The sequence below is a fragment of the Paraburkholderia sp. genome (assembly GCF_047605525.1).
GTDB lineage: Bacteria > Pseudomonadota > Gammaproteobacteria > Burkholderiales > Burkholderiaceae > Paraburkholderia.
The window spans coordinates 1-113,424 of the sequence record NZ_JASGFN010000023.1; the positions used below are offsets into that span (position 1 = coordinate 1).

Sequence of the window (113,424 nt, forward strand, 5' to 3'; positions counted from 1 at the left end):
CCGCGGCGCCGGCAAGCGCACCGGCCGCTGACGCGTCCGCCGCGCCGGCTGCGCCGACCGCGCCGTTCTCGGTCGATTCGTCGAAGATCAATTCCGGCGACACCGCGTGGATGCTGACCTCCACCGCGCTCGTGCTGTTCATGACGATTCCGGGTCTCGCGCTGTTCTACGGCGGCATGGTCCGCAAGAAGAACGTGCTCGCGACGCTGATGCAAAGCTTCGCGATCACCTGCCTCGTGACGATCGTCTGGACCGTGGTGGGCTACAGCCTCGCGTTCACGCCGGGCAGCTCGTTCATCGGCGGTTTCTCGCGCGTCTTCATGTCGGGCATGAGCTACATCAAGGGCGACAAGGCCACGACGCTGACCGTCAGCCACCTCGCGCCGACGATCCCCGAGACCGTCTATTTCGTCTATCAGATGACGTTCGCGATCATCACGCCGGCGCTGATCACCGGCGCGTTTGCCGACCGCATGAAGTTCTCGGCGATGCTCGTGTTCATGACGCTGTGGTCGATCATCGTCTACTCGCCGATCGCCCACATGGTGTGGGAGCCGACCGGCTGGCTGGCCAGCGCGGGCATCCTCGATTTCGCGGGCGGCACCGTGGTGCACATCAACGCCGGTATCGCGGGTCTGGTCTGCTGTCTGGTGCTCGGCAAGCGGATCGGCTACGGCCGCGAAGCGATGGCGCCGCACAACCTGACGCTCACGCTGATCGGCGGCGCGATGCTGTGGGTGGGCTGGTTCGGCTTCAACGCCGGTTCGGCCGTGGCAGCGGACGGCCGTGCCGGTTTCGCGATGTTCGCGACGCAGGTGGCGACCGCCGCGGCGGCGCTCGCGTGGATGTTCGCCGAGTGGGCGGCCAAGGGTAAGCCGTCGGTGCTTGGTATCGTGTCGGGCGCGGTGGCGGGTCTGGTGGCGATCACGCCGGCTTCGGGCTTCGTCGGCACGCTCGGCGCGCTCGTGATCGGCATCGTCGCGGGTGTGGTCTGCTTCTGGTCGGCCACGTGGCTCAAGCACAAGCTCGGTTACGACGACTCGCTCGACGCGTTCGGCGTGCACTGCATCGGCGGTATCGTCGGTGCGCTGCTGACCGGCGTGTTCGCGGTCAAGGATATTGGCGGCGCGGACGGCAGCGTGATCCTGCAGGCGAAGGGCGTGCTGACGACGCTGATCTACAGCGGCGTGGTGAGCTTCGTGTTGCTGAAGATCATCGACATGGTGATGGGTATCCGCGTGACCGAAGAGCAGGAACGCGAAGGCCTCGACGTGAGCCTGCACGGCGAGCACGTCGAATAACGGCACACCTGTCACGTTTCGCGGGCCCGCGCCGCCGGGTCCGCCGGATCACCACCGATCAGGCTGGGCTATCCGGTCACGTATTGGGTCAGGAATAAGGTCAAGCATTAAGCGCAGCGATTTTGCCCGCCTTCATGGCGGGCTTTTTTCTTGCTGACATGATTGCGAACGGTAATTTCCCGCGCCTATCATCGTGATAGGGAGAATGCATTCAAGTCTGCTTGCGAATGGAGAAACCGTCCCCAAATGGACAAAGCATTTGCTCTACAATCTTTTTTCTCCAGTTTGCGAGTGATCAATGGTTCCGCACCTAGTTACGGCGTTAAACGGCCCGCTGCTCGATCTCGAGCGGAAGATCCTCGACGCCACACCCGCTATCGAACGCTGGTTCCGGCTGGAATGGCAGGAGCACACGCCGCCGTTCTACTGCTCGGTCGACCTGCGTAACGCGGGCTTCAAGCTCGCGCCGGTCGACACCAATCTGTTCCCCGGTGCGTTCAACAATCTGCCGCAGGAAGTGCTGCCGCTCGCGGTGCAGGCCGCGATGGCCTCGATCGAAAAGATCTGCCCGGACGCGAAGAATCTGCTCGTGATTCCGGAGCGCCACACACGCAACGCGTTCTACCTCGAAAACGTCGCCCGGCTCGCGTCGATCATGCGCCAGGCGGGCCTGAACGTGCGCTTCGGCACGCTCGACGAAACCATCAACGGTCCGGTCACGATTGCGCTGTCGGATGGCCAGAAGCTCGTGCTCGAACCGCTCGAGCGCTCGCCGCGGCGCCTCGGTCTGAAGAATTTCGACCCCTGCTCGATCCTGCTGAACAACGACCTGTCGGGCGGCATTCCGCCGGTGCTCGAAAATCTGCATGAGCAGTATCTTCTGCCGCCGCTGCACGCGGGCTGGGCGGTGCGCCGCAAATCGACGCATTTCTCGTGTTATGACGACGTCGCGAAGAAATTCGCGAAGATGGTCGAGATCGATCCGTGGATGATCAATCCGTACTTCGCGCACGTCGAAGGCGTCGATTTCCAGGAGCGTACCGGCGAGGAAGCGCTCGCCGATGCGATCGACGGCGTGCTGAAGAAGATCGCGCGCAAATATCGCGAGTACGGTATCTCCGAAAAACCGTATGTCGTCATCAAGTCCGATGCGGGCACCTACGGGATGGGCGTGATGACCGTGCACGACGCGTCCGAAGTCGCCGCGCTGACCAAGCGCGAACGCGCGCGCATGGCGGCCACGAAAGACGGTCTCGAGGTGCACGACGTGATCGTGCAGGAAGGCGTTTACACGTTCGAGCGCATCGGCGAGGAAGTGGCCGAGCCGGTCGTGTACATGATCGACCGTTATGTGGTGGGCGGCTTCTACCGCGTGCACGGCAGCCGCGAGCGCGACCAGAATCTGAACGCGCCGGGCATGCATTTCGTGCCGCTCGGCTTCGAGCACACGGCGCTGCCCGATGCGCACGCGAAACCCGGCGCGGCGCCGCCGAACCGCTTCTACATGTACGGCGTGGTGGCGCGGCTCGGGTTGCTCGCCGCGTCGGTCGAACTCGAAAAGACCGATCCGGAAGCGATCCAGGTCTGAGCCCTCGCGCGCGCAGGCTGGCGGCATGCGTGCCGCCAGCGTCGTTTGCGAAGACTATATTGACGAACAATGCCAGGCCCGCCAGGGCGCACCGGGACATTCATGGACATTCTTTTCATCGCCGATCCGCTCAGCCATTTCAAGATCTACAAAGACTCGACCTACGCGATGATGGCCGAAGCGGCGCGCCGCGGTCACACGGTGTACACCTGCGAGCCGAAGCAGCTCGCATGGACGGGCGGCGACGTCGAGGCGAACGTCGAGCGCATCGCGATCGTCGGCGACACCGCCGATCTGCATCGCGACGTCTGGTTCGCCGCCGATCCCGCCGTGCCACGCGCGCTGAAAAGCTTCAGCGCGGTCGTGATGCGCAAGGATCCGCCGTTCGACATGGAGTACGTGACGTCGACGTGGCTGCTCGAGATGGCCGAGCGCGCCGGCGCGCGCATCTTCAACAAGCCGCAGGCGATTCGCGATCATTCGGAAAAGCTCGCGATCGGCGAGTTCGCGCAGTTCGTCGCGCCTACGCTGGTCACGCGCGACGCGGCACGCCTGCGCGCATTCCATGAGCAGCACGGCGACGTGATCCTGAAGCCGCTCGACGGCATGGGCGGCATGGGCGTGTTCCGCGTGAAGGCGGACGGCATGAACCTCGGCTCGATCATCGAGATGCTGAGCCACGATGGCGCGCGCTCGGTGATGGCGCAGAAATTCATCCCCGAGATCAAGGACGGCGACAAGCGCATCCTGCTGATCGGCGGCGAAGCGGTGCCGTATTCGCTCGCGCGTATTCCTCAGGGCAATGAGGTGCGGGGCAATCTCGCGGCGGGCGGGCTCGGCGTCGCGCGGCCGCTCGGCGAGCACGACCGCAGGATCACCGACGCGCTCGCGCCGGTGCTCGCCGCGCGCGGCTTGCTGCTGGTCGGGCTCGATGCGATCGGCGACTGGCTCACCGAAGTCAACGTGACGAGCCCGACGTGTTTCCGCGAGATCATGGATCAGACCGGCTTCGACGTAGCCGGGATGTTCATCGACGCGCTGGAGCGCGCGGCCGGCTGAGGCGGCAAGTCGGCCGTACAAGTCTGCACGCCGCACTGTCGCAGCCGCCTTGAACGGCCGGCTACACCCCCAAACTACGTGATAAACACGCATCGGGCGCGCCGCGCGCTCTGGCGCGAAAATGAGCCTGCTACAATGCCCGCTCTCCCGCGCGAGGCGTCATCCGGCAGCGCTGCCGGATGCAACGGCGCCGCCGGCGCGGATCGCGGATTGTGAACTTGCAGTACGCGTGCCGGCGCCGGCAAGACGCCGCGAGCTGCTTGCTCCACGATGCGTTCCCGCTCTCGCGACCTACGGCCGGTCGAGGGCGCTGGCGAACCGGGCTGCGTCCCGGTCCGCGGTTTGGGGCCGTTCTTTTGCAGTAAGGCTGACATGGCAGGCATTCTGATCATTGCGCACGCTCCATTCGCCACCGCGTTGCGCGATTGCATTTCTCACATCTATGGCGGTTTACCGGCGCGCATCGGCGTGATCGACGTGTCGCCGGATTGCGATCCCGCGCAGGTCGTGGCATTCGCGAATTCGGAAATCGCGCGTCTGAAGGAAGAAAACGGCGCGCTCGTGCTCACCGATATGTTCGGCGCGACGCCGGCCAACATCGCGGGCCGGCTCGCCACGGTGCCGGACGTGCGCGTGTTGTGCGGGGTCAATCTGCCGATGCTGGTGCGCGCGGTCTGCTATCGCGCGACGCCGCTCGACACACTCGTCGACAAGGCGCTCGCCGGCGCGACCAAGGGCGTGCATGCAATCGGGCCCGCGACGCCGGAGCCCGTCGCGCCACCGGCCGCATCGGGCGATTGTTTGCCCGCGCTGCCGCCCGACGCGGCTCCCGGCGACTGTATTCCCGCGTTGCCGCCCGACGCCGAGCTGGCGCAGAAGCCGGACCCGGCCGGCGTGTAAGCCGGATCGTCGCGGCAGGCTTCAACCGTATTGCAACAAGTTTGCAGTTTCACCTTTCACCATTTCATTCACCCGCGCTTCGGATCATCACATGCTGCAACAGGAAACGACTATCGTGAACAAGCTGGGGCTGCACGCGCGCGCGTCGGCCAAGTTGACGCAACTCGCGGGCAACTACCAGGCGGAAATCTGGATGAGCCGTAACGGCCGCCGTATCAACGCGAAGAGCATCATGGGGGTGATGATGCTAGCCGCGGGCATCGGCAGTACGGTGCTGATCGAAACCGAAGGCGCCGATGAAAAGGAAGCGATGGACGCATTGCTGAAACTGATTGCCGATAAATTCGGCGAAGGCCAATAAAGCAGCACGCTTTGCGATCGCAAAAACAAAAAACCGCGGCCTGTCCGCGGTTTTTTTTCGCCGCCGACATTTAAATAGAGCTTGCGCCTTAACGATGTCGAAAGGGGAGCGAAAGAGCGCGTCAGGCGAGTGGCGTTAATCGATGCATGAAGCGCGTGCGCCATTACTCGCGGGCCGATTGTGGAAGCTCATCGACTATGCGCGACTGCTGATTACGATAATTCGTGCTGCGCTGCACATACCCCTGACATACTTTAAAAATGGCACGGAATTTATAATGCCCGATAGAGTCTGAGAGCATTGCAGCGGTTTGCCGCGGCATCACACAACTAGAGGAGGTGCGCGTGTCATTCACGCTGCATGGAATTCCCGTGTCACGCGGTATCGCCATCGGGCGGGCCTATCTGATCGCCCCGGCAGCACTCGACGTAGACCACTATCTGATCGAACCTGCCCAGATCGAAGGGGAGGTCGAGCGCTTTCGCGCGGCTCAGCAGCGCGTTCATCAGGAGCTCGACGCGCTGCGCGCCGATCTCGCCGCCGATGCGCCCAGCGAAATGGGCGCCTTCATCAACGTCCACACGATGATCCTGAATGACGCGATGCTCGTTCAGGAAGCCATCGACCTGATCCGTACGCGCCGCTACAACGTGGAGTGGGCGCTGACCGAACAGCTCGAACGCCTGTCGCGCCATTTCGACGATATCGAAGACGAGTACCTGCGCGAGCGCAAAGCCGACATCGAGCAGGTCGTCGAGCGTGTGCTGAAAGCGCTCGCGGGCGCGTCCGGCATCGTCGATGGCGTGCACGGCGCGTGCAACGAGATGATCGTGGTCGCGCACGACATCGCGCCGGCCGACATGATGCAGTTCAAGACCCAGACGTTCCAGGGCTTCGTCACCGATCTCGGCGGCCGCACGTCGCATACCGCGATCGTCGCGCGCAGCCTCGGCATTCCGGCCGCGGTCGGCGTGCAGCATGCGAGCGCGCTGATTCGCCAGGACGACCTGATCATCGTCGACGGCGACCACGGCATCGTGATCGTCGATCCCGCGCCGATCGTGCTCGAAGAATACTCGTACCGCCAAAGCGAAAAGGAGCTCGAGCAGCGCAAGCTGCAGCGGCTCAAGTTTTCGCCGACGCAAACGTTGTGCGGCACGCGCATCGAACTGTGCGCGAACATCGAGTTGCCCGACGATGCGCGCGCGGCGATCGAATCGGGCGCGACGGGGGTCGGCCTGTTCCGTACCGAGTTCCTGTTCATGAATCACAAGGACCGGCTGCCCGAAGAAGAGGAGCAGTTCTGCGCATATCGCCGTGCCGTCGAGCTGATGAACGGCTTGCCGGTCACGATCCGCACGATCGACGTGGGCGCCGACAAGCCGCTCGATTCGATGGGCGGCGGCGACGGCTACGAAACCGCCGCGAATCCCGCGCTCGGATTGCGGGCGATTCGCTGGAGCCTGTCCGAGCCGCAGATGTTCCTCACGCAGTTGCGCGCGATCCTGCGCGCCTCGGCGTTCGGCAAGGTGAAGATCCTGATTCCGATGCTCGCGCATGCGCAGGAGATCGACCAGACGCTCGATCTGATCCGCGAAGCCAGGCGTCAGCTCGACGACGCGGGCATGGCCTACGATCCGAACGTGCAGGTCGGCGCGATGATCGAGATTCCGGCCGCCGCGATCGCGTTGCCGCTGTTCCTGAAGCGGCTCGATTTCCTGTCGATCGGCACCAACGATCTGATCCAGTACACGCTCGCGATCGATCGTGCGGACAACTCGGTCGCGCATCTGTACGATCCGTTGCATCCGGCGGTGCTGCATCTGATCGCGTTCACGTTGCGCGAGGCGAAGCGCGCGGGCGTGCCGGTGTCGGTGTGCGGCGAGATGGCGGGCGATCCGTCGATGACGCGTCTGTTGCTCGGCATGGGCCTCACCGAGTTTTCGATGCATCCGAGCCAGTTGCTCGAGGTCAAGCAGGAAGTGCTGCGCTCGAATCTGAAGACGCTCGAAAAGCCGGTGGCCGACGTGCTTGCTTCGTTCGAGCCGGAAGAGGTGCAGGCGGCGCTGAAGCGGGTCGCGCTGGTTTGACGCGCTTCGCCGTTGATTTGCGTCGAATGAAGAACGCCGCACATCGTGCGGCGTTTTTTATTCCAGCATCCGAGGACTCGGCCCCGCATCAAGGCCGATGCGCTTGCCCACAAACCGGACAATCCGGCTGACGTCCGATGCGCATCGTGTTCCATTCCATCCGCAGCGAATCGAGCATCGTCAGGCGGCCTACCAGCGGCGTGCCGATTGCGCCAATGACCTTGAGCGCCTCGGCGGCCTGCATCGAACCGATGATGCCGACCGTCGGCGCGAACACGCCCATCGTCGAGCACGCGACTTCCTCGAACGGCTGGTCTTCGGGAAACACGCAGGCGTAGCACGGCGATGCCTCGTCGCGGAAATCGAAGGTGATGATCTGACCGTCGAAGCGCAGCGCCGCGCCCGACACGAGCGGTACGCGATGCCTGACGCACGCGCGGTTGATCGCGTGACGCGTCGCGAAGTTATCGGTGCAATCGAGCACGACGTTCGCGTGCGGCACCTCGCGGTCGAGCCACGCATCGTCGACCCGCTCGGCCACCGCATTGACGACGACTTCGGGATTGATCCGCGCGAGCATGTCGCGCCCGGACTCGACCTTGCTGCGTCCAACCGACGCGCTCACGTGCAGGATCTGCCGCTGCAGATTGGTCAGATCGACCGTATCGGCATCGACGAGCGTCAGATGGCCGACGCCCGCGGCCGCGAGATACAGCGCGGCCGGCGAGCCGAGGCCGCCCGCCCCGACGATGATCGCGTGAGCATCGATAAAACGCTGCTGCGCCTCGATGCCGATTTCGTCGACGAGAATATGGCGGGAATAGCGGAGGAGTTGATCGTCATTCATGGCGGGGGCACGCAAGTGTGTCGCGCAAGATGAGGCGGGCCGAGGGGCCGCGGCGCGCATTTCGTGGCTGTTATTTTAATCGCGCGGGGAGCGTGGCTTGTTGCGGCCGGTTTGCTGCTTGTCGCGGCTGCGAAGAGTTGGCCGGTGTGTCTTCGCAGCACGACGCGCTGCGAAGACACACGGGGTTGCCGCTTACTTGCCTGCCGGAGCCGAGGCGGGCGCCGAAGCGGGCGCGGATGCCGGCACCGGTCCCGATGCGCCCGGCACCGGTTGCGTCGGCTTCACCGCGACCGGCGCGGAGGCCGAGGTGGCCGGCTTGTTCTGCGCGAGGCGGCGCTCCATGAGCGACTTCGATTCCTGAACCGGCTTGCCTTCGAGCTTGTTGACCGCCTGTTGCAGCATGAAGTCGTCGGCCGAACCGAATTCGACCGGCTTGCGCTCGCGATCCTTCTGGCGCTGTTCCGGCGTCTTCTTGTCGTTCTGCTCTTCGAGCTGGCGCAACTGATCCATACGCTCCTGCTCGCGCTGTTCCGCTTCCTTCTTCTCGTTCGGATCCTGCGTGTTCGCAAGGTGATTCGAGTAGTCGACTTCGCGGGTCACGAGCGCGTCGTCCGGATCGCCATCCGCGTATTGATCGACCGGGATGTCGGGACGGATGCCCTTGTTCTGGATCGAGCGGCCGCTCGGCGTGTAGTAGTACGCGGTGGTCAGGCGCAGCGCGGTGTCAGCCGTCATGGGCCGCACGGTTTGCACCGAACCCTTGCCGAACGTCGTCTTGCCGAGGATCAGCGCGCGGTGCTGGTCCTGCAGCGCGCCCGCGACGATTTCCGACGCCGACGCCGAGTACGCGTTGGTCAGCACGATCATCGGCACGGTCTTGAAGATGGCCGGGACGTCCTTCAGCGGATCGCTGTCGAAGGATTGCAGGCGGTAGTTGTCGTACGTGTCGCGATAGATCTGCTTCGAATCCGGAATCTGCCCGTTGGTGGACACGACGACCGAATTCGGCGGCAGGAACGCGCCCGCCACGCCGACGGCGCTTTGCAGCAGACCGCCGCCGTTGTTGCGCAGATCGAGGATAAGGCCCTTCAGGTTCGGCTCCTGGCGCGCGAGGTCTTGCAGCTTGGCCGCGAGATCGGGCGTGGTGCGTTCCTGGAAGCTCGTGATGCGCACGTAGGCGAAGCCCGGCGCAATGATCTTGCCCTTGACCGACTGCACCTTGATGATCGCGCGCGTCACGGTGAGCGGGAACGTGCGGTCGTCGGTCTTGCGGAAGATCGTGAGCGTGACCTTGGTGCCCGGATCGCCGCGCATCTGCTTGACCGCCTGGTCGAGCGTCATGCCGCGCACGGGCTTGTCGTTGATGCGCGTGATCAGGTCGCCCGGACGGATGCCGGCGCGGAACGCGGGGGTGTCTTCGATCGGCGAAATCACCTTGATCAGGCCGTCTTCCGACGAGATTTCGATGCCGAGGCCCGCGAAGCGGCCCTTGGTCTGCTCCTGCAGCTCTTCGTAATCGGTCTTGTCGAGGTACGACGAGTGCGGGTCGAGGCTCGACACCATGCCCTTGATCGCGGCGGTGAGCAGCTTCTTGTCGTCGACCGGTTCGACGTATTCGTGCTTGATCTGCCCGAACACTTCGGCAAAGAGCCTGAGCTGGTCTAGCGGCAGCGGTGCGACGACGGCGCTAGCGGGTTGCTGGGCCGAGGCGGACAATTGCAGGGTGGCAAACACACCGGTAGCAAGGCCCGCGGCAATCAGGCCGATATTTTTCAGGTTCTTTCGCATAGAGTCTGTTGCGGTCGGAAGCGCGTGGCAGCGTCGATAAAGATTGGACGGACAAGTATAACTGCACACCCGCCTGCGCAGGGCGCGGTGCCGGCAATCGAGCTTCGACAGCACGGGAAGGTCCTGGTTCGTGGGATCTTGCCCGCGAATGGCGAAGGGGTGTGACCTGATGCGCGGCCGCCCGGTTCAGATGCCTGCCGCGCAAGGCCGGTAGCGGGAGCGGCAGCGATGCCGGCGACTATGGCCATCAGGCGCAATACAGTATTTCCCGCCCGCCATGGTGGCTCCGTACGGCCCCGCGCATTTTTGCCGGACGGGGCCGCGCGGCGGGATGGGTGAGCTTAGCCCGCCTTGCCCTGGCTTGCGACCGCGGCTTGTGCTTTCGCGATCGCTTCCTGGTCGCCGAGATAGTAGTGCTTGATTGGCTTCAGGTTGTCGTCGAGTTCATAGACGAGCGGCACGCCGTTCGGAATATTGAGACCGACGATCTCGCTGTCCGAGATGTCGTCGAGATACTTGACCAGCGCGCGGATCGAGTTGCCGTGCGCGGCGATCAGGATGTTGCGGCCCGACCTGATGGCCGGCGCGATCGACTCGTTCCACAGCGGCAGCACGCGCGCGACCGTGTCCTTCAGGCACTCGGTGAGCGGCAACTCCTCGCGCGGCACTTTGGCGTAACGCGGATCGCCATATGGCGCGCGCTCGTCGGTCGGCTCGAGCGCGGGCGGCGGCGTGTCGTAGCTGCGGCGCCAGACCAGCACCTGCTCGTCGCCGAACTTCGCGGCGGTTTCGGCCTTGTTCAGGCCCGACAGCGCGCCGTAGTGGCGCTCGTTCAGGCGCCACGAATGCACGACGGGCAGGTACATCAGATCCATCTTGTCCTGCACGTGCCACAGCGTGCGGATCGCGCGCTTGAGCACCGACGTGTAGGCGATGTCGAACGTATAGCCCGATTCCTTGAGCAGCACGCCCGCCTGCTGTGCTTCACGGTTGCCCTGCTCGGTGAGGTCGACGTCGACCCAGCCGGTGAAGCGGTTTTCCTTGTTCCACGTCGATTCGCCGTGGCGGATGAGAACGAGTTTGTACATGAGAATTGCCGGTCGGTAGTGAGGAAGCGGTCAGCGCTGGGAGGAACCTCTGGGGGAGCGTCGCCATCGCGTCAAACGGTTATTTTATAATGGCTGGATTGCCCTTTCCGATTTCTCTCGATTCCTCTCTTTTTGCGGCGGATTTTCCGTGAAGTTTTTCACCGATTACACCAACCTTGTACTGATCGCAATCGTCCTCATTTCCGGTGGGTTGCTGCTGTGGCCGACTATCAGCCGGCGTGGACGCGGCGGCCTGTCGGCCGCCGAAGCCACCCAACTGATCAACCGGCGCAACGCGGCGGTCATCGATCTGCGGCCGTCCGCCGATTACGCCAGCGGGCACCTGCCCTCCGCGCGGCATTTCGAATTCGCGGAGTTGCAAGCGAAGGTCGCGCAACTCGCGAAGAACAAAAGCAACCCGGTGCTGCTGGTGTGCCAGACCGGTCAGCAGTCGAACAAGGCCGCGCGTATCGTGCAGGAAGCGGGATACGCGGAAGTCCATGTGCTCGAGGGCGGCGTCGACGCCTGGCAGAAGGCCGGTATGCCGGTTGTGAAACAAGGAGCAGCCAAGTGAACAAAGTGATCATGTACAGCACGCAGGTGTGCCCGTATTGCCAGATGGCCGAACGTCTTTTAAAGTCGCGCGGCGTCGAGCACGTCGAAAAGGTACTGATCGACAAGGACCCGGCCCGTCGTGAGGAGATGATGACCCGGACCGGTCGTCGCACGGTGCCGCAGGTGTTCATCGGCGAGACGCACGTCGGCGGCTACGATGACCTCTCCGCGCTCGATCGCGCGGGCGGTCTGACGCCGCTGCTCGAAGCAGCCTGAGTTTGCGTCGCGCGCCGCGCGAGCAGGCGGACGATTCGGACTCGACAAGCCGGCGCATGCGCGTCCCTTCCGGGCACGCCATCCGTCGCAACAATCTGGCGGCTTATGCGTGCATGGGCCGCCGCCATGCATACCTATCAGGGAATCACCATCATGTCCGACGAGAATAACCAGCCGTTCTTCAACATCCAGCGCATCTATCTGAAGGACATGTCGCTCGAGCAGCCGAATTCGCCGGCTATCTTCCTCGAGCAGGAAATGCCGTCGGTCGAAGTCGAAGTCGACGTGAAGGCCGAGCGCCTCGCCGAATCCGTGTTCGAAATCCTCGTGACGGGCACGGTCACGGCCAAGGTGTCGGAAAAGGTCGCGTTCCTGATCGAAGCGAAGCAGGCCGGCATTTTTGATATTCGCAACATTCCCGCCGAGCAGATCGACCCGCTCGTCGGCATTGCCTGCCCGACCATCCTGTTCCCGTACCTGCGCTCGAACATCGCCGACGCGATCACCCGCGCCGGCTTCCCGCCGATCCACCTCGCCGAGATCAACTTCCAGGCGCTCTACGAGCAGCGTCTCGCGCAACTGGGCGCGGGCCAGCAGGGCGGCGCGGCGCAAAACGGCGTCACGCATTAAGGCGCCGCGCGCAGTGCCGGCCATGAAAGTCGCCGTTCTCGGCGCCGGCGCCTGGGGCACCGCCCTCGCCGGCCATCTGGCCTTAAGGCACGACACGGTTTTGTGGGCGCGCGAGTCCGCGCTCATCGCCGAGCTTTCCGCTTCGCACGAAAACGCCCGCTATCTGGCGGGCGTTGCATTGCCGCCCGCGCTTCGCTACGAAGCGGACCTCGGCGCGGCGCTCGATCACGCGCTCGCCGACGATGCCCTGTGCGTCGTCGCGACGCCAGTTGCCGGTCTGCGCGGCCTGCTGCGTACGATGCGCGACGCGGGCAAGGTGCCCGCGCATATCGTCTGGGTGTGCAAGGGTTTCGAGGCTGACTCGCAGTTGCTGCCGCATCAGGCGGTCGCGGCCGAGTTGCCGCGGCATGCGAGCAACGGTGTGCTGTCCGGCCCGAGCTTCGCGCGCGAAGTCGGGCAGGGCCTGCCGGTCGCGCTGACGATCGCGAGTTCGTCGGCGGCCTGCCGCGAGCGCACGGTCGCCGCGTTCCATCACGGCGCGATGCGCATCTATACCGGCGACGACGTCGTCGGCGTCGAAGTGGGCGGCGCGGTGAAAAACGTGCTGGCCATCGCGACGGGCATCGCCGATGGCCTCGGTCTCGGTCTCAATGCACGCGCGGCTTTGGTCACGCGCGGGCTCGCCGAAATGTCGCGCCTCGGCGTGACGCTTGGCGGGCGGGCGGAAACGTTCACCGGCCTGACCGGCCTCGGTGATCTGATTCTGACCGCAACCGGGGATCTGTCGCGCAACCGCACGGTGGGTCTGCAGCTCGCCACGGGCCGCACGCTCGATGACATCCTCGGCGGTCTCGGTCACGTGGCCGAAGGCGTGCGCTGCGCGCAGGCGGTGCTCGCGATCGCGCGTGCCCATTCGATCGACATGCCGATTACGCAGGCGGTCTGCGCCGTGCTGTTCGACGGCGTGGCGCCGCGCGACGCGGTCAGCGCATTGCTGCGGCGCGATTCGAAGGCGGAATGAGCCGCGCCGAATGAGCAGGTGAAGCGGCCTTTTCTGCAAGCTCCGATCCAGCAAGCCCTTATCTATCAGCCGGTTAGCGCGAATCCGCGTTGAACGGCTGTCTCGCCTTGCTGTCCACCTCGTTATCGAGGCTCGGATCAGCGAGGTTCCCATGCCTACTTTCACTCTCAGTCACGGAAATTGCTCGCTCGAAGCGCGCGTGGTCGACATCACGACACTCGCGGTCGATGCAATCGTCAATGCCGCGAATACGTCGCTGCTGGGCGGAGGCGGCGTGGATGGCGCAATTCATCGCGCGGCCGGCAAGGAGTTACTGCGCGAATGCGAGACGCTCGGCGGCTGCGCGACCGGCGATGCAAAAATCACCGGCGGCTACCGCCTGCCGGCGAAGCATGTGATTCATGCGGTCGGCCCGGTGTGGCGCGGCGGCACGCATGGCGAGGCCGATCTGCTGGCGTCGTGCTATCAGCGCTCGCTCGAAGTGGCGCGCGACGCGCAGTGCACGAGCATCGCGTTTCCGGCGATAAGCTGCGGCATCTATCGGTTCCCCGCCGACGATGCGGTATACATCGCGGTCGCAACCGTGCTCGACACACTGCCGCGCACACCACGTATGAAACACGTCACGTTCGCCTGTTTCGACGACGCGATGTTCGCGCGCTACGAGGCCGAACTCGAACGCGTTCAGTTGCCGCCATCGAAGCCGGCCTGACGCCACGCCTCGAACACCACGATCGCCACCGTGTTCGACAGATTCAGGCTGCGATTGCCGGGGCGCATCGGCAGACGCACGCGCTGTTCGTTCGCAAACCGCTCGAGCACCGCGTCGGGCAGGCCGCGCGTTTCGGCGCCGAACACGAACCAGTCGCCGGGCTGGAATGCATGGTCGTGAAAACGGCCCGAGCCGCGTGTCGTGAATGCGAACATGCGCGCGGGGTCCGGCGCTTCTTTCGCGATGAACGCGGCCCAGTCGGCATGCACGTTCATTTCCGCGTACTCGTGATAGTCGAGGCCGGCGCGCCGCATTTTGGTGTCGTCGAGCGGAAAGCCGAGCGGCTCGATCAGATGGAGCCGCGCGCCGGTATTCGCGCACAGGCGAATCACATTGCCGGTGTTCGGCGGAATTTCCGGTTCTACGAGAACGACGTTGAACATAGTGAGACCACGTGGAGCTAGTTTTTCGGTGTGCGCAGCGCGACGAAGTTCGTGACCCGCAATGTGCCGGCCGTCTTCAGCGTATGCGCGAGCGCTTCGAGCGTCGCGCCGCTCGTCATCACATCGTCGACGATGCCGACGTGCAGGCCACGCACCGCATGCGCGACGCGAAACGCGCGGCCGACGTTCAGCCGGCGAGCTTCGAGATCGAGCCGCGACTGCGGCGCGGTGTCGCGCGTGCGTTCGAGCAGCGTAGCGTCGCTGCGCACGCCGAGCGCGCGGGCGAGCGGTCTGGCGATCTGCCAGGCCTGGTTGTAGCCGCGCCCGGCAAGACGGCGAGCCGCGAGCGGCACCGGCGCGATCACGTCGGGCCGCTCGGTTTCGTCGTGCCAGACATCCTGCGCGAGTCGCGCGAGACGTTGCGCGAAGTCGCGTGCGAGCATCAGCCGCGCGCGGAACTTGAGGCCGACGGCGAGCGTGTCGAGCGGCGCGCGATAGTCGGCGAGCGCGAAGCTCGCGTCGAACGGCGGCGGCCTGGCTACGCAATCCGCGCAACGATACCGCGCACGAGCGGTCCAGCGCGAAGCGGGCAGCGGCACCGCGCAGACGGTGCAGCGCAGGCGGCTCTCGTTCCAGTAGGCTTCGTCGCAGCCGCCGCACAACGTCGTATGCGACAAATTGCCGCATAACGCGCAAAGGTTCGGCAGCACGGCGTCGAGCGCGCGCGGCCACGCCGAATTCAGACCGCGCGCAAGACGCGCGACATGATGGCGACAGGACGAAGAAATTGACTGGGATCGCACGAGTGGGTGCCGAAGACGGCCGTTCACGCTGAATGCAGGGAAGCGAACGAGTATACTTCGAGCTCTACGCCAGCACGACACTCATGTCCCTCACACCCGCTCAATCTGGCCGTCCGGCCTATGATTCACGGCGCCTCAGGCGTATTTTCGACCGCCGCGCGGCCGTCTTCGACGAGGTTGCGTTCCTGCCGCGCGAGATCGCGCAGCGCATGCGCGAGCGTCTCGATTACATCAAGGTGGCGCCCGCGAGCGTGCTCGACGCCGGCTGCGGCGCGGGCGAAGACATCCCCGCATTGCGCGAACGTTTCCCCGAAGCGCCGGTGTTCGGCTCCGATCTGTCGCACGGCATGCTCAGGCGCGCGCTTCGTCACGATGCCGGCGACACCAGTTGGCGGCGCTTTCTGCCCGCCTCGCTCGGCAAGGCGCTCGGCGCGCGCGGCCCGCGCTTCGCGCAGGCCGATTTCTCGGCGCTGCCCTTCGCGGCTGGCGCATTCGAATTCATCTGGTCCAATCTCGCGCTGCACTGGCACTCGCGGCCCGATCTCGTCTTTCCCGAATGGCAGCGCGTGCTGAAGGTGAATGGCCTCCTGATGTTCAGCACGCTCGGCCCCGACACGCTCAAGGAGTTGCGCGGCGCATATGCCGAGATCGAGGCGGCGCACGGCGTCGCGTCGCGCAAGCATGTGATCGACTTCGTCGATATGCACGATCTCGGCGACATGCTCGTCGAAGCCGGCTTCGAGATTCCGGTGATGGACCAGGAAACCCTCACGATCACCTATAAGTCGCCCGAGTCGCTGCTCGCGGACGTGCGCCGCTGGGGCGCGTATCCGTTCGAGCGCGAGGCAGCGCGGAGCGCGCTCGCGCGCAGGCTGCACAGGGCTCTGCTCGCCGCGCTCGAGGCGCGGCGGCGCGCCGACGGCACGATCGCGCTGACCTTCGAAGTGATCTACGGGCACGCATGGAAGGCGGTGCCGCGCACCACGGCCGAGGGGCATGGGATCGTGCGGATAGAGGACATCGGCCGCGGGCCGGCGACGCGTCGTTAGCAGTCTGGCGGGTGTCGCCGACTCATCGGCGGGCTGTGATGGGGCTGTTGAACGAGCGGTAAAGAGGACATCCGTTATGCCTGGGATTTGCCCTCTGAAAGTGCTGCAAAACGTCGGGCAAAATGGCGCTAAGGCTTGTCGCGCCTGGCTTGTGGGCCAATCGGGGCTTGCTTGTCGAGGCTATGGATCGCGCCTATAATGCGTCAGTTTGTCGCCCGGAGTTCCCACATTTGGGGCGGCAGGCCCAGCACGCAGGGCTGCAACATGAGGTGACGCGGTAAGGGTTGGCGCGGTCGCGGGCAGTGGCGAAGTGGTGGCAAAAGCAGGTGGCGAAAATGGCGGCCGCGAGATGCATCCGGAAGTAGAAGAAGGCAGACCGGACGCGGCGATTCGCAGGAGGCAGCGATGGGCGCATCAGATCATCTGCTGGCGGATTCAGAACCCGTCCTCAAGGACTGGACCATGAAACGCAACTGTTCGAGCTCGCCGCGGCAGTTCGTCTGTCTGTACGTGTCGCTTGCGTTATTCTCGTTGGCAATTGCTTTCATGCTGGTTCTGGTCGGCGCCTGGCTGGTGTTGCCATTCACCGGAATCGAGTTGCTGGCGGTAGGCATCGCGTTTGCAATATATGCGCGTCATGCTGTCGATTACGAGCGCATCCGGCTGTTTCCTAACCGGCTCGTGATCGAGCAGGTCAGCGCCGAGCAGATTACGCAGTTCGAATTCAATCCGCGCTGGGTGCGGATAGAGCCGGGCGCAACGCCGCGCGACCAGATCAAACTGGTCTCGCGTGGCCAGACGATCATGATCGGGCAACATCTCGCGCAGAATCGGCGCGCGCAGTTCGCAGGGGAGCTGCGTATGTGGCTGGCACGTTGTTGATGTAGTGCCGGGCACGCGGCGTTCAAGGGGGCGCGCGACACGTTGCCAGCGGGGTCGAGGGGTTTGAATGGAAAATTTGGGTAAGGAAGCTATGAAAACAATCAAGCGAGCGCTCACGAGCGTGCTGGCGATGAGCGGACTGCTTTTCGCCGGTGCCGCCCTGGCAGTGGGCGATGCTCCCGGCGGCCCTGCCGTCAATGCGATCAATCTCCAGCCGCCTGCAACGAGAATCGCTGAGGAGCTGTTCAGCCTCCACATGTTCATGCTGGCTCTTTGCACCGTGATCTTCGTCGGTGTATTCGGAGTGATGTTCTATTCGATCTTTGCTCACCGCAAATCGAAGGGCCACAAGGCAGCCAATTTCCACGAAAGCACCACCGTCGAAATCATCTGGACGATCGTGCCGTTCATCATCGTCGTGCTGATGGCGCTGCCCGCCACCAAGGCCGTCGTCGCGATGAAGGATACGTCGAACGCCGACCTCACGATCAAGGTGACCGGCTATCAGTGGAAGTGGGGCTACGACTACGTGAAGGGGCCGGGCGAGGGCATCAACTTCCTGTCCACGCTGGCTACCCCGCGTGCGCAGACCGAAGGCCGCGAGCCGATCTCCACGCTCTATCTGCAGGAAGTCGACAACCCGCTCGTGGTGCCGGTCGACAAGAAAATCCGCATCATCACCACCGCGAACGACGTGGTTCACTCTTGGTACGTACCGGCCTTCGGCGTGAAGCAGGATGCGATCCCCGGCTTCGTGCGCGACACGTGGTTCAAGGCTAACCGTACCGGCACGTTCCGCGGCTTCTGTACCGAACTGTGCGGCAAGGAACACGCGTTCATGCCGGTCGTCGTCGAAGTGCTGTCCGCCGACGACTACGCGAAGTGGGTCGACGACCAGAAGAAGAAAATGGCCGCCGGCCAGGACGATCCGAACAAGACCTACACGATGGCCGAGCTGATGGAGCGCGGCGGCAAGGTGTACGCGGCCAACTGCGCGGTCTGCCACCAGCCGACCGGCAAGGGCGCGGGCGCATTCCCGGCGCTCGACGGCAGCAAGATCGCCAACGGCCCGCTCGCGCAACACGTGAGCCTCGTGCTGAAGGGCAAGAACGCGATGCCGTCGTGGGCGCCGACGCTGAACGACGTTGAAATCGCTTCGGTGATTACGTACGAACGTAACTCGTGGGGCAACCACACCGGCGACATCCTCCAGCCGCGGCAGGTCGCGGACGCGCGCAACGGCAAGCTGCCGGAAGGCGGCGACCATCTGGCCGACGCCGGTGCGGCAGCAAGCGGCGCCGCCGCTGCGGGCTCCGCTCCGGAAGCGGCGTCCGCGCCGGCGGCCTCGGGTAACGAAGCCGCGTCGGCCACGCTGCCGGCGAGCATCTACTTCGATACCGGCAAGAGCACGCTGCCGGCCGACGCGAAAGCGGTGGTCGATGCGGCCGCCGCCTACGCGAAGTCGCATCCGGATGCGAAATTCACGCTGTCGGGCTTCACCGACGCCACCGGTTCGGCCGATCTCAACGCGAAGCTCGCGAAGGATCGCGCGGAAGCCGTGCGCGACGCACTGAAAGCAGCCGGCGTTGCCGAAGACCATATTATTTTGAAGAAGCCGGAAACGATTACGGGCGGTACCGACGCAAAAGAGGCCCGGCGTGTTCAGATCAGCCCGGCGGCCTGACGTGTTCATGGTCAGCACCGCAGAATTCGCTTTAGGAGATTGTCATGTCTAGCATCGGACACGATGTAGTCGCGGGCCACGAGCACGTGCACGGCGACCATGCCCACGAAACGCCGCACGGCTGGCGTCGCTGGCTGTTCGCAACCAACCACAAGGACATCGGTACGCTGTACCTGATCTTCTCGTTCACCATGTTCCTGTCCGGGGGCGTGATGGCGTTGATGATCCGCGCCGAGCTGTTCGAGCCGGGTCTGCAGATCATGCGTCCCGAGTTCTTCAACCAGTTGACCACCATGCACGGACTGATCATGGTGTTCGGCGCGATCATGCCGGCGTTCGTCGGCTTCGCGAACTGGATGGTACCGCTGCAGATCGGCGCATCGGACATGGCTTTCGCGCGGATGAACAACTTCAGCTTCTGGCTGCTGCCGGTCGCCGCGGTGCTGCTGGTCGGCTCGTTCTTCGCGCCGGGCGGCGCGACCGCCGCGGGCTGGACGTTGTACGCGCCGCTTTCCACGCAGATGGGCCCGGGCATGGACTTCGCGATTTTCGCGGTCCACCTGATGGGGGCGTCGTCGATCATGGGCGGCATCAACATCGTCGTGACGATCCTGAACATGCGCGCCCCCGGCCTCACGCTGATGAAAATGCCGATGTTCGTATGGACCTGGCTGATCACCGCGTACCTGCTGATCGCGGTGATGCCGGTTCTCGCGGGCGCGATCACGATGCTGCTGTTCGATCGCCACTTCGGCACGTCGTTCTTCAACGCGGCGGGCGGCGGCGACCCGGTCATGTACCAGCACATCTTCTGGTTCTTCGGGCACCCCGAGGTGTACATCATGATTCTGCCGGCGTTCGGGATCGTGTCGCAGGTGATTCCGGCGTTCTCGCGCAAGCCGCTGTTCGGCTATAGCTCGATGGTGTACGCGACGGCGTCGATCGCGATCCTGTCGTTCATGGTCTGGGCGCACCACATGTTCGTGACCGGCATGCCGGTCACCGGCCAACTGTTCTTCATGTACGCGACGATGCTGATCGCGGTGCCGACCGGCGTGAAGGTGTTCAACTGGGTCGCGACGATGTGGCGTGGCTCGCTGTCCTTCGAAACGCCGATGCTGTTCGCGGTCGGCTTCCTGATCGTGTTCACGTTCGGTGGTCTGTCGGGTCTGATGCTCGCAATGGCGCCGCTCGACATCCAGTATCACGGCACCTATTTCGTGGTCGCGCACTTCCACTACGTGCTGGTGGCGGGTTCGCTGTTCGCGCTGTTCTCCGGGTGGTACTACTGGTCGCCGAAGTGGACCGGCTGGATGTACAACGAGACGCGCGGCAAGATCCACTTCTGGGCGTCGATGTTCTTCTTCAACCTCGCGTTCCTGCCGATGCACTTCGTCGGTCTCGCCGGCATGCCGCGTCGTTACGCGGACTACCCGGCGCAGTTCACCGACTGGAACCAGGTGATCTCGATCGGCGCATTCGGCTTCGGTCTGTCGCAGGTCTACTTCCTGTTTGCGGTTGCGTTGCCGGCTTACCGTGGTGGCGGCGAGCACGAGGAAGCGGGCGACAAGCCGTGGGACGGCGCAACGGGCCTCGAGTGGACCGTGCCGAGCCCGGCTCCGTTCCACACGTTCGAGCATCCACCGACCGTCGAGTGAGTCTCAGCTGGCGAAGTGCCGGGTTCCGGCGGCGCGACACGCTGCTGACGGAATCAGGCGCTTCGCGGGGTGGCCGCCAGGGTGGCGCCTCGCCAGTCAAGAACAGTATTCAGAAAGTCGAGCATGACGCGCAATCCACAGGAAAGACGTACGCCGGAGCAGATTCGCGCGGGCAACAGACGGATAGGTTTGGTGATGTTCGCGATTGCGGCGCTGTTTTTCGTGAGCATCGTGCTCAAGCAGTGCTGGTTTAGCTAACACGCAGCCGTTGAAGTCCGTTCGCAGGTTTGTTGAGGATTCAGATGTCGACGCAACCGCCGGCTCAGGCCGACCGCTCTTTCAACCGTTCGATGCTGATCAAGCTGTGCGTCGTCGCCTTGATGATGTTCGGCTTCGGCTTCGCGCTGGTGCCGATGTATCGCGCGATCTGCCAGATCACCGGCATCAACAACCTCGTGCAGCGCGATACGACCGCGCGCGAGGCGAAGAACACGCAGGTCGACATGAGCCGCACGATTTCGATCGAATTCGATGCGAACGCGCGCGGCCCGCTTGATTTCAAGCCGGAGCAGCGTAGTCTCGACGTGCATCCGGGCGAAGTGACGACGGTGATGTACGACGTCAGCAACGAACAGCCGCGCACGATTCGCGCGCAGGCGATTCCGAGCTACGCGCCGAAGCAGGCGACCGAGTACTTCAGGAAGATCGAGTGTTTCTGCTTTACGCAGCAGACGCTGACCGCGAATCAGACCAGGCGGATGCCGGTAGTGTTCGTGGTCGACCCGAAGTTGCCGAAGGATGTGAAAACGATCACGTTGTCGTACACGTTCTTCGAATTGGACACGCCGCCGGCGGCGAGCGCGGACGAAGCGGTGCCCCGGGCACAGGCGACACGCAGTTAAGGCGGCCGGAGCCGCGGACGAAGGAAGACGACGAAGGAAATGGGCGAGATGATCGATAACGGCGGCGAGAACGGCGGCAGCCCGCGCAAGAGCAGTTTCGGTCAGTCGATGCGCGCGGTGTTCTGGTCGTTTTTCGGCGTGCGCAGGCGCCGCGATCTGGAAGCCGACGCCACGCAGCTCAACCCGCTGCATGTGATCGCGGCGGCGTTGATCGGCGCGGCGATTTTTATCGCGGTGCTGATTTTGGTCGTGCGCGCGGTGGTCGGTTGAGACGTTCTTCAGTGCGTGGGTCGTGCGGGAGTGGGGCCAGCGGGGCGGTATCGGGCGTGGCGGCTGCGCCTGCGAATTAGAAGAGTGAAGCGGTGCGGTATCGACGCGCCGCCGAAGATACAGCCGGAGATTCCGGAACAACTGGACTGAAGTGGAGAATCAAGAATGAGCGGTCAAAACGAGAGCCCGTACTATTTCGTACCACATCCGTCGCGGCACCCGATCAGCGCCGCTACCGGGTTGCTGGTCATGCTCGGATCGCTTGCGGCCTGGATCAACGATCACACCTGGGCGCCGCTCGGCGTGCTCGTCGGTTTGCTGTGGCTGCTCTTTACGCTGTGGCACTGGTTCGGCGACGCGATCGCCGAGTCGGAAGGCGGCATGTACGGAAAGAACGTCGACCGCTCGTACCGCTGGAGCATGAGCTGGTTCATCTTCTCCGAAGTGATGTTCTTCGGCGCATTTTTCGGCGCGCTTTTTTATGCCCGCGAAATCGCGATGCATCAGCTCGGCAGCCTCGACTACAAGCTGATCTGGCCGGATTTCTCGGCGGTGTGGCCGAACAACGGTCCGGCTGACCTCGTGTCGACCTACAAGTCGATGCAGCCGTGGCCGGTGCCGACCATCAACACGGCGCTGCTGCTGTCGTCGGGCGCGACGCTGACGGTTTCGCACCACGCGCTGCGCGACAACCATCGCAGGAAGGCGATCGCGTGGCTCGCCGCGACGCTCGTGCTGGGCGTATGCTTCCTGTTCCTGCAGGGCTTCGAATATTTCCACGCGTATAACGAGCTGAATCTGACGCTCGCGTCGGGGATCTACGGTTCGACGTTCTTCCTGCTGACGGGCTTCCACGGCTTCCACGTGTTCCTCGGCGGTACGATGCTCGCGGTGGTGCTGGTGCGGCTGATCCGCGGTCACTTCACGGCGGAACATCACTTCGCGTTCGAAGGCGCGGCCTGGTACTGGCACTTCGTCGACGTCGTGTGGCTCGGGCTGTACGTCGTCGTGTACTGGCTGTAACGCAGTCAGACCCGCGCGCGCCGCTTTGCCGGGCGCGCACGAGCAATATACAGAGAGATTGATGCATCGCCGCCCTCGACCTGTCGGGGCGGCGTTTTGTTTGGTGGCATGGGAATTTTGCCACTGAGGTTCGGGCAGTGGGGCGCGGATCCCGACGGTCCACGGCCGATGCCGAACAGGGCGCGGCACCCTGGTGTCAACGAGCGCGACATTCAATACCTGAGCTGAACTTCAACGCCCGTATGGAATCCCGGTCGACTGAATCCAGCCCATCCAGTGCGCGAACAGGATGAACAGGAACAGCGAGATCGACAGGCCGACCCGCGTGGCGAGCGACCAGACCATCCGCTTGGTTTTGCCTCTGTCGTGCATCATGAAATACAGCGCCGACACCATGCTGGCGATGATCAGGGCAAACGCAATGGGAACGATAATGTGCATGGAACCAACTGAGACCGGAAAGCGCAGTGGCAAGACGTTTATTATCGCACCGCGTGCGGGCGTCCGCCGCAGGTTCCCGGCGATCCTGAGCGCGGTGCCGGAGCATATGCAATGAAGTTTCGCCTGATTCCCGCGCTGCTGATTCTGCTCGTAGTCGTCGTGACGGTGCGGCTCGGTTTCTGGCAGCGAGATCGCGCGCATCAGAAGGAAGCGCTCGAGGCGCGGATCACGCAGTTCGAAAACGCGCCCGCGTTGCCGGTGAGCGCGGCGCCGGTTGCGCTGAAGGACATCGAGTTCCATCGCGTGAAGGCGCGCGGCAGTTTTGTCGCGGACAAGGTCGTATACCTCGATAATCGGCCGTATAACGACCAGCCCGGCTTTTACGTCGTGATGCCTTTTAAACTGACCGACGGCGGTTATGTGCTGGTCAATCGCGGCTGGCTGCCGCGCAATATGGTCAATCGCGAGACCATCGCGCCGTACACGACGCCGCCCGGCGAGGTCGAGATCGAAGGGATTGCGCGGGCCGACGCGTCACGCGCCTTCGAGCTGGGACAGGACGATTCGGCCGCGCATCATCTGATCCGTCAGAATCTCGATGTCGCCGCCTACGCTTCGGAAACCGGGCTGCCGCTGCAATCGTTCGTGATCCAGCAGACGGACAACACCGGCGACGGACTGGTGCGCGACTGGCCCGCGCCGACCACCGGCGTCGAGCGCAATTACGGCTATATGTTCCAGTGGTGGGGCATGGCGGCCGCGGCGCTCGGCTTCGGTCTGTACGCGGCGCGGCGCGCGGGCAGAAAAGAACACGCGCGGGGCGCGTGATGTGGTGCGCGGGCGTGCGCCGAAACGTGCTCAATCATTGAAAGAGGTTTTGTAGTGTCGACTCAAACTCCCCGTTCGCCGCAAGCCGGCAAACCCGTCGCGGCGAAAGCGATCCCCGGCCAGCCGAACGGCTCGGGCTCGTGGCAGCGCGGCCGCTGGATCCTGCTGCTGCTCGCGGTGATCTGCGCGGCGCCGATCGCCATCTCGTACTTCATGTACTACGTGGTCAGGCCGACCGGCGGCACCACGAACTACGGCGCGCTCATCGAGCCGCAGCGCCCGATTCCCGACTCGTTCGTCGTCACCGGCGAGGACGGCAAGCCGCTCGAGCTCGCGTCACTGCGCGGCCGCTGGCTGATGATCTCGGTCGACAGCAGCGCCTGCGACAAGGCCTGCGCGACGAAGCTGTACTTCATGCGACAAATCCGCGCAGCCCAGGGGCCGGAGCGCGAGCGCGTCGTCGAAGTGTGGCTGCGTACCGACGCCGGCAACGTCGCCGACGTGATACAACACGCGTACCCCGACACCGACATGCTGATCGCCGACCCGGCCCAGGTGGCCGCATGGCTGCCCGCCGATACCGGCACCCGGATCACCGACCACATCTTCCTCGTCGATCCGAACGGCAATCTGATGATGCGTTTTCCGAAAGACGCGAATCCGAGCAAGATCAAGGGCGACTTGACCAAGCTGCTGAAGTGGTCGCGTATCGGCTGATGCCGCAAACAGGTAAAAGAAGATGTTCGTATTGCAACTGGCCCTGATCGGTTTGTGTATCGCGTTGTTGCCGCTGTCCTACGTGTGGGTCAAGGCCGACGACGACAAATTCCGCAAGCTGGTCTGGCTCACCACCTTCCTCACACTCGATCTCGTGATGTTCGGCGGCTTCACGCGCCTCACCGATTCCGGCCTCGGCTGCCCGGACTGGCCGGGCTGCTACGGCACGTCGTCGCCGTTCATCGCACATGCGGCGATTTCCGCCGCCTATCGGGCGATGCCGACCGGCCCCGTCAGCATGACGAAGGCGTGGATCGAAATGATCCACCGTTATTTCGCGATGGCGATCGGCGTGCTGATCATCGCGCAGACGATCATCGCGTGGACCGCGCGCATCAAACGCCGTCCGCTGCACGTGTCGCCGTGGTGGCCGACCTCGCTGCTGCTGCTGATCGTCGTGCAGGGCGCGTTCGGCGCGTGGACGGTGACGATGAAGTTGCAGCCGGTCATCGTGACGACGCACCTGCTGCTCGGTCTCGCGCTGCTCGGCACGCTCGGCTGGCTGGCCGCGCGACTGACGCCGCTGCCCGCCTATGAACCCGAAGCCGCGCGCTGGCGCGCCGCGGCGCTCGCGGGCCTCGCGCTGCTGGTGTTCCAGATCGCGCTGGGCGGCTGGGTCAGCACGAACTACGCGGTGCTCGCCTGTACCGACTTCCCAACCTGCAACGGCCAATGGATTCCGCCGATGGACTTCGCGCACGGCTTTCACCTGTGGCGCGCGCTCGGCATGACCGGCGACGGCGACGTGATCACCCAGGATGCGCTGGTCGCGATTCACTGGACCCATCGCACGTTCGCGTTCGTCGTGATCGCCTATCTGGTGTGGTTCGCACTGAAGCTGCGCCGCTTCGAGTCGCTGCGGCGCCCCGCGAACGGCGTGCTGCTGGTGGTGCTGATCCAGTTCATCACCGGCCTGTCGAACATCGTGTTGCAATGGCCGTTGCCGATCGCGGTCGCCCATAACGGCGGGGCCGCGATCCTGCTGCTGCTGCTCGTTATGTTAAACTTTCGGATCGCTTATAGCCGTCCCGGCCGCGCCATGCTCCCCGTGCGCGATGCCGCGCCAGCGTGACTCACATGGACAGCACAACACTCTCCCAAACGCCCGGCAACCGGGTCTCCCAATACCTCGCCCTGACGAAGCCGCGTGTCACGCAGCTCGCGGTGTTCTGCGCGGTTATCGGCATGTTCCTGTCGACGCCCGGCATGGTGCCGTGGACCGTCCTGATCGGCGGCACCATCGGCATCTGGCTGCTGGCCGGCGCCGCGTTCGCGATCAATTGCCTCGTCGAACAGCAGATCGACGCGAAGATGCGCCGCACCTCGTGGCGTCCGTCCGCGCGCGGCGAAATCACCACCGTGCAGATCCTGCTGTTCTCGGCCGTGCTCGGCGGCCTCGGCATGTGGACGCTCTACACGTTCGCCAATCCGCTGACCATGTGGCTTACGCTCGCTACCTTCGTCGGTTATGCGGTCATCTATACGCTGCTGCTGAAGCCGGCCACGCCGCAGAACATCGTGATCGGCGGCGCGTCGGGCGCGATGCCGCCGGCGCTCGGCTGGGCCGCGGTCACCGGTCATGTGCCCGGCGACGCATGGATTCTCGTGCTGATCATCTTCGTGTGGACGCCGCCGCATTTCTGGGCGCTCGCGCTGTATCGCCGCAAGGACTACGAAAACGCCGGCCTGCCCATGCTGCCGAACACGCACGGCGAGAAATTCACGCGCCTGCATATCCTGCTCTACACGGTCATCCTCTTTGCCGTTTCGCTGATGCCGTTCGTCTCCGGCATGAGCGGCGTCGTGTATCTCGGCGCGGCGGTGCTGCTCGGCGCCGTATTTCTCGCGTATGCGTGGAAGATCTACCGGGAATATTCGGACGATCTCGCGCGCCGAACCTTCCGTTACTCGATCGTCTATCTGTCGCTGCTGTTCGCCGCGCTGCTGATCGACCACTACGCGCGCGTCGTGATCGGCGCGTAATACCATGCTCAAGAACCGCTTTGCGCGCGTCGCGCGCGCCGCCGTGATCGCTTGCGCGCTCGGCGGCGCGTTGGGCGCCACGCTCATCACGGCGGGCTGCGGCAAGCAGCCGCCGGCTTTCACGAATCTCGACATCACCGGCAACACCCAGTTCGCGAGCGATTTCTCGCTGCCTGACACGTCGGGCAAGATCCGCACGCTCGCCGATTACAAGGGCAAGGTGGTGGTGCTGTTCTTCGGTTATACGCATTGCCCGGACGTTTGCCCGACGACGATGGCCGAACTGTCGCAGGCGTTGCAGCAGTTGGGTCCGGAAGACGCGAAGCGCGTGCAGGTGCTGTTCGTCACCGTCGACCCCGAGCGTGATACGCCGCAGTTGCTCGCGCAATACGTGCCGGCGTTCAATCCGAGCTTCGTCGGCCTGCGTCCGGCGAACGACGAGCAGCTCGCGAAGGTCGCGAAGGATTTCCGCGTTTACTACGCGAAGGTGCCGGGCAAGACACCCGACAGCTACACGATGGATCACACGGCTGCGAGCTATGTGTTCGACACGGATGGCAAGCTGCGTCTGTTCGCGCGCGACGGCCAGGGCGCGACGCCGTGGGTGCATGACATCAAGCTGCTGCTCGATTGAGATCGAAGTCACCGCGGCTGCTTTTTTCGTCGATATCCTCTTCGTCCCCGATGCTCAATCAAGCCGGGACCGGCAGATTCAGCCCCGGCGCGAGACGCGTCGCCTTGAACTCCGTGACCTCGTAGCGCGCGAGCTTCTGCTCGGCGAACGGGTCGCTCGCGAGAATCCGATCCAGCTTGTCGCGCTCGATGCGCACCGCGAGGATGATGCCGCCGTCGCGCGGCACCTTCGGGCCGGCCGCGACGAAGATGCCCGCGTCGAACTGCTTCGCGAGAAACGCGCGATGCGCTTCGAGCACGTCGTCGATCCGGTCCAGCGGCGCGGTGTAGATAAGGTTGATCACGTACATGGTCGTTCTCACAGGCAATTGAATGAGGCCGCTTGCGGCCACGGCCTTGAATTATCGGGCAGACGCGGATTTACCGCGCGCCACCGACATACCCGGGCGCGCACCGGCGGCCGGCGATCACAACGTCCCGCATAACCATATGCGACCAGGGTATTTCCCAACTTGCCGGCCATATGAAAGAATTCCGCGTTTGGCCGGCGGCGCGCCTGTATGAACGAGCGCGCCGCTCGTTTTCATCGGGACCCATCGACACACAGTCGATCAGTAACAGCGAGAATCACATGCAGCGCAGAAACCTCCTCAAAGCCCTCACCGCGGTCGTCGCCGGCGCGGCGATCCTGACCAGCTTCGGCGCCCACGCGGACGACAAGGTCATCAAGGTCGGCACGATCGGCGGCCCGGACGCGCAGATCTGGGAAGTCGTCACCAAAGTGGCGAAGCGTGAAGGCCTGAACGTGAAGGTCGTCGAATTCAACGACTACATCCAGCCGAACGCCGCGCTCGACGCGGGCGACCTCGATGCGAACAGCTTCCAGCACCAGCCGTACCTCGACAGCCAGATCAAGCAGCGCGGCTACAAGCTCGTCAACGCGGGTCTCACGTACATCTCGCCGCTCGGCGCGTACTCGAAGAAGCTGAAGTCGCTGAAGGACCTGCCGCAGGGCGCGAAGGTCGCGGTGCCGAACGATCCGTCGAACGAAAACCGCGCGCTGCTGTTGCTGCAGGCGCAAGGGCTGATCAAGCTGAAGGAAGGCGCGGGCACGGGCGGCAACAACGCGACGCCGCTCGACATCGCCGAAAATCCGAAGAAGATCAGGTTCGTCGAACTCGACGCCGCGCAACTGCCGCGTTCGCTGGCCGACGTCGACGCCGCCGTGATCAACACGAACTTTGCACTGGCCGCCGGCCTGCAGCCGACCAGAGACGCAATTGCGCTCGAAGACATCCACAGCCCGTACGCGAATCTGATCGCGGTGCGCGCCAAGGACAAGGATCAGCCGTGGGTCAGGAAGCTGGTCGCGGCTTATCAGTCAGAAGAGGTGCGTCAGTTCATCAGGACGCAGTTCAAGGGTTCGATGGTGCCGTCGTTCTAAGCGACACTTTTCAGCGCCATCGCATCACATGGAGAAAGGCACGCGCCGCACAGGCGCGTGCCTTTTTTCATAGCTCCAGCTCCCACCTTTCGATCGTCAGATCCCGGCCGAACCGGTGCTCCGCCGCCGCGCCGGCCAGCCTGAACCCGGCGCGCTCGCAGAGTCGCCGCGGTTCCATGAACGTGCTCGCGGTTCTCATCGTGAGCTTCGTGTAACCCGCGCGCCGCGCGAAGCGCACGCATTCGTCGAGCAACTGCATGCCGATGCCGAGCCGCCGCGCGTGCGGCTCGACCCACAGCAAACACACGGCGGCCACCGTCGTCGATACGCCGACGATGCACACCGAGCCGACCACGAGACCTGCCTGCTCGGCGATCCAGCATTGCTCGCGCAGCGGATCGTTGCGCTGCGCGTAATCGGCGACGATGCGCGCGAGCAATCCCTCGAACGTCTGATCCCAGCCGTATTGCGTGGCGAACCATTGCGCCTGCCGGTGCACGAGCCAGCCGCATTCGCCGCTGCGCGGCTGCCGCAGCAGCACGGGTTCGGGTTTGGGTTGGTCGCCGAGCAGCCGCTCGATCAGCTTCATCGCAGCGATCAGTTGCTCCTGGGAGGGCGCGCTGAGCTTGTCGAGCAGATCCAGTGCCTCCTGCACGGCGGCGTCTTCGAGCGGCGCGTAGGTCGCGTGGCCGTGCCCGGTGAGTGCGATCAGCGACTGGCGCGCGTCCATGTCGGACGGGCGGCGCGTGATCAGGTTGCGCCGTTCGAAACTGGTCAGCAGGCGGCTCAGATAGCCGCTGTCGAGACCGAGCGCGCGGCCCAGCACCGATGCGGTTTGCGCGTGCCCGCGAGAAAGCTCGTGCAGCACGCGCACTTCCGTCAGCGAGAACTCGCTTCTGGCCAGATGCTCATGGAGCGCGCCGATGCATCGGGTGTAGAAGCGGTTGAAATGGCGGACGGCCTGAGCGCGCCGCAGCGCCTCGGAATCTGTCAAGTGCGGCTCCCCGGAGGACTTTCTTGTGAGTTGGTATCCGTCACTATATTGGAATTGCAACGCCGGTGAGCGACGCTGTCCCCAAAAGCCGCTCCCGAAAGTGGGCTCAAACTGGTATTAAACAGGTGCTGAGCCAGGCGGCTTTCGTTGACTCATCGAAGCCAAAAAGCCCGCGCTGGTATCGTCCGATGGCTTGGATACGGGTAAATCCCGATCCGCAATTGCGCGTTGCAGGCGCCTTCCAACCCGCCTGCGAGCCTTATTCGGCAAGGCTTTGAGCGCTCCGATACCAGCGTGGAACCAGTCGATTGACTGGTATTATGTTGGTTATATAATGGGCTCTCAATTTTCCCGGCCGCATTGCTCGCGGCGTCCGTCGGAGCCCCATGGAAACTCGCTGGTCCGCATTGATGCCTGACGTGCGCAACGTCACGCCGCTCTACCTGCAACTCGCGCGCAACCTTGCGACGGCGATCCATTGCGGCGTCTGGTCGGCCGGCGAGGCGCTGCCGTCGGAGCGCACGCTGTCCGACGCGATCGGCGTGTCGCGCATCACCGCGAGGAAGGCGATAGAGCTGCTGGTCGAGCAGGGTCTGATCCGCCGTGCGCGCGGCGCGGGCAGTTTCATTACGCCGCGCGTCGAGGATCCGCTGTCGCGCCTCACCGGCTTCACGAAGAAGATGCAGCAGCGCGGCTTCCGCCCGGACTCGGTATGGCTCGAGCGCGATGTTCGCGCCGCCAATCGCGACGAACTGCTCAACCTCGGCCTGTCGCCGGGCGCGGCGGTCGCGAGCCTGCGGCGGCTGCGGCGCGCGGACGGCATCGTGATGGCGGTCGAGCATTCGGCGCTGCCGGTCGCGATCGTGCCCGATCCGCTCGCAATCGGCGACTCGCTCTACAGCTACCTCGAGCAACGCGGCGCGGCGGTCGTGCGCGCGCTGCAGCACTTCCGCGCGGTCAACGCGTCGAGCGAAGTCGCCGCGCTGATGGACATCGAACCGCGCACGGCGCTGCTCGTCATTACCCGTATCGGCTACAGCGCGGACCAGCGCGCGATCGAGCTGACCGACACCTATTGCCGCGACGACTACTACGACTTCGTCGCCGAACTGCGCACCTGAATGCGCGACTGACCAGCGCGGCCGAGAGGGACCGCGAGCCCGGCGGCCGCAACTTTGCCGCATACGTATCACGCACCAGAGAGACTCATGCTGACCGGAAACATACTCACCACCCACGGGTGGATCCACGGCACGCTCGAATACGAAAACGGCCGCATCACGGCGCTGACCGGTGAACCCGTCGATCCGTCGACGAACGACGCGCCGTACATCCTGCCCGGCTTCATCGATCTGCACGTGCATGGCGGCGGCGGTGCCGACGTGATGGAAGCCGGCGACGCGATCGAGACGATCACGCGCACGCATGCGCGCTACGGCACGACGAGCCTGCTCGCGACGACGATGACCGCGCCGCGCGACGAGCTGATGAGCGTGGTGGCCGGGCTCGGCGACGTCGCGCGGGTGCGCACGCCGGGCTGCGCGCGCGTGCTCGGCGTGCATCTGGAAGGCCCGTATATCAACCCCGGCAAGCTCGGCGCGCAGCCGGACGCGGCGGTTTCGGCGGTGATGGACGAGGTGCTCAAGTATCTGTCGATCGCGCCGATCCGCGTTGTCACGCTCGCGCCCGAAATCGCCGGCCATATGGAGATCATTTCCGAGATGGCGGCGCGCGGCGTGCGCGTGCAGCTCGGCCATTCGCTCGGCACCTACGACGACGCGGTGGCCGCGCTCAAGCACGGCGCGTGCGGTTTCACGCATCTGTTCAACGCGATGTCGCCGCTGCATCACCGCAATCCGGGGCTCGTCGGCGCGGCGCTCGCGCACGCCGAGTACGCCGAAATCATTCCCGACCTGCTGCACGTCCATCCGGGCGCGATCCGCACCGCGCTGCGCGCGATTCCGCGTCTGTACGTGGTGACGGACAGCACGTCGGCCACCGGCATGCCCGACGGCGAATACCGTCTCGGCAGCCAGCGCGTTACCAAGTGCCTCGGCGGCGTGCGCCTCGCCGATGGCACGCTCGCCGGCAGCACGCTGACGATGGATCAGGCGCTGCGCAATCTTGTTTCGATCGGCCTGCCGATCGCCGATATATCCAACCGTTTGTCGCGCTACGCCGCCGACTATCTCGGCATCGAAGACCGCGGCCGTATCGCGCGTGGCGCGTGGGCCGACGTGGTCGTGTTCGATCGCGAGCTGGCGTTGAGCGCAACTTACGTCGAAGGAGAAGCCATTGTCGAATATGCTTAAGGAAGCGCTCGCGTCCGCCGGAACGGTCGCCGCTCAGCTCTCCGATACCTCGCGCGTCGCGGCTCTCGCGGCGAAGCTCGCCGAACAGCCGCGCCATGTCGCGCTGACGGTCGCGCGCGGCAGCTCGGACCACGCCGCCAGTTACTTTGCGTCGCTGACGATGAGCCGCGTCGGCGTGCCGGTCGCGTCGCTGCCGATGTCGGTCGCGACGCTGCAGCAGGCGCCGCTGCGGGTGCGCGATCAGCTCGCGCTGGCGTTCTCGCAATCGGGCAAGAGCCCCGATCTCGTCGGCACGATGACCGCGTTGCGCGCCGCCGGCGCGCTGACCGTCGCCGCGGTCAATGCGCCGTCTTCGCCGCTCGCCGACGCGTGCGAGTGGCATCTGCCGCTCGTCGCCGGTCCCGAGCTGAGCGTCGCGGCGACCAAGAGCTATATCGCGATGCTGTCGATCTCCGCGCAACTGGTCGCGCATTGGCAGAACGACGCCGAGCTGCTCGGCGCGCTCGCCACGCTGCCCGATGCACTGGAACGCGCGGGCCGGCTCGACTGGTCGATGGCCGTGGACGAACTGCGCGGCATCGGGCGGATGATCGTGATCGGCCGCGGTCTCGGCTTGGCGATCGCGCAGGAAGCCGCGCTGAAGCTGAAGGAAACCTCCGGCATCCAGGCCGAAGCGTTTTCGAGCGCGGAAGTGCGTCATGGCCCGATGGAGCTGATCGACCGTGACTATCCGCTGCTCGTGTTCGCGCCGCGCGGACCGGAGCAGGCGGGGCTGCTGCAACTCGCGCACGACATGCGCGAGCGCGGCGCGCGCGTGCTGCTCGCCGCGCCGGACGACGTGCCGGAAGCGTCGCTGCCGCTCGCTTCAACCGCTCACGCGGCGCTCGATCCGATCGCCGCCATCCTGTCCTTTTACGTGATGGCCGCGGATCTTGCCGCCGCGCGCGGGCGCAATCCCGACGCGCCACGCCATCTCAACAAAGTCACCGAAACTCACTGACGAGAATGCAGATGCGACGTGTCGAGAAGTCCAGCCTGATGAGTCATTCCGAAGCTCACATTGTTTTGCTCGCCCCGCTGACCGGTCCGGTCGTGCCGCTCGAGAACGTGCCCGACCCGGTGTTTTCGGGCGGCATGTTCGGCGACGGCATCGGTATCGATCCGCTCGAGGGCCGGCTCGTGGCGCCGTGCGACGGTGTCGTCACGCATCTCGCGCGCACCGGTCATGCGCTCACGCTCGTCAATGACGAAGGCGTGGAGATTCTGCTGCATATCGGTATCGACACGGTCGAGCTGAACGGCAAGGGTTTCGCGCCGATGGTCGAGCAGGGCGCGCACGTGCGTGCGGGCGACGTACTGATCGAGTTCGATCAGGATCAGATCGCGCTGCATGCGCCGAGCCTCGTATCGGTGATCGCGATTGCCAATTCGGATGCGTTCGAGGTGGTCGAGCGCGCGCCGGCCGGTCAGGCGAAGGCCGGTGAAACGCCGCTGCTGGCGCTGCGCGCGCGGGCCGGTGCGAATACCGGCGCGGTGAGCCATGCGAGCGCCGTGCAGGACGAGGCACGCCGGCAGATCACGCTGACGCATGCGGGCGGGCTGCATGCGCGACCGGCGGCGCGGGCGCGTGAAGCGGCGCGCGGGTTCGATGCGCGCGTCGAAGTGCGTTACGAAGGGCGCAAGGCGGCGATCGAAAGCGTGGTCGGCTTGCTGGGCCTGGGGGCCGGTGAAGGCGCGACGGTCGAACTGCTCGGCGTCGGTCCGCAAGCGCAGGCCGCGGTCGATGCGATCGCTGATGAACTGACGCGCGAAGCGCATGGCGAAGTCGAACAGAAGCCGGCGCGGCAAGTGGCCACGCCGCAGACGCCCGTCGTTGCCGCGCGTCCGGCAAACGGCGAGCCGCTCGCGCCGAACACGCTCGCGGGCGTGTGCGCGGCGCCGGGCGTCGCGGTCGGCAAGCTGGTGCGCTGGGACGACGCGGACGTCGATCCGCCGGAACAGGCGAGCGGCACGTCGGCGGCGGAGAGCCGCCTGCTCGACAAGGCGATCGCGACCGTCGACGCCGACCTCGACACGATCGTGCGCGACGCGTCGCAACGCGGCGCGGTCGGCGAAGCGGGGATTTTCGCCGTGCATCGCGTGCTGCTCGAAGATCCGACGCTGCTCGACGCGGCACGCGATCTGATCAGCCTCGGCAAGAGCGCCGGCTTCGCATGGCGTGACGCGATCCGCGCGCAGATCGGGATCCTGAGCAACGTCGAAGATGCGTTGCTCGCGGAACGCGCGGCCGATCTGCGTGACATCGAAAAGCGCGTGCTGCGCGCGCTCGGCTATACGAGCGCGGCGGCGCGCACGCTGCCGGACGAAGCGGTGCTCGCGGCGGACGAATTCACGCCGTCGGATCTGTCGTCGCTCGATCGCACGCGGGTCACCGCGCTCGTGATGGCGCGCGGCGGCGCGACCTCGCACGCGGCGATTCTCGCGCGCCAGGCGGGCATTCCGGCGTTGGTCGCGGTCGGCGACGCATTGCATGCGATTCCCGACGGCACCGAGGTCGTGGTGGACGCCAGCACCGGCCGGCTCGAATTCGCGCCGACCGGGCTCGACGTCGAGCGCGCGCGCCGCGAGCGCAGCCGCCTCGCCGACGTGCGCGAAGCGAATCGCCGCACGTCGCAGCAGGCGGCGGCGACCTCCGATGGCCGCGCGATCGAAGTGGCCGCGAACATCGCCACGCTCGACGACGCGCAGGCCGCGGTCGACAACGGCGCCGACGCGGTCGGCCTGCTGCGCACCGAACTGCTGTTCATCCACCGGCCGGCCGCGCCGAACGCGGACGAGCATCGTCAGAGCTACCAGGCGATCGTCGACGCGTTGAGCGGACGCACCGCGATCATCCGCACGCTCGATGTCGGCGCGGACAAGGAAGTCGATTACCTGACGCTGCCGCCCGAGCCGAACCCCGCGCTCGGTTTGCGCGGCGTGCGCCTCGCGCAGGTGCGCCCGGACCTGCTCGACGATCAGTTGCGCGGTCTGCTCGCGGTGCGTCCGGTCGGCGCGGTGCGCATCCTGCTGCCGATGGTCACCGACGCGGGCGAACTCGTGCGCATCCGCAAGCGGATCGACGAACTCGCTCGGGAGTCGGGCCGCACCGAGCCGATCGAAGTGGGCGTGATGATCGAGGTGCCGTCGGCGGCGCTGCTCGCCGATCAGCTCGCGCAACACGCGGATTTCCTGTCGATCGGCACCAACGATCTGACGCAGTACACGCTCGCGATGGACCGTTGCCAGCCCGATCTGGCGGCTCAGGCGGACGGCCTGCATCCGGCGGTGCTGCGGCTGATCGCGGCTACCGTCGAAGGCGCGGCGAAGCACCGCAAATGGGTCGGCGTGTGCGGCGCGCTCGCCGGTGATCCGCTTGCGATGCCGCTGCTCGTCGGCCTCGGCGTGACCGAGCTGTCGGTGGATCCGGTGTCGGTGCCGGGCATCAAGGCGCGCGTGCGCACGCTCGACTATCAGTTGTGCCGCCAGCGCGCGCAGGATGCGCTCGCGCTCGATTCCGCGCAGGCGGTCAGGGCGGCGAGCCGCGAAACCTGGCCGCTCGACTGAACCCGCGCACCGCTCGTGTCTCGCCGCATGCCGGTTCATGCGCGAGCGGTGCGTTCCCCACATAGCTGCACAACTCAACCAGAACGTTCTCGACTACGAGACAAGGATTGGAGATACCGATGGATGGAAATCCGTTTCTGAAGATTCAGCGCCTGGGACGCGCGCTGATGCTGCCGATCGCGGTGCTGCCGGTCGCCGGCCTGCTGCTGCGCCTCGGCCAGCCCGACGTATTCAACATCAAGATGATCGCCGACGCGGGCGGCGCGATCTTCGACAACCTGCCGCTGCTGTTCGCGATCGGCGTGGCGGTCGGCTTCGCGAAGGACAACAACGGCGTCGCGGGCCTCGCGGGCGCGATCGGCTATCTGGTGCAGATCGCGGTGATGAAGGACATCAACGACAAGCTCAACATGGGCGTGCTGTCGGGGATCATCGCCGGTATCGTCGCGGGGCTGCTGTACAACCGCTACAAGGACATCAAGCTGCCCGATTACCTCGCGTTCTTCGGCGGCAAACGCTTCGTGCCGATTGTCACGGGGGTGGTCTGCGTGGTGCTCGGCATCATATTCGGCCACGTGTGGCAGCCGGTGCAGAACGCGATCGACGTCGCCGGCCACTGGCTCACCACGGCCGGCGCGCTCGGCGCATTCGTGTTCGGCGTGCTGAACCGGCTGCTGCTCGTCACGGGCCTGCATCACATCCTCAATTCGCTGACGTGGTTCGTGTTCGGTACGTTCACGCCGGCCGGCGGTGCGCCGGTCACCGGCGACCTGCATCGCTTCTTCGCCGGCGATCCGACCGCCGGCACCTTCATGACCGGCTTCTTCCCGGTGATGATGTTCGGCCTGCCGGCCGCGTGTCTCGCGATGTATCACGAGGCGCCGAAGGAGCGCCGCGCGATGGTGTTCGGCCTGCTGTTCTCGATGGCGCTGACGTCGTTCCTGACGGGCGTGACCGAGCCGATCGAATTCAGCTTCATGTTCCTCGCACCGGTGCTGTATGCGATCCATGCGCTGCTGACGGGGCTGTCGCTCGCGATCTGCTCGGCGCTCGGCATTCACCTCGGCTTCACGTTCTCGGCGGGCTTCATCGACTACGTGCTGAACTTCGGTCTGTCGACCAAGGGCTGGTGGGCGATTCCGCTCGGTATCGTCTATGCAGTCGTGTACTACGGTCTGTTCCGCTTCTTCATCCGCAAGTTCAACATGGCGACGCCGGGCCGTGAGCCCGCTGCCGCCGACGAGCAGACCGATTCGTTCGCCGAGGGCGGTTTCGTCGCACCGGCTGCCACCGCGGCGGTGCCGCGCGCGCAGCGCTATATCGCGGCGTTGGGCGGCGCGGCGAATCTGTCGGTGGTGGATGCGTGCACGACGCGTCTGCGTCTGTCGGTCGTGAATGCGGAGAAGGTGTCCGAGAGCGAGCTGAAATTGATCGGCGCGCGTGGCGTGCTCAAGCGCGGCGCAACCAGCGTGCAGGTGATCATCGGACCGGAGGCGGACATCATCGCCGATGAAATGCGTACGGTGATCGCGCAGGGAGGGGGCGAGGCGGTGCAGGCTGCTGCTGTTCCGGCTGCGGCTGCGGTTGCCACGGCGCAGGTTGCCGCGGCGCCGAGCGCTCAAACCGCGCAGCACGCGCAAGGCGGCCCGCTCGATCCGGATCCGCTGCGCTGGCTCGCCGTGTTCGGCGGCGCGGGCAACGTGGTGTCGCTCGATGCGGTCGCGACGACGCGTCTGCGCATCGTCGTGCGCGATCCGTCAGCGGTCGATCGTCAGCGTCTGGCTTCGCTCGATACGGCGTGGGTTGCCGCGGACACGTTCCATATCATCGTCGGCGACGCGGCGCAGCGTTACGCGTTGAAGCTGGCCGAGCGCCTGTCGCCGCGGGGCGGAGGCGCGGGCGCGGCGCCGGTGCCGGCGTGATCGCGTGAGTCGATGCTCCCAGTAGCGCAGCGAAACGCGGTCATCGAGCCGTCGCGATAGCCGCCACAAAAAGCAAGCGGCACCTTTTTCAAGGTGCCGCTTGCGCGTTTACGCCCTCCGGCGATGCGTTGCCGGCCCGCGCCGTATCAGCGCGTCGTGCGCTTTGCCGCCCGCAATGCCTCACGCGATTCGAGCCACATCACATTGACGACGCCGAACGCCAACGCGACGCCAATACCGAGAATCCAGCTGAAATACCACATCACGAACTCCTGTTTTCTGTTGAGCGCAGTGCCGGGTCAATACATCGAATGGTGGTTTTCCTCGATCGCCGCGGCGGTGACCTTGCCGCGCATCACGCGATACACCCAGCTCGTGTAGAGCAGGATGAGCGGCAGGAATACGATCACCGCGAACAGCATGATCTCGAGCGTCAGGCGGCTCGACGTCGAATCCCACATGGTCAGGCTGCTGCGGCCGTCGAGCGACGACGGCATGATGAACGGGAACATCGAGAAGCCTGCGGTCAGGATCACGCCGATCACCATCAGCGACGTCGACAGGAACGCGCTCGCCTCGAAGCGCGAACGCGCGAGCAGCACGGCGAGCACGCCGCCGACGAGACCCGCGAGCGGCGCGAGCACCATCCATGGATAGAGCGCGTAATTCGTGAGCCACAGGCCCGGTGCGCCGATCACCGTCTTCAGCAACGGATTGGAGACCGCGTCGAGCGGCGGCGCGTCGACGATCTGATAGCCGCCGATCATCGTCGCGACGAGCGCGCCCGCCACCAGGAACAGCACGACCGCGCACAGCGCCGTGAGCCGCAGCGCCTTCGACGCGCGCTCGTGGACCACGCCGTCCGACTTCCACTTCACGAACGCGGCGCCGTGCGCGGTGAGCATCGATATGCTGACGAGTCCGCACAGCAGCGCGAACGGATTGAGCAGGCCGAAGAAGCTGCCGTGATAGGTGACGCGCAGATCGGTATCGAACGAGAACGGCACGCCCTGCAGCAGATTGCCGAACGCGACGCCGAACACCAGCGCCGGCACGAATCCGCCGACGAAGAGCCCCCAGTCCCATGCATTGCGCCAGCGCGGGTTGTCGCGCTTGCCGCGATAGTCGAAGCCGACCGGCCGGAAGAACAGCGCGAACAGCACGAGCAGCATCGCGAAGTAGAAGCCGGAGAACGACGCCGCGTACGCGAGCGGCCAGGCGGCGAACATCGCGCCGCCCGCGGTGACGAGCCAGACCTGATTGCCTTCCCACGTCGCGCCGACCGTGTTCACGACGATGCGGCGCTCGGCGTCCGTTCTGGCGATGAACGGCAGCAGGATCGCCGCGCCCATGTCGAAGCCGTCGGTGAGCGCGAAGCCGATCAGCAGCACGCCTATCAGTACCCACCAGATCAGTTTGAGGACAGCGTAGTCCATAGCGGTTTTTCCTCTCGAGCGGTGTGGCGGCGCGTCATGCGACCGTGTTCGGCGACAGCGGCTGGGCCATCGTCTGTTCGATTTCGTGGTGATAGCGGCCCGTGTGCAGCGACGATGGGCCCAGCCGCGCGTACTTGAACATCAGCATGATCTCGATGATGAACAGCACCGTATAGAACAGCACGAAGCCGCCGATGCTCAGATACAGATCGCGCGGCGTCAGGTTCGACGCGGCGAGATTGGTCGGCAGAATGCCCGCGATGCTCCACGGCTGGCGGCCCATTTCCGCGACGATCCAGCCGAGTTCGGCGGCGAGCCACGGCAACGGAATGGCCCACACGGCCCAGCGCAGGAACCAGCGGCGCTTCTCGAGCAGCAGCGTGCGCTGCGCGCAGAACCAGAACGCCAGCACGAAGGTCGCGAGGAACAGCAGGCCGAGGCCGACCATCAGGCGGAACGAGAAGAACAGCGGCAGCACCGGCGGAATCGTGCCCCTGGCCGCTTCGGCGATCTGCTCGGGCGTCGCGTCGACCACGTTCGGCGTGAACCGCTTGAGCAGCAGACCGTAGCCGAGGTCGTCCTTGTGCGCTTCGAAGGCGGCACGGGCTTCGTCCGTGGCATCGCCGCCCTTGAGCTTTTGCAGCGCGGCGTAGGCGAGCATGCCGTTCCTGATGTGCCCTTCGTTTTCCGTCACGAGATCACGCAGACCGACCACCGGCTCGTCGAGCGAACGCGTGGCGATGATGCCGAGCGCGTACGGCACGCGGATCGCGTAGTCGGTGCGCTGTTCCTTCTGGTTCGGGATACCGAAGATCGTGAACGGCGCCGGTGCAGGCGCGGTCTCCCATTCGGATTCGATCGCCGCGAGCTTGACCTGCTGGACTTCGCCGGTGCGGTAGCCGGATTCGTCGCCGAGCACGATCACGCACAGCGACGACGCGAGGCCGAAACCGGCGGCGATCGCGAACGAGCGCAGCGCGAATTCGGTGTCGCGGCGCTTGAGCAGATACCACGACGACACGCCGAGCACGAACATCGCGGCGGTCACGTAACCGGCCGATACCGTGTGCACGAATTTCACCTGCGCGACCGGGTTGAAGATCACGGAAGAGATGCTGTCGAGCTCCATGCGCATCGTCTGGTAGTTGAACTTCGCGCCGACCGGATTGTTCATCCAGCCGTTGGCGACCAGGATCCACAGCGCCGACAGGTTCGAGCCGAGCGCGACGCAGAACGTGACGATCAGATGCTGCACTTTGGAGAGCCGGTTCCAGCCGAAGAAGAACAGGCCGACGAACGTCGATTCGAGGAAGAACGCCATCAGCCCTTCGACGGCGAGCGGCACGCCGAAGATATCGCCGACGTAGTGCGAGTAGTACGCCCAGTTGGTGCCGAACTGGAACTCCAGCGTGAGGCCGGTGGCGACGCCCATCGCGAAGTTGATGCCGAACAGCTTGCCCCAGAACTGGGTCATGTCCTTGTAGATCTGCTTGCCGGTCATCACGTAGACGGACTCCATGATGACGAGCAGCCACGCGAGGCCGAGCGTGAGCGGCACGAACAGAAAGTGGTAGAGCGCCGTGACGGCGAACTGAAGGCGCGATAGTTCTACGACTTCGTTAACGGGCATGTTGATCACCTTGGGACGGATGCGGCACGGGCACCGACAGCAGCGCCTGCGCGACTTGCTCGGGCGGCAGCGTCATGTGCTCCGCCTGCGGATGATTGAAGAACGTGTACTTGAGCGCCATCAGCAGGACGAATTTGATGGCGAGGATGACGGCGATATCGCGTGCCAGCGTTGGACCGCGTACCCACCGGGTGAACCGGTTGCGCCAGCGCGACCGGAGTGTGCTGCTGCGATTGACGGCTATGGTCATGATCGGTCGAAGACGACTTCACGCCGGTGAATCCGGCCGGATCCAGGCCGTCCTAGCTGGGCCGGGCGGTCTGGCGAATGCATGCCGATTGTAGGGGTGGAACCTCGCGCGCTCTGGTGTGGCGGTGCGGCATTGGGTCGCGAAACTCGCCGCTTTCACGCAGTATTGCTGCCTGGTTTGCGATACGTCAAGGAAGGTGTGGCGGTGCGGCATTTCCCGGCCGCGGGCGGGCGGCCGCGAGTGTGCCGCCACGAAAATGTCAAAAATGAATGCAAAAAAGCCCCGCCGTCTTGCGAGGGCGGGGCTTGTGTCAGGGGGTTAAGGACGACTACCGGCTGGCAACGTAGGCGCCGAATGGTGTGCCCGCTATGCCGGGACGCTCGACGCTCGATACGCCCACGGCGGCTTGCAGGCTTTACGCGTATTCGGCCAGTGCGCCGCGCATCTTCTTCATTGCGCTCGCTTCGATCTGCCGGATGCGTTCGGCCGACACCCCGAATTCGTCGGCCAGCTCGTGCAGCGTCGAGCCGCCCGAGCCGTCGTCGGCCACCTTCAGCCAGCGAGCCTCGATGATGCGGCGGCTGCGCGAGTCGAGTGCATCGAGCGCACTGGCGATGCCGTCGCCTTGCAGCTTGTCGCGCTGACGCGAAGCCAGCACGGCGGTCGGCTCACTGTGCGAGTCAGCCAGGTAGGCAATCGGCGCGTACGACTCTTCACCGTCCTCGATCTGGCCTTCCAGCGCGATGTCGCCGCCCGACAGGCGCGTTTCCATTTCCGCGACCTCTTCGCGCTTCACGTTCAGTTCCTTCGCGAGACCATCGATCTCGTCCGGCGTGAATGCGCCCAGGCCCTGCTTATGGCTGCGCAGGTTGAAGAACAGCTTGCGCTGCGCCTTGGTGGTCGCGACCTTGACCATCCGCCAGTTGCGCAGGATGTATTCGTGGATCTCGGCCTTGATCCAGTGCATCGCGTACGACACGAGGCGCACGTTCTGCTCGGGGTCGAAGCGCTTGACGGCCTTCATCAGACCGATGTTGCCTTCCTGGATCAGGTCGGCGTGCGGCAGCCCATAACCGAGATAGTTGCGTGCGATCGACACGACGAGCCGCAGGTGCGACAGCACGAGGCGGCGCGCGGCCTCCAGATTGTCGTGTTCGCGAAATTCGGTGGCGAACTGGCGTTCTTCCGCCGGCGTCAGCATCGGGATCCGGTTGACGGCCTGGATGTAGGCGTCGATGTTGCCCAGCTGGCCGGGCAGCAGCGAGGAATGCGAGAGCGCCAGTGCACCTGCCGGAGCGGCCTTAGCCGACGACGGGCTCAAAGTACTCGGAAGGGTCATTGCATGGCTCACGTATGAAACTCCTTTGGAATCAGACAATAGCGTATTCAGTAAACGACTCCAGCGATGGATGTTAGCACTCTGATCTGCCGAGTGCTAATACTTAGAGGCTGTAGGGGCATCGAGGTTCCCATTAAATCTATTGAATTTTGGGTTTCAATAGCCATCATACGCGGTATTTTGCCGGCGCGCGGGACGCGTAGGAGTTACCGATGCGCTCGGATTGGTTCTTATAAATGATTGATTTTTTCCGATTTTGAAGTGAGTAATTGCGGATTTGACGCATTATTAATACGATCCACCGTCTTAAGTTTCTCTTTAGAATAAGCAGACAGTTACGCATCGTTAAATACTCGTGACAGCGGGTGCTAGATGAACAACAAGAATTCTGTTTTGCGTGGACTTACTCTAAAAACCGTGCTGGCTGCCCTGCTATTAGGGGCGGCGGGAGCGGCCTCGGCGGACCAGTTCGGCGTCCAGGTGGCGGCCGGCGTCGGCGACCATCACATCAAGAAGCTCGATCTGGGCCTTGCGTGGGATCCGAACTGGACCTGGTGGCCGATCGGCGACTGGCATTTCGCGCTGATCGGCGAGGCGCACGTAGCGTGGTGGCACACCAATGAAGGGAACGTTCACGACGACATCGGCGAGATCGGCGTGACGCCGGTGATCCGTTTCATCAAGTCGTCCGGCTCGGTGCGGCCGTTCGCCGAGGTGGGCGCCGGCGTCCGGCTTCTGACGAGTCCCCGTATTTCTACCGACCTCACGCTCAGCACCGCGTTCCAGTTTGCCGAGATGGCGGGCGTCGGGCTGCAGTTCGGCGATCATCAGCAGTACCTTGCGGGCTACCGCTTTCAGCATGTCTCCAATGGCGGTATCAAAGAGCCCAATCCTGGTATAAATTTCAGCGAGCTATATTTGCAATATAACTTCTGACCGTGGCCGCCTTCGGCCCACGGTGTGCGAGGGGCTCTGCAATGGCGGCAAAGATGATCGAAGCGATTCGCGGGCTCGAGCGGGAGCGTTTTCGCGCGATGGTCGAAGGCGACGGGCAGTCGCTCGACACGCTGCTCGCGGACAACGTGAGCTACGTTCATACGAACGGCAAGCGCGAAACGAAGCGGCAGTTCATCGACGGGATTACCGCGGGGCGCCGCCGTTATCGGCAGATCGAGGTGCAGTCGCAGGACGTGCTGCCGGCCGGGCGCGAAACCTACATCGTCACCGGCCGGGCGCTGATCGAGATGGAAGCGAACAACGGCGCGCTGCTGTTTCCGATTGCCTATACGGCGATTCATACGCAGGAAGACGGACAGTGGCGGCTGATCGCCTGGCAGGCGACACGCTGCGCGCTCGAGTGAGTTCAAGCTCGAGTCCGCCATTCAGGTGGCGACGCATGCGCCGGATTCTTCGTGCCGCCCGGCCGTGCGGTTTTTACCGGTGGCGTTCGCCCAGGGAGCCGCACGCGCAATCTGCACCGCCACGTCGCCCGCACGATCCGCAAAATCGAGACCGCTGTCGTTAGAGTATAAAAAAACGCGAACGCGTCAGACCGGCGTTTTCGCGATATCGACGATCAGCTCGACCTGCCGCTCGATCGCGCCCGGCACCGGCGCTTCGCCGCGCAGCACGGCGTCGATCCATGCGGCGGTGGTCGCCGCGTCGCGTGCTTCGGGCAGCTCGACTTCGGGTGCCTCGGGCGACGAGCGCTCGTGCGGCAGCCGCGTTTCGCACACGCCGTCGTGCAGCCAGTCGACCTGTACCTGGCGCCGCGTATCGGCCACCGCCTCGCCTTCGGTGCCGCGCGCGAGCAGCGCGCCGCCTGCCGCCGCGTCCGGATGCGAGTTGAACAGTTGCGTGAGACTGTCGCGATACGGCGGATGCGTGTAGTTCACGAGGCGCAGCCCTGGGGGCGCGAACGGCTGCAGGATCTTCACTAGCGTGTGTGTCGAATTGCGCACGCCCATGCGCCGGCGCAGCGCGAGCAGGCGCGCGAGTTTCGGCGCGAGCACGTCGATCGGCGCGAACGCGACACGGCGCTCGGCGAGGCCGTCTTCGATTTGCGCATGCGATTGCGCATGCGCAATCCGCAGATGCGTGAAGATTTCCGCGCTCGTCACGCGGCCGGGATCTTCCGTGACGCCATGCACGAGCACCGGCACGCCTTCGCGCGCGAGCAGCAGCGCGAGCAGCGGCACGAGGTTCGGCTGCTTGCGCGCGCCGTTGTACGACGGAATCGAGACAGGCCGGTACGCGCCGTGCGGCAACTGCACCGGCTCGAACGACGCATGCGCGGCGGCCAGCATCGCGGCGAGCTCGTCGGCGGTTTCACCTTTCACGCGATAAGCGAGCAGCACCGCGCCGAGTTCGAGATCGTCGACGCGGCCGTCGAGCATCGCGGCGTAGAGCGCGCGGGTGTCGTCGGCGGTCAGCGCGCGGGCGCCGTTCGGACCGCGGCCGATTTCCTTGATGAAACGGGCGCAGGGGAAGGGCGAGACGGTAGCGGTGTCGGTGGAGTCGGTCATCGGGCGCAAGGGGGCGGGCGGCGCGGCGGCCCGCATTGGAGCCGCGTGCCGCGTCATTCAGGAGAGGCTGTCTGGTGTGAGTATCGCATCTATGGCGGGCGGGCGAGAGGGAACGTGGCGGCGCGCATGGCTGCCCGCCTGCCGCGCACCACGCGGTGCCGCGCGTTACACTCGATGTTTTCTCGCCGCGTCCGCGGCGCCAATCGGAAACGGAAAACGGAGAACGGGATGAGTTACGTATTTGCACCCGCGCCACAGGTCGCGGTGCCGGTCGTGGGGTCGAGCGAGCAGTTCGCGGTGCGGCGCATCTACTGCGTGGGACGCAACTACGAAGCGCACGCGCGCGAGATGGGGCATGACCCGGATCGCGAGCCGCCATTCTTCTTCACGAAGCCGGCCGATGCGGTGGTGTACGTCGCGCCCGGCGCGATTGGCGAATTCCCGTATCCGTCGCAGACGAAGAACGTCCATTTCGAAATGGAAATGGTCGCGGCAATCGGCAAGGGCGGCAAGAACATTTCCGCCGACAGCGCACTCGATCACGTATACGGCTACGCGCTCGGTCTCGACATGACGCGCCGCGATTTGCAGGGTGAAGCGAAGAAGCTGGGGCGCCCGTGGGACACCGCGAAGGGCTTCGATCATTCCGCTCCGCTCGGCCCGATCCATCCCGCGTCGAAGGTCGGCCATATCGGCAAGGGCGCGATCTGGCTGTCGGTCAACGGCGAGGACAGGCAGCGCTCGGACGTGTCGCAACTGATCTGGTCGGTGGCCGAGACCGTGGCCTATCTGTCGACGCTGTTCGAACTGCAACCGGGCGATCTGATTTTCACCGGCACGCCGGAAGGCGTCGGCGCGGTCGTCCAGGGCGATCTGATGAAGGGCGGCGTGGACGGACTCGGCGAGTTCAGCGTGCGCGTCGTCTGACGGTTTGCGGGCAGCCAGGAGGAGGCAGACACCATGAAGCTCTACAGCTATTTCCGTAGTTCGGCCTCGTATCGCGTGCGCATCGCGCTGAACGTGAAGAGTCTGCCGTACGACTACGTGCCCGTGCACCTCGTGCGCGAAGGCGGCGAGCAGTTGAAGCCCGAATATCGCAAGGTCAACCCGGACGGCATCGTGCCGACGCTCGTCGACGGCAACAGCGTGTTGCCGCAGTCGCTTGCGATCATCGAGTATCTCGAGGAGACGCACCCCGAGCCGCCGCTATTGCCGACGACGCCGGCCGATCGCGCGTATGTGCGATCGGTTGCGTTGCAGGTCGCGTGCGAGATTCATCCGCTGAATAATCTGCGCGTGCTCAGATACCTGAAGCACACGCTGTGCGTCGACGACGACGCGAAGGATGCGTGGTACCGGCATTGGATCGATGCGGGTTTCTCGACGCTGGAAACCCACCTCGCGGGTGATGCGCGTACCGGCAAGCTGTGCTTCGGCGACACGCCGACGCTCGCCGATGCGTGTCTGATTCCGCAGGTGTTCAACGCGCAGCGCTTCAAGGTCGATACGACGAAGTTCCCGACGATCCAGCGCATCTACGATCACGCGATGCAGATCGATGCGTTTGCGCGCGCGGCGCCGGGTGTGCAGCCGGATGCCGAGTGAGGCCGGCGCCGTAGTTTTCCGAAGTCGCGGCTGGGCTTGAAATGAAGAAGGGCACTCCGCGGAGTGCCCTCTTCGTTTGATTCTAGCCGCGGCCGCCTGCCAAGCCTCGCTCGCGGCGCAATGGTGCGATTACCCGCCCAGCAGCGCGTCCGAAAACTCTTCCGCGCTGAACGGCTGCAGATCCTCGACTTTTTCGCCGACGCCGATGAAATACACCGGAATCGGCCGCTGACGCGCGATCGCGGCAAGAATGCCGCCCTTCGCGGTGCCGTCGAGCTTGGTGACGATCAGGCCGGTGAGGCCGAGCGCGTCGTCGAACGCCTTGACCTGCGTGAGCGCGTTCTGGCCAGTGTTCGCGTCGATCACGAGCAGCACCTCGTGCGGCGCGCCGTCCTGCGCCTTGCCGATCACGCGCTTCACCTTGCGCAGTTCTTCCATCAGATGCAATTGGGTCGGCAGACGCCCGGCCGTATCGGCCATCATCACGTCGATCTTGCGGGCGCGCGCGGCGCCGACCGCGTCGAAGATTACCGCCGCCGGGTCGCCGCTTTCCTGCGCGACCACGGTCACGTTGTTGCGCTGGCCCCAGACAGCGAGCTGTTCGCGCGCGGCGGCGCGGAACGTGTCGCCGGCGGCGAGCAGCACCGACTGATCGAAGCTCTGCAGATGCTTGGCGAGCTTGCCGATACTGGTGGTTTTGCCCGCGCCGTTGACGCCGGCGATCATCATTACGAGCGGCTGCGCACGGCCGAGCATCAGCGATTTTTCGAGCGGCTTGAGCAGCCCGACGAGCAACGAGCGCAGAGCCGTCTTGACCTGCTGCGGGTCCGTCAGGCGCTCGCCGCGCACTTTTTCGCGCAGCGATTCGAGCAGGAATTCGGTGGCTTCGACGCCGGCGTCCGACATCAGCAGCGCGGTTTCGAGTTCTTCGTACAGGTCCTCGTCGATCTTCGTGCCGACGAAAATGCCGGTCAGATTCGAACTCGTTTTGGACAGGCCGCTCCTCAGGCGCGTGAGCCACGAGCGCTTCGCGCCCGCATCCTGCAGGGGTGGGGGGACGATTTCGACGGTTTCGAGCGCGGCTTCTTCCGGCTCGGGCCCGGGTTCGACGACGGACGCGGCCGCTGGCGGAGCCGCCGCCGCCGCGGGTGCGGCAGGCGCTTCGGGCGCTTCAGGCGCGGCCTCGGGCGTCGCGCCGTCTTGCTCCGCCTGCGATTCGTCTGCGGCGGTATCGGACTCTTTCGAACCCTTGAATCGTTTGAAAAAGCTGAACATGATCTGGCGTATTGGAGAGCGCGCCGATGCGCGCAGCCGGCACGGGACCAGCGAAGGAGGGCAGCGCCGCGATGTGAAAACGCAAGGCGCTGGCAGCCGCACATTTTATCAGGCGTGCCGCGGCGCGTCGTATCGGCCGTTCGGCCAGGCTGGACGGGCGCCCCCTGTGTGGTAACGTTGGCGCTCCGACCCGCGCGCACTGGCGTGGCGGGCATCTTCATCAATCACTTAGCCGAAACTGCACGAAACTGCATGCCTCGTTTAGCACCTTCACGCGCCGCTGGCGCTTCGTCCAAAGGCGGCAAGCCGCATGCCATCCGCATCATCGGCGGCGACTGGAAACGCACGCCGCTGCCCGTGCTCGATCTGGACGGCCTGCGCCCCACGCCCGACCGGGTGCGCGAAACGCTGTTCAACTGGCTGGGCCAGCGTCTGGACGGCCAGCATTGCCTCGACCTGTTCGCCGGCAGCGGCGCGCTTGGCTTCGAGGCCGCGTCGCGCGGCGCCGCGCGCGTGCTGATGGTGGAGCGCAATGCGCGGGCGGCCGGCCAGTTGCGCGCAAACCAGCAGCGTCTGTCGGCGCGCATGATCGAAATCGTCGAAGCGGACGGCCTGCGGCTTGCTGCGAATCTTGCGCCTGGTTCGTTCGACGTCGTGTTCCTCGATCCGCCGTTCGACGCCGATCTGCTCGGCAAGGCGCTGGCGGTGGCCGCGCCGCTCGTCGCCGCCGGCGGCTTTCTATACGTGGAGGCGGGCGACGCGCTCGAACCGGGCAGCTACGCGCCGCTCGCCCGCTGGGACATCGTGCGGCAGGGCAAGGCGGGGGCTGTCCACTTTCATTTGCTGCAGCGCGAAAATAAGGAATAATGCGCGTTCCAAAAAAGGGCCGGGCGGTTTATCGTCACCCGCGGCAGATGCCAAATGCGTCGCGTGGACGCGATGATGTGCCCTTTTTTCTGAAGAGAGGAGAAGTCTCATGGTAGTCGCCGTGTACCCGGGCACGTTCGACCCGCTGACGCGCGGTCACGAAGACCTCGTTCGGCGCGCGTCGAGCATTTTCGACACGCTGGTGGTAGGCGTGGCCGATAGCCGAGCCAAGAAGCCGTTTTTTACGCTTAAGGAGCGCCTCGCCATCGCGCATGAGGTGCTCGGGCACTATCCGAACGTTCAGGTGATGAGTTTCCAGGGGCTCCTGAAGGACTTCGTGCGGACCAATAACGCGCGGGTGATCGTGCGGGGCCTGCGCGCGGTGTCGGACTTCGAATATGAGTTCCAGATGGCAGGCATGAACCGCTATCTGCTGCCCGACGTCGAGACGATGTTCATGACGCCGTCCGACCAGTACCAGTTCATCTCGGGCACGATCGTGCGCGAGATCGCGCAACTGGGCGGCGACGTCAGCAAGTTCGTGTTCCCGTCGGTCGAAAAATGGCTGAAGGAGAAGGTCGCTTCGATGGATCCGCAAGGCGGCGCTCAGGCGACGTAGCCCTAACCGGCGTAAACTGTCGGTTTTACGGATCAAAACCGGCTGCGCCGGTACGAAGTGAGAAAAGCATGGCCTTGATGATTACCGACGAGTGCATCAATTGCGACGTCTGCGAGCCCGAGTGCCCGAACGACGCGATTTCGATGGGCCCGGAAATCTATGTGATCGACCCGAAGAAATGCACCGAGTGCGTTGGTCATTTCGACGAACCGCAGTGCATTCAGGTGTGTCCGGTGGAGTGTATTCCACGCGACCCGAACCATCCGGAAACGCGCGAAGGCTTGATGGCGAAGTATCACGTGCTGCAGGCCGCGAAGGACGCCTGAGGTTCGAGGGGCGGGGTGTAAAAGAAAACGGCGAAGGCCTATGGGCCTTCGCCGTTTTTTGTTTTTGCCGCGGCGCGTTGTTATCCGACGTAAGCGCTGAAAATACCGCGCAGCGTGTCCAGCAGGATGTCGCACTCGGCATCGGAGCCGACTGAAATCCGCAGATGCTGGTCGATGCGCGGCGCGTTGAAGTGGCGCACGAAAATTTCTTTTTCCCGGAGCCGCAACGCAAGCGTTGCCGCGTCGTAACCCTCATGGCGCGCGAACAACAGATTCGCGGCCGATGGCACCACTTCGAAGCCGAGCGCGGTCAGTTCCGCCGCGAGCCGTTCGCGGCTCGCAATCACCTTCGCGCAGCATTCGCGGAACCACGCGTCGTCTTCATACGCGGCAGTGGCGGCCGCTTGCGCGAGCCGGTCGAGCGGATAGGAGTTGAAGCTGTCCTTCACGCGGTTCAGCGCGTCGATCAGCACGGGATTGCCGAACGCGAAGCCGACCCGCATGCCGGCCAGCGAACGGGACTTCGAAACCGTCTGCACGACGAGCAGGTTCGGATAGCGGTCGATCAGCGCAAGCGCCGACTCGGCGCCGAAATCGACGTAGGCTTCGTCGATGACCACGACAGAATCGGGTTGGCTCGCGACGAGGCGCTCGATTTCCGCGAGCGGCAGCGGACGGCCGGTCGGCGCGTTCGGGTTCGGAAACAGGATGCCGCCGTTGGGCACCGCGTAATCGTCGACATTGATCGCGAAGCTGTCGTCGAGCGCGATGGTTTGATATTCGACTTCGAAGAGTTTCGCGTAGGTCGGATAGAAGCTGTACGTGATGTCCGGAAACAGCAGCGGCTTGTCATGCTTGAGCAACGCCTGGAACGTGAGCGCGAGCACTTCGTCCGAGCCGTTGCCCGCGAATATCTGGTCGGCGTGGATGCCGTAATAGGCGGCCACCGTTTCGCGCAGCTTGCGCGCGCCCGGATCGGGATAGCGGCGCAACGCTTCGGCCGTATCGCCGAGCTCGCGCCGGATCGCCTCGAGCACGCGCGGCGACGGCGGGTACGGATTCTCGTTGGTGTTCAGTTTCACCGGATGCGCGAGCGCGGGTTGCTCGCCCGGCACATACGGCGTCAGACGGTGAACGATGTCACTCCAGTAGCGGCTCAAGCGAATCTCCTGGCGAGGTCGGTTGTCGTGTCGATGGATGTGCTGCGAAGCGGTTGCCGCCGGCGCGGCCCAGTTCAGCTCAGTTGTTGTTGCGATGCAGTTGCATCGTCGCGCGCTCCAGCTCGCCCTTGATGACCTGCGGCATCACCGCGAGCGCACGCTCGATCGACGCGTCGATCACGTCCTGTTCTTCGCGGCGCGGCGGTTTCAGCACGTAGTTGGCGACGTCCGGCTTCGCACCGGCGCGCGCGCTTTCGGGAATCAGGTCGCGTGGATGGCCGATGCCGATCCGCAGTCGCCAGTATTGCTGCGACGACAGATGCGCGGTGATGTCCTTCAGTCCATTATGCCCGCCGCTGCCGCCGCCGAGCTTCAGCTTGACACTGCCGGGGGGCATATCGAGCTCGTCGTGCGCAACGAGGATTTCATCGGGAAGGATCTTGAAGAACTGCGCAAGCGCGACGACCGACTGCCCCGAGCGGTTCATATACGTTTGCGGCTCGAGCAGATGCACTTCCTCGCCGTGCAGTCGCGCCTTCGCGTAGAAGCCGTGGAAGCGCCGCTCGTCGCGCAGCGTCGTGCCTGCCTCGCGTGCGAGTTGATCGATGAGCCAGAAACCGGCGTTGTGGCGCGTCGCGGTGTATTCGGCGCCCGGATTGCCGAGCCCGACGATCAGCTTGATCATGATTGCGTGGATCCATCTGGCCCGGCAGTGAAACGCGGCCGGACCGAATAAGCCGAAAAAAAAACCCGCCAGGGCGAACCTCGGCGGGTCACATCGACCGTTTCATTGGAAACGGATCGAGAGGATTGCTTGCTCGGAACCGGAAGGCTCTCAGGCAGCCGGCGTTTCGCCGCCTTCAGCAGCAGCGGCGTCTTCAGCGATTGCGCCAGCCGGGATCGTTGCAGCAGCGACCACCGGGTTTTCCGCATCGACGTGAGCGACGAGCGAAACACCTGCCGGCAGTGCGATGTCCTTGGCGTGAACCGATTGACCTGCTTCGATCTTCGCGAGGTCGACTTCAATGAACTCCGGCAGTGCCGACGGCAGGCACTCGATTTCCAGTTCATTGAGGACGTGCGAGATCACCGCGCTCGACAGCTTCACTGCCGGGTTGGTTTCCTGGTTCATGAAGTGCAGCGGCACCTTGGTGTGCAGCTTCTTCGACGCATCGACGCGCTGGAAGTCCACGTGCAGCACGAGCTGACGGAACGGGTGGTATTGCACGTCGCGCAGCAGAACCTGTTGCGACTTGCCACCCACTTCCAGGTCGAGAATCGACGAGTGGAAAACTTCCTTCTTCAGCGCGTGCCACAGGGCGTTGTGATCGAGTTCGATCAGTTGCGTGTCAGCACCAGCGCCATAAACGATACCCGGGGTCTTGCCCGAGTTACGCAGGCGGCGGCTCGCACCCGTACCTTGCTGGGAACGCTCGAAAGCGATGACTTTCATGTTGAATCTCCAATGCACTGCCCGCGACCAGGCAGTAAAAACAGGGCCTCGAAACCAGAATGGCTGAGGCCCGGGATGACGACACGAACCTTCGTCCGTTCATGCCGATTGTGCAAAAACGCCGTGTGTCGCATGAAGCGGTACGCGGCGTCTTCGCAAATGCTTAACTTTCAGCGAACAGCGACATCACCGAATCGCCGCGGCGAATGCGCGAGAACGTTTCGGCGAGCAGGCCGGAGCTCGTCAGCGAACGGATCTTCGCGCACGAGCGGGCTTCTTCGCCGAGCGGGATCGTGTCCGTGACCACGAGTTCGTCGAGGGCCGAAGCGGCGATACGCTCGCCTGCGCCGCCCGACAGAACCGGGTGAGTTGCGTATGCGAACACCTGTTTTGCACCGCGTTCCTTCAGAACCTGCGCGGCCTTGCACAGCGTGCCGGCGGTGTCGACCATGTCGTCCATGATCACGCAGGTGCGGCCTTCGACTTCACCGATGATGTTCATCACTTCGGCAACATTCGCCTTCGGGCGACGCTTGTCGATGATCGCGAGATCGCAATTGAGCTGCTTCGCCAATGCACGGGCGCGCACCACGCCGCCGACGTCCGGCGAAACGACCAGCAGGTTTTCGTAGTTCTGCTTGCGCAGATCACCGAGCAGCACGGGCGTTGCGTAGATGTTGTCGACCGGAATGTCGAAGAAGCCTTGAATCTGGTCGGCGTGCAGATCCATCGTGATCATCCGCTCGACGCCGGCGATTTCCAGCATGTTCGCCACGACCTTCGCCGAGATGGCGACGCGCGCCGAACGCGGACGACGATCCTGACGGGCGTAACCGAAGTAGGGGATAGCTGCGGTGATCCGGCCAGCGGATGCGCGCTTGAGCGCATCGACCATGATCATCAGTTCCATCAGATTGTCGTTCGTCGGTGCACATGTGGATTGCAGGACGAAGACATCCTTGCCGCGCACGTTTTCCTGAATCTCGACCTGGATTTCGCCGTCCGAGAAACGGCTGACCATTGCTTTGCCGAGGGGAATACCGAGATTTTTGACGACTTCCTGTGCAAGCGCCGGATTTGCGTTGCCAGTAAAAACCATCAGGCCGTCATGGCTGCTCATCGTGCACCTACTTCAGGCTGGGGGCGAGGGAGAAATGCGAGCTACGAGAATTTTTGGCAGGGGAGAAAGGATTCGAACCTTTGCATGCCGGAATCAAAATCCGGTGCCTTAACCAGCTTGGCGACTCCCCTACACTAACTTTGAGCTCCGCCGAACGTGGAGTTTCGTTCGACGATGCAAAACTTATGACGCGAAAGCAAAGAGTGGATGCTGATCCAGACCTGCGGCTACCGCACTGTCCCATTCACCTGGCAATCTGGCTTGCGCCGCCTCTGCTTCAGCTTTGCTACGGAACGCTGCAAAAACACTTGCACCTGATCCAGACATCCGCGCTGGTGCGATGTTTTCAAACCACCGCAGCACTTGCGCTACTTCCGTGTACTTTCCTGTGACAACCTGTTGCATGTCGTTCCGGCCGAAGCTTTCTGGCCAGTCAGTATTGCAGCTAAATTCTGCAGGAAAGTCCGTAATTGTGAGGGGCTTTGAATCTCTTGTCAACGCTTCTTCGGAAAAAATCGCTGCAGTTGGAACCTGCACCCTCGGCGTTACTACCAGGAAGTGACGCGGCGGCAATTGTACAACTTCTAAAGTCTCTCCGACACCCTCCGCAAATGCATTTTTTCCAAAGACAAAAAAGGGCACGTCTGCACCGAGCTTCAACGCAAGATCCTGCAGTTCCTGGCGCGGCAGATCGAGCTTCCACAGGCGGTTCAGTGCAAGCAGCGTCGTCGCCGCGTCGGAGCTGCCGCCGCCAAGGCCCGCGCCCATCGGCAGGCGCTTGTCGATTTCGATATCGACACCCTCGCGCGAACCCGTATGTGTCTTCAGCAATGTCGCGGCGCGCACGGTGAGGTCGTGCTCCGGCGGCACAGCGGCGATTTCGGTGCGACGCGCGATAAGGCCGTCTTCACGTCGCGTGAAGTGCAGTGCGTCGCCCCAGTCGAGCAACTGGAAGACCGTTTGCAGCGTGTGATAACCATCCGGCCGGCGGCCGGTGATGTGCAGAAAGAGATTGAGTTTCGCTGGCGCGAGGCAATCGCGCAGCGAATCGGTTGTTTCGATCATGAGTGAAGGCTACATGCGCCAAGGCGGTGCCAAACGAGCAACAAAGCGGACAACTGGATTGCGTGAGAGTCGCATGAGCCGAAGCCAGGGCGCAAGCCGTGGCAAAAGCGGCTCACTGATCCAGCACGAGCTTGATGTCGAGCGGTGGCTCCGAGCGGGTCAGGTTGACACGCTTCACGCCGGTGGCCGGCGCATCGGCATACGCGAGATAGTCGATCGTCCAGCCGTCCTGAGTGATCTGTTTCAGACGCGACGGCTGCTCCGGATCCTTCTCGGTCTTCGCGCGGGATGTCGGCGCGGGCGAAGGCTGCAGCCAGTAGCGCAGCCCTTCGACCGGCAGCGTGAAACCGAGTGCATTCTGCATCAATGTGGAGACGTTATCCGCGGTGAGCGGTGGATGGTTCGGCAGTTCGAGTGTGGCCGAGGCTGGCGACGACGTGACGATCGCGAGCGTCTGGCCAAGCGGATTGCGCAGTTGCAGCGTGACCGTGTCGCCGGTTTCCTGCCACGAGAAGTTGCCGTAAGCGTTGCGCTGCTGGCCGTTCTGGTCGTTGTACTGGACCGCGAAACGGCCCTGATAGGAGCGGCTCGTCTGCGCGGTCACCTCGGTTGCGGCCTTCGACGTGGACGGTCCCTGCGGTTTCACCGAAGCACAGCCGGCCAGTGCGACAACCGCTGCCGCCGCGAAGCCGAGCGCCATGCCGCGCGGCGCCCGGGAAAAGGAAATCAAACGGGAAAGACGCATCAAAGATCGTTTACCTGAAGACGTTGCAGCGTTTTGACGAGGGTGTCGTTGTCCGGTTCGAGCTTGCGCGCGTCGCGGAACGCGGCGCGCGCCTGGTCCTGCTCGCCGGCCTTCCACAGCACTTCGCCAAGATGCGCGCCGATTTCGGCGTTCGGCTGGATGCTGTACGCCTTGCGCAGCAGCTTGATCGCATCGGCCGTGTCGCCCATCCGGTATTTGACCCAACCCACGCTGTCCATGATGAACGCGTCGTTCGGCGCGAGCGCCGACGCCTTCTCGACCAGCTTGTCCGCTTCGGGCAGGCGCTGATTGCGATCGGCGAGCGAATAGCCGAGCGCGTTATAGGCCTGCGGATTGTCCGGCTGCGTCTGAATCAGCTTGCGCAACTGCGCTTCCATGATGTCGTAATGGCCGGTTTTTTCGGCGGCCATCGCGTAGTCGTAGGTGAGGTCGGGGTCGTCCGGGAAGTTCGCCGTGGCTTGCTGCAGGCGCTCCTCCGCCTCCGGATAGCGCTTCGCGTCGAACAGGATCGCGGCGTCGGTGCGCGCGACCAGCGCCATGTCGCGCGGATCGGAGGTCTGCAGATTGGCGAGCAGCTTGCGCGCGTCTTCAGTCTTGCCCTGCTTCGCGAGCAGTTGCGCGCGCGTGATCTGCGCGGGTATGTATTGCTGGCTCGTCGGCGAAATCCTGTTCAGCCAGTCGCTCGCCGCCGCTTCGTTCTTCTGTTCGAGCGATAGCTGCGCGAGATAGATGTATGCCTGCCCCGCGTCGGCGCCGGGTGTTTTTTCAGCCTGCTGCGCGTACTGCATCAGGTACGTTTGCGCATCGGCGAAATTCTTCTGCTGGATCTTGATCAGCGCGAGCGCCATCAGCGGCGTCAGGTCGTTCGGGTTCGCCTGGCGCATGATCTCGAACTGCTTCTGCGCGTCGTCGAGACGGTCGCTTGCGAGATACATCTGCGCGAGCGCGAGCCGCGCGTCATGCGACTTCGGATTCTGCTGCACGTATTTTTCGAGCGACGCGATGCCTTCCTTGCGCTCTTCCGGACCCATCTGCGACAGCATCAGCGCGGCCGGCAGATAGTCGGGCTTCAGCGTCAGCGCCTGCTCGAGCGACTTGCGCGCGCCCGGGGCGTCGTCGGCGAGAAACTGCTGGCGCGCGATGGCCAGTTGCGCTTCCGGCCGGTTCATGTCGTTCTTCAACAGATCTTGCAATACATGCAGACCGCCGATCCGGTTCGGGCCGCGCGAGAGCAGCAGTTGCAGCGCGAGGACCGCGCTGCCGCGATTTTCATCGGGGACCTTCGCGAGTTCGCGCGACAGGATCGGCGCGGCGTCGTCGGGCTTGCCCGACAGCACGAGCAGCGATGCGTCGAGCTGCGCGGCGCGCTCCGAGTTCGGCGCGTACTGCTGCCACAATTGCGCGGCGGTGAGTGCGTCCGTCGGGCTTTGCGCGGCCAGCGCGATTTCAGTGGCGCGCTGCGCCATGCGCGGGTCGTGCGTATCGCGTGCAAGCGCGAGGTAAGTTTGATAGGCGGGCGCCGGCTGGTCGCGTTGCAACGCGATTTCGGCGGCGAGCACCTGAAAGACGATCTGGCTCGACAGCGGCACGCCCGGCAGCGACTTCTCGTCTTCAGCCGTAGCCGGACCCAACGGATCCGGCAATGTGACCGACGTGTCGTCCGAATCCGGCGAGGGGTCCTGCGCATGCGCGGGCACGGCCGCCAGCGCCCACAATGCGAGCGCGGCCGCGCCGAGCATACGGCGAGCGGACATGGCGTGCGGCGCGTTGGACACGCGCGCGCGGCGCCTTGAAAGCAACTTCACGAAGGACACGTTCATGGAAATCCGTTCAATGTTTCAGTCGATTGTAACGCGCTCGCTACAATACGCGCACAACCACTCACGCAAGTAGCAGACCAATCAGAAATGCCAGAGTTGCCAGAAGTCGAGGTTACCCGACGAGGGATCGAACCATATGTGTCCGGGCGCAAGGTCGAGCGCGTCGACGTGCGTACGGCGGCGTTGCGCTGGCCGATTCCGGCCGACCTTGCGAAAACCTTGCACGGTCATGTAGTGCGCAAAGTGGCGCGGCGCGGCAAATATCTGCTGTTCGAAATCGACGCGGGCTGGTTCATCGTGCACCTCGGCATGACCGGCACGCTGCGGGTACTGCGCCATGTGCCGCATCCGCCGGCCGCGGCGAAGCACGACCACGTCGACTGGATTTTCGACGACTTCATTCTGCGCTACCGCGACCCGCGGCGTTTCGGTGCCGTCTTGTGGCATCCGCGCGAGGCCGGCGACATCCTCGGCCATCCACTGCTCGCGGGGCTAGGCGTCGAGCCTTTCTCGCCGGCGTTCTCCGGCGCGTTGATGCATCGGTTGACGCGCGGGCGCAAAGTGTCGGTCAAGCAGGCGCTGCTGGCGGGTGAGATCGTGGTCGGGGTGGGCAATATTTACGCGTCGGAGAGTCTGTTTCGCGCGGGCATCCGGCCGACCACCGCAGCGGGCCGCGTGTCGCTCGTGCGCTATGAACTGCTCGCCGACGCCGTGCGCGTGACGCTCGCCGCCGCGATCGAAAAGGGCGGCAGCACGCTGCGCGATTTCGTCGGCAGCGACGGCGAAAGCGGTTACTTCCAGCTCGACTATTTCGTCTATGATCGCGCGGGTCTGCCATGCCGCGTGTGTGGAACACCAATCAGACAGATCGTGCAGGGGCAGCGCTCCACGTACTTCTGTCCCACCTGCCAGCGCTAGATTTTCGATGCCTTCCCGCCTGACTCCCTCTACAGGTTCGCGCCCGAACTCACGCTCCGCCGCGTCCAGCGCCACGCCCGCATTTGCCGCGATGCCCGATTTTTTCGCGCGCCTCGTCGCCTGGCAGCGCCGGCATGGCCGACACGATCTGCCGTGGCAGAACACGCGCGATCCATACCGCATCTGGCTGTCGGAAATCATGCTGCAGCAGACCCAGGTGTCGACGGTGATTCCGTACTACGCAAAATTTCTCGCGCGTTTTCCGGATGTCGCCGCGCTCGCCGCCGCGCCGTCCGACGACATGATGGCGCTGTGGGCCGGCCTCGGTTATTACACCCGCGCGCGCAATCTGCATCGCTGCGCGCAGGTCGTCGTCGAGCAGCATGGCGGCGCGTTTCCGGCCTCGGTCGATGAGCTCGCGGAACTGCCGGGCATCGGCCGTTCGACGGCCGCGGCGATCGCGTCGTTCGCATTCGGCGCGCGCGCGACGATTCTCGACGGCAACGTGAAGCGCGTGCTCGCGCGCGTGTTCGGCGTCGAAGGGTTTCCGGGCGAGAGGAAAGTCGAGAACGCGATGTGGACGCTCGCGGAATCGCTGCTGCCGTCGAATGCATCGAACGACGAGGTGAGCGCGTACACCCAGGGGCTGATGGATCTCGGCGCGACGCTGTGCGTGCGCGGCAAGCCGGACTGCGTGCGTTGCCCGTTCGCCGTCGACTGCGTCGCCAACGTTACCGGACGTCAGCGCGAATTGCCTACCGCGCGGCCGAAGAAAGCGGTGCCGACGCGCCGCACCTGGATGCTGGTGCTGCGTGACGGCGATGCGGTGATGCTCGAGCGGCGTCCGCCCTCGGGCATCTGGGGCGGTCTGTGGAGTCTGCCCGAAGCCGCCGACGAAGCGTCGCTCGCCGAACGTGCGCGCGCTTTCGGCAGCGATGGCGCGATCTCGCCGCTTGCGCCGTTTTCGCACGTGTTCACGCATTTCAAGCTCGATATCGAGCCGCGGCTCGCGGAACTCGACCGCGGCGCCGGCGCATTGGCGGCGCTCAACGATGCGGACATCGCCTGGGTCGCGCCGGGCGATCTCGATTCGTTCGGTGTGCCGGCGCCGGTGCGCAAGCTGCTGGACAGGCTGCGGGGTTCGTTGATCTAACGAAGCGGACGAGACGAAGGCGACGCGCGCGCCACCGCCTTCACAGCAACTGATGCTGCTGCATGTAGTGATGCACCACGTCGATGCGCGCGCCGGCATCGGTCAATTCCATCAGTTTCTGGCGTGCGCGCAACGCGATCGGCAGCACTTCGGCCAGACGGTTCGACACCCACGACGGGTCGTCGAGCCTGAACGGCTCCGCAAACGGCAAACTGTCCGGATCGCGCTCGCGGATCGTCGCGATGATCCGCTCGAGCACTTCCGCGCAGGCTCCGAATTTGGCCAGCAGTTCGTTGCCTTCGAGCGGCAGGTCGTCGGCGAGCGGCTCCGCCATGCCGACCAGCAGACCGCTCGCTTCGACGCGATGCGACAGCAGACGAAAACGCTTCGTGCCGCGGGCGCGAATCAGCAGCATGCCGAACGCTTCGACATCGCATTCGTCGATTTCGGCGAGACAGCCGATCGCTTCGGGCACCGGCGGCTCTTCCTCACGCGCCACTTCCGCGCCGCTTTTCAGCATGCACACACCGAACGGGGTCTTTTCTCGCAGACAGTCGCGCGCCATGTCGAGGTAGCGCGCTTCGAAGATCTTCAGTGGCAGCAAGCCATCGGGAAATAGCACCGTATGCAGCGGAAACAGCGGCAAATCGGCGTACACAGTAGCAGTAGAGGGCATGGCGCAACGCTTCGGGTTAAGGCCGCGCGATGCGGCCGGTTAAGCCATCAGCTTCGATGATTCGCCGATGTCGACCGGCGCATCGCGGTGCCGCACAATCACATTCGCCGATGCTGCGAGACGCGCGGCAAGCGTCTCCGCGATGAATACCGAGCGGTGCTGGCCGCCCGTGCAACCAATTGCGACGGTCAGGTAGCTGCGATTGTCGTCGCGAAAATGCGGCAGCCACCTGGCGAGATATTTCTCGATGTCGTCGATCATTTCATGGACGACCGGCTGCGCATCGAGAAAATCCATCACCGGTTTGTCGAGACCGGTCAGCGGCCTCAATTCATGATCGTAGTACGGGTTGGGCAGCGTGCGTACGTCGAAGACGAAATCCGCGTCGAGCGGCACGCCGCGTTTGAAGCCGAACGACTCGAACATCAGCACGAGCCCCGCGGCCTCCTGCTCGATGAAGCGCTTGACCCACGCGCGCAGTACGTTCGCGCGCAGATTGCTGGTGTCGATCTGATGGCCGAATTCGGCCATCCCGGCGACCAGTTCGCGCTCGCGCTCGATCGCTTCGGCAAGCGATGTGAGCAGGCCGACGTCCGCGTCGTGCGCGGGAGAGCCGGACAGCGGATGGCGGCGGCGCGTTTCGGAGAAGCGTTGAATCAGTGACTGCGTGCTTGCGCTCAGAAACAGCACGCGCACGTCGTGCGAGCGTTTCAGGTCGCGGATCATCGCGGGCATTTCGTCGAGCGACGAACCGGAGCGCGCGTCGATCGCGACCGCGAGACGATCCTGGCCGTCCTCGGCGAGATAGGTGGCGAGTTGCGGCAGAAAACGCGGCGGCAAATTGTCGACGCAGTAATAGCCCGCGTCTTCAAGCGCGTTCAGGGCAACCGACTTGCCGGAGCCAGATATACCGGTGATCAGAATTATGCGCATGGAGTCGTCGAAACCGTACATTTCATCATAGCATCTGGCCTCCATGCGTGTACCCGCGGCCTGCCTTCCGCCGCGGACGCTTCATGGCGCTACCGGCTCAGATCAGTTTGCCGGGAAACTGGCTATCGGGATCCTGCATCGCGAGACGTTGCCGATCCATGAAATCGCGCAGCGTATCGATGCCGCGCAGTTGCAGGATCGTGTTGCGTACGGCCGCTTCGACCAGCACCGCGAGGTTGCGGCCCGCGGCCACCTGGATCGTGACCTTGCTGATCGGCAGGCCGAGCACGTCGACGGTCTGGCTCTCCAGCGGCAGCCGCTGGAATTCGCCGTCGGGACGGCGCACCAGCTGCACGATCAGCTTCAGCTTCATTTTGCGGCGCACCGCCGTTTCGCCGAAAATCGTCTTGATGTCGAGCAGACCGAGGCCGCGCACTTCGAGCAGGTTCTGCAGCAGCGGCGGGCAGCGTCCTTCGACGAAGTCGGGGCCGAGGCGCACGAAATCGACCGCGTCGTCGGCGACGAGGCCGTGGCCGCGGCTGATCAGTTCGAGCCCGAGCTCGCTCTTGCCGAGACCCGAGTCGCCGGTGAGCAGCACGCCCATGCCGAGGATGTCGAGAAACACGCCGTGCAGCGTCGCGCGCGGCGCGAGAATGCGCGACATGTAAAGACGCAGGCTGTCGATTACCGCGGCCGCCGACGTCGGCGTCGTAAACAGCGGCGTGGACGAGCGCGTGCAGCGCAGCACCAGTTCCGGCGGCGCGGCGACGCCGCCCGCGACGACGAGGAACGGCGGCTCCAGCGCGATCAGCTCGGCCATGTGGCGCGAGCGGTCTTCGTCGGTCTGGCGTTTGTAGTAGTCGATTTCGGCGTCGCCCAGCACCTGGATCCGGTTCGGGTGGATCAGGTTCAGGTGGCCGACGAGGTCGGCGCTCGACGTGGCATTGGCGACCGACTCCGAAGAAAAGCCGCGCTCCCAGCCTTCATGCCCGGTCAGCCAGCTAAGCTTCAGCATGGCGGCGTTGTCGTCGAAAATGCTCTGGGCGTTGATGCTGGACGTATCCATGAGTCAGTGACTCCAGTGTGAGCCGCTTGCCGGGCCTTGCCTGCGTGCGTGCGAATTAACGCCGCCGGCGCATCAAGGTTGCCACTGAGTGAGCAGGCGATGCAACGATTCGCGGTCTTCTTCGGTGTGCAGACGCTCACGGGCCTCGCGATCGGACAGCAACTGGGCGATCTCGGAGAGGATTTCGAGGTGCTGCTGGGTGGCCTGTTCGGGCACGAGCAGGAAGATCAGCAGCGAAACCGGCTGACCGTCTGGTGCTTCGAAGGGGATGGGTTCCGCGAGGCGGACGAATGCGGCGAGCGGCTGCTTGAGGCCCTTGATCCGCCCATGCGGAATCGCGACGCCTTCGCCAAGCCCTGTCGAGCCGAGACGTTCTCGCGCAAAAAGATTGTCTGTGACGGTACTGCGGGCGATGCCGTTCTGGTTCTCGAAGATCAGGCCCGCTTGCTCGAACACGCGTTTCTTGCTGGTGACCGATAGTCCGATGACGACGTTCTCGAGGGGAAGAAATTTGGCTAAACGATTCATGTTGACAGGCGAAAACGTGGCCTGGGTTCTCCCCACCGGGGCGTTTGAGTGGCGTTCCATTCGTTCGATGCTCGCGAAGACGTGCTGCGGTGAGAATCACAAACATGAGATTCCGCCCGGCCGTGTTTCGTGAGAGCTGGCTTGACCCCGATGGTAACCGGAACATTATAGAACAGGGTGATCGCCGATGGTGCGGCGCGCCATTCATGCATACCAGGTTTTTCACCGCTTGCGGAGCGAGCCGTGCCGCGTTGCGCAAACGCCAGAGGAAAACGCGAAAACCGGCCGGAACAAGGCGCGAAGCGGTGCGTGCATGTTCCACTGAAACGAAAAACCGCCCGGTCGCGGGCGGTTTGGCGTGATTCAGGGAAATGAGGAATTCCCTCTAATTTCTCCTATTGCGGCGGCACGTCCAGTTGCGGCGCCGGCTGATACTTGATCGCTTCGTGCTGATGGCCTTGCAGGCGATCCTTGTGGCGTATCACCTGCCTGTCGAGCTTGTCGATCATCAGATCGATCGCAGCGTACAAATCGCTGTCACAACTCTCGACGAAAATATCTTTACCCTTTAGATGGAGGTTGATTTCAACCTTTTGACGCTTGTCCTTTTCCTTATGGTTGTCGACCGAGAGGACCACACTGCCGTCGATGACCTGATCGAAATGTCTTAGCACCCTGTCCAGTTTGGTGATCACGTATTCGCGCAACGCAGGCGTTACTTCGAGGTGGTGTCCACTGATCTTGAGATTCATAGTGCTTCTCCAAGCTAATGGCCGCTTGTTCCGCACGATGACCAAGGTCCGGCCGAACTGTCGGCTTGCCTGTGTCGCCCCCCGGTGACGGACATCTGGCAGGTCGCAGCGGCCGGCCTGTCCGCCACGCACGGAGCAGCCGGTAAATGCCCGCTGCACAACGCGGCGGGCTACAGAGACTTGCGCAGGTTGACTGCCGGGATCTTGAGCGCTTCACGGTATTTCGCAACGGTACGACGTGCGACCACGAAGCCCTGTTCCGCCAGCAGTTCGGCTATGCGACTGTCTGAAAGTGGCGATTTCGGGTTTTCCGCTCCTATCAGTTGTTTGATCAGCGCGCGAATGGCCGTGGAGGAGGCCGCGCCGCCCGTGTCGGTCGAAACGTGTGAACCGAAGAAAAACTTGAATTCAAGCGTCCCGAATGGGGTCAGCATGTATTTACCGGTTGTCACACGCGAGACGGTCGACTCGTGTAGGCCCAGCGTATCAGCAATCTCCCGCAAAACCAAGGGGCGCATGGCAATTTCGCCGTGCACGAAAAAGCTCTTCTGACGCTCGACGATCGCCTGTGCAACCCGCAGGATCGTCTCGAAACGCTGCTGGATATTCTTGATCAGCCAACGCGCTTCCTGCAGTTGCTGGCGCAACGATCCGCTGCCCGGATCCCCCCGGTTATTGCGCAGAATATTCGCGTACAGATGGTTAATGCGCAGCTTCGGCACCACTTCCGGATTCAGCTCGGCCTGCCACCCTTGTGCTGTTTTCCGCACCATGATGTCCGGCACCACGTAGTCCGCCTCGGCCTTGCCGTAGGCGGCGCCCGGAAACGGTTCGAGCGAGCGGATCAGCACGTGCGCGTCGCGCAGGTCGTCGTCGCTTGCCTTCAGATGTTTGCGCAGGCGCGTGAAATCGCGCGCGGCCAGCAACTCCAGATAATGGCCGACAATGTCTAGCGCGAGCGTGCGCGTGGGCGACGGATCGAGTCGCAAAAGCTGCAGCTTCAGGCACTCGGATGCGGAGCGCGCGCCGACCCCGGCCGGGTCGAAGCTATGCAGCAGCGCAAGCGCGGCATTCAGTTCGTCGAGGTCGACTTCGAGCTCTTCGGGCAGGTCGGCGAGCACTTCCTCGAGCGTCGCGGCGAGATAGCCGTCGTCGTCGAGCGATTCGATCAGGAACGTGACGAGCGCCCGGTCGCGCTGGCTCGCCTGGGTGACGCGCAGTTGCGCCATCAGGTGATCGCGCAGCGAGGTGCTCGATTCGTGGATTTGCAGCGGGGGAAGGTCGTCGTCGTCCGAAGCGGTGCCGGAGCGGCCGTAGTCGTCGAGGTTCCATTGCGACGTGTCGCTGCTGCCGTCGCCCGACAGGCCGTTGTATTCGTCGACACCTTTCGGCTCGCCGTTTTCGGCGCGCTCGCCGCCGCCGTCCGACGACGCGGAGCCGTTGCTGGCCATCGGATCGGCCGGCATGGACGAGCCGGGCGTCTGGGCGATCACCGAACCGTCAGCCGCTACCCGCAACGGGCTCGCGATCCATTCGTCCTCGTTTTCGAGGAGCGGATTCTGCGAGATCGCCATTGCGACTTCCTGCTGCAGTTCAAGCGTAGACAACTGAAGCAGCCGGATGGACTGCTGCAGTTGCGGCGTCAGCGCAAGATGCTGCGATAGGCGGAGTTGGAGGCTGGCTTTCATGGCAAGTTGAGATTCATTGTAGAGAGTTTGCCACGAGCGCGATACCTTGCGGCACTCGCAATTTGCGGATACGTCCGTTTCGGGCGTCGCGAAACAGCCGCCGGCGCCGGTCGGAACGGATAGCGCGGGATGATGTGCGGGTGCCGCAAAAAAGCGGCGCCAGGGCCCGGGGCGCAAATGCTCGCGCGGCCGGGTACCCTGTGTGTGCTTACATGCGGAAGTGCTCGCCCAGATAGACGCGGCGCACGCTTTCGTTCTCGATGATTTCGCTGGGCGCGCCGGCGGCGAGCACGCTGCCGTCGCTGATGATGTATGCGTGATCGCAGATGCCGAGCGTTTCGCGCACGTTGTGGTCGGTAATCAGGACGCCGATATTGCGCTGCTTCAGAAACTTGACGATTTTCTGGATTTCCAGAACGGCGATCGGATCGACGCCCGCGAACGGTTCGTCGAGCAGAATGAAGCTCGGGTTCGTGGCCAGCGCGCGGGCGATTTCCACGCGGCGACGCTCGCCGCCCGACAGCGACAACGCCGGATTTTCGCGCAGATGCGCGATCTGCAACTCGTCGAGCAGCGCTTCGGTGCGCGACGTGATGGCGTCCTTGCCGAGCCGCTTGCCGTTTTCTCCGAGCTGCAATTCCAGCACCGCGCGAATATTTTCCTCGACGCTCAGCTTGCGGAACACCGAGGCTTCCTGCGGCAGATACGACAGGCCGAGTGACGCGCGCTTGTGGATCGGCAGCAGGCTGATCGATTTGCCGTCCAGATCGATTTCGCCGGCGTCGAGCGGCACGAGACCGACGATCATGTAGAACGAGGTGGTCTTGCCGGCGCCGTTCGGACCGAGCAGACCGACCACTTCGCCGCTTTTCACGTCGAGCGACACGTCCTTGACGACCGTGCGCGAGCCATAACGCTTCTTCAGATTGCGCACGACCAGCGAGCTGCTGGTGCCGGCCGGCTTGCGATGGGGGAGGGGCGCGATGTTGCTGACGGTGCTCACTGGTTCGGCGCTCCCTGGATCGTGGTGGACGGCGCGAGCGTGGCCGATGCGCCGGTCAGCGGCGCGGCGCCGCCGTTGCGCGGCGCGAGCATCGCGCGCACGCGGCCGGTCGGGTTGCCCGGGCCGGCGACGTCCTTGCCCGCCTTCGCGGTATAGAAGTCGTTCTGGCCGTCATAGGTGATGACGCTGCCGTGCACCTGGTCGAGCAGCGTCGTCATGCTTTGCAGGCGGCGCACCGTCGCGTTCGTGGTGAGCGTGGTCAGGTCCTGCTTGCCGTCGTAGTCGATCCGCACGGCCGTGCCTTCGATGTACTCGTCGAGCCCTTCGCGCTTCTGGCGGAAATACGACAGATTGCTGCCGCTCGAGGTGCCGGTCGCGTACTGGTAGCCCTGCGGGTCCTGCGACACTTCGACCCGATCGGCCTTGATCAGGATCGTTCCTTTGGTGGCGACCACGTGGCCGGTGAAGATGCTGACCTGCCGGAGGTCGTCGTAAGTCATGTTGTCCGCTTCGATGTTCAGCGGCTTGTCCTTGTCGGCGCGGTCCGCGTGCGCGAGCGGCGCGAAGCCGGCGAGCGGCAGCGCGACGACGAGCGCGGCAAGCCCGGCACGGCACGCGGACAGTGCGCGCGCGCGGCCAGTATCAAAACGGGGGAGCGATTCGTTCATGCAGTCACGCCTGGAATGAATGGCCCGGGTTAGTGGGACGAGCCGCCGCCGGCGTCGGTTGCGGCGATTGCGCCTCTTACATTGCCGAATAGCTGCATAACCCGGGTGACATTGTTGTATTTCATGCCGCTGGCAGTCATTACCGACATGCCGCGCTGAAGTTTAACTGGCTTTTCAGTCTCGATCACATCGTCGTTGACGAGGACCCTGAAATGCTCGGAATCGGCCTGCATCTGCGGATCGCCGTCGCCGGGCGCGCGCAGGATGCGGGCATTGCCGTACAGATTGACGATCGACGCATCCGAGTTGACGGTGCCGGTGTCGCCGGTCGCGGTGACGATCGGCTTGCCGGGCTGGAACGCGCGCATCGCCGGCTTGACGAGGTCGCTCATCTCGTCGTCCTCGTAATGGATTAGCGACTGCGCGGTCAGCCGGTATTGCGTCGCGCCCGACTGGTCGAGTTCGGAAACCGAGAAGTTGTCCGCGAAATAGTCCGGCGTGTGCTCCTTCGGGCGCGCCACGTCTTCGTTTTTGCGCGGCAACGTGGCTTGCAGCAGCCACCAGGTGATGCCGGCGAGCGCCGCCATCGCGACGAGCGGGATCAGCGAAGTCAGACGAAACTGGTTCATCCGACGAGGCCCCGCTGCTCGCCGCTGCAGGCCGCCGCGAGCAGTGCTTCATATTTGTGCTGGGCGCGCAGCAGCGTGTCGCAGACTTCGCGCGCGGCACCGTGGCCGCCGCGCGCCTCGCTGACCCAGTGCGCCCGCGCGATCACCTCGGGATGCGAATTGGCCGGCGCGGCCGCGAAGCCGACGCGCAGCATCACCGCCAGATCGACCCAGTCGTCGCCCATGTAGCCGCATTCTTCGGCGGTAAGGCCGGTTTGCTGGAGCAGATCGGCGAAAGCCGCCGGCTTGTCCTGCACGCCCTGATACACATGCGTGATGTTCATTTCCTTCACCCGCGCCGCCACGATGCCGGACTTGCGCCCGGTGATGATGGCGGTTTCGATGCCGGCCTGGCGCAACAGCTTCATGCCGTGACCATCCATCGAGTTGAAGCCCTTCATCGTGTCGCCTTCCGCCGTGAACAGCAGGCCGCCGTCGGTCAGCACGCCGTCGACGTCGAAAATCATCAGCTTGACGCGGCTCGCGCGTTCGGTAGCGGTAGGAGGGGTCACGGCCATCAGATCACCTTCTTCGAAAACAGGTCGTGCATGTTGAGCGCGCCGATCAGCTTGCCCGCTTCGTCGACGACCAGCATCTGATTGATGCGATGGCGCTCCATCAGTTCCACCGCTTCGACCGCGAGCTGGTCGGGGCCGATCGTGCGCGGGCCGGCGGTCATCACCGAGGCGATCGGCAACTGGCGGAAATCGCCATCGCGCTCGAGCACGCGGCGCAGGTCGCCGTCGGTAAAGATGCCGACGACGCGCTCCTCGTGATCGACGACCGACGTCATGCCCATGCGCTTCGCGGTGAGCTGGAACAGCGCGTCGCTGACGGTGGCCTCGGGCGTGACCTTCGGCAACTGGTCGCCGGTGCGCATCACGTCGCGCACGTAGGTGAGCAGGCGCCGGCCGAGCGCGCCGCCCGGATGCGAGCGCGCGAAATCGTCGCGGCCAAAGCCGCGCGCGTCCAGCACCGCGACCGCGAGCGCGTCGCCGAGCGCGAGCGCGGCGGTGGTGCTGGCGGTGGGCGCGAGATTCATCGGACAGGCTTCTTTGGCGACAGCGGAATTCAGATGCACGTCGGCAAGCTGCGCGAGACTCGACGACGGGCGGCCCGTCATCGCGATCAGCTTCGCGCCGATGCGCTTGATGAGCGGCAGGATCGCCACCAGCTCTTCGGTTTCGCCGGAGTTGGACAGCGCGAGGAACACGTCGTCGGCGGTGACCATGCCGAGGTCGCCATGGCTCGCTTCCGCGGGATGCACGAAGAATGCGGGAGTACCGGTGCTCGCCAGCGTGGCCGCGAGCTTGCGGGCCACGTGGCCGGACTTGCCGATGCCGGAGACGACCACGCGCCCGCGGCAACCCAGGATGAAATCGACCGCGCCGACGAAGCTGCCGTCGAGCTGGTCGCGAAGCGCGCGCACGGCGTCCGCTTCGATGTCGAGCACATCGCGAGCAAGCGCGAGTGCCCTGTCGCCATTGATTTTCGCTATCATTCGCGGAGTATAGCAAAGGCGCCTGTTCGCCGCGCCGGGCCTGCTGTGCCGAGCCGCTGACCTCATCAGCCTGCCGACAATTCCTGTTTCAGCCTTCCGGCAGCTTTTTCAGGCAGCTTTTTTACCGGCCCCTCAACCATGTCGCACGGGCATTCCCGTGCGCGGTTCCGCTGACGAACGAGGACGCTTCACCCATGCGTGTTTGCCGATGATCTCCCCGCTCGAGATGACGCTGTTCCTGCTGCTGGCATCGGTGGCGGGCGTGGTGATCTTTCGCTTCCTGAACCTGCCGCCGATGCTCGGCTATCTGACGGTCGGCATCATCGTCGGGCCGCATGCGTTCGGCCTGGTTCCCGATTCGGAGGGCGCGCAGAATCTCGCGGAATTCGGCGTCGTGTTCCTGATGTTCTCGATCGGGCTCGAGTTCTCGCTGTCCAAGCTGCGCTCGATGCGCCGGCTCGTATTCGGCCTCGGCCTTCTGCAGGTGATCGGCACGGTCGCGGTGGCGGTATCGCTCGGCTTCATGTTCGAGCACTGGGTGCATATCACGTGGCAGGGGAGCGTGGCGCTCGGCGGCGCGCTGGCGATGTCGTCGACCGCCATTGTCAGCAAGATGCTCGCCGAGCGGCTCGAGATCGAGACCGAGCACGGCCGCAACATCTTCGGCGTGCTGCTGTTTCAGGATCTCGCGGTGGTGCCGCTGCTGATCATCATTGCCGCGCTCGGCGGGCGCTCGGAGAATCTCGCCGGCGCGCTCGGCATCGCGGCGATCAAGATCGTCGTCGCGCTGGCGCTGCTGCTGATCGTCGGCCAGAGCTTCATGACGCGCTGGTTCAACGTGGTCGCGCGGCGCCGCTCGCAGGAGCTGTTCATCCTGAACCTGCTGCTGGTCACGCTCGGCGCGGCGTTCATCACCGATAAATTCGGACTATCGCTCGCGCTCGGCGCGTTCATCGCGGGCATGCTGATCGCCGAGACGCCGTACCGGCATCAGGTGGAAGAGGACATCAAGCCGTTTCGCGACGTGCTGCTCGGGCTCTTCTTCGTGACCACCGGCATGCTGCTGAACCCGCGCGTGATCTGGGAGCATCCGCTCATCGTGCTCGGCTTCTTCATTGGCCCGGTGCTGCTGAAGATGGTCATGATTACCGGCCTCGCGCGGCTTTTCGGCGCGACGCCGGGCGTCGCGATGCGCACCGGCATCGGTCTCGCGCAGGCGGGCGAGTTCGGTTTCGTGCTGCTGAACCTGATTCTCGACCGGCATCTGGTCGACGCGACGCTGTTGCAGGCGATCCTCGCGGCGATGCTGCTGTCGATGCTCGCCGCGCCGTTCATGATCCAGAACGCCGATCGCATCGTGCTGCGGCTGTCGTCGACAGAATGGATGATGCAGTCGCTGCAAATGACGCGCATCGCGACGCAAAGCCTGAAGCAGAGCGGCCACGTAATCATCTGCGGCTACGGCCGGTCCGGGCAGAACCTCGCGCGCATGCTGGAGCACGAAGGCCTCTCCTATGTCGCGCTCGACCTCGACCCCGACCGCGTCGCGGCGGCCGCGGCGGCCGGCGAATCGGTCGTGTTCGGCGATGCCGGGCGGCGCGAGTCGCTGCTCGCGGCCGGTCTGCACCGCGCGGCCGCGATCGCGATCACCTACGCGAACACGCCGTCGGCCTTGCGCGTGCTCTACAACATCCACGAGATGGAGCCGACGCTGCCGGTCATCGTGCGCACCGTCGACGACGCCGATCTGGAGAAACTGCTCGCCGCCGGCGCGACCGAGGTGATTCCGGAGATCGTCGAGGGCAGCCTGATGCTCGCGTCGCACACGCTGGTGGTAATGGGCGTGCCGATGCGGCGCGTGGTGCGGCGCGTCGAGGAGATGCGTGACGAGCGCTACTCGCTGCTGCGCGGCTATTTCCACGGCGCCGACGACGTCGATGACGACGACGGCCACGAACAGGTGCGGCTACAATCGGTGCCGGTCGACGCCAGCGCGGATGCGGTCGGCCGCACGCTCGCGGAACTGGGCCTGTTCGAGCTCGGCGTCGAAGTGACCGCGATCCGCCGGCACGGCATCCGCGGTGTCGAGCCGGACCCGTCCACGAAGCTGCGCGCGAACGACATCGTGGTGCTGCGCGGTCTGCCCGAACAACTGGCGCAAGCCGAGGAACGGCTGTCGAAGCATCGACGCGCGGGCGCCGCCGCGGCCTGACGTGGGCCGCCGGCGTGAGTTCCCGGCGCGAGCCGGTTGGCCGGGCCGCCTGATTCAAGCTTTTCACCGGACCTGTCGTGGTCCATCCGGAGACATCATGTCCAACGCGCTCCAGAGCGCGCCGCTCGATGCGGCCGACTACATCAGAAGTCACATTCGCACGGTGCCCGACTGGCCGCAGCCGGGCGTGCAGTTCCGCGACATCACGCCGCTGCTGCGCGAGCCGAAGTCGCTGCGCGTGCTGATCGACCTGTTCGTGCAGCGCTATATCGACGCGAAGCTCGATTACGTCGCCGGGCTCGACGCGCGTGGCTTCATCATCGGGCCGATCATCGCGCACGAGCTGAGCCTCGGCTTCATTCCGATCCGCAAGGCGGGCAAGCTGCCGTACAAGCGGATCTCGCAGTCGTACGAACTCGAGTACGGCACCGCGACCGTCGAGATTCACGAGGATGCGTGCGAGCCGGGCGACCGCGTCGTGATCGTCGACGATCTGATCGCGACCGGCGGCACGATGATGGCCGGCAAGCTGCTGCTCGAGCGGCTGGGCGCGGTCGTCGTGGAAGGGGCCGCGATCATCGATCTGCCCGGGCTGGGCGGTTCGAAGCTGTTGAGCGAAGGCGGGCTGGCACTGTATACGATCACGAGTTTCGACGGTCATTGAGCGAGTGGCCGCGCCGTGCCCGGCGAAGGTTTTCACCGCGCAAGCAGCCGGGCCTCACGGGCCACGTAACGCTCATAAACCGTCCATAAACCGCCCAACGAGAAGGTCAGAACAATGCCCAACTTCCTGCTGTTTCTCGCCACGTCGATCGCGATCACCGTGGCGCCGGGTCCGGACAATCTGCAGGTGCTCGCGCGCGGTATCTCGCAAGGCCGCGCGGCCGGCCTGGTCGCGGCGCTCGGCTTTGCCGCCGGCATCACGTTTCACACCACGCTCGCCGCGCTAGGCGTCGCCGCGCTCCTGCGTTCGTCGCCGCTCGCGTTCGAGGCGATCAAGCTGGCGGGCGCCGCGTATCTGGTGTGGATCGGCATCAAGGCACTGCGCAGCCAGGGACTCGCGACCGCGCACCAGCGCCCGCCGCAGCCGCTTTCCGCGGTGTTCCGCCAGAGCGTGCTCGGCAATCTGATGAACCCCAAGGTGACGCTGTTCTTCGTCGTATTCCTGCCGCAGTTCGTGCAGCCGCACGGTACGCAAAGCGTGACGGTGCAGATGCTCGAACTGGGCGTGCTGTTCATGTTGCAGACGGTGGTGGTGTTTTCGCTGTTCGGCGTGTGCGCGGGGATCATCGGCGGCTGGCTGAGGCGCCGGCCGCGCGTGGGCGTGTGGCTCGATCGCGTGGCCGGCGCGACGTTCATCGCGATCGGAATTCGCGTCGCGCTGCGCGACTGAAGTGGGTTGACTACGCGTCTGCTTGTGCCTGGTCCGGGTTCGCCCGGTTCGCCATGAAGACGGACAGTCTGGAGTTTTCGATGACTTTGCCTTGCATCACCGCCGCGCGCCGCTTCGACGCGAGCGCGCATCGGCCGTTCCGGATCGGCGCCGAACAGGTCGGCTGGATTCGCGAACGCGACGTGCCGTTGCTCGCGCGCTGGCCCGATGTGTTCGATATCGACGACAGCAACGACAACCGCGGCGTGACGCTTTCCGCGACGTTCGACACCGTCGATCTGCGCAGCGCGGCGCTCGCCTCGGTGATCGGCGCGCTCGCCGCCGACGGCCGCATTCCGGGCTGGCGCAACGAAACCTACGCGATCCGCAACGCGTTCGACGCCCCGCCGCTCGCGTATATCGAACGCGCGGCGTCGCGCTTCTTCGGCACGATGACCTACGCGGTGCATCTGAACGGCGTCGTAGAATACGCGGATAGCGGGGCACCCCGTGGCGCGCCGCAACTGTGGATCGCGCGCCGCAGCGACACCAAGGCGACCGATCCGGGCATGCTCGACAATGTCGTCGCGGGCGGGATCGGCTGGGGCTTCGGCGTCGGCGAGACGATCGTCAAGGAATGCTGGGAAGAAGCCGGCATTCCGGCCGAAATCGCCGCGCGCGCGGTCGCGGGCCGCACCGCGTACGTGCTGCAATCGCTGCCGGAAGGCACGCAGGCCGAGCAGATTTTCATCTACGATCTCGCGCTGCCCGCCGACTTCGCGCCGCGCAATCAGGATGGGGAAGTGGGCGAACACCGGCTCGCGCGCATCGACGAAGTCGCGAGCTGGATCGAGGAAGGCGCGATGACGGTGGACGCGAGCCTGGCCACGCTGGATTGCCTGCTGCGCCACCGCTGGATCGACGAGGACGCGTGCACGGGCATCGACGCGTTGTTTGCGCCGCCCGTGCTGGACTAGGAGTCAGCGATATCGAGCGGCGCGCATGTGGTTCAGCCGCGCACTTGCCGCAAGAACACGAGCGTCGGCGCGCTGCGGCATCGTGAATCACCCGAAGCATCCCACGCGAACAGACTGCGGACACTGAAACAAACTACGCATTGAAGAAGGGAGTCACCGAGGTCATGTCGACCGATCACAGCTTTATCCTCAAACTGTCGTGCGCCGACCGGCCCGGCATCGTTCACGCCGTGTCGGGCTTTCTGTTCGAGCGTGGCAGCAATATTCTCGACTCCGCGCAGTTCGGCGACAGCCGCACCGGCGAGTTCTTCATGCGCGTGCATTTTCAGCAGGTGGGCGGCGATCCGGGGCTCGACGCGTTGCGCGCGTCGTTCGTGACGCTCGCCGAGCAGTTCGGCATGCGCTGGGAATTGCACGACGCGAACGTGAAGCCGCGCGTGGTCATCATGGTGTCGAAGATCGGCCATTGCCTGAACGATCTGCTGTTCCGCTACCGTACCGGCCAGCTCAATATCGATATCCCGGCGATCATCTCGAACCACAAGGAGTTCTACCAGCTCGCCGCGAGCTACGACATTCCGTTCCATCATTTCCCGCTGCCCGGCGGCACGCCCGACGCGAAGGCCGCGCAGGAAGCGCGCGTGCTCGAGGTGATCAACGAACACCAGGCCGATCTCGTGGTGCTCGCGCGCTACATGCAGATCCTGTCGCCGCACCTGTGCGAGGCACTGGCCGGCCGCGCGATCAACATCCACCACTCGTTCCTGCCGAGCTTCAAGGGTGCGAAGCCGTACTACCAGGCGTTCGATCGCGGCGTGAAGCTGATCGGCGCGACCGCTCACTACGTGACGACCGATCTCGACGAAGGCCCGATCATCGAGCAGGAAGTCGAGCGCGTGGATCACAGCATGGCGCCGGAGCAGTTGACGGCGATCGGCCGCGACGTCGAATGCGTGACGCTCGCGCGCGCGGTGAAGTGGCATGTCGAGCATCGCGTCGTGCTGAACGGCAGCAAGACGGTCGTGTTCCGCTAAAAAAATGGCGCCGGTCGAGGCCGGCGCCATTTTTTCCTCGATTCTTTTTCTTCGATTTCCCTACGGGCGCGCCGCCGCGCCGCCCGCGTTTCTGGCGAGATTCGCGTTTTGCGCGGAGCGGCGGCGCCCGTTCAGCTTCTTCAGCCAGATCAACAGTCCCGTGACGCTCAGCACGGCGACCGCGGCGCCCACCGCGCTGATCAGAATCCGCCCGCCCAGACCGAGGATGCGCCCCGAGTGCAGCGGGAATTGCAACTGCATGAAGATATCGCCGGCCGTGCCCTCGCCGGGAATCTGCGCGGCGAGCCGCTTGCCGGTGACGGCGTCCCAATACATCCACGGATTGCCGAGGCCGATGTCGCCGTGATCGTTGCCCGCGGTGTAGAAGCCGACGCCGTACGTGTGCAGGAATCCGGCATAGTAGAGGCCGCCCGCCGGCGCGGCGACACGCATGTCCTTGCCGGCCTGCGCGGCGAGCTCGACGATGCGCTCGCGGCTCAGCACCTGATCGCCCGGTTGCGGCGCGCGCAGGATTTCCGGGTTGTTGATCGGGTTGGGTGTCAGCGTCGAGATCCGCGAGACGATCGGCCGCACCACCTGCGACGGCAGATTCATCGAGATCGATGTCAGCGCGACGATCGTCAGCAGGCCCCAGATCCACACGCCGCCGGAGCGGTGCAGATCGAACGTGAGCGCGTAGCCGCCGCGTTTCAGGCGGAACGCGAACGACTTGCGCCACGCCTTCAGGCTCGGAAACGACAGGCACAGCGCGATCACGCTATCGAACAGCCATACGATGCCGACGATGCCCATCAGCCACGTGCCGATATCGATGCCACCGGTAAACGGCAATTGCAGCGTGTAGTGCAGCTTGTAGATGAACGGAATCAGATTGAGCCGCGTGAGCGACACGGCGCCCCATTCGCGGCGTGCCTGGATTTCTCCGGTGACGGGGTCGACGGCGATCTGATTGAAGTCGAGCGGGTAGGGCTGCTTCGTCGCGGGATCGGTGCGCGGCAGCACCATCATCTGCAGCGTCTTGCCGGGTTCGACGGCCAGCGGCAGATAGGTGACCTGGAGGCGCGGATCGGCGGCTTCGACACGGTTCGCCAATTCGAGGCTCGTGAGCGCCGGACCGGCCGTGCGAGCCTGGTAGAACGACGGGTTCAGCGCGGCATCGAGTTCATGGTCCCACGCGATGATCGCGCCGGTGAGACCGGCGACGAACAGGAACAGCGCGGTCGCGACGCCGAACCAGCGGTGCAGACGGACAAGCTGGCGTCTCATGCGCGGACCGGCGGGAAGAAGCGGAAAGGCGGGCGAAACGTCACGATGCGGACTTTTTGCAAATGGGAATGGTTCGCATCTTAGGGGCTTGCAGGGCCCGCTGCAAGTCTTCTGTCAGGAAGGGCGACGATGGTTCTTTGTTGCGGCAAGGTGCAAAAAAAGCGGCACTCCCGTGCCGCTTCGCTTGCCTGTCCGGCGCCGCGTCATCTGGCCCCTTCAGGCCGGAAAACACTCACACCAGCCGCAGATAAATCAGCTCCCGCTTGATATACGCATAAAAAATCGGCGCCGCGATCACGCCGGCGATGCCGAACGCCGCTTCCATCACGAGCATTGCGATCAGCAACTCCCACGCGCGCGCCTCGATCTGTCCGCCGACGATCCGCGCGTTCAGGAAGTATTCGAGCTTGTGAATCAGGATCAGGAACACGAGCGACATGATGGCGGCCGGAAAGCTCACCGACAGCGCGACCGCGACGATGATCGTGTTCGAGATCAGATTGCCGATCACCGGCAGCAGCCCCACGATGAACGTGACGAGTACCAGCGTTTTCGACAGCGGCAACGTGTCGTGGAAGATCGGCAGGATCACGAGCAGGAAGATCGCGGTGAAAACCGCGTTGAGCGCGGAAATCTTCACCTGCGCGAACACGATGCGGCGAAACGCGTCGGCGAAACGCTTGACGCGCGTGACGAACGCGGTGGACAGCGGCAGCCGCTGGATCTGGTTCTGCGCGCCGACCGCGATGATCGCGCCGATGATCATGCCGATCAGCACGTGCGTGAACGCGCGCGCCGCGGTCGTGCCGCCTTGCTGTAGCATGTTCGCGTGCGTGTGCATCAGCTCGGCGGCCTTGGCCTTCATCTGCTCGGTGTCGACCGGCAGATAGCCGGCGACGAACTGCGGAATCCGGCCGCGCGCCTGATCGATCAGTTGCATCGCCTGATCGAGCAGATTCTGCACGCTCGGCACGTCGTTCTCGAAGTGCTCGATGATGCCGAGCGTGAGTCCGGTCAACGCGCCGACGATCACCGTCGACAGGATCACCACCGCGAGCCAGCGCGCCCGCCTGCTCGACATGTGGCGCTCGATGCGCGGCGCGATCGTATGCACGAGCTGATAGACCAGCAGCCCGGCAAGCAGCGCGCCGAGCAGCTTCAGCTCGATCACCGCCCACATGCCGAACAGCATCACCACGTAGCTGCCGATTTCGACCGCCGACAATTTCGGCAGACTCATGTCGCTAGTCAGCCTGACCGGGCGCGGGCGCAGGTCCTGCACCCGTTCGTCTTCGCGCGCCTGATTCCGCTTGGCCATGGCTTATTCCGTCTCCAACCTGGGTAGTGCAGCGTTACTTGATGGCGGCGGCGCGTTTCAGCAACGGCGCCAGGTACTTGCCGGTAAAACTTGCCTTCGACTTCGCGACCTGCTCGGGCGTGCCCTGGGCGACGATCTGGCCGCCGCCGGCGCCGCCTTCCGGTCCGAGGTCGATGACCCAGTCGGCGGTTTTGATTACATCGAGATTATGTTCGATGATCACGACGGTATTACCCTGGTCGCGCAACCGGTGGATTACTTCCAGCAGCAGCGCGATATCGTGAAAGTGCAGGCCGGTGGTCGGTTCGTCAAGAATGTATAGCGTGCGACCGGTGTCGCGCTTGCTCAGTTCCAGCGACAGTTTCACACGCTGCGCCTCGCCGCCCGACAGCGTAGTGGCCGACTGGCCAAGGCGAATATAGCCGAGACCCACGTCCAGCAGGGTTTTCAGCTTGCGCGCGACGACCGGCACCGCCTTGAAGAACTCGTACGCGTGTTCGACCGTCATGTCGAGCACTTCGCTGATGTTGCTGCCTTTGTACTGGATGTCCAGCGTCTCGCGGTTGTAGCGCTTGCCGTGACAGACGTCGCACGGCACGTACACGTCGGGCAGGAAGTGCATCTCGACCTTCAGCACGCCGTCGCCCTGGCAGGATTCGCAGCGCCCGCCCTTCACGTTGAACGAGAAGCGGCCCGGATCGTAGCCGCGTTCCTTGGCCGCCGGCACGCCGGCGAACAGCTCGCGGATCGGCGTGAAGAGGCCCGTGTAGGTGGCCGGATTCGAGCGCGGCGTGCGGCCGATCGGCGACTGGTCGACGCTGATCACCTTGTCGAAGTGCTCGAGGCCCTCGATCGCTTCGTACGGCGCCGGCTCCGTGGCCGAGCCGTACAGGTGATGCGCGACCGCCTGATACAGCGTGTCGTTGATCAGCGTCGACTTGCCCGAGCCGGACACGCCGGTCACGCAGGTGAGCAGGCCCACCGGCAGATCGAGCGTGACGTTATGAAGATTGTTGCCGTACGCCTCGATAATGCGCAGGCGCCGCTCGTCGGGTTCCTTGCGCTCGTCGGGGAATTCGATCGAGCGCGTGCCGGACATGTACTGCCCGGTCAGCGACGCCGCGTTCGCCTGCACCTGTTTCGGCGTGCCCTCGGCGATCACCATGCCGCCGTGCTCGCCGGCGCCCGGGCCCATGTCGACCACGTAGTCGGCCATGCGGATCATGTCTTCGTCGTGTTCGACGACGATCACCGAGTTGCCGAGATCGCGCAGGTGCTTGAGCGTCGAAATCAGCCGGTCGTTGTCGCGCTGATGCAGACCGATCGATGGTTCGTCGAGTACGTACATCACGCCGGTGAGGCCCGAGCCGATCTGCGACGCGAGGCGGATGCGCTGCGCTTCGCCGCCCGACAGCGTTTCCGCGCTGCGTTCGAGCGACAGGTAATCGAGTCCGACGTTGTTCAGGAACATCAGACGCGCGACGATTTCCTTCACGACCTTGTCGGCGATCTCGCGCTTCGCGCCTTCGAGGCGCAGCGTCTGGAAATAGCCGAGCGCGTCGCGCAACGGCCAACTGCTGATCTCGAAGATGCCGCGCGCGTCGCCGTCCACGCCGATGCGCACGAAACGCGCCTCGCGGCGCAGCCGCGTGCCCGCGCAGGACGGGCAAGGCTGGTTGTTCTGATACTTCGCGAGCTCTTCGCGCACCGCGGCCGAATCGGTTTCGCGGTAACGCCGCTCCAGATTCGGGATGATCCCTTCGAACACGTGCTCGCGCACCGACGTGCGGCCGCGCTCGTTGATGTACGAGAACGGAATCTCCTGCTTGCCCGAACCGTACAGCAGGATCTTGCGCACTTTCTCTGGCAGGTCCTCGAAGGCGGTGTCGATGTCGAAGTCGTAGAACGCCGCGAGGCTCTGCAGCATCTGGAAGTAGAACTGGTTGCGCCGGTCCCAGCCCTTCACCGCGCCCGCCGCGAGTGACAGCGACGGATGCGCGACCACCCGCTTCGGATCGAAGAACGTGATCTGGCCGAGGCCGTCGCATTCGGGGCACGCGCCCATCGGATTGTTGAACGAGAACAGGCGCGGCTCGAGCTCCTGCAGCGAGTACGAGCAGATCGGGCAGGCGAACTTCGAGCTGAACAGGTGTTCCTTGTCGGTGTCCATCTCGAGCGCGATCGCGCGGCCGTCCGCGAGACGCAGCGCCGTTTCGAACGATTCGGCGAGGCGCTGCTTCATATCCGGGCGCACCCGCAGACGGTCGATCACGACGTCGATCGTGTGCTTGTCGTTCTTCTTCAGCTTCGGCAGCGAGTCGACTTCATGGATTTTCGCGGTGCCTTCGTTGGCGGTGCCGCCGCCCGAGCGCACGCGAAAGCGGACAAAGCCCTGCGCCTGCATGTCCTCGAACAGCTCGGTGTGCTCGCCCTTGCGGTCCGCGACCACGGGCGCGAGGATCATCAGGCGGGTTTCCTCGGGCAGCGCGAGCGCCGCGTCGACCATCTGCGACACGCTCTGCGCCTGGAGCGGAATCTCGTGATCGGGGCAATAAGGCGTGCCGACCCGCGCGTACAGCAGACGCAGATAGTCGTGGATTTCGGTGACGGTGCCGACCGTCGAGCGCGGATTATGCGAGGTCGCCTTCTGTTCGATCGAGATGGCCGGCGACAGCCCTTCGATCAGATCGACGTCCGGCTTTTCCATCAGTTGCAGGAACTGGCGCGCGTAGGCGGACAGACTTTCGACGTAGCGCCGCTGGCCTTCCGCATAGAGCGTATCGAACGCCAGCGACGATTTGCCGGAGCCGGAAAGCCCCGTGATGACGACGAGCTTGTGACGCGGTAGGTCGAGATTGACGTTCTTCAGGTTGTGGGTGCGAGCCCCACGAATACGGATTTGTTCCACGGATTTATTCCATGAACTGCGGCAAAGGGGAAGGGGCTAAACCTGCTACTATAGCGACTTTTCCAGACCGCCGTTACGGCTCCCTGACAGCGGGAACAAGGCGCGAGGGCAGGCTCGGGGACAGGTTGAAAGACGGCGGTCCGGCGCCGCGGGAAAGTAGTCCAGGTGGGGCTGCTTTCCGCGACTACAAGGTGTCGTGAGGGTGCGAGCGCCGGCGGGGTGCGGCAGGATCCGGCTGTGTGAACCCCCCGTCATGTCGTCGCCCGGGGTTGCCCGTTGCGCCGCGCCGCCTGTCCCGGCGGTCACGGCTGTCCCCTCGGGCTCGCCGCACGGTGCGCCGCCCGGCTCATTCAAACAACGCTTCCGATGTCCAATCCATCCGCCGTCTCCACACGCATGAGCGCGCCCGAATTGCGCGCGACCGTATCGCTTGCCGCGATCTTCGCGCTGCGCATGCTCGGTCTGTTCATGATCATGCCGGTGTTCTCGGTCTACGCGAAGACCATTCCCGGCGGCGAGAACGTGCTGCTCGTCGGTATCGCGCTCGGCGCGTACGGCGTCACGCAGTCGATGCTCTATATCTTCTACGGCTGGATCTCCGACAAGGTCGGCCGCAAGCCGGTCATCGCAACCGGTTTGCTGATCTTCGCGCTCGGCAGCTTCGTCGCGGCGGCCGCGCACGACATGACGTGGATCATCGTCGGCCGCGTGATTCAGGGGATGGGCGCGGTGTCGTCGGCGGTGATCGCGTTCATCGCCGATCTCACGTCGGAGGAGCATCGCACCAAGGCGATGGCGATGGTCGGCGGCAGCATCGGCGTGTCGTTCGCGGTCGCGATCGTCGGCGCGCCGATCGTGTTTCACTGGCTCGGCATGAGCGGGCTGTTCACGCTGGTCGGCATCTTCGCGATTCTGGCGGTCGGCGTCGTGCTGTGGATCGTGCCCGATGCGCCGAGGCCGGTGCACGTGCGCGCGCCGTTCGCCGAAGTGCTGCACAACGTCGAGCTGCTTCGTTTGAATTTCGGCGTGCTCGTGCTGCACGCGACGCAAACCGCGCTGTTCCTCGTCGTGCCGCGCATTCTCGAAGCCGGCGGCCTGCCGGTCGCGTCGCACTGGAAGGTGTATCTGCCGGTCATGGGCCTGTCGTTCGTGATGATGGTGCCGGCGATTATCGCCGCCGAAAAGCGCGGCAAGATGAAGATCGTGCTGCTGTCCGCGATCGGTCTTATCCTGATCGGCCAGTTGTTATTGGGCGTGGCTGCGCATACGATTCTGAGTGTGGCGGCGATCCTCTTTGTCTACTTTCTGGGCTTCAATATTCTCGAGGCTTCGCAGCCTTCGCTGGTGTCGAAGCTGGCGCCCGGCACCCGCAAGGGCGCGGCGGCCGGCGTCTACAACACCACGCAGTCGATCGGTCTGGCAATGGGCGGGATGATCGGCGGCTGGCTGCTGAAGGTGAACGGGCAAAGCGCGGTGTTTTTTGCCTGTTCGGGGCTGGTGTTCTGCTGGCTTATAATCGCCGCAAAGATGAAACAGCCGCCGCGCAAGGCATAACACGGCGTACCCGGGCACGCCCGGCTCATCCAGAACTCACCCGGCGGCGGGCAGAGGCGCTTCCTGGTCCCGGGCCTGCCGAGACGCGAACCGCGGAGTGCCGCGCCGCCTGCAATGGAATCAACAGGAGAAATTCATGGCATCCGTGAACAAGGTCATTCTCGTCGGCAACCTCGGAGCCGATCCGGAAGTCCGTTATCTTCCGAGCGGCGACGCAGTGGCGAACATCCGCCTTGCGACGACGGACCGCTACAAGGACAAGGCGTCGGGCGAGATGAAGGAAGCCACCGAGTGGCACCGCGTCGCGTTCTTCGGCCGCCTCGCGGAAATCGTCTCGGAATATCTGAAGAAGGGCTCGTCGGTGTATCTGGAAGGGCGCATCCGCACGCGCAAGTGGCAGGCGCAGGACGGCACCGATCGTTACTCGACCGAAATCGTCGCCGAGCAGATGCAGATGCTGGGTGGCCGCGGCGGTTCGTCGATGGGCGGTGGCGATGAGGGCGGTTATAGCCGCGGCGAGCCAGCCGAGCGCGGCGGTGGCGGCAGTGGTCGCGCGATGTCGTCGGGCGGTGGTTCGCGTGGCGGCAGCGGCGGCGGTGGTGCGAGCCGTCCGAGCGCGCCGGCCGGCGGCGGGTTCGATGAGATGGATGACGATATTCCGTTCTGACTTCCCGTAACGAGAAAGTGTAAAGATCAACCCCGCCTGATGGTGGGGTTTTTCTTTTTGTATCTGGGATTTAGGCCGCTCCTCTACCCGAAAGATTTACCGGAGGGATACCGCGGCTGCCTCTGTTTTTTAGTTCGTAACTATTACCGTCAACTTCCAGACTGGATGAGCCCGGCTGGAAGGGTGCCGGGAGTACTGCCACAGAAAAGTCGTAAACATCGCCTAGGGGTGGATCGGAGCAGCCGGGAGATGTTGATGGACCCCCGATTTCACGTAGTCACTGTGCGGCATCCGGGCGGTGAGCGTTTACCGATCCTGCTGGACGCCGAGAGGCAACCGGTAGCGTGGATCAATGCGTATCTGATCAGGCGCCTGCGTCCCCGGCTGGCTGTCAGCAGCCTCGTCAAGACGTTGCGCGTTCTGGGCTATCTGTGGGCATGGGCTTCGGCGGAGGCCTTCCCGTTGCAGGCACGACTCGTGTCCGGCCAAGGCCTGAATCAGGACGAGATTGCCAGTCAGCTTTACCCTTGGCTACGGCGTAATTTCGCGACAACTGGGAAGGTCCGTAAGTTCGCCGTATCGCCCAACACCGTGGCGTTTCGGCTGAACGTTGTTTTGCAATGTGTCGTTTGGCACCAAATGCCGACCGAAATCGACGACACCTGATCGCATCGAAGCTACGGTGCAGGTGGTCGGGGCAGAAAGCCGTCTGCCAGATGAGGACGCCATTCGAGCAATCGGTTACCTGTACCAGCAGATTCCGCGCAGTGCGTCACCGCATGATCCCGTCAGTGCCGATCGGATCATGATCCTGATTGCGACGGCGATGGTGTGCACGGGCTTGCGTATCGGCGAAATGCTGACCTTGCCGGAGAAACCCCTGTCGCTGGCCGAGGACGGTAGCAGGGCGCTCCGCTATGCGCGCCTGAAAGGCCGGGCCGACGATGTCACTGTCGAGTGGGCAAGCAAACCGCTGCTGACCGGAGACGGAACCGGTGGTGGAGGCGGCCCTGGCTGAACTGCACGAGGTGACGGAGGGCGCGTGACAGGTTGCACGCTCGCTCCATGAGTCGGGATGCCTGCTCGCAGGGATTCCGCTGCAGCCTGAAATTGATGGAACGTCATTGCCGGCGATACTGGGGTTGCGCGGAAACAATGTCGCCCAGTTCCTGAAGGTGCGGAAAATTGCTTACGTCGTCGAGGCAAAGAAGTTATGGGTGAAGCGCGACGCGCTGCTTTGAGGCCTTCGTGGCGACCACTGGACGCTACCCACGATACCTGGTTCGCCCGGTCAGGGGCGTCGGCTCCACGAAACGTTGTGCGTCGCATACGCGAATCAGATGCACCGCGGCACTAGGTCGACTTTGACCCATGCAGCGCGCCCCATCACCGACCAGAATGTGCGGGACTTCCTGACGGGACGTGGCGTGATCCGGTCGGTCTTCGAGCGACATGCGATCGTTGACAGTCACGGTGGCGAGATAAATGTGCGCTCGCATGGGTTCCGTCACTTTCTCAACCACGTCCTGGATGAGGGGGGGCGCCAGATCTTGTGTAGAGGAAATGGTTCGGGCGCAAGCACGCTGCCGACACGAAGGCCTATCAGCACCTCACGCCCGCTCAGAAAGCCGCAAAGGTCGCGGCGGACATCATGGATGGTCACATGGGCGGCGCCGTGACGGAGATCGCGAAGGTGCTACCAGTCGAGGTAGCGCACACGTTTCTGGCAGCACGTATCCACGCCGTTCATGACGTCGGACCGGTAATGTGCATTCACGACTTCCAGATGGCACCGTGTCCGCGTCATCTGCAGTGTACGGTCAATTGCGACGAATACATATGGCTGAAGCGAGACACGTCGCGCTCAGACGATCTCAAGCGACAGGCGGCGGTCGTCTATCTGAGTCTGAAGAATACGGATGCAAGTCGCCGGACAGGCGCTGGTCGAGCCGGACTGGCTGGAGCACCTGCGCATCCGCTACAGGCAGCTCATGACGCAACTGGCAGCACTGAACGTCAACGAGGCCGACCTTGTACGCTATATCGACGAAGGAGGCGGCCATGCCGAAAGTGATCCGGGTGAACTCGAAAATCAGCGAGCGCAAGGCGGCAGGCATCGTCGCGGAACTTGATCGCTGGCGTGACGGCGAACTCGGCACGAAGCTGACATGGCAGCGGATCGAGGCATTCTCAGGATTCACTCGGCAGGCGCTGAGTCGTCCTGAGAAGATCAGGCACGCCTACCAGGAAGCGAAGTGTGCACTCGCGACTCCGGGGCGATGTTCGCGGTCGCGCTCCCGCAGCGACGAACTTACGTATCTCGATCAGACGATCGAGAACCTGCGAATGAAAATCACGCGCTATGAAGCGCTGGAGCAGCAGTGGCTCCAACGTTGGCAACGCATTGCTTTCCACTGCTCGCGACGCGGCATAAGTATCCGTGAGTTGGACCGGCCCCTCGATTTTCTGAACAGAAAGGGTACGTGAACGCGTCGCATCAACCGCGTGTAGCACATCAGCGGTAGGGAAGGCGGGCGTTCAGTGTGGCGTCTGTCGATTCGGCGAGAGCTAATACGTTTCGAGCAAATTTGGATTCCAGCTCGCGGTGAGAAACAACTGCCTTGCCTGTTCCGCCGAGCACGGCAATTCGACGAAACCTGGCGTGCCGGATGAGGTCAGGTGCCAACGCTGCCTGATCTTCGAAATAGGTGCCTTCGATCTCGTCGAACAGGCTGAGACATACGTCGAAGCCATTTCCTGCGGTGAGCCAGACCATTCCGTGATTGCGGTCTACGGTCGCTGTAATACCGCAACCCAGGGAAAGACATGGGGAGTCGTTGAGTTAGGGGGAAGAAAACTTGTTCATCAAAACCGAAGCAGGACAGTCAAAGCCGGATTGTGACGTAAAAAGCTGCTGACGGGGTAGGTGCTAGTTCGCAGTATCCTGCGAATGACGTGTCATTTCCCTCCTTATCCCACTCAAACCGCTAGAGCGATTCTTGCGATCAAGCTGCGCCGGCTTCGGGCAGAGAAAAACTGGTCTCAAGAGGATTTGGCGGCCGAAAGCGGGCTCGACCGGTCCTTTGTGGCGCACGTCGAGCGCGAAGCTCGCAATATCGCGATAGACAATATCGAGAAACTTGCTCGTGGCTTAGGTGTTCAGGTTTATGAATTATTGTAACTCTAAACCGCCTGCAGCTTAATGCAATTTGCATTAGACAAATGGCTGCCCAGATTGCATCGATAGGCGCGGGTCCCGAATAGCACTTCCGCAGCCAGGAATTTCCGGCTACCCTTGGCGGAGTTGATGCCGACCACCCTTGCAGGCCATGTACCGCAGGACAAGAAGGCATTGCTCGCTGCCCATGCCATCAAAGGCTATATCGACGACTTTTGCACCCGAGAGATATCGGTGACGATAACGTTATCGCGTGGTGCAAGCCGTACTGGCAAGCTGCGAATGCGGGCGTAGTCCATGCATTTATGGAGCGGCAGTCAATACACTCAACGAAACAACTGTGGTGGCGGGAGACGCTTTGCATTCTGGAGATGATGTCAATGACGTCGCCGCGAGGCTCGCGAGGGCGGTGGCGACCATTCGTGATTGTTATGTCGGCGATACGAGGGATCCGACTTCTGGAAAACAAAGGATCCGTCAGCGAGAAGGTTTGGTGGCGGTCGGCGTTAATGCATTAGAAGGCCAATTCGCAGAGATACTACGATCGGTCGTAGACAGGCGTGAGCGCCAATACCGCGTGAAGGTATCCGCTGGACAGCCAGATAGGTCTTTCGTGCTGGTTCCATACGCTGCGCTGCTGAGAAAGGATGTAACGTCCACACCGCGGCGTGGCGTCTACGTCGCGTTGCTTTTCCGGCAGGACTGCCGGACACTCTGGCTAACTTTGAATCAAGGTCTCTTGCAATTCGAGAACCGCTTTGGCTTGCTTGGCGCTCGAGACTATTTGGAAAAGGGGGCAAAGACCATCGGTAACTCGATTGCGAGTCTTACGGGTTTTTCACGTGGGAGCATTGACCTCGATGCGACGACACCGTACGGCCAAGCTTATGAACAGGGGGCGATCCTCAGCCGACAGTATGCCTTGGACAGCTTCAATGAAGCGACGAGCCGCTCTTTTCTGAACGACCTCGAAAGCCTAATCGATCTTTACGACTCGTTGCCGGCGTATGCGGTCCGCGATCCATCGATCGCCGTTGCGGATGAACAAGTTGAAGACGACGAGATGGCGTACCAGGAAATGGCCAACTCTGGCGCGACCAATCGAGCTGCGACGCCGATCAATGATGTCCCTCGACCCCGCCCCTTACCCTCGACTCGGGCGGCGACTAAGTCCGGTTGGATTCGGGATGTTAAAGTCGCAATCGAAGCGCTGGAGCAAGCCTCCTTTTCCTGCGAAGCGGGGTGCAGTTACGAGCCATTCATGGCGGCGGTGGCCGATCGTCCATACGTCGAGGCGCATCATCTTATCCCGTTCTCAAAGCAGAAGGCTTTCGAAGTGAGCCTTGACGTCCCGGCTAACGTCGTATGTCTGTGCCCAGCGTGCCATTCGAAGATTCATAACGGTCACGAAAGCTGTCGTGTTCCAATGATTACCCGCCTGTTTGAGCGTCGCGCTGCGAGGTTGAAGGACTCAGGTCTATGCGTAAGCCTGCGTCGGTTGCTTGCGATGTACTGATCGCGCGGGAGACGGTGCGAATGCGCGCTCAGCCCTTCAAACACGCATGTATGTGAATTCCCCCGGAAAAACAAAATGACTCGAGCCTTGGCATACCAGCCAGAAAATGCACTCAATGCGATATGCCCGTATTTCACGATGTTTCCGCTCGAGTATCCACTTAGAGTACTTAAGACGCACAGGCGCGAGGCTCCTGTCGTTATGGATCCTTTTTGTGGAAGAGGGACAACACTTTTCGCTGCGCGGAAGCTGGGTCTCGTCGCACGGGGAATTGATTCGTCACCGATAGCGATCGCAATTGCACGGGCGAAGCTGGCTGTCGTCGATGTCGATGCTGTATTGAAATTGGCCCAAGCATATATTGCGCAGTATGAGCGTGCTGAAATTCCCGAACCCGAGTTTTTCAAGCATGCGTTTGCGCCTCCCGTTCTTCAGCAGGTATGCGCCATCCGAACCGGGTTGCTGCATATCGAGAAGGACACTGATGTAACGGCAATTCTACGCGCCACGATGCTCGGATGCCTGCATGGCCCGCTGAACAAGAGCCCGAATAGGCGCGCCTATTTTAGCAATCAGATGCCACGGACTTTCTCTGCAAAACCGGACTACTCAGTGCGTTTCTGGAAAGAACGTGGTCTGGAGCCGCCAGAGGTCGACGTTCTGGCCGTATTACGGCTTAAGCTCGAGCGATTGCGAGAACAGCAGCTACCATTTACCGGAAGTATCGAATACGTGCGACAGGGCGATTCAAGGCTAGCTGCATCCATACCAGCTAATCATCGAGACTTTTCGGTTGTTGTAACGTCTCCGCCATATTATGGGATGCGGACTTACGTTCAAGACCAGTGGCTCAGGAACTGGTTTCTGGGGGGGGCTGCTTTTGTTGACTACACCAACGATTTCCAGCTTGCTCATACGGGAACGGAAGTATTCTCGAAGTCGTTAGGCCTTGTTTGGAAAAACATGGCTAGAACGAACGCCGACAGCCTTGACATGTATATCCGATTTGGAATCATTCCTTCCGCTAGGGTAGATGCAAAGGCCGTATTGCGTGCCTCGCTGGAGCAGTCAGGTGTTGCTTGGAGGGAGGTTTCGGTTCGCACCGCTTTCACAGCTTCATCAGGAAAACGCCAGGCGGATCATATGGTTGCAGGCTCTTCGGCTGCACTGGAGTACGATTTTCATGTGAGGAGATCCGATTGACCGTCAAAATGGTGCCGCCCGTGCCCAAACAGGCTGTGTTCTTTGTCGGAGGCCTATGGGTGGCCCCGGCCTTTCAAGATATGCTGGCGTTTGGGACGCGCTTCAAATGCAGGATGCATATTCGGTGCTGTTCGGATTTTGTGATGTGACGCAACTCAATCTTTAGTTAGCCGGAGCAGACGGCCGCCCGAAGCCTACTATCCGCAAGTGCTTCTGAAATTGTGCGGATGTCGCTTTCGTTGATTCAGTCCCCGAGGGGCCGTTGTAGTAATTTCGGTAGGGACGCAGCAAAGTCGTACATTATTGAACCGCGACGGGAGGGGGAATGATTGATCCGGTAAGTCAGGTCCAACTCAAGGAGGCCATCGCGGACTGCATTGGTACCGATCGAGGGGTGCTGGATGCGTTGCGGGAGGAGATTCGTCCACTGAAAAGGGCAACGCGCCGCATTCAGCCCCGAGCTACGACATCGATATCGCTGGTGGGCACCGACGGTGGCAACAACCAACTTCAGTTTGATCCTTTCCTTATTCAACTGATTCGGGTGGTGGACAGCAGCAACAACGAGTATTGCTTGGAGGCGGTCTCGCCCACAACTCCGGTTCAGACGCTAAACGAGCGCCAGTTTGCATTGGGTGGGGGGCCTCGAACGGCACTTGGCGAGATGATGGCCTTTCTGGGTGTGAACAGTCTGCCGACTCTCTCACACATGATTCGACCAACCGACAAGGGGAAGCCGGTATCGCCCAGCTGGGTACAGGTCTACCGAGAATTGGTCGAGTGGGCTATCTTATTCGCGATCCTTAAAAAGGATTTTGGAACCGACACTCTGATCGTTTGTGATGGCTTGTTGCGTAGCAAGGTTTTCGCCAAGGACTTGTTTCAGCGGTTGTTGCAAGGCATGAAGGACCGCATCGACTCGCAGTGGAGTAAGAGCCGCCGTCGAGTGTATTTGGCCGGCGTAGCGAAACACAGCAAGGTGCTCTCACGGTATCGCCTGGCCATGGCTCTAGAGGGCGTACTACAGACGGATTATCCTGCTTACGTCGAGGTCCCACGCGAAGTCGAAGAGAAGGCTTATGTCTGGTCGGAGTTCGCTCGAGGTGATGACCGCGCCGGCGACGGGGGAGAGATCAACAAGTTCGTCGGCGGTAAGATGTTTCTGGTGAAATTCGGGGCCCATCGCCGGGACCCCGTTTGGCCGATTGACATCTTCGTCCCGCAGGTCGGAGAGTCACAGACCATCATTGGCTCGATGCTTGCCGACGCCATCAATGGCTTCCCGGTGCCGCATTACCCGCGTTGCCTGCAGAAGGCACATGAAAATGCGGCTTTGGTCGATTTCGATTTTGACATTCTGCAGGACTTCATCTACGAAGGTGTGCGTTCAAGTCTTGGCTGCGATGCAGGGACCTTGGACGCATTTCAGCTTCAGGATGCCGACCCGGCACAACGTCGGTACGGGTAAGGAAGAACAACATGACAGAGATCCAGCTCTTTCCCAGGGAACAGGTTGTCGGCATCTTCCGGGGCTTCCAGCAAGGGGGCATGGAATTTCATGCTGACCTGGTCTTGCCGTACCGGAATGAGTTTCAGAATATCCCGATGCACGGCCAATTCCTCCTTGTACAGCTGGAGACGCCCGATGAAGCCGTGATAGGTCGTATTGCTGCTTTTTCCTCGGAGGGTAAGCTTTCCTCCGGTTCTGGCGAAGAGTTCAACATTCGTGCAGTACGCGAGGATCGGGCGATTCCGGAAGATCTTCGCGAGCAATATTTGAAGTATCGCGTAAACATCCGGGTGCTCGGTGTGCTGCGACGAAATGGCGAAAGCCTTACCTTTGTCCCCTCGCATCGCCGGCTCCCCCATGTTGGCAGCAAGGTGGCGTTTCCGAGCGATGAGGTACTGCGGGAGGTTGCTGGCCACAACATTGGTGGGGCGCCCATCGGTCATCTCGCGTTTGGCGAATACATCTATGCGGCAGGCAACACTTCATTCCAGTCTCAGGATTGGATGCAGGTAGTCGACCCGGAGGTATTGATCCGCTTCCCGATCGAATCACTCGTATCTCGCCGCAGTTTCATCTTCGCCCGCGCCGGTTTTGGCAAGTCCAATCTTAACAAGCTGCTTTTCTCAAAGCTCTACGAGACCACGCCTTTCGTCACAAAGCGCGCTGGAAAACAGGTTCCCGTCGGCACGGTAATATTCGATCCGGACGGTGAATATTTCTGGCCTGATGACAAGGGCCGTCCAGGCCTCTGCGACGTTCCCACCCTAGAGGACAAAGTCGTTGTCTTCACCGATAGGAAGAACCCGAGTTCCTTTTACCAGTCGTTTGTGGCCGGTGGCATCAAGCTGGATATTCGCCGCCTACGCCCAGGTGATGTGATTTCGATCGCGCTTGGACCAGAGCGACAGGAGCAGCAGAATGTCCGGAAGCTGCGCGGCCTTCCGCAAGATCGATGGGAATCGTTGGTCAACCTGATCGACACGAACGGCAATACCACTCCGCTAGATGATATCTGCGGACTGCTCGACCTGGATCCTCAGAGACAGGAGGCTGAGGCGCTGGCCGCCAGGGGAAACATGACGGCGATCGTGAAGATGTTGCATGACAAAAGCAGTCAACTCATGGACATGCTTGTTCATGCGCTCTCAGAAGGCAAGCTCTGCATCATCGACGTCTCGCAAATGCGCGGCGGTCAATCGCTTGTTCTTTCGGGCTTGATCCTGCGCCGGATCTTCGACCGCAACCAACAGGAGTTTACGGCAGCGGATCCCAAGACCATTCCGACGATTGCCGTTGTTGAAGAGGCGCAATCGGTCCTGAATGAAAATGCATCGGCTGCTGAACCCTACATCGCGTGGGTGAAAGAAGGTCGTAAGTACGACTTGGGCGCGCTGCTGATAACCCAGCAGCCGGGTAGCATCCCTGTCGAGATCCTCAGCCAAGGCGACAACTGGTTCATTTTCCACTTGCTGTCGGCGGCCGATCTCGCCTCGTTGAAACGGGCTAATGCCCATTTCAGTGACGACTTGTTGAGTTCGCTTCTCAACGAGCCTATCCCAGGCCAAGGTGTGTTTTGGAGTTCGGTGGGGGGTAAACCCTATCCGGTTAGCCTTCGCGCACTCTCATTCGAAAAAATGTTCTCGATGCGGGACCATGACTACAGCCAGCCTGCTGGGAAAACATACGCCCGAACACTGCAGAGCACATTCTCCGGAATGAGGCAACTGGCGAGAGCAGCCAGCGATTCCGAAGTCGGTGACACTGACACTCTGATTCACGCAGATGCCGAGGCCGAAGAGACCGAGTCAGTAGATGTGATGGCAAACATTGAGCAGCGGGCAATCGAAGCATTACGAATTGATCGTGACATTCGGCAGAAACTCGAATCTACTGGTATGCCTTGGTACGGAGTTCAGCAGTTTCTAATTGACCATCTGCCCGAACATCTGGAGGACCGTCGTCAGTTTGCCTACAACCTCGTCTCAAAGGCCATGGATGCCGTGTTTGGAGCGAGACCTGGGCCATGGGAAACCTTTAAGAATGCGGCGACGGGAAAGACGTGGCTACGGGTTGTCAAATGATTAGAGTTCTTCAGTCGGGCAAACCGAAAGCGATACCAAAATGTTCATGATTTGATGCTTCCCGAAGCCGACTAAAGGCATAGACTAAGTTCGTTCCGGCGCTTTTAGCGCATCGACCGAGAGCTGAGTAACGTTGATTTCGGAGTTGACGTTTCCGGTCCAAGCCTGTCAGCTTCTCCTTTGCCACCGCCGTCGCGATCGGAATCTTTACATAGTTCCAAGACAGAACCGTTCTGATCCCACCAAACCGTTTTTTGCTGATCAACACATAAAGGCCCGCCATCCTGAGGGATGGCGGGCCTTTTTTTGGTGCGCCCAGCATGGGCGCATTCCTGCGGGTGTAAGTCCCACCATAAGCTGGTCACAGCGAATGAAGTGAAGCGCAACTGCATGAGGGCGACCAGGTGTGGAGAGGAAGCGTGGAGCGTAAATCGCGAGCCGATGAACAAGAACCGCATATGAGGCGCTACGGAGCAGGGCGAGCGGGCCGAAAACCGCGAAGCTCTCGTGACCAGGGCGAAGTGGCGTAGATGCGGCGGTTGTGCGATGAAGGAGTGCGTTCTTACCTGGGGAGGCCTCGCCTCACGCCTGAAAGGGCGACGGCGTCGAGCCGGAGCGAGGAGTCAGCAGAGGCCGTAGTAGTCACAGGACAGGTTGATGAGACCGAAGCTGGTGACGAAGGGCCAAACGGGAAGGAGTGTCCAGCGTCATGTCGATGCGGCAGGCAATGCGTCAGATGCCCGTGCAAACGGGGCAAGTGGGAGGCACACGCGGTGAAGCTGCGTCTATGCCCGTGAGCGACGAAGCCGGTTGCCCGCGCCATGAATCCGGGGGCACAGGGTCATCGCTGCTGCAGGCAGCGCTGACGAGGGGGAACCTGAAGCAGGCGTTCAAACGGGTACGGGCCAACAAGGGAGCCGCTGGCGTGGACGGTCTGGACATTGACCAGACGTCGCGCCATCTGGTGACGGCGTGGCCGGCGATCCGTGAACAGTTGCTGAAGGGGACGTACCGGCCCAGTCCGGTACGGCGGGTGACGATCCCGAAACCGGATGGAGGCGAGCGCGAGCTCGGCATCCCGACGGTGACGGACCGGCTGATCCAGCAGGCGCTGCTGCAGGTGCTGCAACCGGTTCTGGACCCTACCTTCAGCGAGCACAGCTACGGCTTCCGACCGGGACGGCGTGCACACGATGCGGTGTTGGCCGCGCAGTCGTACGTGCAGTCGGGCCGGCGAATCGTGGTGGACGTTGATCTGGAGAAGTTCTTCGACCGGGTCCACCACGACATCCTGATCGACCGTTTACAGAAACGTATCGGGGACGCCGGGGTGATCCGGCTGATCCGGGCGTATCTGAACAGCGGCATCATGGATGGCGGCGTGGTTCAGCAGCGCGAACAGGGCACGCCGCAAGGCGGGCCGCTATCGCCGTTGCTGGCCAACGTGCTGCTCGATGAGGTGGACAAGGAACTGGAACGGCGCGGCCACTGCTTCGTGCGTTATGCCGACGATGCGAATGTTTATGTTCGCAGCCGCCGTGCAGGCGAGCGGGTGATGGCGCTGCTGCGTCGTCTGTATAGGCGACTGCGGTTGAAGGTCAACGAGACCAAAAGCGCGGTGGCCAGTGTGTTCGGTCGCAAGTTTCTGGGCTACAGCCTGTGGGTAGCGTCCGGCGGTATCGTTAAGCGCAAGGTGGCGGCCAAACCGCTGCAGGCGTTCAAACGCCGCATTCGTGAACTGACCGGCCGTAACGGCGGGCGCAGCATGAAGGACGTGGTGGAACGGATACGGCCCTATGTGCTGGGCTGGAAGGCGTACTTCCGATTGGCGCAGACGCCACGAGTCTGGCTGGATCTGGATAAGTGGATGCGTCACCGGTTGCGAGTCATCCAGCTTAAACAATGGCGCCGCGGTCCGACCATCTACCGGGAACTGCGTGCGCTGGGAGCACCGCCCGCTGTGGCGCAACAGGTGGCAGCGAACAGCCGTCGCTGGTGGCGTAATAGTGGCCAGCTCCTGAATAGCGTGCTGACTCTCGCATACTTCGACCGGCTGGGTGTTCCCCGCCTCTCATAACCCCAACTTCCCGAACCGCCCGGTGCGGACCCGCATGCCGGGTGGTGTGGCAGGGGTACGGCCTCATGGCCGTCCCCTATGCCGATTCAGCCATATTCCCACCACACCCTTCCCGCATCCCTCACCGGTTCACCGCCGCAAATGCTCCAACGTATCCCTCAGTGGCCCACTCGAAATCACAATCGGCCCGGTAAACGGCGTATCCAGATCGACGATCACATAAATCGCCGAAGCAATCGACACCGCCCCGAGCGTAATCGTCACCAGCGCCAACGCATTGCGCGGCGCGATCAACCCGAAGCTCAGAAAGATCACGCCTAGCCAGAACGTCAGCGTCTTGAAGAACGGCTGTGAAATCGAACTGTGCGCTTCCTCGATGAGTTTCCAGCGCGCATCGACGACGCGCCGGTATTGCGTCAGCGCGTCATCGAGCGCGCGTTGCTGCAGCGAGTCGTGCGTGCGCAGTTGTCGCAACTGCTGGCCCACCGAGGTCAGCATGTCGCCGAGCCGCACGTTTTCGAGTTTCTCCGGCGTGTCGGGCGGTCCGAGGTCGCGCGGATAGTCGCCGCCCGGCGCCGCTTCGCGCGGCCACGTCGACGCGATCGCCGCGGCCGTGTACTGACGCAGCAGACGCCGCGATTCGTCGGCGCTGCCGCCGAGTTCGCGCAACGTCGTGTCGAATTCGATCAGCTCGGCCGCATAGGTGCGCAGATCGTTCGACGCGGTATCGAAGCTCGATTTCGCCGATGCCGTCATCAGGCCGAGCACCAGCGCGGCGAACGTCACTAGCATGCCGATCACGAGCTGAATCAGTTGCACGGTCTCGTGCGCCTTGTGTTCCTCGGGCAGAAGCGGCCGCACGCCGACGCCGACACCGGTTGCGATCAGCAACAGCACGAACACGAGTATGGCCGACCCGACTTCCGACATGGGAACGCTCCAGAGAGGAAACGTGCTTCGACACTTTATTGATTTAGCGCAAGCGGCGTAGGCGATCAACCATAAAGTTTTCGGTCGCCGCGCCGTTCTCCGTCAATGTGGTGTTTGCTTAAATTTCAATCAAGTTGCGGACCTGGCCGAGCAGGCATGGGGCGCAGCACGCCCGGCCGCGACGAAAGCAGCGGCCGGGCAGCCCGAGGGAGACCAGTCCGATGTTGAAAAACCTGTCGATTCGCAACAGCCTTAGCCTGATGATCGTGAGCTTCGCGATCGTGCTGCTGCTCGGCGCCGCCGCGGGGCTGCTGTCGCTGCGCGCGGCCAATCAGTCGCTGCAGCAGATGTACACGGTCGATACCCCCGCCGTCGCCGATCTCGAAGGCAGCGCGGGCCAGTTGCTGCGTCTGCGTCTCGCGCTCGCGACGTATGCGTCGCTCGTCGCCCTTGACGATCAGGACGGCGCGAACGCGGTGCTCAAGCGCTTCGACCAGTATCGCAAGGCATCCGACGAACGGCTTGCCCACTATTTGAGCCGCGCGAGCGGGGCCGCCGACGAACAGCGTCTGATCGCTGACATGCAGCAGCAGCGCGACACGTTCCTGCGCGAAGGCGTCGACCCGGCGCTGGCCGCGCTCAAGTCGGGCGACACCCACGCGTTTAACGAAGTGCAGGCGCACAAGCTGCCGTCGCTGTACAGCGCATATGAGAAAGCGATGCTCGCGCTCGAAAAGCTGCAGCTCGATCACGGCGCGCAACGCTATCAGGACGCGCAGGATCTGTTCTACGTGATCTGCGTGACGGTGGCGGTCGGCATGGTGCTGTCGCTGCTCGGCGGCTGGCTGTGCCGCGCGGTGCTCGTGCGCGCGATCGTCACTCCGGTCGACGCGACGATCGCGCAGTTCCAGCGCATTGCCAACGGCGACCTGACCGGCCGCATCGACATGACCGGCGACAACGAAATGGGCCGGCTCGCGGCGGCGCTGCGCAAGATGCAGGAGTCGCTGATCGCGACCGTGAACGCGGTGCGTCAAGGCACCGAATCGATCGATACCGGCGTGAGCGAGATCGCGGCGGGCAACACCGATCTGTCGCAGCGCACCGAGGAGCAGGCCGCGTCGCTGGAGGAAACCGCGGCGAGCATCGAGCAGTTGACCTCGACGGTCAAGCAGACCGCGGACAACGCGAAGCAGGCGAGTTCGCTCGCGCAGGGCGCCTCGACGCTGGCCGCGCAGGGCGGCGAGCTGACCGGACAGGTGGTCGGCACGATGCACGGCATCGTCGACGATTCGCGGCGGATTGCCGATATCGTCGGCGTGATCGAGGGGATCGCCTTCCAGACCAATATCCTTGCGTTGAACGCCGCGGTCGAGGCGGCGCGCGCGGGCGAGCAGGGGCGCGGCTTCGCGGTGGTCGCGAGCGAAGTGCGCTCGCTCGCGCAGCGCAGCGCGGCGGCGGCGAGAGAGATCAAGGGCTTGATCGACGCGTCGACCGCGCGTGTCGAGGAGGGCTCGCATCTCGTCGAGCGCTCGGGTACGACGATGACCGAAATCGTCGACGCGATCGCGCGCGTGAGTTCGATCATGGGCGAGATCGCCGCGGCCGCGCTCGAGCAGAGCACCGGCATCGATCAGGTCAATCTCGCGGTCGCGCAGATGGACGAGGTGACGCAGCAGAATGCGGCGCTCGTCGAGCAGGCGGCCGCGGCGGCGAGTTCGCTGGAAGAGCAGGCGCGGCGGTTGTCGGCGGCGGTGGCGGTGTTTCAGACGGGCCGCGGGTCGCGGGCCGCGGTTGCTTCGGCGTCTTCGGCGGCCGGCAGGAAGATGGCCGGTGTTACCGCCGGGGCGAAGCGGGAGAGCGAGTTCGCCGCGGCGTAACGCGAGCCGTTCGTTGGCGCGGCCGCGCGCATCCGTTCCTTGCGACGCGGCGCGTCGTCGCCGCGCCGCGCCGTCCCGCTCGACGGCTCGCTACTGCATGGCCGCGTAATACTTCGCCAGACTATCGATTTCCTCCGGCGTCATCTGCCGCGCGACGTTGCGCATCTGTTCATTGATGTCGTTATGCCGCTCGCCGGAAGCGAACGCGCGCAACTGCGCCGCGAGATACTGCGACGATTGCCCGCCGAGCCACGGCGCCGCGCCCTTGCGATCGAGCTCGCCGTGGCAGGCCGCGCACGGCGCGATATTGCGCTGCGGATCGCCCTGCATCGCGAGCCTGACCGCGGTCGCGTCCGGTCCCACGCCGGCCGGCGTTTTCTCCGCGGCGGGCGCGCGCGCGAGCGACGCGTAGTAGGCCGCCAGATCGTGCAGATCCTGATCGCTGCGCGCCGCGATGATCGCCTGCATCACCGCGCTTTCCCGCTGACCGCTCTGGTAGTCGCGCAGTTCCTTGTAGACCGCGTCCGTGTATTGACCGGCGAGCGCGGGCGCCGTGACCTGCACGGTGCCGAGCACGCCGTGGCACATCGAGCAGTGCTGCGTGGCGATCGTCGCGCCGCGGCCGATCGCATCCGCGGCTGGATGAACCCGGCCCGAAGGCGGCAGCACGACCACCTCGCTCGGCACGTGGCTCACGCTGCTGCCGCTGTACCAGCTCGACGGCACGCCCGCCGCGCCGCAGATCCGCGCCCACAGGCTACGGTCGCCGAACGCGCTGCTCGCCGACGGCAGCCAGATGAAGCCGATCAGTATCGCGACGATCGCAATCCCGAGCGTGCCGCCGACGCTCCAGACGAACCACGGGTTGCGCAACGTGAAGAGGCGTTCGTCGTTCATCGCGGCGCTCCGATCACGACCGCCGGCACGGAAGTCTGCGGCAGTCTGAGCAACTGCACGATCGGCACGCTGTAGTTGACGACCGTGAGCCCGATCATCAGCGCGACCCACAGGCCGAAGCTGTTGAGCGCGACCGGCACGCGCTCGACCGGATGCGCGGCGCTCGCGAAGCGGAACGTCTGCGGCTGCGCGAGCGGCCCGAATTGCGACTTCGCGAGGATGTAGATGAACAGCAGCCCGGACACGAGCAGGATCAGGCCGCCCACCGCCGACACGCCGACCCAGAACGCCTGCCCCTGCATGCCCGACATCGCGTAGTCGTAGTAAGCCATGCGGCGCGGCGCGCCGAGCAGGCCGACGTAATGCCACGGCAGCGTCACGACCATCATGCCGATGAACCACAGCCACAGTTGCGTGCGCACCAGTTTCGCCGACACGATCGCGCGGCCGGTCAGTTGCGGCCACAGCTCGTACGCGATCGCGAAGTACATGATGACGATCGCGCCGCCGAAAATCAGGTGAAAGTGCCCGGTCACCCACTGCGTGTTGTGCACGGTCGAATTCAACTGATAGCTCATGTTGATGAGCCCGCCCGCGCCGCCGAAGCCGAGCATCACGAACGAGAACGCGACCACCAGCATCATCGGGTTGCGCCACGGCAGGGCGGTGAGCCAGCCGAACGCGCCCTTGCCGCCGCGCAATCTGCCGGCGATTTCCACCGAGGCGCAGATCGTGAACACGGTCAGCAGCGTCGGCACCGACACCATGCCGGTGAACACCGCATGCAGGAACTTGAAGCCGGAGCCGACCTGCGGATCGGCGAACAGATGGTGGATGCCGATCGGCATCGCGAACACGAGGAACAGGATGAACGACACGCGCGCCATCGAATCGCTGTAGAGCCGTCCGCCGATCGCGCGCGGCACCAGCGTGTAGTACGCGATGTAGGCCGGGATCAGCCAGAAGTAAACGATCGCGTGCAGCGTCCACGAAAACAGGATGCGCGCGAGGCCGGCATCGATCGTGCGCGTGAGGCCGAGCGCGACCGGCAGGATCTGGAACAGGATTTCGAGCGCCGCGCCGACCGCGGTCCACGCCCACAGGTACGCGCCCGCGACGTTCGCGAACATCGCGAGCGGCACCGGCTTGCCGGGGTTCGCGCGCTTCCAGATGCGCAGGTTCACGTGCATCAGCGCCACCCAGATCCACGAGCCGACCACCACCAGCACGACGCCGAGGTAATAGAACGGGCTGCCGATCATAGGCGGATAGAACGTATAGAGCACCGAGGCCTTGCCGAGCGCGACCGGCACCATCGCCATCACCGCGCCGACCAGCAGCATGTAGAACGCGGCCCACGCCCATTTGAGACCGACGAGGCGCTGCGCGAGCGCGAGCTCGACGATCGCGTAGCCGAAGCCCATCGCGACCAGCGTGGGCAGCACGTAGGCCATCACCGTGCCGTGCGCGGTCACCGAACGGTAGTACAGCTCGGGGTCGCCGACCCACGGCGCGAGCGGACTGCGCACCAGCATCTGCCAGGCGCCGAGGCATAGCGCGATCGCGAACGTGATGAAGGCGAGCCAGAAATGCGCGAGAACGAGTCGCTTAGCGTGAAACACAGCTCAGCCTCCGTGTTTGTCGGGCCTGTTCGAAGAAGGCGGCTTTGTCGATCACCTTCACGTGCGCCCACATCGTCTGATGGCCGAAGCCGCAGAATTCGTGGCACGGCATCGTGTGATCGGCGGGATGGTCGAACTGCGTGTTCAGCGTCGCGACGTAGCCGGGCACGACCATCGTGTTGATGTTGGTGTCGGTGACGAGCAGACCGTGCACGACGTCGGCGCTGGTGGTGCGGATCGTGATCGGCGTATCGGCGGGCACGAGCAGGCACTGCGGCGTGAACGAATACTGCTGCGCGACGAAGCGCACGATCACCGAGCCGTCCGGCTGCACCGCGCTGCCGAGATTGTCCTCGGCGAATTCGCCGGATAGCTGCAGGCGCGCGGGATCGATCGTCTCGACGCGCGACGGCGGCATCATCGCCCAATGCACGCCGGAGAACACGATCACGGCGAGCATCAGCACGATCAGCGCGACGGCGAAGACCGCCCAGCGCCGCTCGGCGCGCAACGCGACCGCGTGGCCGCTATCCGGTTGATGATTCGAATCGGTCGACATGGTTAATGAATGATCCCGCGCGGCAGAAACGCGAAAAAGTAGAAGCCGAACCAGATCGCCATCACGATCAGCACGGCGACGCCGGCGACGGCGATCGCGCCGCCCGGGCCGGCCGCGACGACACGCTCCACTTCGTCGTCGGTCGGCGGGGCTGTGCTATGCGGGTCGTTTGCTTCCATCTCGATGGCTCTCTCTCCTGTGCGGCGCGTCGGCACGGCACCTCAGTGCAGCGGCGCCTTGCGCAGCTCGTTGACCTCGCGGGCCGTCACCGGCAGGCCATGATTGCCCCACGCGGTGCGGATGAACGTGACGACGGCGGCCGCCTCGGCATCGTTCAGCTCCTGGCCGAACGGCGGCATGCCGAACGGCTGCGGATTGCGCTTCGTGCCCGGCGGGAAACCGCCGTTCAGCACGATCCGGATCGGATTGACGGCCGAGTCCATTTCGATCGACTGATTGCCCGCGAGCGGCGGATAGTGCGGCAACTGGCCCTCGCCGTTCGCGCCGTGGCAGATTGCGCATTTGTCCGCGTAGATCTGCTTGCCGAGCGCGAACACCTGCGGGTCGGGCGTCGCGCTCGGGCCGGTCTTGCGGCCCTGGTTGTCGGGCAGCGATTTCAGATAGACAGCCATCGCGCGGACGTCTTCGTCGCTCAGGTGCTGCAGGCTGTGATAGGTGACTTCGGCCATCGGACCGTAGACGGCGCCGCGATCGGAGATGCCGGCCTGCAAGAGATCGACGATGTCCTTGATGCTCCAGTCGCCGAGGCCGCCGTCCTTGTCCGAGGTCAGCGACGGCGCGTACCAGTTCTGCACCGGAATCAGCCCGCCCGCGAACTGCTCGCGCGGCGACGAGCCGCCCAGCATGTTGATGCGCGTGTGGCACATCGTGCAGTGGCCGAGCCCTTCGACCAGATACGCGCCGCGATTCCATTCGACCGACCTGGTCGGATCGGGCTTGAACTCGCCCTCGCGGAAATACAGCGTGCGCCAGCCGTACAGCAGGTCGCGCTGGTTGAACGGGAAGCGCAGCGTGTGCTTGCGGTTCGGCTGACGCACCGGCTCGACGGTGCGCAGGAACGCGAAGATCGCGTCCGAGTCCTCGCGCGTGACCTTCGTGTACTGGGCGATCGGCATCGCCGGATAGATCGGCGAGCCGTCCGGCTTGCGGCCGGTGCGCATCATCTTGAAGAACGCTTCCTCGCTCCACGTGCCGATGCCGTACTGCGGGTCCGGCGTGATGTTCGGCGAATAGAGCGTGCCGAACGGCGTTTCCATCGCGAGGCCGCCGGCGAACAGCTTGCCGCGCGGCGCGGTATGGCAGGCGATGCAGTCGCCGGCGCGCGCGAGGTATTCGCCGCGCTTGACGATGTCGGAGCGGGTGTCGGCGCCTGGGGATGCGGTGGCTTGCGCGGCGGGCGGCGTGGCGGAGGCGGCGTGCGCGGTTGCGATCAGCGGTGCGTGCATCAGTTGCGCAAGCACGATGCCGCCGATCGCGGCGAGACCGGCTGCTCGCGAAGAAGCAGTGCGATGCGCGACGGCGCGCAGGGACAGCGCCCATCCGCAAAGCAGCGGCACAACGCGCGAGCGCAAGCCCGGTGCGGCAGCGCGCCTGACCAGGCGCAACAGCGGGCGTGGACGGCGCGTCAGGCTCGCTTTCGGCGAGCGCGGCAAAACCGGCGAGCAGAATGTCGGCTTCATTGCGGTTGGCTCCCGCAAGCGAGAGGCAGCCGCTGCGCGGATGCCGGTGCGGGCCGTGGATCGGCGGGGCGCGGCTGGCGCGCGAGCCAGTTCGATACCGCGGCGATGTCGTTGTCGTTCAGCTTGAGCGCGATCGTGTGCATGCAGTCCGGCTCGAGCGCGTGACGGGTGCCCGAGCGCCATGTGCCCATCTGTCCGGCGATATAGCTCGCATGCAGCCCGAGCAGCCCCGGAATGCCCGGCTGCACGCCGGTCATGCGCGCGCCGTGGCAGGCGACGCACGCCGGTATGCCGCGCGCCGGGTCGCCGTGCATCACGAGCCGTTCGCCGGTGGCGAGCAGGCTCGGCGGCAGGTCGGCATGATCGGATTCGGGATACGGCGGCTGCAGGTCGGCGAAATACCGGCTGATCTGGCGCAGGTAGTCGTCGGGCAGGAAGGCGAGCAGATAGCCCATCGGCGGATAGGTGCGGCCGCCGTCGCGAAATGCGGTGAGCTGGTTGAACAGATATTCGGCCGGCTTGCCGGCGATACGCGGAAAGTAGTCGTTGTTGCGGCCCTGGCCTTGCACGCCGTGACACGACGTGCAGGCTCGCACGCGTTCGTCCATTGCCGACGGCATTGCGCCGGTCGCGGCGGCGGATGCATCGGTGGCCGCGAACGCCACGCCGCCGCATAGCACGTGAAGCGCGAACAGCACGAACAGAACCGAAGATCCGATCATTCTACGATGCACGCGAGGCCTCGTTGGGGAACGTGCTTCTCTTGATTTATTTTTCATGTCCGCTTACGGATTGCGTTGCAAGTCCATCAAACGACGCATGGCGGGTCTACCTGTTTTCTTTCTTATAACGACTGCATTAACAGAAAATCGGAACGGGCCTGTCCGGGCTGACGAAGTATTGATGCGCTGCGGTAATTCAATTGTCTATTCAAACCATGTTTTGCGACGGCGTGCCGCGCCTGCGGCATGCGCTGGATGCGCCGCTGATGGCGGCTTTCAGGCCGACGGGGAAAGCAGCGGATGACGCGCGAATGCCCGCGGCGATTAGCAGGTTGCAGCAATTTATCGGACGCGTCAATAGAGAATGGCCGACGAAATATTAGCCGGCCGTCATAGAGGCAAACTAAAGCGATTTCCATTTGCGATAACGCAATTTATCGATGGAAACTGCATTGCGTAATGCGTGTATTTTGATTTTTATCAAGGTAATTGACTGTCGTTTCATATAAGCGCGTCATGTTCGCCGCATACCCGTGATGCGCGTTATGCGAAGAGCCGCATCAATGCCGCGCGCGCATTGCTGACGAGTTCGGTTTCGCCGGGCCGGCCGGGCAGCAGATGAAACTCGAGAGCCGGCAGCGCGGGTAAGCCGATGCCGGCGGCGCACGCGACCACGCCGCCGCCGAGCGACGATTCGTTCAGACACGAAATGCCGAGCCCCGCCTTCAACGCGAGTTGCAGCCCTGCCACGCCCGACGCCGAATGCGATACGACGTACGGCACCGCGTGCTCGTCGAGCAGCTTGACGACGAAACGCTGCAACTGGCAGGTCGTCGGCAGCAGCACCAGTTGATACGGTGCGGCGGGTCGCGGCGCGGCATCGGCGGCGCTGGCCCAGAGCAGCTTTTCGCGGCGCACCACGGTGCTGGCCGCACGGGGGCCGCGCCCGTGTGCCTGACCCGTGACGAGCCGCGCCGACAGACCGATGTCGAACGATGCGTGATCGTCCGCGCGGCTGTCGATCACCGTGCTCGGCAGCACGGTCACATGCAGCTTCAGGCGCGGGTGCTGCTCCGAGAACGTCTTCAGGATGCGCGCGATGTCGTGCGGCCGGTAATAGTCGGTGATTGCGATGCGCAACTCGCCGTCGAGCGAGCGGCCTTGCAGGTCGTCGAAGGCCGCTTCGCTCATTGCGATGATGCGGCGCGCATGATCGATCAGGCGCTCGCCCGCGGGCGTCGGACTCACGCCTTGCCGGCCGCGCACGAAGAGCGGCTGACCGGCGCGCTCCTCGAGCTTCTTCAACTGCTCGCTTACCGACGACTGCGACAGGAACACGCGCTCGGCACCCGCCGACACGCTGCCCGATTCGGCGACGGCGACGAAAGTCCGCAATTGCGTCAGGTCAAAACCGCGTTGGCTCATGATTCGGATTTTCCGATTGGATTGATCTGAATTTCCGGCTTTTCCGATGAAAGGCCTAGCCGTAGCATACCCCCGAAATCATCGTGGAGGGTGTGATGGAAAACGGATCTGTGGTGGGCGCGCGTGGCGCGCAGCATCGCTGGAAAGTGCTCGGCGTGGGCTTTGCCGCGAACGCGAGCTTTTCGGCGGCTTTCTCGGGTATCCCGACGACCGCGGTGTTTCTGCGCTCGGGCTATCACCTTGGCAACGACGGGCTCGGCCTCGTGCTCGGCATGCTCGGCCTTGGCATCGCGCTCAGCGAACTGCCGTGGGGGCTGCTGACCGACCGCTGGGGCGATCGCCGCGTGCTGCTGCTCGGATTGCTGTCGACGGCGGCCGCGCTCGCCGGCCTCGCGCTGTTCGTGTCGCCGGGCGGCACGCATGTGCCCGGTGTGACGCTGCTCGCGTCCGGCCTGCTGCTGGTCGGTTTGCTCGGCGGCAGCGTCAACGGATCGAGCGGCCGCGCGGTGATGGCGTGGTTCCGCGAAGGCGAGCGCGGCCTGGCGATGAGCATCCGGCAGACCGCCGTGCCCGCGGGCGGCGGGCTCGGCGCGCTGGTGTTGCCGGTGCTCGCGTCGCGCTTCGGTTTTGCGAGCGCGTATGCGGTGCTGGCGCTCGCATGCGCGACGACCGCGCTGTTTGCGTGGCGCTGGCTGCACGAGCCCGCGCATGGGGACGAAGCGGTGGCCGCGAAAGGAGAGAAGGGCGCGAAGGCTGCGGACGGCGCGCATTCGCCTCGCCGGCACGGTGCGGCTGCCAGCGCGCCGGCAGCGGCCATTTCGCCGTTGCGCGACCCGCGCATCTGGCGCGTCGCGCTCGGCGCGGGCGCGTTGTGCATGCCGCAAATCGCCGTCATCACGTTCGGCACCGTATTCCTGCATGACTTCAGCCGTGCCGGCGTGCTCGCGATCAGCGCGACGATGGCGGCGGTACAGACCGGCGCCGCCATCGCGCGGGTCTGGAGCGGCGCGTGGACCGACCGGCGCGGCAATCGTCGCGCGTATATGCGGGGCTGCAGTCTGCTGACCGCCGTGCTGTTCGCGGCGCTCGCGCTCGCGACGGGGCTCGCCGGCATGCATCACGCGGCGCTTGCGGCACTGTTCGCGGTGCTGATCGTGCTCGGCGGCGTGAGCGCGTCGGCGTGGCACGGCGTCGCGTTCACGGAACTCGCGACGCTCGCCGGCACGAGCCGCGCGGGCACCGCGCTCGCGATGGGCAACACCTGCGTGTTCCTCACGCTGTTCCTGACGCCGCTTGCGATTCCCGCGCTGCTGTCGGTGGGGGCGTGGCCGCTGGTGTGGACGGTGGCGAGCGCGTGCGCATTGATCGCGCTGCCGGTATTGCCGCGCGCGGCGCCGGCGCGCGCGATACGCACGGCTCGCGCCTGCGACGCGGCGTGAGGGGGCGGGTAATCGGAAACTGCCGGCGTGGAAACTGCCGGCGGCGAAGTGCGTGGAGGTGCTTTCGCTGCCTGTCGAAGGTTTGACCAAACCGCGAAGAGCTATCAGTTTTCAAGCGGATTCGGAACGCTCCGATTTTCGCGAAATTGCATGGGTGATTTTATAGCGTTGTCCGGCACGGGATCCGCTGCCGGCAGGCAAGCCAACACTCCTGCAACGGCGAGAAACATCGTGGCGAATCTTCGAATCATTCTGGCTGACGATCATCCTTTCGTTCTGCTCGGTTACAGGTCGATGCTGGCAACGCGCGCGAGCGTCGCCATCGTCGGCGAGGCGCGCATGGCCGCCGAGCTGATCGCGCTATTGCAAAGCACGCGTTGCGACGTGCTCGTCATCGATCTGTCGATGCCCGATCCCGCCGGCATCATCGAAGATGGCGCCAGCCTCGTGCGGCGCATTCGCGGTGACTGGCCGGCGCTGCGCGTCGTCGTCGCGACCGGGCAAACGAACGCCGGGATCCTGCGCGCGCTCGTCGCGGACGACGCGATCAGCGTGTTCGGCAAGGCGGACTCGCTGGGCGAGCTTCAGCAGGCGATCTTCGAAAGCGCGCGCGGCACGCGCTATCTGAGCCGCTCCGTCGTCGCGCTGCTCGCGCGAGCGCGGCGCGACGCGCATCGCGCGGTGCCGCGCCTGTCGGCACGGCAGAGCGAAATCGTGCGCAGGCTGGTGTGGGGCGAGTCGATCGCGGAAATCGCGGCGGCGCTCGGTTGTCATCCACGCACGATCAGCCGGCAAAAACGCGAAGCGATGGCGCGCTTCGGCGTCACCGACAATCCCGGTCTTTTTTCGCGTGTGCGCGCTTGCGGGATGTTTTCTCCCGACGCGGATAGCCAGGACATGGGCGGTGGATGATTCGCTTGCCATTTCGGAGCGTTCTTATGTCCATGGGGTAAGAAATCTTCAACCATTGCGATAGCGGGCATTCCCCCGTATGTAAATGGACCTCAGGAGATGAAAGGCATGAGGAGCGCCAGACAATGCCCCATTGCCGCGGCAGGCACGCCCGTTCGAGCGATCATCGCGGACGACCATCCGCTGGTTCTGCTGGCTATCGAACATCTGATCGGCAGGTATCCGGACCTACGGGTGGTCGGCCGCGCGGCCGATGTCGACGAACTGTTTCTCGCGGTCGACCGCAGTCCATGCGACCTCGTGCTGATGGATCTCTACATGCCGGGCGGCATCGACGGCAGCGGGTTCGACGCGGTCAGACAGTTCAAGGCGCGCTACCCGCACGTCGCGCTCGTGATCCTCACGATGGAAACCGAGGCGGCGACGCTGCGCAAGGTGATGTCGCTCGGTGTCGACGGACTGCTGAGCAAGCGCGACCGGATCGATCTGATTCATGTCGCGGTGGTGATGGCGCTCGCGCGCGAGTGCTATGTCGGGCCGGTGGTGCGGGCGCTGCTGACTGACGTGTCGCTGAGTCGGCGGCTCGATATCGTGCGCGCCACGCTGTCGCGCCGTGAACTCGAGGTATTCACGCAATACGCGTCCGGGCTCGGCGTCACCGAGATCGCCGCGCGTCTCGGGCGCAGCGTGAAGACGATCAGCACGCAGAAATGCATGGCCATGCGCAAGCTCGCGCTCAATAGCGACGCCGAACTGTTCCGGTTCGCGTTGGAACATGGCGTGGTGTCCGACGGCCGGAGTTGGGGCGGCGGCTAGGGCCGCAAGCAAAGCCGTAACCAGGGCCGTCAATGAAGTTCGAGCAGGCGCGCTGAAAAAGCAGTGATGTGCCGCGCGTACGCGCGGCGAGTCGTATCAATATCGGCATGGTCCGGGGGAAGCACGTTGAGTGCTCGGCATGTCGGTCGACAACACAATAAAGAATGGCAAAGAAGATCCACGTCATCGTGGCGGACGATCACGACTGCATTCGCGCGGGCGTCAGACATCTGTTGCGGCAGCGGCCGAATATCGAAATCGTCGGTGAAGCGACCGGCATTCTCGCGCTCGAGAAACTGCTCGATGTCCGCGCGTGCGACGTCCTCGTGTCGGACATCCGCATGCCGGGACTCGACGGCGACGGCAGCGCGGTGCCGCTGTTGCGCCGCTTGTTACGGCGTCAGCCGCATCCGCAGGTCGTGGTGCTCACGATGGTCAGCCGCGCGCCCATGCTGTCCGGCCTGTGCAGCATCGGCGTGGCCGGCATCGTCGACAAACGCGATGCCGCCGCGACCCTGGTCGACGCGATCGAAGCGGCCGCGGCCGGGAGCATTCATCTGTCGGAGCAGGTGCGGGCGGTGCTCGAGGCGGCGCAACTCAAACCGCCATTGTCTGCCGGCGCGATGAGCGCGCGCGAGTGGGAAGTGTTCCAGCTCTATGCGCGCGGTCTCGCGGTGCATGAGATCGCCGTGCGTCTGCGGCGCAGCGGCAAGACCATCAGCACGCAGAAGCGCAGTGCGATGCGCAAGCTCGGCCTGGAAACAGAAGGAGATCTGATCGACTACGCGAGTCAAATCGGACTGATATGACGCAGTCCTATACCTGAAAGTCTCCCGTTCGGATGAAGATGATTCAGAAGGTGCGGTTATCCAGGACTTTTCTGATTGGCGCGACCTGGGACGCACTTAATAATCAGCAATTGACCGCGGCTTATCGCATGCTCGTCTGGCATCGCAGTTGGTCCGGTCATTTCAACGATCCTGGTCGAGAGCCGATCAGCGATTCAATGCAGTTGTCTTCGTACGGTCGTGCGGTGCCTTCTGCTTCATATCTGGACGAATGGGAGCGAGCACGAATGGTCACGCTGGGTAAGCGATTGTGGGGCGAAGGCGTGGGTACGGCGTGGCTGGTTTTCATCGGATGTGGCAGTACCGTGCTGGATACCACCGGGGTGCTGGAAGGCAGCGGCGCGCTGCAGATGTCGTTGGCGTTCGGCCTCGCTTTCGTTACCGCGAGCTACGCGTTCGGCAGGACCTCGGGCGCGCATTTCAACCCCGCCGTCACCATCGGCTTCACGGTCGCGCAGCGCTTTCCGGTCAGAGACCTGTTGCCGTACATCGCCGCGCAGATCGCCGGCGCCACGCTTGCCGCCGCGTTTCTCTTCTACGTCGCGAGCGGCCGGCCCGGCTTCGAACTCGGTGCGAGCAATTTCGCGGCGAACGGTTTTGGCGCCCATTCGCCGGCCGACTACCCGTTGCACTCGGCGCTCGTCATCGAGTTCGTGCTGTCTTTCGTTTTCGTCATGGCCTGCCTGCTGGTCGCGAGGCGCAAAGAGATTGCGCTGCTCGCGCCACTCGTCCCCGGCGCCTGTCTGATGCTTGCCTACCTCGTGTCCATTCCTGTCACCAATGGCGCGATCAATCCCGCCCGCTCCACCGCGCAGGCGCTTTTTGTCGGCAACTGGGCGCTGGACCAGCTTTGGCTGTTCTGGGCCGCGCCGTTGTCGGGCGCTATCGTGGCTGGCGTGCTGTTTTCCTTTCTGAATGACAATGCCGATCCGTGCGCATCGCTGGCCGACGGGCGCGGTGATATCGCGTGAGCGCTTATCGGCGCCATTGCCGGCTGCATTACCGCATGCGTTCTTCGTCGTTCCGGCTCGCTTTTCTCCGCAGTATGACTGTGGCGCGGAGGTTGCGGTGTGTATTGCAAGCTCTGCTCGCGCTATGCCTGCTGACGCTGATGCACGCGAACTGCATGGCCGAACCGTCCAGGGGCGCACGGCATGCGCGTGTTGCACTCACCGTCGCCGCCGATACTCCTTTTCCCGCCAGGCTGACCGTCGGCATGCTCGCGGGCGGCTGGCCGCCGTTTGACGTACTGCGCGACGGACGCGTCACGGGCGTAAGCGGCGACCTGCTGCGCGCGCTCGTTGGGCCGGATGTCGTGATCGAGGCGAAGACTTTTTCCGACATGACGCAACTGCTCGCGGCGGCGTGCGCCGGCAAGGTCGATCTGCTGATGAGCATCGCCCGCACGCCTGAGCGTGAACGCTGCGTCAGCTTTACGGCACCGTATTTCCGCTCGTTCGCGTCGGCGGTCGTGCGTCGCGACGATCACCGTTACACGAATCTCGCCGCACTCGCGGGGGCGCGTATCGCGATAGAACGCGGCTTCGCGCGCGAGCGGCTGTTACGCGAGGGTTTTCCGCGCGCCGGCATCGTGACGTTCGCGACCACGCGCGAGGCGCTTGCCGCGGTTCTGCATGGCGACGCCGATGCTTATATCGGCTTCACGCCGGTCGTGCATTTCGAACTCGCCAGCGAAGCGTTTCGCGGCCTGCGCGTTGCATTCGAGCAGGGCGGCAAGGCGTTCGACTTGCGCTTTGGCGTTCCGCTCGACGGGATGGGATTGCGAGATCGACTGAATCGCGCGCTTGCGTCGATGAATTCCGCCGAGGCCGCGGCGATTCGCGCGCGCTGGCTCTCCGGCAGCTTCAACGCCACGCCTTTGCCGGCCGCGGCCGGATTGGCGCTGAGCGCGCAGGAAAAGAACTGGCTTCGTTCACTGCCGCCGTTGCAGGTCGGGTTCGACAGCGACTGGCCGCCGTTCAGCTACGTCGACGACGCGGGCCGCCCGGCTGGCCTGGCCGCCGATTACCTCGCGTACCTGAGCAGCACGCTGGGAATCGTGTTCAACCGTGCGCGCACGGCCGACTGGCCCGCCAGCGTCGAAGCGTTCCAGCGCGGCGACGTCGCGATTCTGTCCACGATGTCCAGCCACGGTTTGCCTGTCGAGGGCGCTGAATATAGCCAGGTGTACGAGCGCGCTCCGATGGTGATCGTCGGTCGCGGCGGCGCGCCTGCCGCGTGCCCGCCCGGCCATTTCGTAGCGTGCCGCGTGGTCGTTCCGGCGCACGTCGCGGGCGCCATCCCGCTTGCGGTCGAAGGTGTATCGGCCGACGAAATCGTCGTTGCGCCGAGCCTCGCCGTCGGGTTGCAAATGGTCGCGAACGGCGAGGCGGACGTGCTGGTGGGGAACGCGGCCTCGATCGATGCGCAGTTGCGTCCGCGTTATGCCGGCGTGCTCAGGGTGCTCGGCACGCTCGGCGAATCCGACTCGCTGTATTTCGCGGTGCGCAAGGACTTGAGCCCGCTCGTCGGGCTGATCGACCGCGCGTTGCAGGCGATGCCCGCGGCCGAAAAGCAGCGCATCCGGCGCAAGTGGGTGAGCCCCGCCGCGCCGAACCAACAGATGTGGAGCGTGACCGCGCTGCGTTTGCTGCCGGTGCTGATCGGCATCGGTGTCGTGCTGCTGGTCACGCTGCGCGCCTACGTGCTGCTGCAACGGGAAGTCAGGCTGCGCAAGCAGACCGAACGCGAGCTTGCGCTGCAACTCAACTTCCAGCAGACGATGATGAAGACGGTGCCCTATCCGCTCATCGCGAAAGACCTGGACGGGCGGTACATCGCGATCAACGAGGCCTACGAGAAAGTGTGCGGGATGAGCCACGAGGCCGTGCTCGGGCGCACCACGGCCGAGGTCGGCACGTGGGGCGACGCGAACGCCCGCAAGCTCGACGACATGACGCGCGAGATTCTGCGCGGCGGCAGCATCGCGAAGGTCGAACTGCAATTCGAGGACAGCGCGGGCGAGCCGCGGCATGGACTTTTCTGGACGAGAGTCTGCTACGGCGACGACGGGCAGCCGGTATGCGTGCTGGGCACGATGGTCGACATCACGGACATCCGGCGCGCCGAAATGCTCGCGCGCGAAACCGAGCGGCGTCTGTTCGACGTCACGCGCTCGCTGCCGGCCGTCGTGTTCCAGTTGCGGCGCACGCCGGCCGGCGCGTATTCGTTTCCGTACATCGGCGGCGACACCGCGCATCTGCTCGGCGACGCCGGCGCGTCGCCGGGCCAGCGCGCCCGGGTCGACTTCCGGCGCGTGTCGAAACTGGACCGGGCGCTCGTGCTCGCGGAACTCGAACGCTCGGCGAGGTGCGAAACGCCGGTGCATACGGAGTTTCGTCTCGAAAGCGCGGGGCAGCTCAAGTGGGTGCGCGCGGAACTGGTGCCGCGTCGCGAGGCGGATGGCGGCGTCGTGTGGAGCGGCTATTGGGTCGATGCTAGTGTGGAGCGCGCCCGTTCCGAGGAACTGGCGCGAGCGCGTGACATGGCCGAGGCGGCTTCGCGCGCGAAAGACAATTTCTTCGCGATGATGAGCCACGAAATCCGTACGCCGATGAACGGCGTACTGGGCCTCGTCGAAGTGCTCGAGCGCACGCCGCTCAGCACGGACCAGAGCGAAATGCTCGGCATGATCCACGAGTCGGCGGGTGCGCTGCTGCAGATTCTCGACGACCTGCTCGACTATTCGAAAATCGAAGCAGGGCGGCTCACGCTCGAAGCCGAGCCGATCGATCCGCGCGAACTCGTCGATAACGTGGTCGGACTGCTCGCGGCGCGCGCCCATGAAAAAGGTTTGAAGGTGCGCGTCGAGATCGCGGCCGACGTGGCCGCGACGCTGCGCGGCGACAGCGTGCGCGTGCGGCAGATCCTGTTCAATCTGCTCGGCAACGCGATCAAGTTCACGCCGGAGGGCGAAGTCGGCGTGAGCGTGTCGGTCACCGCCACCGCGCATGGCGGCGTTTTACAGGCACCCGCGCAATCGCCTGGACAAACACAAACGTTCGAAATAACCGTGCACGACACCGGTATCGGCATCGCGCCGGACGTGCAGGCGAGTCTGTTCGAGCCGTTCGTGCAGGCTGAATCGTCCACCACGCGGCGTTTCGGCGGCACGGGGCTGGGCCTGACGATTTGCCGCAAGCTGATCGAACTGATGAAGGGCACGCTCACGTTGCGCAGCGAGCCCGGTCGCGGCACGAGCATGATCGTGCGGCTCGCGCTGCCGGTCGTCGCGCGGCATGAACCGGTCAACGGCTTGCGCGGCAAGCGCGGCGTCGTGATCGCGAGCGAGCCGCGCATCGCCCGGGCCTTGATGCATTTCGGCGAAGCGCTCGGGCTCGGGTTGCGCGCCATCGCGCCTCAGGCGCCCGCGGCGTACGAGCCCGCGGCGCTGGCCGGCGCGGACCTGCTGTTTATCGGCGAGGACGTGGCGTTGCCCGCGTATGTCGATGCGAACACGCGCATCGTCACGCTGACCGAAAAATCGAAGCCGACGGGCTATCGCATCCTCGACGACAAGGTGCGCGTCAGCGTCAACCCGATCTTGTGGCGCGGCCTCGGCGCCGCGTGCGCGGCCGCAATGACAGGCCTCCCTTCGATGGCGCCACGCGCGGCAGACGCGCCGCGCATGCCCGAAAGTGTCGCGGCGCCCCCGGATCGCGAGCACGCCATTGCGAGCGGGCGGCTGATTCTTGTCGCGGAAGATCATCCGGTCAATCAGGAACTGATTCGCCATCAACTGGCTTTGCTCGGTTTCGCCTGCGACGTCGCGAACGACGGCGTCGAGGCGCTCGCCGCGCTCGAACGCACGAATTATGGCTGCCTGATCACGGACTGCCACATGCCGAATCTGTCCGGCTACGAGCTCACGCGGCGTATCCGCGAAGCCGAGTCCGCGGCTGGGCGAAGCGGCGCGCATCGTCTGCCGATTCTGGGCATCACGGCGAACACCGCGCCCGGCGACCTCGGCCTGTGCCGCGAAGCCGGCATGGACGACAGCCTCGTCAAGCCGACCCGGCTCGCCACGTTGCGCGATCATCTGGGCCGCTGGTTCGGCACCGACGTCGTCTCGCAGACCGCGCCTGCGGAAACGTCCGGCCACGTGCCGCTGGCGCTGGCCATCGAGGCGCCGGCGCTTCGGCAACGCGATGCGAAACCGTTCGTGCCGGTCGACCTCGGTCATATGGCGCAATTGTGGGGAAGCGAATCGACTGTGAAGGCGTTGCTTGACTCGTTCGTTCCGTCGATGCGCGACGATATGAAATCGTTGGCGTCACTGCTCGAACACGCGGAGATTGCACGCATGCGCGAGTGGCTGCATCGGGTGGCGGGAGCGGCAGCCGTGCTGCAGTATCCGCCGCTCATTCACGCGCTGGAAGAATATCGCCATCAGATCGTCGCGAAGACGCCCGAGCGTTTGCGCGACGAAGGATTTGCGCTGATCCGGCAATGCGAGGCGATGCTGGATGGCATCGAACAGCAGGCGGCATTGCTCGCGTAGCGCATCGGACGAAAAAAAACGCGGCCGAAGCCGCGTTGAAAATTTGGAGACCTCCTTCGATGAAGGAGTCACTTCTCGCAGGCAGAAGCATAGCTGTAGTCACGTCATTTATTCATTACAAATTGCGCAATTAAGTTTTCGAGCAAATCGATTAAAACGCATCCGCCATTCGTTCGAGCCTGTATTTCAGGCCTGTTTTTGCACTAGTATGTGGAAGCTCCGCGCGGACCAGATGATGCCGCGGCGGCCCATCAAAGTCCGGAGAAGACCATGATTACGCTGCGAAAATTGAATCTGGCCGTGGTGTTGTGGGCGCTCGCGTCAGGTGTCGCGCTCGCCGATACGGTGACGCTGAAGGCCGACCTCGAGCCATCGAGCGAAGTGCCGCCGCGGGTGAGCCACGGGCACGGCATGCTGGATGCGACCTTCGACACGTCGACTCAATCGCTGCAATGGACCATTACCTATGAGGGCCTGAGCGGGCCGGCCACCGCCGCGCATTTCCACGGTCCCGCGCCGGTCGGCCAGAACGCGAAGGTC

At 64.0% G+C, this 113,424-nt stretch carries 110 protein-coding genes and 1 tRNA gene (1 of these 111 only partly in view); 64 read left to right on the top strand and 47 right to left on the bottom strand.

Going from position 1 to position 113,424, the window contains the following annotated elements:
- The 6 genes from QM685_RS27635 to ptsP (QM685_RS27660) all read left to right on the top strand — a co-directional run.
- A partial coding sequence (locus QM685_RS27635; RefSeq protein ID WP_415121430.1) for an ammonium transporter occupies positions 1 to 1,301 on the top strand: 1,301 nt, incomplete at its 5' end.
- Positions 1,302 to 1,599: 298 nt separating this feature from the next.
- Complete coding sequence (gene gshA, locus QM685_RS27640) at positions 1,600 to 2,889, top strand: glutamate--cysteine ligase (protein WP_233828044.1); 1,290 nt, start codon at positions 1,600 to 1,602, stop codon at positions 2,887 to 2,889.
- Between the two features lie 102 nt (positions 2,890 to 2,991).
- Positions 2,992 to 3,948: a glutathione synthase gene (gshB, locus tag QM685_RS27645; RefSeq protein WP_415121433.1), complete on the top strand. Its 957-nt coding sequence runs from the start codon at positions 2,992 to 2,994 to the stop codon at positions 3,946 to 3,948.
- A 372-nt stretch (positions 3,949 to 4,320) separates the two neighbouring features.
- Positions 4,321 to 4,848 carry a PTS sugar transporter subunit IIA gene (locus QM685_RS27650; RefSeq protein WP_415121435.1) on the top strand — a complete coding sequence of 176 codons (528 nt, stop codon included), beginning with the start codon at positions 4,321 to 4,323 and terminating at the stop codon, positions 4,846 to 4,848.
- Positions 4,849 to 4,939: 91 nt separating this feature from the next.
- Positions 4,940 to 5,209 carry an HPr family phosphocarrier protein gene (locus QM685_RS27655; protein WP_007179472.1) on the top strand — a complete coding sequence of 90 codons (270 nt, stop codon included), beginning with the start codon at positions 4,940 to 4,942 and terminating at the stop codon, positions 5,207 to 5,209.
- Positions 5,210 to 5,553: 344 nt separating this feature from the next.
- Positions 5,554 to 7,299, top strand: a complete 1,746-nt coding sequence (gene ptsP / locus QM685_RS27660; RefSeq protein ID WP_415121437.1) for a phosphoenolpyruvate--protein phosphotransferase — start codon at positions 5,554 to 5,556, stop codon at positions 7,297 to 7,299.
- A gap of 88 nt (positions 7,300 to 7,387) precedes the next feature.
- Here ptsP (QM685_RS27660) and QM685_RS27665 read toward each other — a convergent pair whose 3' ends face one another.
- From QM685_RS27665 to gpmA, 3 genes are all read right to left on the bottom strand, one after another.
- Positions 7,388 to 8,146 (bottom strand): HesA/MoeB/ThiF family protein, encoded by a 759-nt coding sequence (locus QM685_RS27665; protein ID WP_415121439.1) that lies wholly within the window; start codon positions 8,144 to 8,146, stop codon positions 7,388 to 7,390.
- Between the two features lie 192 nt (positions 8,147 to 8,338).
- Complete coding sequence (locus tag QM685_RS27670; RefSeq protein WP_415121441.1) at positions 8,339 to 9,934, bottom strand: S41 family peptidase; 1,596 nt, start codon at positions 9,932 to 9,934, stop codon at positions 8,339 to 8,341.
- A 341-nt stretch (positions 9,935 to 10,275) separates the two neighbouring features.
- Positions 10,276 to 11,022, bottom strand: coding sequence for a 2,3-diphosphoglycerate-dependent phosphoglycerate mutase (gpmA, locus tag QM685_RS27675; RefSeq protein ID WP_415121443.1), 747 nt, complete (start codon positions 11,020 to 11,022; stop codon positions 10,276 to 10,278).
- Positions 11,023 to 11,170: 148 nt separating this feature from the next.
- Here gpmA and QM685_RS27680 point away from each other — a divergent pair, with 148 nt between their 5' ends.
- From QM685_RS27680 to QM685_RS27700, 5 genes are all read left to right on the top strand, one after another.
- Positions 11,171 to 11,596: a rhodanese-like domain-containing protein gene (locus QM685_RS27680; RefSeq protein WP_415121445.1), complete on the top strand. Its 426-nt coding sequence runs from the start codon at positions 11,171 to 11,173 to the stop codon at positions 11,594 to 11,596.
- Positions 11,593 to 11,853, top strand: a complete 261-nt coding sequence (gene grxC, locus QM685_RS27685; protein WP_013088272.1) for a glutaredoxin 3 — start codon at positions 11,593 to 11,595, stop codon at positions 11,851 to 11,853. The genes QM685_RS27680 and grxC overlap by 4 nt, the downstream gene beginning before the upstream one ends.
- A 153-nt stretch (positions 11,854 to 12,006) precedes the next feature.
- Positions 12,007 to 12,483, top strand: coding sequence for a protein-export chaperone SecB (gene secB / locus QM685_RS27690; RefSeq protein ID WP_415121447.1), 477 nt, complete (start codon positions 12,007 to 12,009; stop codon positions 12,481 to 12,483).
- 22 nt (positions 12,484 to 12,505) lie between these two features.
- Positions 12,506 to 13,504 carry an NAD(P)H-dependent glycerol-3-phosphate dehydrogenase gene (locus tag QM685_RS27695; RefSeq protein WP_415121449.1) on the top strand — a complete coding sequence of 333 codons (999 nt, stop codon included), beginning with the start codon at positions 12,506 to 12,508 and terminating at the stop codon, positions 13,502 to 13,504.
- A 151-nt stretch (positions 13,505 to 13,655) separates the two neighbouring features.
- Entirely contained in the window at positions 13,656 to 14,216 is a 561-nt protein-coding gene (locus QM685_RS27700) for an O-acetyl-ADP-ribose deacetylase (RefSeq protein WP_415121451.1), read from the top strand.
- On the opposite strand, the gene trmL is transcribed toward QM685_RS27700, so the two are convergent.
- Positions 14,189 to 14,659 carry a tRNA (uridine(34)/cytosine(34)/5-carboxymethylaminomethyluridine(34)-2'-O)-methyltransferase TrmL gene (gene trmL / locus QM685_RS27705; RefSeq protein ID WP_415121453.1) on the bottom strand — a complete coding sequence of 157 codons (471 nt, stop codon included), beginning with the start codon at positions 14,657 to 14,659 and terminating at the stop codon, positions 14,189 to 14,191. The genes QM685_RS27700 and trmL overlap by 28 nt on opposite strands.
- 17 nt (positions 14,660 to 14,676) lie before the next feature.
- Positions 14,677 to 15,462 carry a phosphoribosyltransferase family protein gene (locus QM685_RS27710; RefSeq protein WP_415121455.1) on the bottom strand — a complete coding sequence of 262 codons (786 nt, stop codon included), beginning with the start codon at positions 15,460 to 15,462 and terminating at the stop codon, positions 14,677 to 14,679.
- Between the two features lie 83 nt (positions 15,463 to 15,545).
- Between QM685_RS27710 and QM685_RS27715 the strand changes: the two genes are divergently transcribed.
- From QM685_RS27715 to QM685_RS27750, 8 genes are all read left to right on the top strand, one after another.
- A complete protein-coding gene (locus tag QM685_RS27715) occupies positions 15,546 to 16,511 on the top strand; it encodes a methyltransferase domain-containing protein (RefSeq protein WP_415121457.1) in 966 nt (321 codons plus the stop codon).
- A 405-nt stretch (positions 16,512 to 16,916) separates the two neighbouring features.
- Entirely contained in the window at positions 16,917 to 17,393 is a 477-nt protein-coding gene (locus tag QM685_RS27720) for a DUF2244 domain-containing protein (RefSeq protein WP_415121459.1), read from the top strand.
- Between the two features lie 67 nt (positions 17,394 to 17,460).
- Complete coding sequence (gene coxB, locus QM685_RS27725; RefSeq protein ID WP_415121461.1) at positions 17,461 to 19,077, top strand: cytochrome c oxidase subunit II; 1,617 nt, start codon at positions 17,461 to 17,463, stop codon at positions 19,075 to 19,077.
- Positions 19,078 to 19,121: 44 nt separating this feature from the next.
- Positions 19,122 to 20,735: a cytochrome c oxidase subunit I gene (ctaD, locus tag QM685_RS27730; protein WP_415121463.1), complete on the top strand. Its 1,614-nt coding sequence runs from the start codon at positions 19,122 to 19,124 to the stop codon at positions 20,733 to 20,735.
- Between the two features lie 123 nt (positions 20,736 to 20,858).
- On the top strand, positions 20,859 to 20,993 hold the full coding sequence (locus QM685_RS27735; RefSeq protein ID WP_415121465.1) for a cytochrome oxidase small assembly protein: 135 nt from the start codon (positions 20,859 to 20,861) through the stop codon (positions 20,991 to 20,993).
- 44 nt (positions 20,994 to 21,037) lie between these two features.
- Positions 21,038 to 21,637, top strand: coding sequence for a cytochrome c oxidase assembly protein (locus QM685_RS27740; RefSeq protein WP_415121467.1), 600 nt, complete (start codon positions 21,038 to 21,040; stop codon positions 21,635 to 21,637).
- Between the two features lie 48 nt (positions 21,638 to 21,685).
- Positions 21,686 to 21,907: a DUF2970 domain-containing protein gene (locus QM685_RS27745; RefSeq protein WP_415121469.1), complete on the top strand. Its 222-nt coding sequence runs from the start codon at positions 21,686 to 21,688 to the stop codon at positions 21,905 to 21,907.
- A gap of 165 nt (positions 21,908 to 22,072) precedes the next feature.
- Positions 22,073 to 22,930, top strand: a complete 858-nt coding sequence (locus tag QM685_RS27750; protein WP_415121471.1) for a cytochrome c oxidase subunit 3 — start codon at positions 22,073 to 22,075, stop codon at positions 22,928 to 22,930.
- 231 nt (positions 22,931 to 23,161) lie between these two features.
- On the opposite strand, the gene QM685_RS27755 is transcribed toward QM685_RS27750, so the two are convergent.
- Positions 23,162 to 23,371, bottom strand: a complete 210-nt coding sequence (locus tag QM685_RS27755; protein ID WP_233828068.1) for a twin transmembrane helix small protein — start codon at positions 23,369 to 23,371, stop codon at positions 23,162 to 23,164.
- 111 nt (positions 23,372 to 23,482) lie between these two features.
- On the opposite strand from QM685_RS27755, the gene QM685_RS27760 reads away from it, so the two are divergent.
- From QM685_RS27760 to QM685_RS27780, 5 genes are read left to right on the top strand one after another with little or no spacing between them, the layout of a single operon-like run.
- The gene (locus tag QM685_RS27760) at positions 23,483 to 24,199 is read left to right on the top strand and encodes an SURF1 family protein (RefSeq protein ID WP_415121473.1); all 717 of its coding nucleotides are present in this window, start codon (positions 23,483 to 23,485) and stop codon (positions 24,197 to 24,199) included.
- A 54-nt stretch (positions 24,200 to 24,253) separates the two neighbouring features.
- Positions 24,254 to 24,916: an SCO family protein gene (locus QM685_RS27765; RefSeq protein WP_415121475.1), complete on the top strand. Its 663-nt coding sequence runs from the start codon at positions 24,254 to 24,256 to the stop codon at positions 24,914 to 24,916.
- Positions 24,917 to 24,938: 22 nt separating this feature from the next.
- Positions 24,939 to 26,048, top strand: coding sequence for a COX15/CtaA family protein (locus tag QM685_RS27770; protein WP_415121477.1), 1,110 nt, complete (start codon positions 24,939 to 24,941; stop codon positions 26,046 to 26,048).
- A 5-nt stretch (positions 26,049 to 26,053) separates the two neighbouring features.
- On the top strand, positions 26,054 to 26,959 hold the full coding sequence (gene cyoE / locus QM685_RS27775; protein ID WP_415121479.1) for a heme o synthase: 906 nt from the start codon (positions 26,054 to 26,056) through the stop codon (positions 26,957 to 26,959).
- Between the two features lie 4 nt (positions 26,960 to 26,963).
- The gene (locus QM685_RS27780) at positions 26,964 to 27,593 is read left to right on the top strand and encodes an SCO family protein (protein WP_415121481.1); all 630 of its coding nucleotides are present in this window, start codon (positions 26,964 to 26,966) and stop codon (positions 27,591 to 27,593) included.
- 58 nt (positions 27,594 to 27,651) lie between these two features.
- Here the strand turns inward: QM685_RS27780 and QM685_RS27785 are convergent, their stop codons facing one another.
- Entirely contained in the window at positions 27,652 to 27,942 is a 291-nt protein-coding gene (locus tag QM685_RS27785; RefSeq protein ID WP_415121483.1) for a YciI family protein, read from the bottom strand.
- A 281-nt stretch (positions 27,943 to 28,223) separates the two neighbouring features.
- On the opposite strand from QM685_RS27785, the gene QM685_RS27790 reads away from it, so the two are divergent.
- Positions 28,224 to 29,036, top strand: a complete 813-nt coding sequence (locus tag QM685_RS27790; RefSeq protein WP_415121485.1) for a MetQ/NlpA family ABC transporter substrate-binding protein — start codon at positions 28,224 to 28,226, stop codon at positions 29,034 to 29,036.
- A 67-nt stretch (positions 29,037 to 29,103) separates the two neighbouring features.
- Here QM685_RS27790 and QM685_RS27795 read toward each other — a convergent pair whose 3' ends face one another.
- On the bottom strand, positions 29,104 to 30,030 hold the full coding sequence (locus QM685_RS27795) for a bifunctional helix-turn-helix transcriptional regulator/GNAT family N-acetyltransferase (protein ID WP_415121487.1): 927 nt from the start codon (positions 30,028 to 30,030) through the stop codon (positions 29,104 to 29,106).
- Positions 30,031 to 30,416: 386 nt separating this feature from the next.
- Here QM685_RS27795 and QM685_RS27800 point away from each other — a divergent pair, with 386 nt between their 5' ends.
- From QM685_RS27800 to nagE, 5 genes are all read left to right on the top strand, one after another.
- Complete coding sequence (locus tag QM685_RS27800) at positions 30,417 to 31,151, top strand: GntR family transcriptional regulator (RefSeq protein WP_415121489.1); 735 nt, start codon at positions 30,417 to 30,419, stop codon at positions 31,149 to 31,151.
- An 87-nt stretch (positions 31,152 to 31,238) separates the two neighbouring features.
- The gene (nagA, locus tag QM685_RS27805) at positions 31,239 to 32,342 is read left to right on the top strand and encodes an N-acetylglucosamine-6-phosphate deacetylase (protein WP_415121491.1); all 1,104 of its coding nucleotides are present in this window, start codon (positions 31,239 to 31,241) and stop codon (positions 32,340 to 32,342) included.
- Complete coding sequence (locus tag QM685_RS27810; protein WP_415121493.1) at positions 32,326 to 33,342, top strand: SIS domain-containing protein; 1,017 nt, start codon at positions 32,326 to 32,328, stop codon at positions 33,340 to 33,342. The genes nagA and QM685_RS27810 overlap by 17 nt, the downstream gene beginning before the upstream one ends.
- A 38-nt stretch (positions 33,343 to 33,380) precedes the next feature.
- Complete coding sequence (gene ptsP / locus QM685_RS27815) at positions 33,381 to 35,948, top strand: phosphoenolpyruvate--protein phosphotransferase (RefSeq protein ID WP_415121646.1); 2,568 nt, start codon at positions 33,381 to 33,383, stop codon at positions 35,946 to 35,948.
- A gap of 119 nt (positions 35,949 to 36,067) precedes the next feature.
- Positions 36,068 to 37,870 carry an N-acetylglucosamine-specific PTS transporter subunit IIBC gene (nagE, locus tag QM685_RS27820; RefSeq protein ID WP_415121495.1) on the top strand — a complete coding sequence of 601 codons (1,803 nt, stop codon included), beginning with the start codon at positions 36,068 to 36,070 and terminating at the stop codon, positions 37,868 to 37,870.
- Between the two features lie 146 nt (positions 37,871 to 38,016).
- Here nagE and cydX read toward each other — a convergent pair whose 3' ends face one another.
- From cydX to rpoH, 5 genes are all read right to left on the bottom strand, one after another.
- Positions 38,017 to 38,133, bottom strand: a complete 117-nt coding sequence (gene cydX / locus QM685_RS27825; RefSeq protein WP_415121497.1) for a cytochrome bd-I oxidase subunit CydX — start codon at positions 38,131 to 38,133, stop codon at positions 38,017 to 38,019.
- 36 nt (positions 38,134 to 38,169) lie between these two features.
- A complete protein-coding gene (gene cydB, locus QM685_RS27830; protein WP_415121499.1) occupies positions 38,170 to 39,306 on the bottom strand; it encodes a cytochrome d ubiquinol oxidase subunit II in 1,137 nt (378 codons plus the stop codon).
- Positions 39,307 to 39,340: 34 nt separating this feature from the next.
- Positions 39,341 to 40,936 (bottom strand): cytochrome ubiquinol oxidase subunit I, encoded by a 1,596-nt coding sequence (locus QM685_RS27835; RefSeq protein ID WP_415121501.1) that lies wholly within the window; start codon positions 40,934 to 40,936, stop codon positions 39,341 to 39,343.
- On the bottom strand, positions 40,926 to 41,186 hold the full coding sequence (cydP, locus tag QM685_RS27840) for a cytochrome oxidase putative small subunit CydP (protein WP_415121503.1): 261 nt from the start codon (positions 41,184 to 41,186) through the stop codon (positions 40,926 to 40,928). Before cydP ends, QM685_RS27835 begins: the two co-directional genes overlap by 11 nt.
- Positions 41,187 to 41,601: 415 nt before the next feature.
- Positions 41,602 to 42,537, bottom strand: a complete 936-nt coding sequence (gene rpoH / locus QM685_RS27845; RefSeq protein WP_415121505.1) for an RNA polymerase sigma factor RpoH — start codon at positions 42,535 to 42,537, stop codon at positions 41,602 to 41,604.
- A gap of 360 nt (positions 42,538 to 42,897) precedes the next feature.
- Here rpoH and QM685_RS27850 point away from each other — a divergent pair, with 360 nt between their 5' ends.
- Together QM685_RS27850 and QM685_RS27855 are read left to right on the top strand one after the other, a co-directional pair.
- On the top strand, positions 42,898 to 43,461 hold the full coding sequence (locus QM685_RS27850) for an acyloxyacyl hydrolase (RefSeq protein WP_415121507.1): 564 nt from the start codon (positions 42,898 to 42,900) through the stop codon (positions 43,459 to 43,461).
- Between the two features lie 41 nt (positions 43,462 to 43,502).
- Positions 43,503 to 43,886 (top strand): nuclear transport factor 2 family protein, encoded by a 384-nt coding sequence (locus QM685_RS27855; RefSeq protein ID WP_415121509.1) that lies wholly within the window; start codon positions 43,503 to 43,505, stop codon positions 43,884 to 43,886.
- Between the two features lie 186 nt (positions 43,887 to 44,072).
- Here QM685_RS27855 and ybiB read toward each other — a convergent pair whose 3' ends face one another.
- Entirely contained in the window at positions 44,073 to 45,050 is a 978-nt protein-coding gene (gene ybiB, locus QM685_RS27860; protein ID WP_415121511.1) for a DNA-binding protein YbiB, read from the bottom strand.
- Between the two features lie 228 nt (positions 45,051 to 45,278).
- Between ybiB and QM685_RS27865 the strand changes: the two genes are divergently transcribed.
- Both QM685_RS27865 and maiA read left to right on the top strand, forming a co-directional pair.
- Positions 45,279 to 45,977 (top strand): fumarylacetoacetate hydrolase family protein, encoded by a 699-nt coding sequence (locus QM685_RS27865; protein WP_415121513.1) that lies wholly within the window; start codon positions 45,279 to 45,281, stop codon positions 45,975 to 45,977.
- A 33-nt stretch (positions 45,978 to 46,010) separates the two neighbouring features.
- On the top strand, positions 46,011 to 46,655 hold the full coding sequence (gene maiA, locus QM685_RS27870; RefSeq protein ID WP_415121515.1) for a maleylacetoacetate isomerase: 645 nt from the start codon (positions 46,011 to 46,013) through the stop codon (positions 46,653 to 46,655).
- Positions 46,656 to 46,784: 129 nt separating this feature from the next.
- Here the strand turns inward: maiA and ftsY are convergent, their stop codons facing one another.
- Positions 46,785 to 47,930, bottom strand: coding sequence for a signal recognition particle-docking protein FtsY (gene ftsY, locus QM685_RS27875; protein WP_415121517.1), 1,146 nt, complete (start codon positions 47,928 to 47,930; stop codon positions 46,785 to 46,787).
- A 252-nt stretch (positions 47,931 to 48,182) separates the two neighbouring features.
- Here ftsY and rsmD point away from each other — a divergent pair, with 252 nt between their 5' ends.
- The 3 genes from rsmD (at position 48,183) to QM685_RS27890 (ending at position 49,742) form a co-directional block, all read left to right on the top strand.
- Positions 48,183 to 48,797, top strand: coding sequence for a 16S rRNA (guanine(966)-N(2))-methyltransferase RsmD (gene rsmD, locus QM685_RS27880; RefSeq protein WP_415121519.1), 615 nt, complete (start codon positions 48,183 to 48,185; stop codon positions 48,795 to 48,797).
- Between the two features lie 109 nt (positions 48,798 to 48,906).
- Positions 48,907 to 49,416, top strand: a complete 510-nt coding sequence (gene coaD / locus QM685_RS27885) for a pantetheine-phosphate adenylyltransferase (RefSeq protein WP_415121521.1) — start codon at positions 48,907 to 48,909, stop codon at positions 49,414 to 49,416.
- A gap of 68 nt (positions 49,417 to 49,484) precedes the next feature.
- On the top strand, positions 49,485 to 49,742 hold the full coding sequence (locus QM685_RS27890) for a YfhL family 4Fe-4S dicluster ferredoxin (RefSeq protein WP_415121523.1): 258 nt from the start codon (positions 49,485 to 49,487) through the stop codon (positions 49,740 to 49,742).
- Between the two features lie 80 nt (positions 49,743 to 49,822).
- On the opposite strand, the gene hisC is transcribed toward QM685_RS27890, so the two are convergent.
- The 8 genes from hisC to QM685_RS27930 all read right to left on the bottom strand — a co-directional run bounded on the left by hisC (position 49,823) and on the right by QM685_RS27930 (position 57,126).
- Complete coding sequence (gene hisC, locus QM685_RS27895; RefSeq protein WP_415121525.1) at positions 49,823 to 50,902, bottom strand: histidinol-phosphate transaminase; 1,080 nt, start codon at positions 50,900 to 50,902, stop codon at positions 49,823 to 49,825.
- Positions 50,903 to 50,981: 79 nt separating this feature from the next.
- Entirely contained in the window at positions 50,982 to 51,587 is a 606-nt protein-coding gene (gene pth / locus QM685_RS27900) for an aminoacyl-tRNA hydrolase (protein WP_415121527.1), read from the bottom strand.
- 150 nt (positions 51,588 to 51,737) lie between these two features.
- The gene (locus QM685_RS27905) at positions 51,738 to 52,355 is read right to left on the bottom strand and encodes a 50S ribosomal protein L25/general stress protein Ctc (protein WP_415121529.1); all 618 of its coding nucleotides are present in this window, start codon (positions 52,353 to 52,355) and stop codon (positions 51,738 to 51,740) included.
- Positions 52,356 to 52,518: 163 nt separating this feature from the next.
- Entirely contained in the window at positions 52,519 to 53,475 is a 957-nt protein-coding gene (locus tag QM685_RS27910; RefSeq protein ID WP_415121531.1) for a ribose-phosphate pyrophosphokinase, read from the bottom strand.
- 54 nt (positions 53,476 to 53,529) lie between these two features.
- Positions 53,530 to 53,606 (bottom strand) — tRNA-Gln (locus tag QM685_RS27915).
- A gap of 52 nt (positions 53,607 to 53,658) precedes the next feature.
- Positions 53,659 to 54,540 (bottom strand): 4-(cytidine 5'-diphospho)-2-C-methyl-D-erythritol kinase, encoded by an 882-nt coding sequence (gene ispE / locus QM685_RS27920; RefSeq protein ID WP_415121533.1) that lies wholly within the window; start codon positions 54,538 to 54,540, stop codon positions 53,659 to 53,661.
- A gap of 112 nt (positions 54,541 to 54,652) precedes the next feature.
- Entirely contained in the window at positions 54,653 to 55,285 is a 633-nt protein-coding gene (gene lolB, locus QM685_RS27925; protein ID WP_415121535.1) for a lipoprotein insertase outer membrane protein LolB, read from the bottom strand.
- A complete protein-coding gene (locus tag QM685_RS27930) occupies positions 55,285 to 57,126 on the bottom strand; it encodes a tetratricopeptide repeat protein (RefSeq protein WP_415121537.1) in 1,842 nt (613 codons plus the stop codon). Before QM685_RS27930 ends, lolB begins: the two co-directional genes overlap by 1 nt.
- 87 nt (positions 57,127 to 57,213) lie before the next feature.
- Here QM685_RS27930 and mutM point away from each other — a divergent pair, with 87 nt between their 5' ends.
- Positions 57,214 to 58,044 (top strand): bifunctional DNA-formamidopyrimidine glycosylase/DNA-(apurinic or apyrimidinic site) lyase, encoded by an 831-nt coding sequence (gene mutM, locus QM685_RS27935; protein ID WP_415121539.1) that lies wholly within the window; start codon positions 57,214 to 57,216, stop codon positions 58,042 to 58,044.
- Positions 58,045 to 58,135: 91 nt separating this feature from the next.
- Positions 58,136 to 59,197, top strand: coding sequence for an A/G-specific adenine glycosylase (gene mutY / locus QM685_RS27940; protein WP_415121541.1), 1,062 nt, complete (start codon positions 58,136 to 58,138; stop codon positions 59,195 to 59,197).
- Positions 59,198 to 59,237: 40 nt separating this feature from the next.
- Here the strand turns inward: mutY and QM685_RS27945 are convergent, their stop codons facing one another.
- From QM685_RS27945 to kdsD, 11 genes are all read right to left on the bottom strand, one after another.
- Entirely contained in the window at positions 59,238 to 59,873 is a 636-nt protein-coding gene (locus tag QM685_RS27945; RefSeq protein ID WP_415121543.1) for an LON peptidase substrate-binding domain-containing protein, read from the bottom strand.
- A gap of 39 nt (positions 59,874 to 59,912) precedes the next feature.
- Entirely contained in the window at positions 59,913 to 60,806 is an 894-nt protein-coding gene (gene rapZ / locus QM685_RS27950; RefSeq protein ID WP_415121544.1) for an RNase adapter RapZ, read from the bottom strand.
- A 97-nt stretch (positions 60,807 to 60,903) separates the two neighbouring features.
- Complete coding sequence (gene hprK / locus QM685_RS27955) at positions 60,904 to 61,872, bottom strand: HPr(Ser) kinase/phosphatase (RefSeq protein WP_008921706.1); 969 nt, start codon at positions 61,870 to 61,872, stop codon at positions 60,904 to 60,906.
- Between the two features lie 72 nt (positions 61,873 to 61,944).
- On the bottom strand, positions 61,945 to 62,460 hold the full coding sequence (locus tag QM685_RS27960) for a PTS sugar transporter subunit IIA (protein WP_415121547.1): 516 nt from the start codon (positions 62,458 to 62,460) through the stop codon (positions 61,945 to 61,947).
- A gap of 335 nt (positions 62,461 to 62,795) precedes the next feature.
- Positions 62,796 to 63,152 (bottom strand): ribosome hibernation-promoting factor, HPF/YfiA family, encoded by a 357-nt coding sequence (gene hpf, locus QM685_RS27965; protein ID WP_027199628.1) that lies wholly within the window; start codon positions 63,150 to 63,152, stop codon positions 62,796 to 62,798.
- 170 nt (positions 63,153 to 63,322) lie between these two features.
- Positions 63,323 to 64,840 (bottom strand): RNA polymerase factor sigma-54, encoded by a 1,518-nt coding sequence (locus tag QM685_RS27970; RefSeq protein WP_415121549.1) that lies wholly within the window; start codon positions 64,838 to 64,840, stop codon positions 63,323 to 63,325.
- A 208-nt stretch (positions 64,841 to 65,048) separates the two neighbouring features.
- Entirely contained in the window at positions 65,049 to 65,825 is a 777-nt protein-coding gene (gene lptB / locus QM685_RS27975; protein WP_415121648.1) for an LPS export ABC transporter ATP-binding protein, read from the bottom strand.
- Positions 65,826 to 65,839: 14 nt separating this feature from the next.
- The gene (gene lptA, locus QM685_RS27980) at positions 65,840 to 66,511 is read right to left on the bottom strand and encodes a lipopolysaccharide transport periplasmic protein LptA (RefSeq protein ID WP_415121551.1); all 672 of its coding nucleotides are present in this window, start codon (positions 66,509 to 66,511) and stop codon (positions 65,840 to 65,842) included.
- A 29-nt stretch (positions 66,512 to 66,540) separates the two neighbouring features.
- Complete coding sequence (lptC, locus tag QM685_RS27985) at positions 66,541 to 67,140, bottom strand: LPS export ABC transporter periplasmic protein LptC (protein ID WP_415121553.1); 600 nt, start codon at positions 67,138 to 67,140, stop codon at positions 66,541 to 66,543.
- A complete protein-coding gene (locus tag QM685_RS27990; RefSeq protein WP_415121555.1) occupies positions 67,137 to 67,697 on the bottom strand; it encodes a KdsC family phosphatase in 561 nt (186 codons plus the stop codon). The genes lptC and QM685_RS27990 overlap by 4 nt, the downstream gene beginning before the upstream one ends.
- A complete protein-coding gene (gene kdsD, locus QM685_RS27995; protein WP_415121557.1) occupies positions 67,697 to 68,680 on the bottom strand; it encodes an arabinose 5-phosphate isomerase KdsD in 984 nt (327 codons plus the stop codon). The genes QM685_RS27990 and kdsD overlap by 1 nt, the downstream gene beginning before the upstream one ends.
- 208 nt (positions 68,681 to 68,888) lie before the next feature.
- Here kdsD and QM685_RS28000 point away from each other — a divergent pair, with 208 nt between their 5' ends.
- The 5 genes from QM685_RS28000 to purU all read left to right on the top strand — a co-directional run bounded on the left by QM685_RS28000 (position 68,889) and on the right by purU (position 74,275).
- Entirely contained in the window at positions 68,889 to 70,892 is a 2,004-nt protein-coding gene (locus tag QM685_RS28000) for a cation:proton antiporter (RefSeq protein ID WP_415121559.1), read from the top strand.
- 97 nt (positions 70,893 to 70,989) lie between these two features.
- Positions 70,990 to 71,556 (top strand): adenine phosphoribosyltransferase, encoded by a 567-nt coding sequence (locus QM685_RS28005; protein WP_415121561.1) that lies wholly within the window; start codon positions 70,990 to 70,992, stop codon positions 71,554 to 71,556.
- Between the two features lie 114 nt (positions 71,557 to 71,670).
- The gene (locus QM685_RS28010; RefSeq protein ID WP_415121563.1) at positions 71,671 to 72,285 is read left to right on the top strand and encodes a LysE family translocator; all 615 of its coding nucleotides are present in this window, start codon (positions 71,671 to 71,673) and stop codon (positions 72,283 to 72,285) included.
- A gap of 80 nt (positions 72,286 to 72,365) precedes the next feature.
- The gene (locus tag QM685_RS28015; protein ID WP_415121565.1) at positions 72,366 to 73,241 is read left to right on the top strand and encodes an NUDIX hydrolase; all 876 of its coding nucleotides are present in this window, start codon (positions 72,366 to 72,368) and stop codon (positions 73,239 to 73,241) included.
- A gap of 164 nt (positions 73,242 to 73,405) precedes the next feature.
- The gene (gene purU, locus QM685_RS28020; protein ID WP_415121567.1) at positions 73,406 to 74,275 is read left to right on the top strand and encodes a formyltetrahydrofolate deformylase; all 870 of its coding nucleotides are present in this window, start codon (positions 73,406 to 73,408) and stop codon (positions 74,273 to 74,275) included.
- 60 nt (positions 74,276 to 74,335) lie between these two features.
- On the opposite strand, the gene QM685_RS28025 is transcribed toward purU, so the two are convergent.
- The 3 genes from QM685_RS28025 to uvrA form a co-directional block, all read right to left on the bottom strand.
- Positions 74,336 to 75,562 (bottom strand): PepSY-associated TM helix domain-containing protein, encoded by a 1,227-nt coding sequence (locus QM685_RS28025; RefSeq protein WP_415121569.1) that lies wholly within the window; start codon positions 75,560 to 75,562, stop codon positions 74,336 to 74,338.
- 232 nt (positions 75,563 to 75,794) lie between these two features.
- The gene (locus QM685_RS28030; RefSeq protein WP_415121571.1) at positions 75,795 to 76,880 is read right to left on the bottom strand and encodes an AI-2E family transporter; all 1,086 of its coding nucleotides are present in this window, start codon (positions 76,878 to 76,880) and stop codon (positions 75,795 to 75,797) included.
- Positions 76,881 to 76,914: 34 nt separating this feature from the next.
- Complete coding sequence (gene uvrA / locus QM685_RS28035; RefSeq protein ID WP_415121573.1) at positions 76,915 to 79,788, bottom strand: excinuclease ABC subunit UvrA; 2,874 nt, start codon at positions 79,786 to 79,788, stop codon at positions 76,915 to 76,917.
- 366 nt (positions 79,789 to 80,154) lie between these two features.
- Here uvrA and QM685_RS28040 point away from each other — a divergent pair, with 366 nt between their 5' ends.
- From QM685_RS28040 to QM685_RS28065, 6 genes are all read left to right on the top strand, one after another.
- A complete protein-coding gene (locus QM685_RS28040) occupies positions 80,155 to 81,342 on the top strand; it encodes an MFS transporter (RefSeq protein WP_415121575.1) in 1,188 nt (395 codons plus the stop codon).
- Positions 81,343 to 81,478: 136 nt separating this feature from the next.
- Positions 81,479 to 82,009: a single-stranded DNA-binding protein gene (locus QM685_RS28045; protein WP_415121577.1), complete on the top strand. Its 531-nt coding sequence runs from the start codon at positions 81,479 to 81,481 to the stop codon at positions 82,007 to 82,009.
- A gap of 249 nt (positions 82,010 to 82,258) precedes the next feature.
- Positions 82,259 to 82,675, top strand: a complete 417-nt coding sequence (locus QM685_RS28050) for a hypothetical protein (RefSeq protein ID WP_415121579.1) — start codon at positions 82,259 to 82,261, stop codon at positions 82,673 to 82,675.
- A gap of 16 nt (positions 82,676 to 82,691) precedes the next feature.
- Complete coding sequence (locus tag QM685_RS28055) at positions 82,692 to 83,027, top strand: hypothetical protein (RefSeq protein ID WP_415121581.1); 336 nt, start codon at positions 82,692 to 82,694, stop codon at positions 83,025 to 83,027.
- Between the two features lie 901 nt (positions 83,028 to 83,928).
- Positions 83,929 to 84,141, top strand: coding sequence for a hypothetical protein (locus QM685_RS28060; RefSeq protein ID WP_415121583.1), 213 nt, complete (start codon positions 83,929 to 83,931; stop codon positions 84,139 to 84,141).
- Positions 84,071 to 84,496 carry a hypothetical protein gene (locus tag QM685_RS28065; RefSeq protein ID WP_415121584.1) on the top strand — a complete coding sequence of 142 codons (426 nt, stop codon included), beginning with the start codon at positions 84,071 to 84,073 and terminating at the stop codon, positions 84,494 to 84,496. Before QM685_RS28060 ends, QM685_RS28065 begins: the two co-directional genes overlap by 71 nt.
- A 28-nt stretch (positions 84,497 to 84,524) precedes the next feature.
- Here QM685_RS28065 and QM685_RS28070 read toward each other — a convergent pair whose 3' ends face one another.
- Positions 84,525 to 84,785 carry a hypothetical protein gene (locus QM685_RS28070; protein WP_415121585.1) on the bottom strand — a complete coding sequence of 87 codons (261 nt, stop codon included), beginning with the start codon at positions 84,783 to 84,785 and terminating at the stop codon, positions 84,525 to 84,527.
- A gap of 174 nt (positions 84,786 to 84,959) precedes the next feature.
- Here QM685_RS28070 and QM685_RS28075 point away from each other — a divergent pair, with 174 nt between their 5' ends.
- From QM685_RS28075 to QM685_RS28095, 5 genes are all read left to right on the top strand, one after another.
- Positions 84,960 to 85,190: a helix-turn-helix domain-containing protein gene (locus QM685_RS28075; RefSeq protein WP_415121586.1), complete on the top strand. Its 231-nt coding sequence runs from the start codon at positions 84,960 to 84,962 to the stop codon at positions 85,188 to 85,190.
- A 406-nt stretch (positions 85,191 to 85,596) separates the two neighbouring features.
- Entirely contained in the window at positions 85,597 to 86,703 is a 1,107-nt protein-coding gene (locus tag QM685_RS28080; RefSeq protein ID WP_415121587.1) for an MrcB family domain-containing protein, read from the top strand.
- A gap of 75 nt (positions 86,704 to 86,778) precedes the next feature.
- Entirely contained in the window at positions 86,779 to 87,906 is a 1,128-nt protein-coding gene (locus QM685_RS28085) for a DNA methyltransferase (RefSeq protein WP_415121589.1), read from the top strand.
- Positions 87,907 to 88,231: 325 nt separating this feature from the next.
- Positions 88,232 to 89,374 carry a hypothetical protein gene (locus QM685_RS28090; protein WP_415121591.1) on the top strand — a complete coding sequence of 381 codons (1,143 nt, stop codon included), beginning with the start codon at positions 88,232 to 88,234 and terminating at the stop codon, positions 89,372 to 89,374.
- Between the two features lie 11 nt (positions 89,375 to 89,385).
- On the top strand, positions 89,386 to 91,497 hold the full coding sequence (locus QM685_RS28095; protein WP_415121593.1) for an ATP-binding protein: 2,112 nt from the start codon (positions 89,386 to 89,388) through the stop codon (positions 91,495 to 91,497).
- Positions 91,498 to 91,507: 10 nt separating this feature from the next.
- Here the strand turns inward: QM685_RS28095 and QM685_RS28100 are convergent, their stop codons facing one another.
- Positions 91,508 to 91,819: a hypothetical protein gene (locus QM685_RS28100; protein WP_415121595.1), complete on the bottom strand. Its 312-nt coding sequence runs from the start codon at positions 91,817 to 91,819 to the stop codon at positions 91,508 to 91,510.
- Between the two features lie 387 nt (positions 91,820 to 92,206).
- On the opposite strand from QM685_RS28100, the gene ltrA reads away from it, so the two are divergent.
- Positions 92,207 to 93,574 carry a group II intron reverse transcriptase/maturase gene (gene ltrA / locus QM685_RS28105; protein ID WP_415121597.1) on the top strand — a complete coding sequence of 456 codons (1,368 nt, stop codon included), beginning with the start codon at positions 92,207 to 92,209 and terminating at the stop codon, positions 93,572 to 93,574.
- A gap of 129 nt (positions 93,575 to 93,703) precedes the next feature.
- Here ltrA and QM685_RS28110 read toward each other — a convergent pair whose 3' ends face one another.
- Entirely contained in the window at positions 93,704 to 94,504 is an 801-nt protein-coding gene (locus QM685_RS28110) for a hypothetical protein (RefSeq protein WP_415121598.1), read from the bottom strand.
- A 221-nt stretch (positions 94,505 to 94,725) separates the two neighbouring features.
- Between QM685_RS28110 and QM685_RS28115 the strand changes: the two genes are divergently transcribed.
- Complete coding sequence (locus tag QM685_RS28115) at positions 94,726 to 96,384, top strand: methyl-accepting chemotaxis protein (protein WP_415121600.1); 1,659 nt, start codon at positions 94,726 to 94,728, stop codon at positions 96,382 to 96,384.
- A 90-nt stretch (positions 96,385 to 96,474) separates the two neighbouring features.
- Here QM685_RS28115 and QM685_RS28120 read toward each other — a convergent pair whose 3' ends face one another.
- The 7 genes from QM685_RS28120 to QM685_RS28150 form a co-directional block, all read right to left on the bottom strand.
- Positions 96,475 to 97,281 carry a c-type cytochrome gene (locus tag QM685_RS28120; protein ID WP_415121602.1) on the bottom strand — a complete coding sequence of 269 codons (807 nt, stop codon included), beginning with the start codon at positions 97,279 to 97,281 and terminating at the stop codon, positions 96,475 to 96,477.
- Entirely contained in the window at positions 97,278 to 98,903 is a 1,626-nt protein-coding gene (locus QM685_RS28125; RefSeq protein ID WP_415121604.1) for a b(o/a)3-type cytochrome-c oxidase subunit 1, read from the bottom strand. Before QM685_RS28125 ends, QM685_RS28120 begins: the two co-directional genes overlap by 4 nt.
- On the bottom strand, positions 98,890 to 99,462 hold the full coding sequence (locus QM685_RS28130; RefSeq protein ID WP_415121606.1) for a cytochrome C oxidase subunit II: 573 nt from the start codon (positions 99,460 to 99,462) through the stop codon (positions 98,890 to 98,892). Before QM685_RS28130 ends, QM685_RS28125 begins: the two co-directional genes overlap by 14 nt.
- Before the next feature lie 2 nt (positions 99,463 to 99,464).
- Positions 99,465 to 99,641 carry a hypothetical protein gene (locus QM685_RS28135; RefSeq protein WP_415121608.1) on the bottom strand — a complete coding sequence of 59 codons (177 nt, stop codon included), beginning with the start codon at positions 99,639 to 99,641 and terminating at the stop codon, positions 99,465 to 99,467.
- 42 nt (positions 99,642 to 99,683) lie between these two features.
- Entirely contained in the window at positions 99,684 to 101,162 is a 1,479-nt protein-coding gene (locus tag QM685_RS28140) for a c-type cytochrome (protein ID WP_415121610.1), read from the bottom strand.
- Positions 101,159 to 101,896 (bottom strand): c-type cytochrome, encoded by a 738-nt coding sequence (locus tag QM685_RS28145; RefSeq protein ID WP_415121612.1) that lies wholly within the window; start codon positions 101,894 to 101,896, stop codon positions 101,159 to 101,161. The genes QM685_RS28140 and QM685_RS28145 overlap by 4 nt, the downstream gene beginning before the upstream one ends.
- 531 nt (positions 101,897 to 102,427) lie before the next feature.
- On the bottom strand, positions 102,428 to 103,309 hold the full coding sequence (locus QM685_RS28150; RefSeq protein ID WP_415121614.1) for a LysR family transcriptional regulator: 882 nt from the start codon (positions 103,307 to 103,309) through the stop codon (positions 102,428 to 102,430).
- 95 nt (positions 103,310 to 103,404) lie between these two features.
- On the opposite strand from QM685_RS28150, the gene QM685_RS28155 reads away from it, so the two are divergent.
- The 7 genes from QM685_RS28155 to QM685_RS28185 form a co-directional block, all read left to right on the top strand.
- Positions 103,405 to 104,748, top strand: a complete 1,344-nt coding sequence (locus QM685_RS28155) for an MFS transporter (protein ID WP_415121616.1) — start codon at positions 103,405 to 103,407, stop codon at positions 104,746 to 104,748.
- 231 nt (positions 104,749 to 104,979) lie between these two features.
- A complete protein-coding gene (locus QM685_RS28160) occupies positions 104,980 to 105,660 on the top strand; it encodes a response regulator (RefSeq protein WP_415121618.1) in 681 nt (226 codons plus the stop codon).
- Between the two features lie 108 nt (positions 105,661 to 105,768).
- Complete coding sequence (locus QM685_RS28165) at positions 105,769 to 106,476, top strand: response regulator (protein ID WP_415121620.1); 708 nt, start codon at positions 105,769 to 105,771, stop codon at positions 106,474 to 106,476.
- Positions 106,477 to 106,640: 164 nt separating this feature from the next.
- Complete coding sequence (locus QM685_RS28170) at positions 106,641 to 107,285, top strand: response regulator (RefSeq protein WP_415121622.1); 645 nt, start codon at positions 106,641 to 106,643, stop codon at positions 107,283 to 107,285.
- 266 nt (positions 107,286 to 107,551) lie between these two features.
- Entirely contained in the window at positions 107,552 to 108,295 is a 744-nt protein-coding gene (gene aqpZ, locus QM685_RS28175) for an aquaporin Z (RefSeq protein WP_415121624.1), read from the top strand.
- A 35-nt stretch (positions 108,296 to 108,330) separates the two neighbouring features.
- Positions 108,331 to 112,884, top strand: a complete 4,554-nt coding sequence (locus QM685_RS28180; RefSeq protein ID WP_415121650.1) for a transporter substrate-binding domain-containing protein — start codon at positions 108,331 to 108,333, stop codon at positions 112,882 to 112,884.
- A 270-nt stretch (positions 112,885 to 113,154) separates the two neighbouring features.
- On the top strand, positions 113,155 to 113,424 hold the 5' portion of the coding sequence (locus QM685_RS28185; RefSeq protein ID WP_415121626.1) for a CHRD domain-containing protein. The gene runs 165 nt beyond the window's last position; only the first 270 of its 435 coding nucleotides appear in the window; it begins with the start codon at positions 113,155 to 113,157; its stop codon lies beyond the right edge, outside the window.

Bases quoted from the DNA above. Each gene is read 5' to 3' on its own strand.
- QM685_RS27700 (WP_415121451.1), top strand. From the start codon at position 13,656: ATGCCTACTTTCACTCTCAGTCACGGAAATTGCTCGCTCGAAGCGCGC.
- QM685_RS27890 (WP_415121523.1), top strand. From the start codon at position 49,485: ATGGCCTTGATGATTACCGACGAGTGCATCAATTGCGACGTCTGCGAG.
- QM685_RS27780 (WP_415121481.1), top strand. From the start codon at position 26,964: ATGCTCAAGAACCGCTTTGCGCGCGTCGCGCGCGCCGCCGTGATCGCT.
- QM685_RS27790 (WP_415121485.1), top strand. From the start codon at position 28,224: ATGCAGCGCAGAAACCTCCTCAAAGCCCTCACCGCGGTCGTCGCCGGC.
- secB (WP_415121447.1), top strand. From the start codon at position 12,007: ATGTCCGACGAGAATAACCAGCCGTTCTTCAACATCCAGCGCATCTAT.
- QM685_RS27905 (WP_415121529.1), bottom strand. From the start codon at position 52,355: ATGAAAGTCATCGCTTTCGAGCGTTCCCAGCAAGGTACGGGTGCGAGC.
- QM685_RS28010 (WP_415121563.1), top strand. From the start codon at position 71,671: ATGCCCAACTTCCTGCTGTTTCTCGCCACGTCGATCGCGATCACCGTG.
- cydX (WP_415121497.1), bottom strand. From the start codon at position 38,133: ATGTGGTATTTCAGCTGGATTCTCGGTATTGGCGTCGCGTTGGCGTTC.
- QM685_RS28170 (WP_415121622.1), top strand. From the start codon at position 106,641: ATGGCAAAGAAGATCCACGTCATCGTGGCGGACGATCACGACTGCATT.
- QM685_RS27800 (WP_415121489.1), top strand. From the start codon at position 30,417: ATGGAAACTCGCTGGTCCGCATTGATGCCTGACGTGCGCAACGTCACG.
- QM685_RS27665 (WP_415121439.1), bottom strand. From the start codon at position 8,146: ATGAATGACGATCAACTCCTCCGCTATTCCCGCCATATTCTCGTCGAC.
- QM685_RS28085 (WP_415121589.1), top strand. From the start codon at position 86,779: ATGACTCGAGCCTTGGCATACCAGCCAGAAAATGCACTCAATGCGATA.
- pth (WP_415121527.1), bottom strand. From the start codon at position 51,587: ATGATCAAGCTGATCGTCGGGCTCGGCAATCCGGGCGCCGAATACACC.
- QM685_RS27715 (WP_415121457.1), top strand. From the start codon at position 15,546: ATGTCCCTCACACCCGCTCAATCTGGCCGTCCGGCCTATGATTCACGG.
- QM685_RS28090 (WP_415121591.1), top strand. From the start codon at position 88,232: ATGATTGATCCGGTAAGTCAGGTCCAACTCAAGGAGGCCATCGCGGAC.
- QM685_RS28130 (WP_415121606.1), bottom strand. From the start codon at position 99,462: ATGTCGACCGATTCGAATCATCAACCGGATAGCGGCCACGCGGTCGCG.
- QM685_RS27990 (WP_415121555.1), bottom strand. From the start codon at position 67,697: ATGGCCGTGACCCCTCCTACCGCTACCGAACGCGCGAGCCGCGTCAAG.
- QM685_RS27650 (WP_415121435.1), top strand. From the start codon at position 4,321: ATGGCAGGCATTCTGATCATTGCGCACGCTCCATTCGCCACCGCGTTG.
- QM685_RS28155 (WP_415121616.1), top strand. From the start codon at position 103,405: ATGGAAAACGGATCTGTGGTGGGCGCGCGTGGCGCGCAGCATCGCTGG.
- gshA (WP_233828044.1), top strand. From the start codon at position 1,600: ATGGTTCCGCACCTAGTTACGGCGTTAAACGGCCCGCTGCTCGATCTC.
- ftsY (WP_415121517.1), bottom strand. From the start codon at position 47,930: ATGTTCAGCTTTTTCAAACGATTCAAGGGTTCGAAAGAGTCCGATACC.
- ctaD (WP_415121463.1), top strand. From the start codon at position 19,122: ATGTCTAGCATCGGACACGATGTAGTCGCGGGCCACGAGCACGTGCAC.
- QM685_RS28000 (WP_415121559.1), top strand. From the start codon at position 68,889: ATGATCTCCCCGCTCGAGATGACGCTGTTCCTGCTGCTGGCATCGGTG.
- QM685_RS28040 (WP_415121575.1), top strand. From the start codon at position 80,155: ATGTCCAATCCATCCGCCGTCTCCACACGCATGAGCGCGCCCGAATTG.
- rapZ (WP_415121544.1), bottom strand. From the start codon at position 60,806: ATGCGCATAATTCTGATCACCGGTATATCTGGCTCCGGCAAGTCGGTT.
- QM685_RS28065 (WP_415121584.1), top strand. From the start codon at position 84,071: ATGCCGAAAGTGATCCGGGTGAACTCGAAAATCAGCGAGCGCAAGGCG.
- QM685_RS27755 (WP_233828068.1), bottom strand. From the start codon at position 23,371: ATGCACATTATCGTTCCCATTGCGTTTGCCCTGATCATCGCCAGCATG.
- maiA (WP_415121515.1), top strand. From the start codon at position 46,011: ATGAAGCTCTACAGCTATTTCCGTAGTTCGGCCTCGTATCGCGTGCGC.
- QM685_RS28150 (WP_415121614.1), bottom strand. From the start codon at position 103,309: ATGAGCCAACGCGGTTTTGACCTGACGCAATTGCGGACTTTCGTCGCC.
- gshB (WP_415121433.1), top strand. From the start codon at position 2,992: ATGGACATTCTTTTCATCGCCGATCCGCTCAGCCATTTCAAGATCTAC.
- purU (WP_415121567.1), top strand. From the start codon at position 73,406: ATGTCGACCGATCACAGCTTTATCCTCAAACTGTCGTGCGCCGACCGG.
- QM685_RS27945 (WP_415121543.1), bottom strand. From the start codon at position 59,873: ATGCCCTCTACTGCTACTGTGTACGCCGATTTGCCGCTGTTTCCGCTG.
- coxB (WP_415121461.1), top strand. From the start codon at position 17,461: ATGGAAAATTTGGGTAAGGAAGCTATGAAAACAATCAAGCGAGCGCTC.
- QM685_RS28075 (WP_415121586.1), top strand. From the start codon at position 84,960: ATGACGTGTCATTTCCCTCCTTATCCCACTCAAACCGCTAGAGCGATT.
- QM685_RS28015 (WP_415121565.1), top strand. From the start codon at position 72,366: ATGACTTTGCCTTGCATCACCGCCGCGCGCCGCTTCGACGCGAGCGCG.
- rsmD (WP_415121519.1), top strand. From the start codon at position 48,183: ATGCCTCGTTTAGCACCTTCACGCGCCGCTGGCGCTTCGTCCAAAGGC.
- QM685_RS28025 (WP_415121569.1), bottom strand. From the start codon at position 75,562: ATGAGACGCCAGCTTGTCCGTCTGCACCGCTGGTTCGGCGTCGCGACC.
- QM685_RS28060 (WP_415121583.1), top strand. From the start codon at position 83,929: ATGCAAGTCGCCGGACAGGCGCTGGTCGAGCCGGACTGGCTGGAGCAC.
- ispE (WP_415121533.1), bottom strand. From the start codon at position 54,540: ATGATCGAAACAACCGATTCGCTGCGCGATTGCCTCGCGCCAGCGAAA.
- aqpZ (WP_415121624.1), top strand. From the start codon at position 107,552: ATGGTCACGCTGGGTAAGCGATTGTGGGGCGAAGGCGTGGGTACGGCG.
- QM685_RS27835 (WP_415121501.1), bottom strand. From the start codon at position 40,936: ATGCCCGTTAACGAAGTCGTAGAACTATCGCGCCTTCAGTTCGCCGTC.
- QM685_RS27745 (WP_415121469.1), top strand. From the start codon at position 21,686: ATGATCGATAACGGCGGCGAGAACGGCGGCAGCCCGCGCAAGAGCAGT.
- QM685_RS28140 (WP_415121610.1), bottom strand. From the start codon at position 101,162: ATGAAGCCGACATTCTGCTCGCCGGTTTTGCCGCGCTCGCCGAAAGCG.
- QM685_RS28135 (WP_415121608.1), bottom strand. From the start codon at position 99,641: ATGGAAGCAAACGACCCGCATAGCACAGCCCCGCCGACCGACGACGAA.
- QM685_RS28115 (WP_415121600.1), top strand. From the start codon at position 94,726: ATGTTGAAAAACCTGTCGATTCGCAACAGCCTTAGCCTGATGATCGTG.
- QM685_RS27735 (WP_415121465.1), top strand. From the start codon at position 20,859: ATGACGCGCAATCCACAGGAAAGACGTACGCCGGAGCAGATTCGCGCG.
- QM685_RS27770 (WP_415121477.1), top strand. From the start codon at position 24,939: ATGTTCGTATTGCAACTGGCCCTGATCGGTTTGTGTATCGCGTTGTTG.
- QM685_RS28050 (WP_415121579.1), top strand. From the start codon at position 82,259: ATGTTGATGGACCCCCGATTTCACGTAGTCACTGTGCGGCATCCGGGC.
- QM685_RS27670 (WP_415121441.1), bottom strand. From the start codon at position 9,934: ATGCGAAAGAACCTGAAAAATATCGGCCTGATTGCCGCGGGCCTTGCT.
- mutY (WP_415121541.1), top strand. From the start codon at position 58,136: ATGCCCGATTTTTTCGCGCGCCTCGTCGCCTGGCAGCGCCGGCATGGC.
- QM685_RS27850 (WP_415121507.1), top strand. From the start codon at position 42,898: ATGAACAACAAGAATTCTGTTTTGCGTGGACTTACTCTAAAAACCGTG.
- lptA (WP_415121551.1), bottom strand. From the start codon at position 66,511: ATGAACGAATCGCTCCCCCGTTTTGATACTGGCCGCGCGCGCGCACTG.
- QM685_RS27910 (WP_415121531.1), bottom strand. From the start codon at position 53,475: ATGAGCAGCCATGACGGCCTGATGGTTTTTACTGGCAACGCAAATCCG.
- ltrA (WP_415121597.1), top strand. From the start codon at position 92,207: ATGTCGATGCGGCAGGCAATGCGTCAGATGCCCGTGCAAACGGGGCAA.
- ybiB (WP_415121511.1), bottom strand. From the start codon at position 45,050: ATGACCGACTCCACCGACACCGCTACCGTCTCGCCCTTCCCCTGCGCC.
- QM685_RS27930 (WP_415121537.1), bottom strand. From the start codon at position 57,126: ATGAACGTGTCCTTCGTGAAGTTGCTTTCAAGGCGCCGCGCGCGCGTG.
- lptC (WP_415121553.1), bottom strand. From the start codon at position 67,140: ATGAACCAGTTTCGTCTGACTTCGCTGATCCCGCTCGTCGCGATGGCG.
- QM685_RS28095 (WP_415121593.1), top strand. From the start codon at position 89,386: ATGACAGAGATCCAGCTCTTTCCCAGGGAACAGGTTGTCGGCATCTTC.
- cyoE (WP_415121479.1), top strand. From the start codon at position 26,054: ATGGACAGCACAACACTCTCCCAAACGCCCGGCAACCGGGTCTCCCAA.
- QM685_RS28005 (WP_415121561.1), top strand. From the start codon at position 70,990: ATGTCCAACGCGCTCCAGAGCGCGCCGCTCGATGCGGCCGACTACATC.
- QM685_RS27865 (WP_415121513.1), top strand. From the start codon at position 45,279: ATGAGTTACGTATTTGCACCCGCGCCACAGGTCGCGGTGCCGGTCGTG.
- QM685_RS28070 (WP_415121585.1), bottom strand. From the start codon at position 84,785: ATGGTCTGGCTCACCGCAGGAAATGGCTTCGACGTATGTCTCAGCCTG.
- nagE (WP_415121495.1), top strand. From the start codon at position 36,068: ATGGATGGAAATCCGTTTCTGAAGATTCAGCGCCTGGGACGCGCGCTG.
- QM685_RS28180 (WP_415121650.1), top strand. From the start codon at position 108,331: ATGCGTTCTTCGTCGTTCCGGCTCGCTTTTCTCCGCAGTATGACTGTG.
- ptsP (WP_415121646.1), top strand. From the start codon at position 33,381: ATGAGTCATTCCGAAGCTCACATTGTTTTGCTCGCCCCGCTGACCGGT.
- cydP (WP_415121503.1), bottom strand. From the start codon at position 41,186: ATGACCATAGCCGTCAATCGCAGCAGCACACTCCGGTCGCGCTGGCGC.
- gpmA (WP_415121443.1), bottom strand. From the start codon at position 11,022: ATGTACAAACTCGTTCTCATCCGCCACGGCGAATCGACGTGGAACAAG.
- QM685_RS27855 (WP_415121509.1), top strand. From the start codon at position 43,503: ATGGCGGCAAAGATGATCGAAGCGATTCGCGGGCTCGAGCGGGAGCGT.
- QM685_RS27760 (WP_415121473.1), top strand. From the start codon at position 23,483: ATGAAGTTTCGCCTGATTCCCGCGCTGCTGATTCTGCTCGTAGTCGTC.
- QM685_RS27720 (WP_415121459.1), top strand. From the start codon at position 16,917: ATGGGCGCATCAGATCATCTGCTGGCGGATTCAGAACCCGTCCTCAAG.
- cydB (WP_415121499.1), bottom strand. From the start codon at position 39,306: ATGGACTACGCTGTCCTCAAACTGATCTGGTGGGTACTGATAGGCGTG.
- QM685_RS28165 (WP_415121620.1), top strand. From the start codon at position 105,769: ATGAGGAGCGCCAGACAATGCCCCATTGCCGCGGCAGGCACGCCCGTT.
- QM685_RS28120 (WP_415121602.1), bottom strand. From the start codon at position 97,281: ATGAACGACGAACGCCTCTTCACGTTGCGCAACCCGTGGTTCGTCTGG.
- mutM (WP_415121539.1), top strand. From the start codon at position 57,214: ATGCCAGAGTTGCCAGAAGTCGAGGTTACCCGACGAGGGATCGAACCA.
- QM685_RS27750 (WP_415121471.1), top strand. From the start codon at position 22,073: ATGAGCGGTCAAAACGAGAGCCCGTACTATTTCGTACCACATCCGTCG.
- QM685_RS27970 (WP_415121549.1), bottom strand. From the start codon at position 64,840: ATGAAAGCCAGCCTCCAACTCCGCCTATCGCAGCATCTTGCGCTGACG.
- QM685_RS27740 (WP_415121467.1), top strand. From the start codon at position 21,038: ATGTCGACGCAACCGCCGGCTCAGGCCGACCGCTCTTTCAACCGTTCG.
- QM685_RS27960 (WP_415121547.1), bottom strand. From the start codon at position 62,460: ATGGAACGCCACTCAAACGCCCCGGTGGGGAGAACCCAGGCCACGTTT.
- coaD (WP_415121521.1), top strand. From the start codon at position 48,907: ATGGTAGTCGCCGTGTACCCGGGCACGTTCGACCCGCTGACGCGCGGT.
- QM685_RS28045 (WP_415121577.1), top strand. From the start codon at position 81,479: ATGGCATCCGTGAACAAGGTCATTCTCGTCGGCAACCTCGGAGCCGAT.
- QM685_RS27695 (WP_415121449.1), top strand. From the start codon at position 12,506: ATGAAAGTCGCCGTTCTCGGCGCCGGCGCCTGGGGCACCGCCCTCGCC.
- QM685_RS27785 (WP_415121483.1), bottom strand. From the start codon at position 27,942: ATGTACGTGATCAACCTTATCTACACCGCGCCGCTGGACCGGATCGAC.
- hprK (WP_008921706.1), bottom strand. From the start codon at position 61,872: ATGGATACGTCCAGCATCAACGCCCAGAGCATTTTCGACGACAACGCC.
- QM685_RS28110 (WP_415121598.1), bottom strand. From the start codon at position 94,504: ATGTCGGAAGTCGGGTCGGCCATACTCGTGTTCGTGCTGTTGCTGATC.
- kdsD (WP_415121557.1), bottom strand. From the start codon at position 68,680: ATGATAGCGAAAATCAATGGCGACAGGGCACTCGCGCTTGCTCGCGAT.
- QM685_RS28100 (WP_415121595.1), bottom strand. From the start codon at position 91,819: ATGCTGGGCGCACCAAAAAAAGGCCCGCCATCCCTCAGGATGGCGGGC.
- trmL (WP_415121453.1), bottom strand. From the start codon at position 14,659: ATGTTCAACGTCGTTCTCGTAGAACCGGAAATTCCGCCGAACACCGGC.
- QM685_RS28030 (WP_415121571.1), bottom strand. From the start codon at position 76,880: ATGGCCAAGCGGAATCAGGCGCGCGAAGACGAACGGGTGCAGGACCTG.
- QM685_RS27655 (WP_007179472.1), top strand. From the start codon at position 4,940: ATGCTGCAACAGGAAACGACTATCGTGAACAAGCTGGGGCTGCACGCG.
- hpf (WP_027199628.1), bottom strand. From the start codon at position 63,152: ATGAATCTCAAGATCAGTGGACACCACCTCGAAGTAACGCCTGCGTTG.
- lolB (WP_415121535.1), bottom strand. From the start codon at position 55,285: ATGCGTCTTTCCCGTTTGATTTCCTTTTCCCGGGCGCCGCGCGGCATG.
- nagA (WP_415121491.1), top strand. From the start codon at position 31,239: ATGCTGACCGGAAACATACTCACCACCCACGGGTGGATCCACGGCACG.